Origin of the sequence: Agreia pratensis (genome assembly GCF_900177685.1) — a bacterium.
Classification (GTDB): Bacteria; Actinomycetota; Actinomycetes; order Actinomycetales; family Microbacteriaceae; genus Agreia; species Agreia pratensis.
Genome location: NZ_FXAY01000003.1, coordinates 340,873 through 456,215 on the forward strand (window position 1 = coordinate 340,873; position 115,343 = coordinate 456,215).

Annotated in this window: 105 protein-coding genes and 5 tRNA genes (2 of these 110 only partly in view); 86 read left to right on the forward strand and 24 right to left on the reverse strand. The window is 65.1% G+C overall.

Annotation, left to right across the window (positions count from 1 at the left end; genetic code table 11):
- Nucleotides 1–197, forward strand: partial view of an alanine racemase gene (gene alr, locus B9Y86_RS11205; RefSeq protein WP_085485984.1) — the final stretch only. The gene continues 877 nt to the left of window position 1, outside the view; the window shows 197 of its 1,074 coding nt (coding positions 878–1,074); the start codon falls outside the window, past its left edge; it ends in the stop codon at nucleotides 195–197.
- A 31-nt stretch (nucleotides 198–228) separates the two neighbouring features.
- Here the strand turns inward: alr and B9Y86_RS11210 are convergent, their stop codons facing one another.
- Nucleotides 229–2,313: a DNA gyrase/topoisomerase IV subunit B gene (locus B9Y86_RS11210; protein ID WP_085485986.1), complete on the reverse strand. Its 2,085-nt coding sequence runs from the start codon at nucleotides 2,311–2,313 to the stop codon at nucleotides 229–231.
- Nucleotides 2,314–2,521: 208 nt separating this feature from the next.
- Here B9Y86_RS11210 and B9Y86_RS11215 point away from each other — a divergent pair, with 208 nt between their 5' ends.
- Complete coding sequence (locus tag B9Y86_RS11215; protein ID WP_085485988.1) at nucleotides 2,522–2,749, forward strand: DUF7455 domain-containing protein; 228 nt, start codon at nucleotides 2,522–2,524, stop codon at nucleotides 2,747–2,749.
- 65 nt (nucleotides 2,750–2,814) lie between these two features.
- Here B9Y86_RS11215 and B9Y86_RS11220 read toward each other — a convergent pair whose 3' ends face one another.
- Nucleotides 2,815–5,316: a DNA gyrase/topoisomerase IV subunit A gene (locus tag B9Y86_RS11220; RefSeq protein ID WP_085485990.1), complete on the reverse strand. Its 2,502-nt coding sequence runs from the start codon at nucleotides 5,314–5,316 to the stop codon at nucleotides 2,815–2,817.
- A gap of 189 nt (nucleotides 5,317–5,505) precedes the next feature.
- Here B9Y86_RS11220 and B9Y86_RS11225 point away from each other — a divergent pair, with 189 nt between their 5' ends.
- On the forward strand, nucleotides 5,506–6,573 hold the full coding sequence (locus B9Y86_RS11225; protein WP_244894731.1) for an alkaline phosphatase family protein: 1,068 nt from the start codon (nucleotides 5,506–5,508) through the stop codon (nucleotides 6,571–6,573).
- A 9-nt stretch (nucleotides 6,574–6,582) separates the two neighbouring features.
- On the opposite strand, the gene sepH is transcribed toward B9Y86_RS11225, so the two are convergent.
- The gene (gene sepH / locus B9Y86_RS11230) at nucleotides 6,583–7,761 is read right to left on the reverse strand and encodes a septation protein SepH (protein WP_228515462.1); all 1,179 of its coding nucleotides are present in this window, start codon (nucleotides 7,759–7,761) and stop codon (nucleotides 6,583–6,585) included.
- A 160-nt stretch (nucleotides 7,762–7,921) separates the two neighbouring features.
- Here sepH and B9Y86_RS11235 point away from each other — a divergent pair, with 160 nt between their 5' ends.
- Nucleotides 7,922–8,215 (forward strand): DUF4193 domain-containing protein, encoded by a 294-nt coding sequence (locus B9Y86_RS11235; protein ID WP_055928962.1) that lies wholly within the window; start codon nucleotides 7,922–7,924, stop codon nucleotides 8,213–8,215.
- Between the two features lie 30 nt (nucleotides 8,216–8,245).
- Here the strand turns inward: B9Y86_RS11235 and B9Y86_RS11240 are convergent, their stop codons facing one another.
- Nucleotides 8,246–8,677, reverse strand: a complete 432-nt coding sequence (locus B9Y86_RS11240; protein ID WP_085485996.1) for a DUF3093 domain-containing protein — start codon at nucleotides 8,675–8,677, stop codon at nucleotides 8,246–8,248.
- A 40-nt stretch (nucleotides 8,678–8,717) separates the two neighbouring features.
- Between B9Y86_RS11240 and dut the strand changes: the two genes are divergently transcribed.
- The 5 genes from dut to dxs all read left to right on the forward strand — a co-directional run bounded on the left by dut (nucleotide 8,718) and on the right by dxs (nucleotide 15,655).
- Entirely contained in the window at nucleotides 8,718–9,206 is a 489-nt protein-coding gene (gene dut, locus B9Y86_RS11245) for a dUTP diphosphatase (protein ID WP_176223343.1), read from the forward strand.
- Nucleotides 9,203–9,871 carry a DUF3710 domain-containing protein gene (locus tag B9Y86_RS11250; protein WP_085486000.1) on the forward strand — a complete coding sequence of 223 codons (669 nt, stop codon included), beginning with the start codon at nucleotides 9,203–9,205 and terminating at the stop codon, nucleotides 9,869–9,871. Before dut ends, B9Y86_RS11250 begins: the two co-directional genes overlap by 4 nt.
- Nucleotides 9,871–10,596, forward strand: a complete 726-nt coding sequence (locus B9Y86_RS11255) for a DUF3159 domain-containing protein (RefSeq protein WP_085486002.1) — start codon at nucleotides 9,871–9,873, stop codon at nucleotides 10,594–10,596. Before B9Y86_RS11250 ends, B9Y86_RS11255 begins: the two co-directional genes overlap by 1 nt.
- A gap of 166 nt (nucleotides 10,597–10,762) precedes the next feature.
- Nucleotides 10,763–13,582 (forward strand): aconitate hydratase, encoded by a 2,820-nt coding sequence (locus B9Y86_RS11260; RefSeq protein ID WP_085486004.1) that lies wholly within the window; start codon nucleotides 10,763–10,765, stop codon nucleotides 13,580–13,582.
- Between the two features lie 135 nt (nucleotides 13,583–13,717).
- Nucleotides 13,718–15,655, forward strand: coding sequence for a 1-deoxy-D-xylulose-5-phosphate synthase (gene dxs, locus B9Y86_RS11265; RefSeq protein ID WP_085486006.1), 1,938 nt, complete (start codon nucleotides 13,718–13,720; stop codon nucleotides 15,653–15,655).
- Here the strand turns inward: dxs and B9Y86_RS11270 are convergent.
- The 5 genes from B9Y86_RS11270 to B9Y86_RS11290 form a co-directional block, all read right to left on the reverse strand.
- The gene (locus tag B9Y86_RS11270) at nucleotides 15,645–16,832 is read right to left on the reverse strand and encodes a hypothetical protein (protein ID WP_217809196.1); all 1,188 of its coding nucleotides are present in this window, start codon (nucleotides 16,830–16,832) and stop codon (nucleotides 15,645–15,647) included. The two genes, dxs and B9Y86_RS11270, sit on opposite strands and share 11 nt — an antisense overlap.
- A gap of 242 nt (nucleotides 16,833–17,074) precedes the next feature.
- Nucleotides 17,075–19,219, reverse strand: a complete 2,145-nt coding sequence (locus tag B9Y86_RS11275; protein WP_085486008.1) for a 3-hydroxyacyl-CoA dehydrogenase NAD-binding domain-containing protein — start codon at nucleotides 19,217–19,219, stop codon at nucleotides 17,075–17,077.
- The gene (locus tag B9Y86_RS11280) at nucleotides 19,216–20,427 is read right to left on the reverse strand and encodes a thiolase family protein (RefSeq protein WP_078713397.1); all 1,212 of its coding nucleotides are present in this window, start codon (nucleotides 20,425–20,427) and stop codon (nucleotides 19,216–19,218) included. The genes B9Y86_RS11275 and B9Y86_RS11280 overlap by 4 nt, the downstream gene beginning before the upstream one ends.
- 75 nt (nucleotides 20,428–20,502) lie before the next feature.
- Nucleotides 20,503–21,768 (reverse strand): HRDC domain-containing protein, encoded by a 1,266-nt coding sequence (locus tag B9Y86_RS11285; protein WP_410371683.1) that lies wholly within the window; start codon nucleotides 21,766–21,768, stop codon nucleotides 20,503–20,505.
- Nucleotides 21,761–22,357, reverse strand: a complete 597-nt coding sequence (locus tag B9Y86_RS11290; RefSeq protein ID WP_085486012.1) for a DUF3000 domain-containing protein — start codon at nucleotides 22,355–22,357, stop codon at nucleotides 21,761–21,763. Before B9Y86_RS11290 ends, B9Y86_RS11285 begins: the two co-directional genes overlap by 8 nt.
- A 112-nt stretch (nucleotides 22,358–22,469) precedes the next feature.
- On the opposite strand from B9Y86_RS11290, the gene B9Y86_RS11295 reads away from it, so the two are divergent.
- Nucleotides 22,470–23,645 (forward strand): alpha/beta hydrolase family protein, encoded by a 1,176-nt coding sequence (locus tag B9Y86_RS11295; protein WP_085486014.1) that lies wholly within the window; start codon nucleotides 22,470–22,472, stop codon nucleotides 23,643–23,645.
- A gap of 1 nt (nucleotide 23,646) precedes the next feature.
- On the opposite strand, the gene B9Y86_RS11300 is transcribed toward B9Y86_RS11295, so the two are convergent.
- Together B9Y86_RS11300 and B9Y86_RS11305 are read right to left on the reverse strand one after the other, a co-directional pair.
- Nucleotides 23,647–24,084, reverse strand: coding sequence for a SufE family protein (locus tag B9Y86_RS11300; RefSeq protein WP_085486016.1), 438 nt, complete (start codon nucleotides 24,082–24,084; stop codon nucleotides 23,647–23,649).
- Nucleotides 24,085–24,116: 32 nt separating this feature from the next.
- Nucleotides 24,117–25,016 (reverse strand): sulfurtransferase, encoded by a 900-nt coding sequence (locus tag B9Y86_RS11305; RefSeq protein WP_085486018.1) that lies wholly within the window; start codon nucleotides 25,014–25,016, stop codon nucleotides 24,117–24,119.
- Between the two features lie 161 nt (nucleotides 25,017–25,177).
- On the opposite strand from B9Y86_RS11305, the gene zapE reads away from it, so the two are divergent.
- Both zapE and B9Y86_RS11315 read left to right on the forward strand, forming a co-directional pair.
- Nucleotides 25,178–26,218, forward strand: a complete 1,041-nt coding sequence (gene zapE, locus B9Y86_RS11310; RefSeq protein WP_085486020.1) for a cell division protein ZapE — start codon at nucleotides 25,178–25,180, stop codon at nucleotides 26,216–26,218.
- A gap of 236 nt (nucleotides 26,219–26,454) precedes the next feature.
- Entirely contained in the window at nucleotides 26,455–27,729 is a 1,275-nt protein-coding gene (locus B9Y86_RS11315; RefSeq protein WP_085486022.1) for an ammonium transporter, read from the forward strand.
- Nucleotides 27,730–27,817: 88 nt separating this feature from the next.
- On the opposite strand, the gene B9Y86_RS11320 is transcribed toward B9Y86_RS11315, so the two are convergent.
- Nucleotides 27,818–28,363 carry a Dps family protein gene (locus B9Y86_RS11320; RefSeq protein WP_085486365.1) on the reverse strand — a complete coding sequence of 182 codons (546 nt, stop codon included), beginning with the start codon at nucleotides 28,361–28,363 and terminating at the stop codon, nucleotides 27,818–27,820.
- A gap of 79 nt (nucleotides 28,364–28,442) precedes the next feature.
- Complete coding sequence (locus B9Y86_RS11325; RefSeq protein ID WP_085486024.1) at nucleotides 28,443–30,221, reverse strand: glycoside hydrolase family 15 protein; 1,779 nt, start codon at nucleotides 30,219–30,221, stop codon at nucleotides 28,443–28,445.
- A gap of 92 nt (nucleotides 30,222–30,313) precedes the next feature.
- Between B9Y86_RS11325 and B9Y86_RS11330 the strand changes: the two genes are divergently transcribed.
- Nucleotides 30,314–30,811: a type II toxin-antitoxin system PemK/MazF family toxin gene (locus tag B9Y86_RS11330; protein WP_244894732.1), complete on the forward strand. Its 498-nt coding sequence runs from the start codon at nucleotides 30,314–30,316 to the stop codon at nucleotides 30,809–30,811.
- A gap of 9 nt (nucleotides 30,812–30,820) precedes the next feature.
- Here the strand turns inward: B9Y86_RS11330 and B9Y86_RS11335 are convergent, their stop codons facing one another.
- Entirely contained in the window at nucleotides 30,821–32,257 is a 1,437-nt protein-coding gene (locus tag B9Y86_RS11335; protein ID WP_085486028.1) for an MFS transporter, read from the reverse strand.
- Entirely contained in the window at nucleotides 32,254–33,291 is a 1,038-nt protein-coding gene (locus B9Y86_RS11340) for an LLM class flavin-dependent oxidoreductase (RefSeq protein ID WP_085486030.1), read from the reverse strand. The genes B9Y86_RS11335 and B9Y86_RS11340 overlap by 4 nt, the downstream gene beginning before the upstream one ends.
- Before the next feature lie 119 nt (nucleotides 33,292–33,410).
- On the opposite strand from B9Y86_RS11340, the gene B9Y86_RS11345 reads away from it, so the two are divergent.
- Nucleotides 33,411–34,109 (forward strand): lysoplasmalogenase, encoded by a 699-nt coding sequence (locus tag B9Y86_RS11345; protein WP_085486032.1) that lies wholly within the window; start codon nucleotides 33,411–33,413, stop codon nucleotides 34,107–34,109.
- Nucleotides 34,110–34,126: 17 nt separating this feature from the next.
- Here the strand turns inward: B9Y86_RS11345 and B9Y86_RS11350 are convergent.
- A tRNA-Val gene (locus B9Y86_RS11350) sits at nucleotides 34,127–34,199 on the reverse strand.
- Nucleotides 34,200–34,442: 243 nt separating this feature from the next.
- On the opposite strand from B9Y86_RS11350, the gene B9Y86_RS11355 reads away from it, so the two are divergent.
- From B9Y86_RS11355 to B9Y86_RS11425, 15 genes are all read left to right on the forward strand, one after another.
- Nucleotides 34,443–34,514, forward strand: a tRNA-Gly gene (locus tag B9Y86_RS11355).
- 53 nt (nucleotides 34,515–34,567) lie between these two features.
- Nucleotides 34,568–34,641, forward strand: a tRNA-Cys gene (locus tag B9Y86_RS11360).
- Nucleotides 34,642–34,687: 46 nt separating this feature from the next.
- Nucleotides 34,688–34,759, forward strand: a tRNA-Val gene (locus tag B9Y86_RS11365).
- Nucleotides 34,760–34,953: 194 nt separating this feature from the next.
- Nucleotides 34,954–36,876, forward strand: coding sequence for a threonine--tRNA ligase (gene thrS, locus B9Y86_RS11370; protein WP_217809203.1), 1,923 nt, complete (start codon nucleotides 34,954–34,956; stop codon nucleotides 36,874–36,876).
- On the forward strand, nucleotides 36,873–37,439 hold the full coding sequence (locus tag B9Y86_RS11375; protein ID WP_244894733.1) for an HIT family protein: 567 nt from the start codon (nucleotides 36,873–36,875) through the stop codon (nucleotides 37,437–37,439). The genes thrS and B9Y86_RS11375 overlap by 4 nt, the downstream gene beginning before the upstream one ends.
- A 40-nt stretch (nucleotides 37,440–37,479) precedes the next feature.
- Nucleotides 37,480–38,397 carry a pyridoxal 5'-phosphate synthase lyase subunit PdxS gene (gene pdxS, locus B9Y86_RS11380; protein WP_085486036.1) on the forward strand — a complete coding sequence of 306 codons (918 nt, stop codon included), beginning with the start codon at nucleotides 37,480–37,482 and terminating at the stop codon, nucleotides 38,395–38,397.
- Entirely contained in the window at nucleotides 38,357–38,995 is a 639-nt protein-coding gene (gene pdxT / locus B9Y86_RS11385) for a pyridoxal 5'-phosphate synthase glutaminase subunit PdxT (protein ID WP_085486038.1), read from the forward strand. Before pdxS ends, pdxT begins: the two co-directional genes overlap by 41 nt.
- 99 nt (nucleotides 38,996–39,094) lie before the next feature.
- Nucleotides 39,095–39,859, forward strand: coding sequence for a YebC/PmpR family DNA-binding transcriptional regulator (locus tag B9Y86_RS11390; protein WP_085486040.1), 765 nt, complete (start codon nucleotides 39,095–39,097; stop codon nucleotides 39,857–39,859).
- A gap of 13 nt (nucleotides 39,860–39,872) precedes the next feature.
- Entirely contained in the window at nucleotides 39,873–40,463 is a 591-nt protein-coding gene (ruvC, locus tag B9Y86_RS11395; RefSeq protein ID WP_085486042.1) for a crossover junction endodeoxyribonuclease RuvC, read from the forward strand.
- The gene (gene ruvA / locus B9Y86_RS11400; RefSeq protein WP_085486044.1) at nucleotides 40,460–41,077 is read left to right on the forward strand and encodes a Holliday junction branch migration protein RuvA; all 618 of its coding nucleotides are present in this window, start codon (nucleotides 40,460–40,462) and stop codon (nucleotides 41,075–41,077) included. Before ruvC ends, ruvA begins: the two co-directional genes overlap by 4 nt.
- Nucleotides 41,074–42,126: a Holliday junction branch migration DNA helicase RuvB gene (ruvB, locus tag B9Y86_RS11405; RefSeq protein ID WP_085486046.1), complete on the forward strand. Its 1,053-nt coding sequence runs from the start codon at nucleotides 41,074–41,076 to the stop codon at nucleotides 42,124–42,126. The genes ruvA and ruvB overlap by 4 nt, the downstream gene beginning before the upstream one ends.
- A gap of 89 nt (nucleotides 42,127–42,215) precedes the next feature.
- Nucleotides 42,216–42,635, forward strand: a complete 420-nt coding sequence (gene yajC / locus B9Y86_RS11410) for a preprotein translocase subunit YajC (protein WP_085486048.1) — start codon at nucleotides 42,216–42,218, stop codon at nucleotides 42,633–42,635.
- A gap of 85 nt (nucleotides 42,636–42,720) precedes the next feature.
- Complete coding sequence (gene secD / locus B9Y86_RS11415) at nucleotides 42,721–44,436, forward strand: protein translocase subunit SecD (RefSeq protein ID WP_085486050.1); 1,716 nt, start codon at nucleotides 42,721–42,723, stop codon at nucleotides 44,434–44,436.
- Nucleotides 44,436–45,467 carry a protein translocase subunit SecF gene (gene secF / locus B9Y86_RS11420; RefSeq protein WP_085486052.1) on the forward strand — a complete coding sequence of 344 codons (1,032 nt, stop codon included), beginning with the start codon at nucleotides 44,436–44,438 and terminating at the stop codon, nucleotides 45,465–45,467. The genes secD and secF overlap by 1 nt, the downstream gene beginning before the upstream one ends.
- A 57-nt stretch (nucleotides 45,468–45,524) precedes the next feature.
- Nucleotides 45,525–47,777, forward strand: a complete 2,253-nt coding sequence (locus B9Y86_RS11425) for a RelA/SpoT family protein (RefSeq protein WP_085486054.1) — start codon at nucleotides 45,525–45,527, stop codon at nucleotides 47,775–47,777.
- Between the two features lie 39 nt (nucleotides 47,778–47,816).
- Here the strand turns inward: B9Y86_RS11425 and B9Y86_RS11430 are convergent, their stop codons facing one another.
- The 3 genes from B9Y86_RS11430 to B9Y86_RS11440 all read right to left on the reverse strand — a co-directional run bounded on the left by B9Y86_RS11430 (nucleotide 47,817) and on the right by B9Y86_RS11440 (nucleotide 50,549).
- Nucleotides 47,817–48,374, reverse strand: a complete 558-nt coding sequence (locus tag B9Y86_RS11430) for a type IV toxin-antitoxin system AbiEi family antitoxin (RefSeq protein ID WP_085486056.1) — start codon at nucleotides 48,372–48,374, stop codon at nucleotides 47,817–47,819.
- Between the two features lie 80 nt (nucleotides 48,375–48,454).
- The gene (locus B9Y86_RS11435) at nucleotides 48,455–49,684 is read right to left on the reverse strand and encodes a DUF349 domain-containing protein (protein ID WP_085486369.1); all 1,230 of its coding nucleotides are present in this window, start codon (nucleotides 49,682–49,684) and stop codon (nucleotides 48,455–48,457) included.
- Between the two features lie 64 nt (nucleotides 49,685–49,748).
- Nucleotides 49,749–50,549 (reverse strand): peptidylprolyl isomerase, encoded by an 801-nt coding sequence (locus tag B9Y86_RS11440; protein ID WP_085486058.1) that lies wholly within the window; start codon nucleotides 50,547–50,549, stop codon nucleotides 49,749–49,751.
- A 162-nt stretch (nucleotides 50,550–50,711) separates the two neighbouring features.
- On the opposite strand from B9Y86_RS11440, the gene B9Y86_RS11445 reads away from it, so the two are divergent.
- The 48 genes from B9Y86_RS11445 (at nucleotide 50,712) to B9Y86_RS11680 (ending at nucleotide 101,224) form a co-directional block, all read left to right on the forward strand.
- Entirely contained in the window at nucleotides 50,712–52,073 is a 1,362-nt protein-coding gene (locus tag B9Y86_RS11445) for a replication-associated recombination protein A (RefSeq protein ID WP_085486060.1), read from the forward strand.
- Between the two features lie 266 nt (nucleotides 52,074–52,339).
- Complete coding sequence (gene rpsD / locus B9Y86_RS11450) at nucleotides 52,340–52,969, forward strand: 30S ribosomal protein S4 (protein ID WP_044439195.1); 630 nt, start codon at nucleotides 52,340–52,342, stop codon at nucleotides 52,967–52,969.
- A gap of 113 nt (nucleotides 52,970–53,082) precedes the next feature.
- Nucleotides 53,083–53,469, forward strand: coding sequence for a DUF948 domain-containing protein (locus B9Y86_RS11455; protein WP_085486062.1), 387 nt, complete (start codon nucleotides 53,083–53,085; stop codon nucleotides 53,467–53,469).
- A 7-nt stretch (nucleotides 53,470–53,476) separates the two neighbouring features.
- A complete protein-coding gene (locus B9Y86_RS11460; protein WP_085486064.1) occupies nucleotides 53,477–54,247 on the forward strand; it encodes a hypothetical protein in 771 nt (256 codons plus the stop codon).
- Nucleotides 54,248–54,291: 44 nt separating this feature from the next.
- The gene (locus B9Y86_RS11465) at nucleotides 54,292–54,510 is read left to right on the forward strand and encodes a hypothetical protein (protein WP_085486066.1); all 219 of its coding nucleotides are present in this window, start codon (nucleotides 54,292–54,294) and stop codon (nucleotides 54,508–54,510) included.
- A gap of 66 nt (nucleotides 54,511–54,576) precedes the next feature.
- On the forward strand, nucleotides 54,577–57,234 hold the full coding sequence (gene alaS, locus B9Y86_RS11470; protein WP_085486068.1) for an alanine--tRNA ligase: 2,658 nt from the start codon (nucleotides 54,577–54,579) through the stop codon (nucleotides 57,232–57,234).
- A gap of 4 nt (nucleotides 57,235–57,238) precedes the next feature.
- Nucleotides 57,239–57,730: a Holliday junction resolvase RuvX gene (gene ruvX, locus B9Y86_RS11475; protein WP_085486070.1), complete on the forward strand. Its 492-nt coding sequence runs from the start codon at nucleotides 57,239–57,241 to the stop codon at nucleotides 57,728–57,730.
- Nucleotides 57,727–58,911, forward strand: coding sequence for an endolytic transglycosylase MltG (gene mltG, locus B9Y86_RS11480; RefSeq protein ID WP_244894734.1), 1,185 nt, complete (start codon nucleotides 57,727–57,729; stop codon nucleotides 58,909–58,911). The genes ruvX and mltG overlap by 4 nt, the downstream gene beginning before the upstream one ends.
- Before the next feature lie 5 nt (nucleotides 58,912–58,916).
- A complete protein-coding gene (locus B9Y86_RS11485; RefSeq protein ID WP_085486072.1) occupies nucleotides 58,917–59,810 on the forward strand; it encodes a shikimate dehydrogenase in 894 nt (297 codons plus the stop codon).
- A 126-nt stretch (nucleotides 59,811–59,936) separates the two neighbouring features.
- Nucleotides 59,937–61,142 carry a chorismate synthase gene (aroC, locus tag B9Y86_RS11490; protein WP_085486074.1) on the forward strand — a complete coding sequence of 402 codons (1,206 nt, stop codon included), beginning with the start codon at nucleotides 59,937–59,939 and terminating at the stop codon, nucleotides 61,140–61,142.
- A 10-nt stretch (nucleotides 61,143–61,152) separates the two neighbouring features.
- Nucleotides 61,153–61,659, forward strand: coding sequence for a shikimate kinase (locus tag B9Y86_RS11495; protein WP_085486076.1), 507 nt, complete (start codon nucleotides 61,153–61,155; stop codon nucleotides 61,657–61,659).
- The gene (aroB, locus tag B9Y86_RS11500) at nucleotides 61,656–62,741 is read left to right on the forward strand and encodes a 3-dehydroquinate synthase (protein WP_085486078.1); all 1,086 of its coding nucleotides are present in this window, start codon (nucleotides 61,656–61,658) and stop codon (nucleotides 62,739–62,741) included. The genes B9Y86_RS11495 and aroB overlap by 4 nt, the downstream gene beginning before the upstream one ends.
- Before the next feature lie 78 nt (nucleotides 62,742–62,819).
- Entirely contained in the window at nucleotides 62,820–63,248 is a 429-nt protein-coding gene (locus tag B9Y86_RS11505; protein ID WP_085486080.1) for a hypothetical protein, read from the forward strand.
- A gap of 11 nt (nucleotides 63,249–63,259) precedes the next feature.
- On the forward strand, nucleotides 63,260–63,697 hold the full coding sequence (locus B9Y86_RS11510) for a type II 3-dehydroquinate dehydratase (RefSeq protein ID WP_085486082.1): 438 nt from the start codon (nucleotides 63,260–63,262) through the stop codon (nucleotides 63,695–63,697).
- Between the two features lie 83 nt (nucleotides 63,698–63,780).
- Nucleotides 63,781–64,344, forward strand: coding sequence for an elongation factor P (gene efp, locus B9Y86_RS11515; RefSeq protein WP_044438393.1), 564 nt, complete (start codon nucleotides 63,781–63,783; stop codon nucleotides 64,342–64,344).
- A 19-nt stretch (nucleotides 64,345–64,363) separates the two neighbouring features.
- A complete protein-coding gene (gene nusB / locus B9Y86_RS11520) occupies nucleotides 64,364–64,777 on the forward strand; it encodes a transcription antitermination factor NusB (RefSeq protein ID WP_044438391.1) in 414 nt (137 codons plus the stop codon).
- Between the two features lie 118 nt (nucleotides 64,778–64,895).
- Nucleotides 64,896–65,447: a bifunctional pyr operon transcriptional regulator/uracil phosphoribosyltransferase PyrR gene (gene pyrR, locus B9Y86_RS11525; RefSeq protein ID WP_085486084.1), complete on the forward strand. Its 552-nt coding sequence runs from the start codon at nucleotides 64,896–64,898 to the stop codon at nucleotides 65,445–65,447.
- Complete coding sequence (locus B9Y86_RS11530; protein WP_085486086.1) at nucleotides 65,444–66,400, forward strand: aspartate carbamoyltransferase catalytic subunit; 957 nt, start codon at nucleotides 65,444–65,446, stop codon at nucleotides 66,398–66,400. The genes pyrR and B9Y86_RS11530 overlap by 4 nt, the downstream gene beginning before the upstream one ends.
- A complete protein-coding gene (locus B9Y86_RS11535; protein WP_085486088.1) occupies nucleotides 66,397–67,737 on the forward strand; it encodes a dihydroorotase in 1,341 nt (446 codons plus the stop codon). The genes B9Y86_RS11530 and B9Y86_RS11535 overlap by 4 nt, the downstream gene beginning before the upstream one ends.
- Nucleotides 67,730–68,278, forward strand: a complete 549-nt coding sequence (locus B9Y86_RS11540) for a PH-like domain-containing protein (protein WP_085486090.1) — start codon at nucleotides 67,730–67,732, stop codon at nucleotides 68,276–68,278. The genes B9Y86_RS11535 and B9Y86_RS11540 overlap by 8 nt, the downstream gene beginning before the upstream one ends.
- Complete coding sequence (carA, locus tag B9Y86_RS11545; RefSeq protein ID WP_244894735.1) at nucleotides 68,275–69,456, forward strand: glutamine-hydrolyzing carbamoyl-phosphate synthase small subunit; 1,182 nt, start codon at nucleotides 68,275–68,277, stop codon at nucleotides 69,454–69,456. Before B9Y86_RS11540 ends, carA begins: the two co-directional genes overlap by 4 nt.
- Complete coding sequence (carB, locus tag B9Y86_RS11550) at nucleotides 69,456–72,749, forward strand: carbamoyl-phosphate synthase large subunit (RefSeq protein WP_085486092.1); 3,294 nt, start codon at nucleotides 69,456–69,458, stop codon at nucleotides 72,747–72,749. The genes carA and carB overlap by 1 nt, the downstream gene beginning before the upstream one ends.
- The gene (pyrF, locus tag B9Y86_RS11555; protein WP_085486094.1) at nucleotides 72,746–73,630 is read left to right on the forward strand and encodes an orotidine-5'-phosphate decarboxylase; all 885 of its coding nucleotides are present in this window, start codon (nucleotides 72,746–72,748) and stop codon (nucleotides 73,628–73,630) included. The genes carB and pyrF overlap by 4 nt, the downstream gene beginning before the upstream one ends.
- Nucleotides 73,627–74,508: a guanylate kinase gene (gmk, locus tag B9Y86_RS11560; RefSeq protein ID WP_085486096.1), complete on the forward strand. Its 882-nt coding sequence runs from the start codon at nucleotides 73,627–73,629 to the stop codon at nucleotides 74,506–74,508. Before pyrF ends, gmk begins: the two co-directional genes overlap by 4 nt.
- 130 nt (nucleotides 74,509–74,638) lie before the next feature.
- Nucleotides 74,639–74,902: a DNA-directed RNA polymerase subunit omega gene (rpoZ, locus tag B9Y86_RS11565; RefSeq protein ID WP_044438377.1), complete on the forward strand. Its 264-nt coding sequence runs from the start codon at nucleotides 74,639–74,641 to the stop codon at nucleotides 74,900–74,902.
- A gap of 136 nt (nucleotides 74,903–75,038) precedes the next feature.
- Nucleotides 75,039–76,289, forward strand: coding sequence for a bifunctional phosphopantothenoylcysteine decarboxylase/phosphopantothenate--cysteine ligase CoaBC (coaBC, locus tag B9Y86_RS11570; RefSeq protein WP_085486375.1), 1,251 nt, complete (start codon nucleotides 75,039–75,041; stop codon nucleotides 76,287–76,289).
- Entirely contained in the window at nucleotides 76,286–77,482 is a 1,197-nt protein-coding gene (gene metK, locus B9Y86_RS11575) for a methionine adenosyltransferase (protein WP_085486098.1), read from the forward strand. Before coaBC ends, metK begins: the two co-directional genes overlap by 4 nt.
- 3 nt (nucleotides 77,483–77,485) lie before the next feature.
- On the forward strand, nucleotides 77,486–79,507 hold the full coding sequence (locus B9Y86_RS11580; protein ID WP_085486377.1) for a primosomal protein N' family DNA-binding protein: 2,022 nt from the start codon (nucleotides 77,486–77,488) through the stop codon (nucleotides 79,505–79,507).
- Complete coding sequence (gene fmt / locus B9Y86_RS11585) at nucleotides 79,504–80,451, forward strand: methionyl-tRNA formyltransferase (protein ID WP_085486099.1); 948 nt, start codon at nucleotides 79,504–79,506, stop codon at nucleotides 80,449–80,451. The genes B9Y86_RS11580 and fmt overlap by 4 nt, the downstream gene beginning before the upstream one ends.
- Nucleotides 80,448–81,857, forward strand: coding sequence for an RsmB/NOP family class I SAM-dependent RNA methyltransferase (locus B9Y86_RS11590; RefSeq protein WP_085486101.1), 1,410 nt, complete (start codon nucleotides 80,448–80,450; stop codon nucleotides 81,855–81,857). The genes fmt and B9Y86_RS11590 overlap by 4 nt, the downstream gene beginning before the upstream one ends.
- A gap of 49 nt (nucleotides 81,858–81,906) precedes the next feature.
- Entirely contained in the window at nucleotides 81,907–82,575 is a 669-nt protein-coding gene (gene rpe, locus B9Y86_RS11595) for a ribulose-phosphate 3-epimerase (RefSeq protein WP_085486103.1), read from the forward strand.
- Between the two features lie 9 nt (nucleotides 82,576–82,584).
- A complete protein-coding gene (locus B9Y86_RS11600; protein WP_055928791.1) occupies nucleotides 82,585–82,848 on the forward strand; it encodes a phosphoribosyl-ATP diphosphatase in 264 nt (87 codons plus the stop codon).
- Between the two features lie 82 nt (nucleotides 82,849–82,930).
- Entirely contained in the window at nucleotides 82,931–83,770 is an 840-nt protein-coding gene (gene hisG / locus B9Y86_RS11605) for an ATP phosphoribosyltransferase (RefSeq protein WP_085486105.1), read from the forward strand.
- Nucleotides 83,771–83,772: 2 nt separating this feature from the next.
- Nucleotides 83,773–84,534, forward strand: a complete 762-nt coding sequence (hisF, locus tag B9Y86_RS11610; RefSeq protein ID WP_085486107.1) for an imidazole glycerol phosphate synthase subunit HisF — start codon at nucleotides 83,773–83,775, stop codon at nucleotides 84,532–84,534.
- Nucleotides 84,531–84,908, forward strand: a complete 378-nt coding sequence (hisI, locus tag B9Y86_RS11615) for a phosphoribosyl-AMP cyclohydrolase (protein ID WP_085486109.1) — start codon at nucleotides 84,531–84,533, stop codon at nucleotides 84,906–84,908. Before hisF ends, hisI begins: the two co-directional genes overlap by 4 nt.
- Nucleotides 84,905–86,437, forward strand: coding sequence for an anthranilate synthase component I (locus tag B9Y86_RS11620; protein ID WP_085486111.1), 1,533 nt, complete (start codon nucleotides 84,905–84,907; stop codon nucleotides 86,435–86,437). The genes hisI and B9Y86_RS11620 overlap by 4 nt, the downstream gene beginning before the upstream one ends.
- A complete protein-coding gene (locus B9Y86_RS11625) occupies nucleotides 86,434–87,168 on the forward strand; it encodes a Trp biosynthesis-associated membrane protein (protein WP_085486113.1) in 735 nt (244 codons plus the stop codon). The genes B9Y86_RS11620 and B9Y86_RS11625 overlap by 4 nt, the downstream gene beginning before the upstream one ends.
- A gap of 62 nt (nucleotides 87,169–87,230) precedes the next feature.
- Nucleotides 87,231–87,461, forward strand: coding sequence for a DUF6704 family protein (locus B9Y86_RS11630; protein ID WP_044438359.1), 231 nt, complete (start codon nucleotides 87,231–87,233; stop codon nucleotides 87,459–87,461).
- 3 nt (nucleotides 87,462–87,464) lie between these two features.
- On the forward strand, nucleotides 87,465–88,244 hold the full coding sequence (gene trpC / locus B9Y86_RS11635; protein ID WP_085486115.1) for an indole-3-glycerol phosphate synthase TrpC: 780 nt from the start codon (nucleotides 87,465–87,467) through the stop codon (nucleotides 88,242–88,244).
- Entirely contained in the window at nucleotides 88,241–89,470 is a 1,230-nt protein-coding gene (gene trpB / locus B9Y86_RS11640) for a tryptophan synthase subunit beta (protein ID WP_085486117.1), read from the forward strand. The genes trpC and trpB overlap by 4 nt, the downstream gene beginning before the upstream one ends.
- Nucleotides 89,467–90,270 carry a tryptophan synthase subunit alpha gene (gene trpA / locus B9Y86_RS11645; protein WP_085486119.1) on the forward strand — a complete coding sequence of 268 codons (804 nt, stop codon included), beginning with the start codon at nucleotides 89,467–89,469 and terminating at the stop codon, nucleotides 90,268–90,270. The genes trpB and trpA overlap by 4 nt, the downstream gene beginning before the upstream one ends.
- 112 nt (nucleotides 90,271–90,382) lie before the next feature.
- The gene (gene lgt, locus B9Y86_RS11650; RefSeq protein WP_410371666.1) at nucleotides 90,383–91,423 is read left to right on the forward strand and encodes a prolipoprotein diacylglyceryl transferase; all 1,041 of its coding nucleotides are present in this window, start codon (nucleotides 90,383–90,385) and stop codon (nucleotides 91,421–91,423) included.
- Nucleotides 91,424–91,563: 140 nt separating this feature from the next.
- Nucleotides 91,564–96,156, forward strand: a complete 4,593-nt coding sequence (gene gltB / locus B9Y86_RS11655; protein WP_085486121.1) for a glutamate synthase large subunit — start codon at nucleotides 91,564–91,566, stop codon at nucleotides 96,154–96,156.
- Nucleotides 96,149–97,606: a glutamate synthase subunit beta gene (locus B9Y86_RS11660; protein ID WP_085486123.1), complete on the forward strand. Its 1,458-nt coding sequence runs from the start codon at nucleotides 96,149–96,151 to the stop codon at nucleotides 97,604–97,606. Before gltB ends, B9Y86_RS11660 begins: the two co-directional genes overlap by 8 nt.
- A gap of 94 nt (nucleotides 97,607–97,700) precedes the next feature.
- Nucleotides 97,701–99,140: a pyruvate kinase gene (pyk, locus tag B9Y86_RS11665; protein WP_085486125.1), complete on the forward strand. Its 1,440-nt coding sequence runs from the start codon at nucleotides 97,701–97,703 to the stop codon at nucleotides 99,138–99,140.
- Nucleotides 99,141–99,289: 149 nt separating this feature from the next.
- A complete protein-coding gene (locus B9Y86_RS11670) occupies nucleotides 99,290–99,577 on the forward strand; it encodes a hypothetical protein (protein WP_085486127.1) in 288 nt (95 codons plus the stop codon).
- A gap of 5 nt (nucleotides 99,578–99,582) precedes the next feature.
- Nucleotides 99,583–100,467 carry an FHA domain-containing protein gene (locus B9Y86_RS11675; protein WP_085486129.1) on the forward strand — a complete coding sequence of 295 codons (885 nt, stop codon included), beginning with the start codon at nucleotides 99,583–99,585 and terminating at the stop codon, nucleotides 100,465–100,467.
- A gap of 31 nt (nucleotides 100,468–100,498) precedes the next feature.
- On the forward strand, nucleotides 100,499–101,224 hold the full coding sequence (locus B9Y86_RS11680) for a hypothetical protein (RefSeq protein WP_139824867.1): 726 nt from the start codon (nucleotides 100,499–100,501) through the stop codon (nucleotides 101,222–101,224).
- A 77-nt stretch (nucleotides 101,225–101,301) separates the two neighbouring features.
- On the opposite strand, the gene B9Y86_RS11685 is transcribed toward B9Y86_RS11680, so the two are convergent.
- Together B9Y86_RS11685 and B9Y86_RS11690 are read right to left on the reverse strand one after the other, a co-directional pair.
- Nucleotides 101,302–101,424, reverse strand: coding sequence for a ribosomal protein bL36 (locus tag B9Y86_RS11685; protein WP_055928744.1), 123 nt, complete (start codon nucleotides 101,422–101,424; stop codon nucleotides 101,302–101,304).
- Nucleotides 101,425–101,525: 101 nt separating this feature from the next.
- Nucleotides 101,526–101,608 (reverse strand) — tRNA-Leu (locus tag B9Y86_RS11690).
- A 40-nt stretch (nucleotides 101,609–101,648) separates the two neighbouring features.
- On the opposite strand from B9Y86_RS11690, the gene B9Y86_RS11695 reads away from it, so the two are divergent.
- Both B9Y86_RS11695 and B9Y86_RS11700 read left to right on the forward strand, forming a co-directional pair.
- The gene (locus B9Y86_RS11695) at nucleotides 101,649–102,254 is read left to right on the forward strand and encodes an ANTAR domain-containing response regulator (RefSeq protein WP_055781364.1); all 606 of its coding nucleotides are present in this window, start codon (nucleotides 101,649–101,651) and stop codon (nucleotides 102,252–102,254) included.
- A gap of 143 nt (nucleotides 102,255–102,397) precedes the next feature.
- Nucleotides 102,398–102,748, forward strand: a complete 351-nt coding sequence (locus tag B9Y86_RS11700; RefSeq protein ID WP_139824868.1) for a hypothetical protein — start codon at nucleotides 102,398–102,400, stop codon at nucleotides 102,746–102,748.
- A 1-nt stretch (nucleotide 102,749) separates the two neighbouring features.
- On the opposite strand, the gene B9Y86_RS11705 is transcribed toward B9Y86_RS11700, so the two are convergent.
- Nucleotides 102,750–103,169 (reverse strand): PaaI family thioesterase, encoded by a 420-nt coding sequence (locus B9Y86_RS11705; RefSeq protein ID WP_085486133.1) that lies wholly within the window; start codon nucleotides 103,167–103,169, stop codon nucleotides 102,750–102,752.
- Between the two features lie 59 nt (nucleotides 103,170–103,228).
- Here B9Y86_RS11705 and polA point away from each other — a divergent pair, with 59 nt between their 5' ends.
- Nucleotides 103,229–105,919, forward strand: coding sequence for a DNA polymerase I (polA, locus tag B9Y86_RS11710; RefSeq protein WP_085486135.1), 2,691 nt, complete (start codon nucleotides 103,229–103,231; stop codon nucleotides 105,917–105,919).
- Between the two features lie 154 nt (nucleotides 105,920–106,073).
- Here polA and B9Y86_RS17350 read toward each other — a convergent pair whose 3' ends face one another.
- The gene (locus B9Y86_RS17350; RefSeq protein ID WP_139824869.1) at nucleotides 106,074–106,376 is read right to left on the reverse strand and encodes a hypothetical protein; all 303 of its coding nucleotides are present in this window, start codon (nucleotides 106,374–106,376) and stop codon (nucleotides 106,074–106,076) included.
- 168 nt (nucleotides 106,377–106,544) lie between these two features.
- Here B9Y86_RS17350 and B9Y86_RS11720 point away from each other — a divergent pair, with 168 nt between their 5' ends.
- The 4 genes from B9Y86_RS11720 to coaE all read left to right on the forward strand — a co-directional run bounded on the left by B9Y86_RS11720 (nucleotide 106,545) and on the right by coaE (nucleotide 111,465).
- A complete protein-coding gene (locus B9Y86_RS11720) occupies nucleotides 106,545–108,227 on the forward strand; it encodes a DUF885 domain-containing protein (protein WP_085486139.1) in 1,683 nt (560 codons plus the stop codon).
- On the forward strand, nucleotides 108,224–109,147 hold the full coding sequence (locus B9Y86_RS11725; RefSeq protein ID WP_085486383.1) for a thioredoxin domain-containing protein: 924 nt from the start codon (nucleotides 108,224–108,226) through the stop codon (nucleotides 109,145–109,147). The genes B9Y86_RS11720 and B9Y86_RS11725 overlap by 4 nt, the downstream gene beginning before the upstream one ends.
- A 159-nt stretch (nucleotides 109,148–109,306) precedes the next feature.
- The gene (gene rpsA, locus B9Y86_RS11730) at nucleotides 109,307–110,761 is read left to right on the forward strand and encodes a 30S ribosomal protein S1 (protein ID WP_085486141.1); all 1,455 of its coding nucleotides are present in this window, start codon (nucleotides 109,307–109,309) and stop codon (nucleotides 110,759–110,761) included.
- An 80-nt stretch (nucleotides 110,762–110,841) separates the two neighbouring features.
- Nucleotides 110,842–111,465 carry a dephospho-CoA kinase gene (coaE, locus tag B9Y86_RS11735; protein WP_085486143.1) on the forward strand — a complete coding sequence of 208 codons (624 nt, stop codon included), beginning with the start codon at nucleotides 110,842–110,844 and terminating at the stop codon, nucleotides 111,463–111,465.
- 16 nt (nucleotides 111,466–111,481) lie between these two features.
- On the opposite strand, the gene B9Y86_RS11740 is transcribed toward coaE, so the two are convergent.
- Complete coding sequence (locus tag B9Y86_RS11740) at nucleotides 111,482–112,510, reverse strand: 6-phosphofructokinase (RefSeq protein WP_085486145.1); 1,029 nt, start codon at nucleotides 112,508–112,510, stop codon at nucleotides 111,482–111,484.
- Nucleotides 112,511–112,590: 80 nt separating this feature from the next.
- Between B9Y86_RS11740 and uvrB the strand changes: the two genes are divergently transcribed.
- On the forward strand, nucleotides 112,591–114,660 hold the full coding sequence (gene uvrB, locus B9Y86_RS11745) for an excinuclease ABC subunit UvrB (protein WP_085486147.1): 2,070 nt from the start codon (nucleotides 112,591–112,593) through the stop codon (nucleotides 114,658–114,660).
- Between the two features lie 148 nt (nucleotides 114,661–114,808).
- On the forward strand, nucleotides 114,809–115,343 hold the 5' portion of the coding sequence (gene uvrA / locus B9Y86_RS11750) for an excinuclease ABC subunit UvrA (RefSeq protein ID WP_085486149.1). Its footprint extends 2,333 nt past the window's final position; 535 of the gene's 2,868 nt are visible here — the first part of the coding sequence; the start codon lies at nucleotides 114,809–114,811; the stop codon falls past the right edge of the window.

The window sequence follows — 115,343 nt, forward strand, 5'->3', positions numbered from 1 at the left end:
TCGACCCGCTGGAGGTCGACAGGGCCTGGTTCGACCTTGCCGACGATAACGAGGTCGCCGTCGGCGATCTGGTGACTGTGTGGGGCGATGGCAGCGCGGGGGAGCCGACCCTTCAGGAGTGGGGCGACGCCACCGGAACGATGTCTGAGGAACTGGTCGTGCGGCTGAGCCCACGCATTCCTCGACGCGTCATCTGAGCAGGGTCGCTGGTCGCTGGTGTGGCGCCGATCAGGTGTCGATGCGCTCTCGCGACATGCCCTCTGAACCGGCGATGATGAACTCCTTGCGTGGGGCCACGTCGTCTCCCATCAAGAGGTCGAACGTGCGCTCGGCACGCTCCGCGTCGCTGACCCCCACCCGGCGCAGGGTGCGATGGCGCTTGTCCATCGTGGTCGTCGCGAGCTGATCGGCATCCATCTCGCCGAGACCTTTGTAGCGCTGAATCGGGTCCTGGTAGCGCTTCTTAGCCTTGTCGAGCTGGGCGAGCAGCGTGTGCAGTTCGGCCTCTGAATAGGTGTAGATCGTCTCGTTGGGCTTCGTTCCCGGGTTCATGATCACGACGCGGTGCAGCGGAGGCACGGCGGCGTACACCCGACCGTCCTCAACGAGCGGCCTCATGTACCGGAAGAACAGGGTAAGCAGCAGGGTCCTGATGTGCGCGCCATCGACGTCGGCGTCGCTCATCAGGATGATCTTGCCGTAGCGGGCAGTCGACAGGTCGAACGACCGCCCCGACCCAGCTCCGATGACCTGGATGATCGAGGCGCACTCGGTGTTGCCGAGCATGTCCGATACAGATGCCTTCTGAACATTGAGGATCTTGCCTCGAATCGGCAGAAGCGCCTGGAACTCGCTGTTGCGGGCAAGCTTCGCCGTTCCCAGCGCCGAGTCTCCCTCGACGATCATCAACTCGCTGAGGGCGACATCGTTGGAGCGGCAATCGACCAGCTTCGCAGGCAATGACGACGACTCGAGGGCATTCTTGCGGCGCTGAGTCTCTTTGTGCGCCCGAGCGGAGATGCGCGACTTCATCTCGGCGACGACCTTGTCGAGCACCAGCGCGGTCTGAGCCTTGTCGTCGCGCTTCGTCGACTCGAATCTCTCCTTCAGGCCTTTCGTGACGACCTGAGACACGATGTTGCGCACGGCGGGCGTTCCGAGAATCTCCTTCGTCTGGCCCTCGAACTGCGGCTCGGGCAGGCGCACGGTGAGAACAGCGGTCAGCCCTGCGAGGACATCGTCTTTCTCGAGCTTGTCGGTGCCTGCCTTGAGCCTGCGCGCATTTGCCTCGACGGTCTGTCGCAGGAACTTCAGAAGACCCGCTTCGAAACCGGCCTGATGCGTTCCGCCCTTCGGCGTCGCGATGATGTTCACAAAACTGCGGAACGTCGTCTCGTAGCCTGTTCCCCAGCGCAGGGCCAGGTCGACCTCGCACTCCCGACTGAGCTCCGTCGGCACCATGGCGCCCTGGGGTGAGAGCACGGGAACCGTCTCGGTGAACGATCCGCTTCCCTGGAGCCGCCACGTCTCGGTGACTCCGGAATCCGTCGCGAGGTGTTCGACGAACTCCGCGATCCCTCCGTCGAACCGGAAAGCATCGCGGCGCACTTCGTCGCCGCGTTCGTCGGTGATGCCGATCGACAGGCCCGGCACGAGGAACGCGGTCTGGCGGGCTCGATCGAAGAGCTCTTCTGTCTGGAAGCGCGCTGTCGAGCTGAAGATCTGCCGGTCGGCCCAATAGCGGATGCGCGTTCCCGTGACGCCGCGCTTGACCTTGCCGACGATGCGGAGTTCGCTGCCGTTCTCGAACGGGGTGAACGGTGCGTCCGGTGTCGGTGTCGAACCGGAGTCGTCGAAGACGCCCGGCTCTCCGCGATGAAACGACATGGCGTAGGTCTTGCCGTCTCGGTCGACCTCGACATCGAGGCGCTCCGACAGAGCGTTGACGACAGACGCACCGACGCCGTGCAGACCACCGGATGCCGCATACGATCCCGAGCCGAACTTTCCGCCGGCGTGCAGCTTGGTGAAGACGACCTCGACGCCGGACAGGCCGGTTTTCGGCTCGATGTCGACGGGGATGCCGCGTGCGCGGTCACGAACCTCGACGCTCGAATCGGCGTGCAGCTGGATTTCGATCTCCGAGCCGTGGCCACCCAGAGCCTCGTCGACGGAATTGTCGATGATCTCCCAGACGCAGTGCATCAGACCGCGGGAATCCGTGGATCCGATGTACATGCCAGGGCGCTTGCGCACAGCCTCGAGACCCTCGAGTACAGACAGGTGCCGTGCGGAATAGTCGGCCGATGCCACGTGTTCTCCCAAATAAGCGTCGGGCCTATTCGATCAGGGCCCAGCGATCAACTGTAGTTTCCCCCCGGGGCGGGCCGGTCCACCGACACGGAAGAGCCGATTCGACGTACGCGCAGAGCGAAACACGGGCGAAAGCGGCACCCGCAAAACCTACCCGTGATTTGATAACTAGATCGGTTGTCGAGCAGCGAGGCGTGAGGAGCATCACATGCACACAACAGCAACGGAAAACGGCACCATCACCGAAGAGCCCACCTACCAACTGACCGGCGCTGACCGCTGCGACAGCTGCGGCGCTCAGGCATACGTTCGAGTAGAGATGGAGTCCGGCAGCGAACTCTTCTTCTGCTCGCACCACGGCAAGAAGTTCCACGACAAGCTTTCGCCGCTCGCCAAGAGCTGGCTCGACGAATCGGCCCGACTTCTCGAGAAGTAGGCCGCGGCAGCGGGTCTGAGATACGAGAGAGGCCGTTCCCCCTGGGAACGGCCTCTCTCGTCTTTTCAGTCTGCGCTCGGCGCGGAGTCGGACGGCATCCGGGAGGCCATCGTGGCGCCGATCGAACCGACGATAGCGTCGAGCGGCGTGCCGGAGGCATCGCGACGGGCACCGCCGTCAGGCAGCTGGCGGATCGAGCCGTCTGTGCCGACCGCGAGTGCCGGCTGCGGTCCCACCCACGCCTGGAGCATGATGTCTTCGCCCTTCAAGAACCGCTGAGCGCGGACTCCGCCGGTCGCACGGCCCTTGGCGGGGAACTCAGAGAAGTCGGACACCTTGGCACTACCGGGATCGGTGCCGGGGAGCATAGAGGTGCTGCCTGCGACAGTCGCGACGACGGCGCTGTCCTCTGCCGAAACCGCTCCGAAGAAGATGCAACGGGCTCCGGGCGACAGCTTCATGCCTGCCATGCCTCCCGCTGTGCGGCCCTGCGGCCGCACGGAACTCACCGAGAACCGTAGCAGTTGCGCGTCCGAGGCCGCGAAGACCAGTTCGCTCTGCTCGGCGGGCTGGGCTACACCGACGACTTGGTCGCCCTGCTTGAGCGCGATGATCTCGAAGTCGGGCTTGTTCGCGTAGTCCTGAGGAATGAGCCGCTTCACCACGCCGCTGATGGTGCCGAGAGCGATCGGTACAGGAGAGTCGAGCGAGACGAGGCCGACCACGCGCTCTTTCTTCGTATCGAGCCCCAGGTATTCCGCGATGCGCACTCCGGCGGCGAGCTGCACCGAGTTGATCGGCACGACGGGCAGATCGAGCACCGGCATCCGGATGAGCCTGCCGAGTGTGGTGACGGCACCGACCTCGCTGCGGCTCGTGGTGCTCACCAGCGACAGCACGGCATCGTGACGCGCCCGACGGGCCCCCGCACCGGGAAGCGGCGCGGCATCCGTGCCTTCGGGGTAGTCGATGCGGATGGCCCTGCCCGTTGTGCTCAGAACGATCACGCACGCTGTGTCGGCGAGCTCGAGCACGACGGGCTGCGCCCGACGTGAAGACGGCGCAGCACCGGGCTTCGCCTCGGTGAGCAGAGTTCGGCGAGGAGTGCCGAGCTTCTCTGCAACGGCATCCAGTTCGGTCGATACCGCACGGCGGATCAACGCGGGGGAGCCGAGAAGAGCGGTGAGTTCTTCGATCTCTTTGCGGAGGGAATCCCGCTCGGCCTCGAGCTCGATGCGCGAGAACTTGGTGAGCCGTCGAAGACGCAGTTCGAGAATGTAGTCCGCCTGAAGCACGCTCAGCTCGAACACGTCGATCAGTCGAACGCGCGCGGCCTCGGTGTCGTCGCTCGCCCTGATCACCTGGATGACCTCGTCGATGTCGAGGATCGCGATGAGCAGACCCTCGACGAGGTGCAGCCTCTCGGTTCGGCGGGCCAGACGGAAACGCGTACGCCGCGTGATCACCTCGATGCGGTGGTCGATGTAGACCTGCAGCAGATCACGCAGACCGAGAGTCTGGGGCTCGCCTCGCACCAGGGCGACGTTGTTGATGTTGAACGACTCTTCGAGGGGTGTGTAGCGGTAGAGCTGCTCGAGCACGGCGTCGGGACTGAAGCCGGTCTTGATGCCGATGACCAACCGCAGACCGTGGGTGCGGTCGGTGAGGTCGGTGACGTCGGAGATGCCGGCGAGCTTCTTGCTCGTCACACCGTCTTTGATCTTCGAGATCACCTTCTCGGTTCCCACGAGATAGGGCAGCTCGGTGACGACGAGACCGACCTTGCGCGCGGTGAGGTTCTCGATACTCACCCGAGCCCGTGTCTTGAAGCTTCCCCGGCCGGTCGTATACGCATCTCGAATTCCCGCCAGCCCGACGATCGTTCCGCCCCCGGGCAGATCCGGGCCGGGAATGAACGACATCAGGTCATCGATCGACGCGTCGGGGTTCTCGATCAGGTAGCGCGCCCCGGCGACGACCTCGACGAGATTGTGGGGAGCCATATTCGTGGCCATTCCCACCGCGATCCCAGCCGCGCCGTTGACGAGCAGGTTGGGAAACGCCGCAGGAAGGACGTCGGGCTGAGTCAACTGGTTGTCGTAGTTGGGAACGAAGTCCACGACGTCTTCGTCGAGTCCGTCAGTCATTGCGAGGGCAGCAGCTGCGAGGCGCGCCTCGGTGTATCGCGGCGCGGCGGGACCATCGTCGGGGGAACCGAAGTTGCCGTGCCCGTCGATCAGAGGAACCCGCAGAGTCCACGACTGGGCCATGCGCACGAGCGCGTCATAGATGGCCGTGTCGCCGTGAGGGTGCAGTTTGCCCATGACCTCGCCCACCACACGGGCGCTCTTGACGTGCCCTCGGTCGGGGCGGAGTCCCATGTCGCTCATCTGGTAGAGGATCCGTCGCTGCACAGGCTTGAGACCGTCGCGAGCGTCAGGCAGGGCGCGGGAGTAGATCACCGAGTAGGCGTACTCGAGGAACGAATCCTGCATCTCGGTCGAGACGTCGACGTCGAGAATCTTCTCGGGCGTCTCAGGGGCGGCGTCTGGTGTCTGAGGTGTCATACCTGAATGGGGCTTTCTTCGAAGAAAGGCGGCACACCGCTTCGGGATCGGTGGACGCTCGGTTCGTGATCGGGACGAGAGATCCTGCCGTCACGTGTGCCAGACTTGGCCCCGATGCCCCCTATGCTACCGGCGACCCGATCCGACGAGCCTCGTCTGTCGGACGTGTTGCCCAGTTGCCTCGCGGCCGTGACATCCGAAGACAACCGCCTCGGGCTCCCGGCCGTGTCGAAAACCGTCGTCGTGCTTGTCGACGGGCTCGGCGCATCCGCCCTGCGCCAGCGAGCCGGGCACGCCCGATTTCTGACCTCGCGCTTTTTCAAGAAAGCGACGCTCGTCAGCGGCTTCCCCACGACGACGGCTGCGGCACTCACCTCCCTCACGACGGGAGCATCGCCGGGGCAGCACGGACTGGTCGGCTACTCCGCACTGATCCCGGCTTCTCAGCGGGTGGCGAATCAGTTGACCGGATGGGCTCCCGATATGGAACCCTCCCTGTGGCAGAGGCGCAGCACCGTGTTCGAGCACGCTACGGCCGCAGGAATCGATGCCACGGCCGTCGGACCGCGGAGATACGAATCCTCGGGCTTCACTCATGCGGTGCTGCGTGGCGCAGAGTATCTGGCCGCCGATTCGATCTCTGACAGATTCGAGGCGGCTCGTTCGGTGCTCGACCGCGATTCCCGTTCGATCTCATACGTGTACGTTCCCGAACTCGATATGACGGCCCATGCCCACGGGTGGCAGTCCGACCGGTGGACGCATCTGCTCGAGGAACTCGACTCGGCTATGCAGTCGTTCGTGCGCACTGTACGCGCAGACGAAGGGGTCCTGCTCACGGCAGACCACGGCGTCATCGATGTGCCCGAGACATCCCACGTGCTCTTCGGAGGGGACGAGCACATGGCGGGGGTCATCCATATTGCCGGAGATCCCCGGTGCCTGCAGCTGCACCTCGACCCCACGCTCTCGGCAGAGGCGCGGCAGGCGGTTCTGGATGCCTGGCGCGAGTCAGAAGGCGAGCGCGCGTGGGTGCTCACCAGACACGAGGCGATCGAGGCAGGATGGTTCGGCGCGGTCGACGATGCCGTTGTGCCTCGCATAGGCGACATCATCGTCGCCGCGGCGAAGAACATCGTCTACTACGACGCGCGTAAGCCTCATGACCCGTCACGCCGAATGGTCGGTCAACACGGATCCTGGAATTCGGACGAGTTGATGGTTCCGCTGCTCAGATTCGGTGCGTTCGAGCGCTGAGATCGTGGTTCAGGCGAGATCGTCGTCGGTGCGAGCGCCGAAGACGATCTCATCCCAGCTCGGCATCGCAGCTCGGCTGCGGCGCGGCGGCTTCGGCTGAGACGCCGTGGGAGCGGGTGCGTCCGACTCAGGCGTGTCGATGCCGTCGAGCGTGTCAGTTCGCGCGGCCGATGCCCAGATCGACGAGGTGAGAGTCGGTCGCGACTCCGAGTCGCGCTTCTCGCGCGGTGACTCGGTGGGCCGCTCGGAAGCGGCTCCCGCGGCCGACGGACCGGGGGAGGATCCGCTGTCGTCGAAGTCGTCGACGAAGACGGCTGCCTCGCGTTCGCCCCGTCGACGACGGAGCGCCTCGAGAAGGTCTGCCGTCTGGTTCAGGTTCTCTGCGGGACGTTCTTCGGAACGGGAGATCGCGGCAGAGGTGGCTGCAGCCGATGACTCCGCCGACGACGTGCTCCGACCGTAAGGAATCACCTCGGGGTTGGGAGCAGTGTCGTTCGTGGTGGTCGGTACTGCGGCGGGCCCGGTCTCCGACTCTTCCGCCTCGACGCGTGGTGACACGACGCGGAGTCTGGGAATCAGCCCCTCGGTGATCTCACCGTTCTGCGACAGCGTGACCGCTTCGGTATTCAGAGGAACGAGGGCGTGACGCTTGGGGTCGTACTGCCACCGTGCATCGTGCTCGATGTCGTTCGCCGTGAACGACAGCTTGACGATCCAGCCGGATTCGTCCTTCCAGCTCGCCCATCGCTCGTCGGATGCGCCGAGTCCTTCCAGGCGCTCCTGAATCGCATCGCCGAAGGTCGAGGTCGGTTCCTCGCCCAATGGGTCGAGTGCGGAGTCGATCTGCACCGCCACCTTGAGTGCCGAGTTCACCACGTAGGCGCGCTCTGCGAGCACTGGACCCTCGAATCGTTCGACGTAGTCGAGGTCGGCTCCCGTGAGGCGACTCACCTCCTCGGCGGACAAGCCAGAACGAATATGACCCTGGATCTCGCGGGGCGAGACGCGCTTGCCCGTGTTCGACGGCGTCAGGGTCTGCCTGATCCGGCTCTGAAGCACGTCGTCGATAGCGATGCGGTATCGCTCGCCGGCGTCGGATGCAACAAGGAGGGCGCCGTCTTCGACGCCGATTACTGTCAATTCCTGCATGGTGAAGGGGCCTCCAGCGGTCACTGTTGGTACGACCATGCCACGTTCTCGGCCGAATATCGGGAATGTAATGGGCGTGCCGCAAGTTGATGGCGTCGATGGGCGATGCGGACTCGAATCCGAATTGCTATTCCGGTGGCTTTCGTGCAAACTAACGCCGCCGATTTGGTTTTATCAATCTCCTCAGAAGTGGATGGGCATGGCAACTGATTACGACGCTCCGCGCAAGAACGACGACGATTCGGAGTCGATTGAAGCGCTCAAAGAGCGCGTTCCAGACAAGATGTCTGGTGTCGTAGATGTTGACGATGCCGACAACCCCGGTGGCTTCGAACTGCCGGGAGCCGATCTCTCGGACCTCGATCTCGACGTCGTCGTCCTGCCCCCACAGGCCGACGAATTCACCTGCGTCAACTGCTTCCTCGTGAAGCACCGCTCGCAGATCGATCACGAAGAGAAGCTCGGTCCGATCTGCGTGGAGTGCGCTGCCTGACGCAGAGCACCCCGCGCACGGTACCGCCGGCTAGGCGGACAGAGCAGCCGTCAACCCCTCAGGATTCCGGGACGACACGAGCCAATACGGCGTCGGGTCGTCCGGATCCTCGAGGGGTATTTTTACGACCGGGTCCACCCATCCGCGCAGGCAGAGCCATGCGCGAGCATCCAGACGCTGGCCGCGCTGAAGAGTCGCCGCGCCGCCCCTGAATATCGACGGTGTGCCGACGAGCTCGACGGGGATCCGAGCCTTGCCCGCGATCAACATGCCGTCTTTCACCTCGATCACAGGCGCGAGGACGATGAAGATTCCCGCCAGCCCCACGAAGAGAACGCCGGCTGCGATGACGCCGGCGACGATGTTCACCGGTGCGAGCACGAGAATGCTCGCCGGTATGACGAGTGCGGTGGCGAGGTAGATCCAGATTGAGGGCCAGAGCCGCTCACGATACGAAGACATGCACCTATTCGATCAGACAAACTGCACTACCCTCGACTGCGTGACCCAGTCAGTCGAAGTTCTCATTCAGGCCACCGATATTCCCAGCTACTCCCACCCTGGCGACGCGGGAGCCGATCTCACGTCGACGGAGGCGCTGACCCTGGCCCCCGGGGAGCGTCGACTCGTCGGCACCGGCGTGAGCATCGCTCTTCCCGACGGTTTCGCCGCGTTCGTTGTTCCGCGCAGTGGGCTCGCCGCCAAGCACGGCATCACGATCGTGAACTCTCCGGGAACAGTCGATGCGGGATACCGAGGTGAGATCAAGGTCGCTCTCCTGAACACGGACAGCACCGTGCCGTACGATATCGGCGTCGGGGATCGAATCGCCCAGCTCATCGTCATGCCGGTTTCCCGTGCCGTCTTCATTCCCGTCGAGACTCTTCCCGGCAGCGACAGGGGCGAAGGAGGATTCGGGTCGACCGGATACTCCACGTCTCCGTCGATCACCGGGCCCACAGCATCCGAATCACAAGGAGAGAACGCATGAGCGATCTGCAGAAGCCGAACGACGACGCAGGCGTAGAGGCGATCGACGACGTCGACGACCAGACGCCGCTCGACACGAAGTCGGCACCGGAGAATCGCGCGGAAGAAGGGCCCTTCGACGCGGATGAGGCCAACCCCGCTCGCCCCTATGTCGATCTCGGTGGTCTCAAGATCCTCCCTCGCGAAGGGCTGCACCTGCGGCTCGAGGTCGAAGAGGGAACCAACCGCGTTGTCGCCGTCGGTCTCGACTACGCCGGATCCACCCTTCAGGTGCAGGCGTTCGCCGCTCCGCGGTCCACGGGACTCTGGCACGAGATCCGCGCTCAGATCGAAGACCAGATCATCAAGCAGGGCGGAAAGAGCACGGCTCGCGAGGGTGCCTTCGGGCCAGAACTGGTGGGAGAGGTGCCTGTCGCGGCAGGCCCGTCAGCCGACTCCTCATCGTCGCGTCTGGCACGCTTCGTCGGCGTCGACGGACCCCGGTGGTTCCTTCGGGGCGTCATCGCTGGTGAGGCACTGACCAACCCGGCCGCCGAACTCGCGATCGAAGAGCTCTTCAGAAGCGTGGTCGTGGTGCGAGGAACGCAGCCCATGCCGCCGCGCGACCTCATTCCTCTCAACATGCCGAAGACCGCCGCAACGGCCACGCCTCCGACGAGCGCCTGATGTCGGAGCCGCAGCCCGACGACCGCACGCCTGCTCCCAGCCTCTCGCAGACATTCGCGGATGCGGCACGACGTGCGGGTATCGGCCAGGTGACGCCGGGCGAGACTCCCACGGCCGCGTCGCTCATTCGGGCGATCGGGGGAGTGCGCGGGCTCATCGAATCGCTTCTCCCCGGGCTCGCGTTCCTCGTCATCTATACCGTGACGAGCGATCTCACACCGAGCGTTCTCGCCCCCGTCATCGTGGCGGTCGGCTTCATCGTCGTCAGAGCAGTCACACGAAGCCCTGTCATGCCCGCGGTCACCGGCCTGCTCGGTGTGGCGATCTCGGCGGCTCTCGCGCTCTTCACCGGGCGGGCAGAAGACAACTTCCTTCCCGGGCTCATCATCAATGCGGTCAGCATCGTGGTGCTGCTGGTCTCGATCATCGTTCGCTGGCCACTCATCGGCATCATCGTCGGACTGCTCACCGGAGATTCGACCGGATGGCGTTCCGATCGGGCGAAGTTCCGGGTCGTGCTCGTCGCGACATGGTGCTGGGTCGGCCTCTTCGCGCTGCGGCTCGGCGTCGAGGGTCCCCTCTACCTCACTAGTCAGGCGGCCGCCCTCGGATCAGTCAAATTGATCCTCGGGGTGCCGCTCTATGCCGCCATGCTGTGGGTGACCTGGCTTCTGGTGCGCACGGCGTTCGGTCACGGCAAGAGCGACGCCGACGCTCGCTCATAAAGAGCGGCCTCGACCAAGCAGGTGTTACGATTTATCTTGACGTCAAGATAGATTGGGGCTCTCGCCCGGAGGCCCCGCCCGGCATTGCGGTTAGGTTAGCCTTGCTAGCCCTGGAGCGTTCCCGGGGACAAAGATTGACTTCAGGAGCTCGAAGGAGAAGGCGACGATGTCGAAAGTCAACAGCTTTGGATCGAAAGATCAGCTGCAGGTCGGGAACGAATCATACGAGGTTTATCGCATCGATAAGGTCCCCGGTTACGAGAAACTTCCCTTCAGCCTGAAGGTTCTGCTCGAGAACCTGCTGCGCACCGAAGATGGCGGAAACATCACCGCGGAGCACATCGAAGCCCTGGGTGGCTGGGTTCCGACGTCGGAGCCCGACACCGAGATCCAGTTCACGCCAGCCCGCGTCGTGATGCAGGACTTCACGGGCGTTCCCTGCATCGTCGACCTGGCCACCATGCGTGAAGCCGTCGGCAGCCTGGGCGGCGACCCGACCAAGATCAACCCGCTGGCGCCTGCCGAGATGGTCATCGACCACTCCGTGATCGCCGACTTGTTCGGCTCCGACGATGCCCTCGAGCGCAATGTCGAACTCGAGTACGAGCGCAATGGCGAGCGATACCAGTTCCTCCGCTGGGGACAGACGGCATTCGACGACTTCAAGGTCGTGCCGCCGGGAACGGGCATCGTGCACCAGGTCAACATCGAATACCTGGCGCGTGTCACGATGACCCGCGAGGTAGACGGCGTTCTCCGCGCTTACCCCGACACCTGCGTCGGCACCGATTCCCACACCACCATGGTCAACGGCCTGGGTGTGCTCGGTTGGGGCGTGGGCGGCATCGAGGCTGAAGCGGCCATGCTCGGCCAGCCCGTCTCGATGCTCATACCCAAGGTCGTCGGTTTCAAGCTCTCGGGCGCGATCCCCACGGGCGTCACCGCGACCGACGTCGTGCTCACGATCACACAGATGCTGCGCAAGCACGGTGTGGTCGGCAAGTTCGTCGAGTTCTACGGCGCGGGCGTCGCCGAGGTTCCCCTGGCGAACCGGGCAACCATCGGAAACATGAGCCCCGAGTTCGGTTCCACCGCAGCCATGTTCCCGATCGACGACGTCACCCTCGACTACTTGCGGCTCACGGGTCGCAGCGAAGAGCAGGTCAAGCTCGTCGAGGCGTACGCGAAGCTGCAGACGCTCTGGCACGACCCGAGCGTCGAACCGGTCTTCAGCGAGTACCTCGAACTCGACCTCGCCACCGTCGTGCCCTCGATCGCCGGACCGAAGCGTCCGCAGGACCGCATCGAACTCAGCGAATCGAAGAACCAGTTCGAGCACGACCTCAACGACTATGCCCGCGTCGAGCACGACATCGTCGACCTCGTCGGCACCGGATCCTTCCCGGCATCCGACCCGGGAGAGCTGTCACCCGAAGACGCGGAGCCGGCACACGCCCACAGCCACTCGCACGCCAGCCACGCGCCCAAGACGGCATCCAAGCCCACGGTCGTGTCGCTCGACGACGGCACGAACTTCACGCTCGACCATGGTGCCGTCGCTATCGCTGCGATCACCTCGTGCACGAACACGTCCAACCCCTCGGTCATGCTCGCCGCAGGACTCCTTGCCCGCAATGCCAGCCAGAAGGGCCTCAAGGCGAAGCCGTGGGTCAAGACGACGCTGGCGCCCGGGTCGAAGGTCGTCACCGACTACTACGAGAAGGCGGGTCTCACCTCGTACCTCGAGGATCTCGGCTTCTACACGGTCGGCTACGGCTGCACCACCTGCATCGGCAACTCCGGGCCACTGCTCGACGAGATCTCGTCCGCGGTCCAGGACAACGACCTCGCGGTCACGGCAGTTCTCTCGGGAAACCGCAACTTCGAGGGTCGCATCAACCCCGATGTCAAGATGAACTACCTCGCGTCGCCGCCGCTGGTCATCGCCTACGCCCTCGCCGGCTCGATGAACTTCGACTTCGAGACGGATGCGCTCGGAACCGATACCGACGGAAACGACGTCTTCCTGAAGGACATCTGGCCCGACGCCGCCGAGGTGCAGTCGACCATCGACTCCTCGATCGACACCGACATGTTCCAGCACGAGTACGCGGGTGTCTTCGATGGAGACGAACGGTGGCGTTCGCTTCCCACGCCCGAGGGAGCGACCTTCGAGTGGGATTCCGAGTCGACCTACGTGCGGAAGCCTCCGTACTTCGACGGAATGACCATGGAGACGACTCCGGTCACCGACATCGTCAACGCTCGTGTGCTGGCCAAGCTCGGCGACTCCGTCACGACCGACCACATCAGCCCGGCCGGTTCCATCAAGGGTGACAGCCCCGCCGGCCGCTACCTCGACGAACACGGCGTCGACCGCAAGGACTACAACTCCTACGGCTCTCGTCGCGGAAACCACGAGGTGATGATCCGCGGAACCTTCGCGAACATCAGGCTCAAGAACCAGCTGCTCGACGGCGTCGAAGGTGGCTACACGCGCGACTTCACGCAGGCCGACGGACCGCAGTCGTTCATCTACGACGCTGCACAGAACTATGCAGCCTCCTCGACCCCGCTCGTGATCTTCGGAGGCAAGGAGTACGGCTCCGGTTCATCTCGCGACTGGGCAGCCAAGGGCACGAGCCTTCTGGGTGTCAAAGCGGTCATCACCGAGAGCTTCGAGCGCATCCACCGCTCGAACCTGATCGGTATGGGCGTCGTTCCGTTGCAGTTCCCCGCCGGTGAGTCCTGGGCATCGCTCGGGCTCGACGGAACCGAGATCGTCAGCATCGCGGGCATCGAGCAGCTCAACGAGGGAGTCACGCCGCGCACCGTGCGCGTCACGGCCACGCCGAGCGAGCAGTCACCCGAGGGCAAGCAGACAATCGAGTTCGACGCCGTCGTGCGCATCGACACTCCGGGCGAGGCGGACTACTACCGCAACGGCGGAATTCTGCAGTACGTGCTGCGGAGCCTCGTAGCCTGATCGACACGAGCGCCCTCGCTGGATGCGTCATAGCATCCCCGAGGGCGTTCCGTCGTTCCGAGCGGCGGTCGGAACGATCCGTCATAGACTCGAACGAGGGGCCGGCCGGCCCTCACGAACGGAAGGGCCGTCTGCATGAGCCTGCTGGAGAACATCTCGGGTCCCCGGGATCTCGACGCTCTCAGTCAGGAGCAGCTCGTTCAGCTCGCTGCCGAGATCCGCCAGTTCCTCGTCGCCGAGGTATCGAAGACCGGGGGACACCTCGGGCCGAACCTGGGCGTGGTCGAGACGACCTTGGCCATTCACCGCGTGTTCGATTCGCCCCGTGACGCGATCGTCTTCGACACCGGCCACCAGTCTTATGTGCACAAGCTACTCACGGGTAGACAGGACTTCTCCCGACTCCGCCAGCAGGGCGGTCTGGCGGGCTACCCTCAGCGCTCCGAGAGCGAGCACGACGTGGTCGAGAGTTCGCATGCATCGAGCTCTCTGTCGTGGGCCGACGGCATCTCCCGCGCGTTCGAGATGACGGGCCAGAGCGACCGGCACGTCATCGCGGTGGTGGGCGATGGCGCTCTCACCGGTGGCATGACCTGGGAAGCGCTCAACAACATCAGTGACGACAACACCCGCAAACTGGTGATCGTCGTGAACGACAACGGCCGTTCCTACGCTCCGACCATCGGAGGAATGGCTCGCTACCTCAACTCCGTTCGCACGAACACCAAGTATCGAAACCTGCATCAATCGTCACGCGAGCTCTTCGATCGATTCGGAGGGCCTGGCCGGGCCATCTACCGCGGTATACGCGGAGGCACCCACGGATTCCTCAGTCGTTTCTCGAACAACGAGGCGCTGTACTCCAACCTCGATATCAAGTACATCGGTCCGATCCACGGACACGATCTGCAGGCGATGCAAGAAGCCCTGCTGCAGGCGAAGCGATACGCCCAGCCGGTGATCGTGCATGCCATCACCGAGAAGGGGCGCGGTTACGAGCCAGCTCTGAGCGACGTCGCCGACCAATTCCATGCCGTCGGGCAGATCGATCCCGAAACCGGCGAGGCGTTGGGCGGACCGAGCGCGCCGTCATGGACGGGCGTATTCAGCGATGAGATCGTGGCACTGGCGGAAAAGGATCCCACCATCGTGGGCATCACCGCGGCGATGCTGCGGCCGACCGGCCTGCACAAGCTGGCCGAACGCTTCCCCGCCCGGGTCTTCGACGTCGGCATCGCCGAACAGCATGCCGTCACCTCCGCCGCCGGCCTGGCCTTCGGGGGCCTCCATCCGGTGGTCGCCGTCTACGCCACGTTCATCAACAGGGCGTTCGACCAGGTGCTGATGGATGTCGCGCTGCACCGTGCCGGGGTGACGTTCGTTCTCGACAGAGCCGGCGTCACGGGCCCAGACGGGCCGAGCCACCATGGCATGTGGGATCTCGCGATCCTGCAGGTCGTTCCGAACATCCGCCTCAGCGCTCCACGTGACGCCGAGAGGCTGCGCGAGGAGCTGGGTGAGGCTGTGGCCGTCTCGGACGGCCCGACGGTCGTACGGTTCCCCAAGGGCAGCGTGGGCGAGGAGATCAGGGCCGTACGGCGACTCGACGACGGCGTCGACGTGCTCGTCGAGCACGAACGCAAAGACGTTCTGATCGTCACCGTCGGCCCGATGGCCAAGACGGGTCTCGAGGTAGCCGAGCGGCTCGCAGCGCAGGGTATCGGCTCGACGGTGATCGATCCGCGCTGGGTAGTTCCCGTGCCGCGAAGCGTGCTCGACCTGGCTGCCGAGCACCGCATCGTCATCTCTATCGAAGACGGTATCCGCGTCGGCGGTGTCGGCACGCGGATTCGGCAGGATCTTCGCGAGGCGGGTATCGATACGGCGGTGACCGAACTGGGGCTGCCCGACGAATTCTTGGATCATGCCGAGCGCGCGCAGATCATGGAGCGCGTGGGACTGACTCCTCAGCACATCGCCCGCGATGTGGTGGCCCAGGTTCTCGGGAGCAAGATCCCGATAGCGCGTCCACTCGAGGGCGAGAGCGAGAACGAGCGGCGCATCACCCGCTAGTCGTCGCGAGGCCCCTGGCAGAGACCACGACGGCGGCGTGCCGAGTCCAGTGGCGGAAGAGCCGCAATCCCGTCTGCACGTGGGTTATTCCGTGCTCGCGGGCCGCATCCACGACCTCGCCCGTGCGGGCGGAGCCACCGGGCTCGATGATGGTCGCGACGCCGTACTCAGCGGCATGCTCGACATTGTCGCGAAAGGGTAGATACCCGTCCGAGACGAGAGTCACACCGTGCAACTTGTCAGTCCATGTCTGGCGCCATGAAGGCTCGTCGTACAGCTCCCGTGCTCCACGACCGAACAGCCCGCAGAACGTATCACGTTGGCCACGGGTCATCTCGTGGCCGGCGAAGCGAATCTGCCAGTTCAGCCGGTCCTGCCGCCTCATCCCCGCGATCACCGGCAGCTCCCGCACAGACGGATGGCGGCGCAGCCACCACACCCCCACCTTGGACCCCGCCAGGCGAACGCAGTCGACCCGCCTCTGCTGCCCGGCCCCGATGCCGATCGCGGCCCCGTCCTTGACAGCCACGACAGAATTGGACTGTGTGTAGCGGGCGGCCGCCATCCCCAGCAGCGCGTCCTCGCGAGTCCGGCCGGCAAGCAAGGGATTGGCCGGGAGCGCAGCGGCAAGATCCGCCGCATCGCGGTCCTGCACGATCGTCGCACCGAGAACATTGCGCTGCTCGCGCGCAGGCGGCTGCATCGTCGAGTCTGCCTCGAATACGAGGAAGCGGCCGGACTTCTTCTGCCTCAGCAGCTCGAGCACGCCCGGCTCGAACCCGGGAGCGATGACCGCATCGCAGATCACGGTGCGCAAGAAGTCGGCGGTCTCACCGTCTACCGGACGCGACAGCGCCACCACATCACCGAATGACGACTTCGGATCTGCATCACGCGCCCGCAGATACGCAGCCAGCACCGAGTCATCCGCCGGCACCCGCACACCCCACGTCTCGGCCGTCGTCGCGTCTATCTCGCCCGCAAGCGCAGCTCCGGCTGGCGAGACATGTTTGAACGACGCCGCCGCCGCGCGGCCTGTCAACGCGTCGGCCTCGCGAACCAACGCGAACGCGTTGAGCGCGTCGAGGTAGTTGATAAGCGACGGCTCACCGCTCAGAACTGTCGGTCCGCCGGCGATCAGCTCAGCGGCCTGGTGCGGGTTGGTCCCGTAGCGCATGTGTTGTCCCATCTCATTGAAGAAGATGGGCACCCAGGCGGTCGATGCCGTTCACACGCTCCCTGCCGGTGATCCCGGCCACGCCAGTCGCCCCAGCAGACTAGCTTCCTCAGCTGGGGGGCGCCGCGAATCAAGCAGCAGTGTCACTGACTCGGGCGATCACCCCGTCGAGGGCGCTCGCTACCCGGCACTGCAAGGTCATGGCCTCACAGACCGGAGCGAGCCCCCCGACGCCGGTACAGCTAGTCGGTACCAGCGATTGGCGGGTGGTGGAACGTGTCTCCGAACACCCGCTCGCTCGCGCCCACTCGATCGAGGTACGGCGTCGCACCGCCCATCTGGAATGGGTAACCCGCACCGAGGATGAGGCAGAGGTCGATGTCTTCTGCCGCGTGTACGACATCGTCATCGAGCATCCGCTTGATTTCGTCAGCGAGTCCGTCCTCCACTCGGCGAAGGAGTTCTGCCTCGGTGAGGGCGGTTCCTCCCGGCCCGCCATCGGCAACGATCTTCACGGCCTTCTTGTCGAAGCCCTTGATCGCGCCCTTCGAGTCGCGATCGAAGATCTTGCCGTGCTCCGCGAGCCTATGCAGATTCGAGCTCTCGAAGAATCGATCGGGGAACGCCGCGTGGTGAGTGTCGAGCACGTGCGCACCCACCTTGAGGCCCACGAGCTCGAGCAGTTCGAACGGCGTCATCGGTAGCCCGAAAGGCTTCAGAGCGTTGTCGACCACCTCGAAGGGGGTTCCCGTGTCGACAGCGTGCATCGCTTCGCCCAGCAGCTTCGCCAGAATACGGTTCACGACGAAGCCTGGAGTGTCGCGGGTGATGACCGCGTTCTTCCGCAGCTTCGCAGCGATGACCATCGCTGTGCTCAACGTCGCCTCATCAGTGGAGGGAGTGTTGACGACCTCGATCAGTGGCATCACCGCGACGGGGTTGAAGAAGTGGAACCCGACGAGACGCTCCGGGTGAGCCAGCTTCGCTCCGATCTGCTCGACTGACAGCGACGATGTATTGGTCGCGAGCACAGCCGTGTCTGAGACGTACTTCTCGACGTCGGCGAAGACATCCTGCTTGACGCCGAGCTCTTCGAAGACGGCCTCGATGACCCAGTCGGCGTCGGCGAAATCGGCCTTGTCCGTTGTGCCCGACACCAGGGCGCTGAGCCGGTTGGCCTCGTCCGCACCGATGCGGCCTTTTTCTTTCAGAGTGGCGATCTCATCGCGGATGTAGGCAAGACCCTTGTCGACCCGTGCCTGGTCGAGGTCGGTGATCACGACGGGAACGCGGAGTCGACGGACGAAGAGCAGCGCGAACTGGCTCGCCATGAGCCCGGCGCCGATGACACCGACTTTGGTGACCGGTTTCGCCAGGGTCTTATCCGGCGCGCCCGCGGGCCGCTTCGCCCTCTTCTGCACGAGGTTGAACGAGTAGATGCTCGCGCGGAACTGATCACCTGAGATGAGGTCGGCGAGTGCCTCGTCTTCACGCGCGAATCCGTCTTCAGCAGAACCCGACTTCGCTGCTTTCAGCAGGTCGAGTGCCGCGTACGGCGACGCGGCCACTGTTCCGATCTTCGACTCGAGCATCTTGCGCGCGATCGAGATCGCCGCATCCCACTTCACGAGACGCTCGAGTTTGCCCGGTGCGTTCGGACGCGAGACCGTGATGCGACCGGTGAGGACTCCATCGGCCCAGACGAGGGACTGTTCGAGGTAGGACGCCGGGGGGAAGATCGCGTCGGCGATACCGAGATCGAAGGCCTGTTGGCCTTTCAGCGTGCGGTTGTTCTTCAGCGGGTTCTCGACGACGACCTTGAGGGCGTTCTCGATGCCGATGAGATTGGGCAGCAGGTACGCGCCGCCCCAGCCCGGAATGATGCCGAGGAATACCTCAGGGAGGGCCAGAGCGGGAATCGACGAGTCGATCGTGCGGTAGTCGGCGGCCAGCGCCACCTCCACACCGCCGCCCAGCGCCAGTCCGTTGATGAAGGCGAACGTGGGCACGCCGATGGCTGCCATCTTGCCGAAGGTGTAGTGCCCGAGCTGAGCCATCTGCTTGGCCAACTCGCGGCTCGGGATGTCGCCGACCTTCGACAGATCAGCTCCGGCCGCGAGGATATACGGTTTGCCCGTGACGGCGACGGCCTGAATCTCACCGGCGGATGCCCGCACGGCGAGGGCGTCGAGCACGGCTCCATACTCGAGCAGCGAGTTGGGCCCGAGAGTGGACGGACGCGTGTGATCGCGATCGTTGTCGAGTGTGATCAGTGCCAGCACCTTGCCGCTGGGAAGCGGGATGTCGCGAACGTAGGCGTGGGTCACGACCTCGTCTGCCGACAGTTCTGCCAGAGAAGAGAAGTCGATCGTGGAGTAGTCGGTCATCGCTTCGCTGCCTTCGCCTTCTTGTTGTAGTGAGGGTTCTCCCAGATGACGGTGCCGCCCTGGCCGAGGCCGATGCACATGGCGGTGAGGCCGTAACGCACCTCGGGGTGCTCCTCGAACTGGCGGGCGAGCTGGTTCATCAGACGCACGCCCGACGAGGCGAGCGGGTGGCCGATGGCGATGGCGCCGCCGTACTCGTTGACGCGGGGATCGTCGTCGTCGATGCCGAAGTGGTCGAGGAACGACAGCACCTGCACCGCGAACGCCTCGTTCAGTTCGAACAGTCCGATATCGGTGATCGAGAGCCCTGCCTTGCGCAGTGCCTTCTCGGTCGAGGGCACCGGGCCGATTCCCATGATCTCGGGCTCCACGCCCGCGAAGGCGAAGCTGACGAGCTTCATCTTCGTCGTGAGGCCGAGTTCTTTCGCGGTTGCGCCGCTCGCGAGCAGACAGGCGGTGGCACCATCATTCAGGCCCGAAGAGTTTCCGGCGGTGACGCGGCCATGCGGCCTGAACGGCGTGCGCAGGCCTGCGAGACCTTCCATGGTGGTTTCGGGCCGAGGAGCCTCGTCACGGGTGGCCAGTCCCCATCCAGCGGCGCTGCGCGTCGCGACAGGAATGAGGTCGGGCTGAATCTTGCCGGCCTCGTAGGCGGCGGCGACCTTCTGCTGACTGCGAAGCGCGTAGCGATCGGAGCGCTCTTTCGTGAGCGAGGGAAACCGGTCGTGGATGCGCTCCGCCGTCGATCCCATGTTCAGGGCTTCTTCCGAGACCAGCTTCTCGGCGAGGAATCGGGGGTTGGGGTCGGCATTGAATCCCATGGGGTGACGGCCCATGTGCTCGACACCACCAGCGATGGCGAGGTCATACGCGCCGAAGCCGATCCCGCTGCCCAGGGTGGTGACGCTCGTCATGGCGCCGGCGCACATCCGATCGATGGCGAAGCCCGGAACGGACTGGGGGAGTCCTGCCAGCAGGGCCGCAGTACGGCCGAGCGTGAGTCCCTGATCTCCCTGCTGAGTGGTCGCGGCAATGGCGACCTCATCGATACGTTCTTTGGGAACAGACGGGTTTCGCTCCAGCAAGCCGATGATCGCTTTCACGACCAGGTCGTCTGCACGGGTCTGCCAGTACATGCCCTTTTCACCCGCACGCCCGAAGGGTGTGCGCACCCCATCAACAAATACGACTTCGGCTATTTCGGCCACTTTGCCTCCTTCTGGTTGAGAACCGAGACGATCCTAGAAGGGGGATCAAGAGCGGTCGAAATCCTTTGACTGTTCCTACGACGAGGCTTCGGGCTCGTTCTCTGCCTTTTGGTGGGCATCGACAAAGGCTTGGGCGATCGGCTGTGCAGTTAGTTCAAGCTGCCAGGGGCGCGCGCCGAGTTCTGAGAGGGACGCCGCGATTGCCGCGGCGGTCGTCGGCTCGGGCGGGGTCCACGCTACACGGCGCAGAATCTCGGGAGTGAGGAGATTCTCGACAGGGATGTTGACGAACTCCGACAGCTCCGCGAGGGCCGCTCGAGCCGCCTTCAGACGAGAATCGGCCTCGGGGTTGCGGTCAGACCAGCTGCGCGGAGGAGGCAGGGTGTCTTCGCTTCGGCGGTTGACCGGCAGATCGGTGGCCGCCTTGCCTTCTTCGAGGGCGGCCCACCACCGGTCGATCTCTGTCCGGCTCGCCCGGCCCGAGAATTCCTTCAGCGCGGCGAGTTCTCGTTTCGACTCGGGAAGAACACGTGCCGCCGCGACGAGGCTCGAATCGGGAACCAACCGGCCGGGCGACACATCGATCTCTCGGGCGAGCGCGTCTCGCGCCATCCAGAGCGACCTCGCCACGGCGACATTGCGCGGGTTGCGAAGCGAATGGACGCCCGTGAGCCGACGCCACGGCTCGGCGGCGACCGGTTTGGGCTCTTTCACCCTCGTCGCCTCGAACTCCTGGGCCGCGATCACAGCTTTGGAGTTCTCGATCAGAAGCTCCGCCAACTTGTCACGCAGGTCGGGGAGGAGTTCGACGTCGAGAGCCGCGTATTCGAGCCAGGACTCGGGCAGGGGCCTGCGAGACCAGTCCGCCGCGGAGTGCTCTTTCTTGAGGTGGATGCCGAGGAACTCCTCGACGACGCTGCCGAGTCCGACCCTCGGAATGCCCAATAACCGGGCGGCGAGTTCGGTGTCGAAGATGACACGCGGGTCGAGACCCACCTCGCGAAGACAGGCCAGATCTTGACTCGCGGCGTGGAGTATCCACTCCTCGCGCGAGATCGCATCGTTCAGCTCGGTGAATGAACCGATCGCCGGCGGATCGAAGAGGAAGCTGCCCGCTCCACGTCGGTACAGCTGGATCAAGTACGCGCGTTGCGAGAACTTGAAACCGGATGCCCGCTCCGCGTCGACCGCGATCGGGCCGTGCCCGGCGGCGATGATGTCGACGGCCTCGAGATAGGCCTCCCGGGTATCGATGACAGTGAGCGCGAGCGTGCGGGGTGCCGACTCCGGCGACGCCTGGGTCGTGCCGTTGTCGGGGATGGTCTCGTTGTCGTCAGTCACGCCCGAAGCGCCTCGCATTCAATTGTGTGACTCCGTCGATCGCAGGGGGAAGACCGGCGAGCATGCAGAGCAATTCCCCCCAGCCTTCCACATGCGCTGTCACGTCGAAATCGTCGGGTGTCCACGATGCGCGGAGTTCGATCTGTGCGCCGTCGCCCTGCGACTTCAGCTCACCGAATCCGCTGGAGATGATCTTGGTGGCTGTTCCTGACGCGGCCGAGTACCGTGCGCCGCGCGTGTTGAGCGCGTCCACCAGCCACGACCAGGTGACGTCGGCAAGAAAAGGGTCGAGTCCGATCTCGGTCTCGAGCGGCGCCTGCGCGAAGCAGACGACGCGGAACGCACCGCCCCATGCCTCTGGCTCATCTGGATCGTGAAGAAGAATGAAGCGACCCGTGCCGAGCTCCGAATCCGAACCGTGGCGCTCGGGATTCACGTCTGCGGCCAGCGCGAGCGAATACGGAGCGAGGTTGGCCGGCGAAGGAATCTCGGAGACGACGAGTTCGGGTCTGGTCGCAGCTGCACGGACCGCCGCCACGGCAGCCTCGAAGGCAGCAGGGAGTTCGGACGTGATTGGAGTGTCGGACACGTCTGCAGACTAGAGTTTCCCGCATGCTGCGCGCCGCAGGCACGCCGATGACGACCATTGCGGGCGGGCTCCGGCCTGCCTTCGGCGTCGACGACAGGGAGACCACACCGCTATGACCGCACCCGACGACCGCCGACCCGTGCCGAGCTGGGCCATCGCCACCATCGTGGCGGGAGCGCTGGCCGCTGCGACGGCCGCGGCTGCCGCCGTTCTCACGACGCTCGTCTCTCGCTCGGTCGTCGTACCTCCGAAGAATCCGTCGGAGGACGCGACCATCGAGTCGGTCGACCTCGAGGCCGGAACGATCACTCTGCGTGCGACGGCCGACACGCTCCTGCCCGGTCGATACAGTCTCTGGTTCGATCGCAGCGGCGGGCACGCGCGGATCGGCGAGATCATCGCCGTGCACGGTGGGGCCGTGACCCGTTCTCTCCTCGAGATCGACTTCGGCGACCTCGAACAGGCATCGACAGGGCGAATCAGCGGCTGGTACTTCCTGCACCCGCGCGAGTTCCCTTTCGGCTATCGCAATGTGTCCATCGCCACACCCGTCGGGGATGCTCCGGCATGGCTCATTCCCGCGGCAGATCCCGACTCGACGAAATGGGTCATCCAGGTTCACGGTCGTGCCGTGAGGCGCGCCGAGACCCTTCGCGCGAGCAGAGTCTTCCACGAGGCGGGGTACACATCGCTTCTCGTCTCGTACCGCAACGACGGGGATGCGCCACGAAGCGCAGACGGTCGGTTCCGGCTGGGAGAGACGGAGTGGGAGGACGTCGACGCCGCTCTGGCCTACGCGGTCGCATCCGGCGCGACGAGTGTAATTTTGATGGGCTGGTCGATGGGCGGTGCGATCGTGCTTCAGGTCGCGTCGCAATCGCAGATGAGGCACGTCATCGAAGGCATCGTGCTCGATTCACCGGTGATCGATTGGCACGAGACGCTCCGGTACCGCAGCACGGACATGCGCATTCCTGCGCCCGTGCAGACGGCCGCCTTGGCCACGCTGACACACGAGTGGGGCAATGTCGTCACCGGCCTCGAGAAGTCGGTCGATCTCGACCGCCTCGATTTCGTGGCCCGCAGCAGCGAACTCGACACGCGCATCCTGCTGCTGCACAGCGACGACGATGGATACGTGTCGAGCGTATCGAGCAGAAAGCTCGCCGAACTCCGGCCCGACATTGTGACATTCGCGCCCTTCTCGATCGCGCGCCACACGAAGCTGTGGAACTACGATCCGGAGCGCTGGAACGAAGCGATCAGGTCCTGGCTTCAGGGGGCGTGACTCAGGCTGCGCGCTGGCGCACCTGGCGCTTGATGCGCGCGAGCATCGCCGTCATTCCCCGGATGCGCAGGGGCGAGACCGCGGCGGTGAGTCCGAGCATGCTCGGGTAGTCGTCGGCCAGTCCGAGTACCTGCGAGACCGAGAGCCCCTCGATGCCCTGAACGAGGATAGAGGCGAAGCCACGGGTGGTCGGAGCCTCGGCCGGGGCAGTGGCGAACAGATGAACCGCCTGGTCCGAGTCGACCTCGACGACGATGAAGATCGGCGACTGGCACTCCTCGACGCGCTCGAACAGGTCGGGATGATCCTGATAGCGCTCGGGCAGCTGCGGCAGCTCATTCGAGAACTCGAGCAGAAGCTGCAGCCGCTCCTTGACGTCGAGATCGAGAAAGTCGTCGCGGATCTCCGCAAGGGAGTCGGGAAGTTCTGTCGCATTCATGTCTATGGATTATCGCCTATCCGAGAGCCCTTCTACCGAGCCGGGGCCGCTCCCGGAGCATCTCCGGTGGCGATAGGCACACGCACCGCACTTCCCCATTCCGTCCACGACCCGTCGTAGTTGCGCACCGAATCGAAGCCGAGAAGGTGGGTGAGCACGAACCACGTGTGGCTCGATCTCTCGCCGATGCGGCAGTACGCGATGACCTCGTCACCGTCGACGAGGCCGGCACCCACGCGGTAGATCTCGTTCAGCTCGTCGATACCGCGGAACCTGCCGTCCGGTGCCGCTGCCCGCGCCCACGGAACATTCTGCGCAGTCGGAATGTGGCCGGCCCGCAGGGAGCCCTCCTCCGGATAGGCGGGTGCCGTGGTGCGCTGCCCGGTGTACTCCTCGGGCGAGCGCACGTCGATGAGCGGGCTGCCCAGATGATCGAGCACGTCTTCTTTGAACGCCCTGATGGCGGTGTCATCGCGTTCCACGATCGGATACGACGCAGCGACCACGTCGGACTCATCCGTCGTGATGGCCCTGCCCTCGGCGATCCAGGCGTCCCGACCGCCGTCGAGCAGGCGCACGTCGGTGTGGCCGAAGAGCGTGAACACCCACAGGGCGTACGCCGCCCACCAGTTGTTCTTGTCGCCGTAGATCACGACCGTGCTGTCTCGGGAGATGCCCTTCGACCCCGCCAACGCCGCGAACTGCTCGCCCGAGATGTAGTCGCGCACCACCGGGTCGTTGAGATCGGTGTGCCAGTCGATCTTGACGGCCCCCGGAATGTGCCCGATCTCGTAGAGCAGCACGTCTTCGTCGGACTCGACCACGACGAGGCCCGGTTCTCCGAGATGCGACTGCAGCCAGTCGGTGCTCACGAGGCGTTCCGGATGCGCGAACTCGGCGAAACGGGGCGACGGATCGGCGGCGACGGTCATGGGTGGGTTCCTCCTGGGAGTGCACGCCGGTCGGAGACCGGTTCGGCGGTGTCGGCGGTTTAGTCTGGAGACACTTGTCTCCCCTCGAATCTATGCCGTTCCAGTGATCGTTCTCCCGGAAACGTCTCGGTTCGACACAAACTCTCTGGAAGAGCTCCGTCATGGCGTCGTCCATCCCCACCACACTCGTTCGACTCGTCGATCGAGCCCCCAGCCTCTCCGGAGCCGAGATGGCAGCGGTGCTCGTGCCGCCGCGGCAGTTCGACACCGCGTCGTTCGACTCGTATCGACCTGACCCCGACTACTCCTCGCAGACCGACGCCCTCGAGATCGTGCGGACCTTCTCGACGTCGTGGGCGCCGACAACGCGCTCGGGCGGATTCTTCTCACGAGCGAAGAAGGCGCCAGCCGGGCCGACAGGCATCTACCTCGACGGTGGTTTCGGCGTCGGTAAGACACACCTCCTCGCCGCGCTCTGGCACGCGGCTCCTGGGCCGAAGTACTTCGGTACTTTCATCGAGTACACCGCGATCGTCGGGGCCATGGGGTACGCCGCAGCGGTGAAGCTCTTCACCGGCGCCAAGCTCATCGCCATCGACGAGTTCGAACTCGACGACCCGGGCGACACGATGATGATGACCCGGCTGCTCACCGACCTGAGCGCATCCGGAACCCGTCTCGCCGCCACCAGCAACACGCCGCCCAACGCGCTGGGGGAGGGACGATTCGCGGCCGCGGACTTCCTCCGCGAGATCCAGTCGCTCTCCGACCGTTTCGACACCGTGCGGATCGACGGCCTCGACTACCGTCGCCGCGACATCGAGGGTCACGCCCGGGTGCTCGACGACGCTGGAATCGATAGCGCAGTCTCCGCCGTTCTCGAGAAGGCGAGCTCGGCATCCGTCTCGCGCGACGACTTCGGCGCGCTCATCGCCCACCTCGGCACCATCCACCCCTCGAAGTTCGTCAAGCTCATCGAGGGCATCGATGCGATCGTGCTCGACGGCGTCACGCCCCTGCACGGTCAGACAGACGCGCTGCGTTTCGTCGCGTTCATCGACCGGGTCTACGACGCGCAGATTCCTATCTTCGCGTCGGGCAGCCCGCTCGACGAGGTCTTCGCCGGCGACATGATGTCGGGCGGATACCGCAAGAAGTACCTCAGAGCGGTGTCCAGACTCATCGCGTCGACCCAGTACTGATCGGCCGGCTCGTCTCGCAGCCCCTTTGCGCGATTCCGCAGCGACGCGAAACACAGTTTTTACAATTGCCGCGCGAGCGTTACGTGCCGGAAACATTGGCGCGCACGTTTTGAAACTTCGTCACACGATAGTTGGGCATACCCGAGTGAGGCGCGCGCGCTGGTTTCCTTCTAACGGCATCCCCGTTCGTCATCATCTCTCGGTGCACCTTGCAACAACTAAGAGAGGTAATTTCAATGGACCAGGGCAATACCGCCTTTTTGCTCATAGCAGCAGCCCTCGTACTTCTGATGACGCCGGGACTTGCGTTCTTCTACGGAGGACTCGTCAAGGCCAAGAGCGTCATCAGCATGATGATGCTGAGCTTCGGAGCCATGGGGCTCATCGGCGTTCTCTGGGTTCTGTATGGATACGCCATCACGTTCTCGAACGCGGGCGTCGGCAACTTCGTGGGCATCGACGGCTTCCTCGGAATCGACCTCGACCAGCTCGGTCTGCAGGGTGCGTTCAACGAGGCCACGAGCGGTGACATCACGGCCGCATACCCGACTCTCGCCTTCGCCGCGTTCCAGGCGACGTTCGCCATCATCACGGTCGCCCTCATCTCGGGTGCCATCGCGGACCGGGCCAAGTTCGGCGCATGGATGGTCTTCGCCGGCGTTTGGGCCACGGTCGTGTACTTCCCGGTCGCCAGCTGGGTCTTCAACTTCACCGTCACCGACGGCAAGGTCAGTGACGGCGGATGGATCGCCTACATCATCGGCGCGAACGACTTCGCCGGCGGAACGGCTGTTCACATCAACGCCGGTGCCGCGGCTCTGGCATTGGCCCTCGTCCTCGGCAAGCGAGTGAACTTCGCCAAGGGTGTGCACAAGCCGCACAACCCGCCCTTCGTGCTCCTCGGAGCCGGTCTGCTCTGGTTCGGCTGGTTCGGCTTCAACGCGGGCAGCGAGCTGGCGGCTGATGGCATCGCTGCTGTCGCATTCCTCAACACGATCGCCGCTCCTGCAGCCGCGATTCTCGGTTGGCTCGTCGTCGAGAAGATCAAGGATGGCAAGCCCACCTCGGTCGGTGCTGCATCGGGTGCCGTCGCCGGTCTGGTCGCCATCACCCCCGCGTGTAACATCCTGACGCCGTTCTGGGCCATCGTTCTGGGTATTCTCGTCGGTGCCGTCTGCGCCGTCGCCATCGACCTCAAGTTCAAGCTCGGATTCGACGACTCGCTCGACGTCGTGGGCATCCACCTCGTCGGCGGCATCATCGGAACGCTCTACATCGGTCTGCTCGGCAACAACGTCGGCCTCTTCTTCGGCTTCGGTGCAGAGCAGCTCGGCAAGCAGGCCATCGCAGCGTTCGCCGTTCTCATCTACTCGTTCGTGCTCTCGTACATCATCGGACTCATCATCGAGAAGACGATGGGCTTCCGAGTCAAGAACGAAGACGAGATCGCCGGCATCGACACCGTGGTTCACGGCGAAGAGGGATACATCCTCCTCGAAGAGACCCGCTAACAGCTCTTCCGCATCACCCCACACAGCGAAGAACGGCGTGTCGCTCCCACAGGGAGCGGCACGCCGTTCTTCGTCGTCGGGAAAGGGCCTAGGACTTCTTCGTGGCCGTGCGGTTCTCGGCGGAGACCATCCAGGCGTACTGCTCGAGCTTCTCGATGATGCCGTGCAGGATGTCGGCGCTGGTGGGGTCGGCGTCGTCGACCTCGTCGTGCACATCGCGCATGGTTCCCACCACGGCTTCGATGCGGACGGTGATCAGATCGACGGTCTCGGCCGTGTCGACTTCACCATTCGGGTACTCGGGCAGCGTGGTCGTCGCTGCCACCGTGTCGCTGCGCCCGTCTGGAACAGCGTGAAGAGCTCGGAGTCGCTCCGCGACGGTGTCGCTGAATTCGCGGGCGGCGTCGATGACCTCGTCGAGCTGCAGGTGCAGGTCACGGAAGTTCTTGCCGACCACGTTCCAGTGCGCCTGCTTTCCCTGGAGGTGCAGCTCGATGAGGTCGACCAGAACCTTCTGCAGGCTGTCTGTGAGTGACTTCGAGGCTTTGAAGCCACGTTCGGCATTCTGTCGACGGGTGCTCTTGGCTCCCGCGTCACTCGGTGCACTCGTGGGTCGTTCGATCGTTGTTGTCATGTCATCCACGATATGCATCGGCACCGACAGCGGACCGCGGGTTGCGCGTCGCGGAAAGTCGTGATGGGATGCTGCCGAACTACGACCGACCGGTGATCTCCTCGATCGTGATCGCCGCGTTGACCAACGCCAAGTGGCTCAGAGCCTGCGGAAGGTTGCCGAGGTAGGCGAGGTCGTCAGGATCGATCATCTCCGAGTAGATCCCGACGTCATTCGAGAGGTCGATCATGGCATCCATCTGGGCGACGGACTCGTCGATCCTTCCGACGCAGGCGAGGGCTTGAGCCATCCAGAACGAGCAGGCGACGAAGGCCCCCTCCTCGGAATCCGCTCCCGAGTAGCGGTAGAGCAACGGCCCGCGACCCAGTTCCTCACGCATGGCGTCGATGCTCTTCGACATGCGGTCGCCTCTGTCGAAGCCGCTCGATGCGTGCAAAAGCACCGATGTGTCAAGTTCGTCGGAGCCGGGGTATGCCACGTAGCTCTGCCTCTCCTCAGACCAGCAGTTCGTCTCGATCCACTCGCGTATGTGTTCGCGTTCCGCGATCCACCGAGCCGAGTCGCCCGGGATCTGGCCTTTCTCGCACAGCTCGACAGCGGCATCCAGGGCCTGCCAGCAGCCCATCTTGGCGGAGGTGTAATGCTGCACGTCCTCCAATTCCCACATGCCGGCGTCTTTCTGCCGCCACGCGTCGCAGGCGCGGTCGGCGACGGATGCCAGCAGTCGACCCGTTTCCGCATCCAGGATGTTGCCGGCCGACACGTAGAGCCGCATCACGTCGAACAGATCGCCGTAGACGCCGAGCTGCAACTGCCCGCTCGCGGGGTTGCCCGTCACGACCGGACCAGCACCGTTCCACCCCGGCGCATCCTGCATCGTGACCCCCGACGGCAGTGAGCCGTCGAGACGATAGAAGATGTGCAGCTCGGGCCCGTTCTTTCTGATGGTGGTGAGAAGCCAGGCGACGGCGGCGTGTGTCTCTTCGCGGAGCCCGAATCGGATGAGCGCGTGCAGCGTGTACGCGACGTCGCGCACCCAAGCGAATCTGTAGTCCCAGTTCTTGCCCCCTCGCGGATTCTCGGGCAGGGATGTCGTTCCAGCGGCTGCGATGGCGCCCGTCGGGCTGAAGATGAGCAGCTTCAGCGCAAGGGCGCTGCGGTGAACCTCGTCGGACCAGGGCCCGTCGTAGCTGAACTCACGAGACCAGAACTGCCAGTTCTCGATCGTGCGGTCGATGCCGCGATCGACATTGGCAGCGACCGGAAGGTGCAGAGGCTCGTTCGACGTTCCCACCACGGTGACCACATGACGCGAGTCCTTCTCGGTGGTGAACGACCCGGCGAGGGCGGCATCGCCTCCTCCACGCGGGCCGTGGTCGAGTCCTCGCACGGCGACCGTCACACCGTCGACCCGGATGACCGGTCCGTGCGTCGTCTCCTGTTTCCAGGGAGACGCCGTCGAGAGGCAGGTTCCCGGGGCGACGCGCCAACGGAACCGCACCCGTCCCCGCGTACCGTCTACCCGTCGCGCGAGCTCGGTCCAGGGGAGCCGCCCTGCGATGCCGGTCACCAGGGCGTCGGTGAGAACAGCCTCGCCCGAGTCCGTCGTGAAGGTGGTCTCGAGCACGTTCGTGCCCTCGACGTATCGACGAGACACGGTGAAGTCCTCTACCGGCATCAGATCGATGGCGCCGCCGCCCTCTGCGTCGAGCAGGCGGCCGAAGACGGGGGTCGCATCCATGCTCGGCATCGGCAGCCAGTCGACGCCCCCGTCCTCCGCGATCAGGGCGATCGTCCTCCCGTCGCCGATTACACCGTAGGAGCGAAGGGGGACAGTGCCGTCGGCGCGAATCGTCATTGGTCCTGTCTAGCAACCGACCCTCCTGAACGGATGGGGATTGACGACGCGGTACGCTCGCCGTCATGAGACTCCGGGCATTGACGAGGATCGTGACGAGGCTATTCTCCACGTTCGGCACACGCGAGCCGGCGAGATCCGATTCCGCTCGGGGCGGGGCCGTGAACCCGTCTCCGGGCCGGTCGGGAGCGAATCCGACGGTCGAGGTGGCGAGCGAAGCGCTCGGGCGACGTCGTATCGTGTTCGACCCCAGAGTCGACGGCAGGCCGGATCCGGGAGAGGTCGTCTGGACGTGGGTGCCCTACGAAGAGAACGACGGCCGAGGCAAGGATCGCCCCGTTTTGATCGTGGCGCGTGACTCCGCGCGGTCGGTGTTAGCGCTGCAACTGACGAGCAAGCCGCACGATCGCGATGCACAGCGCTTCGTCTTCGTCGGACCGGGGCCTTGGGATTCGCAGGGCCGTCCGAGCTGGGTGCGTCTCGACCGGGTCTTCCGTGTCTTCGAGTCGGGGATGAGGCGTGAGGCCAGTTCGGTCAGCCGCACGCAATTCGCCGCGGTCTCTTCGGCGCTCACTGGCCGGCGCTCGTAACGCAGGTGGCTAGGTCGCCGCTTCCACATGCTCCACGTCTTCGACGCGGGCCTGAGGCATCGCCAGTGCTGCGACCCCGGTGAACGCGGCGCATACGAGCACCGCCGCGAAGACAGCCCCCGACGCAGCGATCAGAACCGAGGGATCGGTCTCGCCCTTCGAGCTGGCACCGAAGATGCTGTTCGCTATGGCTCCGAACACGGCGACACCGACCGCGCTGCCGATCGAGCGGGAAAACAGATTCGTGCCCGTGACGACGCCGCGCTCGTTCCACGGCACACTCGACTGGGCTGCGATGAGGCTCGGTGTGGCGACCAGGCCGAGGCCGAGGCCCACCATGAAGCAGCTGATCGCCACGAGCACGATGTTCGCATTCGGGTAGACGACGATCAGAAGAACAGCGCCGAGGATGGCGAGGCCCGTGCCGATGAGCACGGTCGTTCGGAAGCCGAGGCGAAGGTAGAACCGACCCGACAGCGACGCCGAGATAGGCCAGCCGATAGTGAGAGCGGCGAGCGCCAATCCCGCAAGCAGCGGGGATGCTCCCGCGACGCCCTCGAGGAACGTCGGAACGTATGAGGTCAAGCCGATGAGGATAGCCCCGACGCCCAGTGAGATGAGCGTCGTCGTGATGAGCAGTCGACGGGAGAACACCCAGAGCGGAAGTATCGGTTCGGCTGCGCGCCGCTCGACGAGAACGAACACCGCGAGCAGCGCCCCGCCGACCACGAAGGCCGCGATGCTGGGAACCGAGTCCCAGGCCCATGCCTGTCCGCCCTCCAGCACCGCGAGGATGACGAGGCTGAGCCCTGAGGTGAGAAGAACAGCTCCGGCGATGTCGAGCCGGTGCCTGCGTTTCTCGATCTTCTCGTGGAACCGGGTCACGAGCATCCAGCCTGCAACGAGGCAGAGAGGGACATTGATGAAGAAGATCCACCGCCACGAGACGAACTCGGAGAACACCCCGCCGAGGGTGGGACCTGCGACGGAGCTGATGGCCCAGACGCTGGCGAGATAGCCCTGTACCTTGGCCCGCTCGGCCACCGTGTAGATGTCGCCGGCGATCGTGATCGCCATCGGCTGCACGGCTCCCGCGCCCAGGCCCTGCACCGCGCGGAACGCGATGAGCGCGGGCAGGCTCCACGCGAATCCGCACAGGATCGAGCCGAGGAGGAAGAGTCCGACACCGAGGAGGATGATCGGTTTTCGGCCGACCGTGTCGGAGAGCTTCGCATAGAGAGGCACCGACACGGCCTGGGCGAGCAGATAGATCGAGAACAACCACGGGAACTGGGCGAAGTCGCCGAGATCGTCGACGATCGAGGGAACTGCTGTGGCGAGAATGGTCGCGTCGATCGCCACGAGCCCGGTCGTCACCATCAGCGCGATGAGAACCGGGCCGCGTTCGGATCGGAAGCCGACTCCGCTCGTGTCGACGGCCGTCATTCGGCGAGCAGTTCGCGAACGCGCGGAATGACCACGGTTCCGTAGAGCTCTATGCAGGTCATCAGGAGATCGTGCGACAGGGGACCTGCGCTGTACTTGAGGTCGAAGCGGGTCGCGTCGATCGCGCGCACGGTCGACGCGATCTTCTGAGCAACCGTCTCCGGCGAACCCACATACAGCGAACCGTGCGGGCCGGCTTCGCGGTCGAACTCCGATCGGGCCATGGGCGGCCAGCCGCGATCGGCGCCGATGCGGTCGCGCATCTTCTTGTACTCGGGCCAGAACTGCTCGCGAGCCTCTTCATCGGTCGCGGCCACGAATCCGGGGGAGTGCACGCCGATGGGCAGTTCCGGGCTCTCGAGCTGCGCGAGGGCGCGACGGTACAGATCAGCGTACGGAGCGAAGCGCACGGGGTCTCCGCCGATGATGGCGAGCATCAGGGGGAGTCCGTATCTCGCGGCCCGCACGACCGATTCAGGACTTCCGCCGACTCCGATCCACGTCTTCAGCTTTCCGGATTCGGTGGTCGGGAACACGCGCTGGTCGACGAGAGCGGGGCGGGTGCTTCCCTGCCAGGTCACGGGCTTCTCCGTCAGCAGTCGCGTGAATATATCGAGCTTCTCTTCGAACAGCTCCTCGTACTGGCTGAGCTCGTAGCCGAACAGGGGGAAGGACTCGGTGAACGAGCCGCGGCCGAGGATGACCTCGGCACGACCGTTGGATGCCGCATCGAGGGTGGCGAAGCGCTGGAACACCCGCACGGGGTCGTCGGAACTCAGAACGGTGACCGCAGAACCCAGCCGGATGCGCGACGTCTGGCCGGCGATCGCGGCGAGAGCGACATCCGGCGCAGAGATCGCGAAGTCGTCTCGGTGGTGCTCACCCAATCCGATGAAGTCGACGCCGACCTCATCGGCGAGCACACCCTCGGCGATGACGTCCCGAATGACCTGGGCGTAGCTTCGAGGCGTGCCGTCGGAATCCGCCGTGACATCTCCGAAGGTGTCCAGTCCGAACTCGAGCTGCTTGGTCATGTCGATCTCCTCGTTCTCTGCGGCTTCTATGCAAATGTATCCGTTTGGGCAACGCCCCCACGGGATGAGACATTCCCCGGTCCTTCAGCATCGACTAAGGCCATGCCACAGTGTGATGTATGACCGACAATCGAGTGCAGGGGAGCGCTCAGGGTCGCAGCCGGGCAGTCGTTCCCTTTCTCATGCTGTCCGTCATACATCTCGTCGCCCTGGGGGCTGCACTGCCGGAGCTGTCCGGGTGGACGAAGCCGCTGCTGATGCCCGCTCTGTTGGCCGCCGTTCTCGTGACGACAGGCAGGCGGGGTGGCGGGGGCATAGTGCTCATCGTCGTCGCTCTGGCCTTCTCGTGGCTGGGAGATGTACTGCTGGCTTCGCCGGGCGATATCGGTTTTCTGTCGGGCCTCGCAGCTTTCTTCATGGCCCACCTGCTGTACCTCATCGCATTCGCCGCCTTCTTCAAACGACGACGGCTTCCTCTCGCAGCGTGGCTCTACCTACTGTGGTGGCTGGCCTTCGTGCTGCTGCTGTCGCCATCGCTCGGCAGCCTGCTCGTGCCGGTGGCGGCCTACGGGCTCGTGCTCGGGGCATCCGGCGCTGTGGCGCTGGCGACCAACCGACTGACAGCCATCGGAGCCCTGCTGTTCGTCTGCTCCGACAGTCTGCTCGCTTGTCGGATCTTTCTGCCGGACTTCGAGCTGGTGCAGCAGGACCTGATCATCATGGCCCTGTACCTCGCGGGCCAGGGCCTCATCGTGTGGGGCGTGATGACCGCCGCACGACCGGGAAACGAGAAAAGCCCCGAGCAATCTCGCGATTGATCGGGGCTTTGCGACGGTGGGCGATACCGGACTCGAACCGATGACCTCTTCGGTGTGAACGAAGCGCGCTACCAACTGCGCCAATCGCCCGTCACACGCCGCACGAAGCAGCGCGGATCGATCTTAGCCGACGCGACGCGCACTGCGCACATCGAGGGCCGAATCCGCGCGACACGCCCGGGCTGCGTTCTTGCATACGGCGCCCGAGTTCGGCCTCGTTCCGGGGCCGGGCGCAACTTGTACCTCGATTCGATGAACAAGAAAAGCGATCGGTTTTGTCATGCCGCAGTCTTTCGGCTAGAGTCTTCAACGCACGCCGAAAAGCGAGCAAATGCGGATGTGGCGCAGTGGTAGCGCATAACCTTGCCAAGGTTAGGGTCGCGAGTTCGAATCTCGTCATCCGCTCGAGTGTGAAGATTCACAAAGCACAGTCATGTGCCACGTGTAGCTCAAAGAATGGTGGCGTGGCCGAGAGGCGAGGCAGCGGCCTGCAAAGCCGTCCACACGGGTTCAAATCCCGTCGCCACCTCCACTCACCGGGTCTCACTCACCCGGTCTCTCTGAGAGACGCAACGAATGGGCGATTGGCGCAGCGGTAGCGCGCTTCCCTGACACGGAAGAGGTCACTGGTTCGATCCCAGTATCGCCCACAGAAGATAAAGCCCCCGGGAAACCGGGGGCTTTTGTCGTTCCCGGGCATCCGGAACCATGCGCTCACGCAGCGCACCGCGGGATCGAGCTGCTCGTACCCGGCACTACAGTGGATAGGTCGGTGACATAACAAGGAGCGGGACAAAAAGTGGTTGACGGATTCGAACTCTTTCCGGACCGGTCCATCGTGGCCATGAGGGTGAACGGCGAGCTGCGCGACCTCGCCACGACGGTCGAGGCCGACGACACCACCGAGCCCGTGACGATCGACTCCGCCGACGGCCTCAATATTCTGCGCCACTCCGCCGCCCACGTGCTCGCACAGGCCGTGCAGACGATCAACCCCGAGGCCAAGTTGGGTATCGGTCCGCCCATCACCGACGGCTTCTACTACGACTTCGATGTCGCCGAGCCGTTCACCCCCGAGAACATCAAGGCCATCGAGAAGGCCATGGAGCGGATCATCCGCCAGGGACAGCGTTTCACCCGCCGCGTCGTCACAGAAGACGAAGCTCGGGCTGAGATGGCGGACGAGCCGTACAAGCTCGAACTCATCGGACTCAAGGGAGCCCCCGAAGACGAGACGGCCGACGAGTCGGTCGAGGTCGGGGGAGCCGAGCTCACCATCTACGACAACGTCGACCCCAAGACCGGCGAGACGCTCTGGAAGGACCTCTGTCGGGGGCCCCACCTGCCGTCGACCCGCCTGGTCGGAAACGGGTTCTCGATCACCCGGCTGGCCGCCGCCTACTGGCGCGGCTCAGAGAAGAACAAGCAGCTCCAGCGCATCTACGGAACAGCCTGGCCGACCAAAGACGAGCTGCGCGCCTACCAGGCGCGCCTCGAGGAGGCCGCGAAGCGCGACCACCGGAAACTGGGCAACGAGCTCGACCTCTTCTCCTTCCCCGACGAGATCGGCTCGGGTCTTGCCGTCTTCCACCCCAAGGGCGGGATCATCCGTCGGGAGATGGAGGACTACTCCCGTCGAAAGCACGAAGAAGAGGGCTACGACTTCGTCTACACGCCCCACATCACCAAGGCGCACCTCTTCGAGCAGTCCGGCCACCTCGGTTGGTACGCCGACGGCATGTTCCCCCCGATGCATCTCGACGAGGGGCGCAACGAGGAGGGCGAGATCACTCGCCAGGGGGCGGACTACTACCTCAAGCCCATGAACTGCCCGATGCACATCCTCGTGTATCGGTCGTCGGGGCGTTCGTATCGGGATCTCCCTCTTCGACTCTTCGAATTCGGCACGGTCTACCGCAACGAGAAGTCCGGCGTCGTGCACGGCCTCACACGGGTGCGCGGTCTCACGATGGACGACGCGCACATCTTCACCTCGCGCGAGAACATGAAAGAGGAGCTCACCAAGACGCTCAACTTCATCCTGGCGCTCCTTCGCGACTACGGGCTGACCGACTTCTACCTCGAACTGTCGACCAAAGACCCCGAGAAGTACGTCGGCGACGACGACGTGTGGGAAGAGGCGACATCGACTCTGGCCGAGGTCGCCGCCGAGTCCGGCCTCGAGCTCGTGCCCGATCCTGGGGGAGCCGCGTTCTACGGCCCCAAGATCTCTGTGCAGGCCCGCGACGCCATCGGCCGTACCTGGCAGATGTCGACCGTTCAGCTCGACTTCAACCTGCCCGAGCGGTTCGAGCTGGAGTACACGGCGTCGGATGGCACGAAGAAGCGCCCTGTGATGATCCACCGCGCCCTGTTCGGCTCGATCGAACGATTCTTCGGTGTACTCACCGAGCACTACGCCGGCGCCTTCCCCGTGTGGCTCGCGCCCGTGCAGGTCGTGGGAATCCCGATCGCCGAACAATACGAGGACTATCTCGCGGAGGTCGTCTCGACCCTGAAGAAGCAGGGTGTGCGGGCCGAGCTCGACGTCTCGGCCGATCGCATGCAGAAGAAGATCCGCAATCACACGCTGCAGAAGGTCCCGTTCCTGCTCATCGCAGGAGAAGAGGACCGTGCGCAGGGAGCAGTGAGCTTCCGCTTCCGCGACGGCACGCAGGAGAACGGCGTGCCGATCGATGAAGCCGTCGCCCGCATCCGAGCCGCCATCGATTCGCGTCTGCAGGTCACCAGCCAGGGCCAGGCGTGATTCCCGCAGACCAGGAGTTCCCCGAGGTTCCGATCGAGAGCTCGGCCGATTTCGCGGGCGTTCCGGATGCGTACCAGCGGCTCTGGACGCCACACCGGATGGTCTACATCGAGAACGGTCCGGTGACCGGTGAAGAAACGTGCCCGTTCTGTCGGGCGCCGCAGTTGAGCGACGAAGAGGCCTTGATCGTTCATCGAGGCGAGCACGCCTATGTGCTGCTGAACCTGTTTCCGTACAACAGCGGTCACCTGCTGGTCTGCCCCTATCGTCACGTCTCGCTCTACGACGATGCGACAGAGGCCGAGGTCGTCGAGATCGCTGCGCTCACCCAGACTGCGATGCGGGTCGTGCGTGAGACCTCGCAGTGCCACGGCTTCAACATCGGGATGAATCAGGGCGCGGTCGCGGGTGCGGGAATTGCCGATCATCTGCACCAGCATGTCGTTCCGCGATGGTCCCAGGATTCCAATTTCTTCCCGATCATCGCGAAGACGAAAGCCCTTCCGCAGCTTCTCGGAGACGTACGCGCGTCGATCGCCGCCGCCTGGCCCGAGTCAGCCTAGACACCAGCACCCCGAGTAGAATCGGGTTCGAGAGGACACAATGAGCACCCTAGAAACACCTTCCCAGACCGGCCGCACCGAGCATGGATCGAGCCGCGTCAAGCGCGGTCTCGCAGAGATGCTGAAGGGCGGCGTGATCATGGACGTTGTCAACGCCGAGCAGGCGAAAATCGCCGAAGAAGCCGGCGCCGTAGCCGTTATGGCTCTCGAGCGCGTTCCCGCCGATATCCGATCGCAGGGTGGCGTCGCGCGCATGAGTGACCCCGACCTCATCGACGGCATCATCGGCGCCGTCTCCATCCCCGTCATGGCGAAGGCGCGCATCGGCCACTTCGTCGAAGCGCAGGTGCTGCAGGTTCTCGGTGTCGACTACATCGACGAGTCGGAAGTGCTGAGCCCCGCGGACTACGTCAACCACATCGACAAGTGGAAGTTCCAGGTTCCCTTCGTGTGTGGAGCCACCAACCTCGGCGAGGCGCTGCGTCGCATCAACGAGGGTGCGGCAATGATCCGCTCGAAGGGTGAGGCCGGAACCGGAGACGTCTCCGAAGCCACCAAGCACATCCGCAAGATCAAGTCAGAGATCGCTCACCTGTCGTCGATGTCGAAAGACGAGCTCTACGTCGCGGCCAAGGAACTGCAGGCCCCTTACGATCTCGTCGTCGAGATCGCCGAGACCGGCACTCTGCCGGTCGTGCTGTTCACCGCCGGCGGCGTGGCGACACCCGCCGACGCTGCGATGATGATGCAGCTCGGAGCCGACGGAGTGTTCGTGGGATCCGGCATCTTCAAGTCGGGCAACCCCGCGGAGCGCGCTGCGGCGATCGTCAAGGCGACCACGTTCTTCGACGACCCGACGGTCGTCGCCGAGGTGTCCCGCGGACTCGGAGAAGCGATGGTCGGAATCAACGTGTCGGATGTCGCGGCACCCCACCGCCTCGCAGAGCGTGGCTGGTAGTCACGGCACCGCCCCGCGCGTCGGAGTCCTCGCCCTGCAGGGTGACTTCAGAGAACATCTTCGCGTTCTGAACTCGCTCGGGGCGGATGCCGTACCGGTACGCCGCCCCGAAGAGATCGACGACATCGATGGACTCGTCATTCCGGGCGGCGAATCGAGCGTGATGGACAAGCTCTCGCGGGCTTTCGGCCTCGCGGAGCCCCTTCGATCGGCGATCTCAGGTGGTCTGCCGGTCTACGGCACGTGTGCTGGCCTCATCATGTTGGCCGACGGCGTGCTCGACGCGATCGCGGGTCAGCAGACCCTCGGAGGGCTCTCCATCTCGGTAAGACGCAATGCCTTCGGCAATCAGCTCGATTCGTTCGAGACCGATCTTTCCGTGCCCGCCCTCGGAGACCCGCCCGTGCATGCCGTCTTCATTCGAGCTCCGGTAGTCGAGTCCGTCGGCGAGGGAGTCACGGTACTCGCGCAACTCGATGACGCTCGTGTGGTGGCGGTCGAGTCGCGGAATCTCCTCGGCACGGCCTTCCACCCGGAGGTCACCGGCGACATGCGGTTCCACGAGTACTTCCTCGACAAGGTCCGGGCTTCGCGCTAGCAGCGCACACCGGTCATGAGCGGCGGTTCTCCGAAAGGGGTGACACGCCGCTCACTAGACTGAACGTTGATCGAATAGAGCACGCAGGGAGCAGAAACAGTGTCCGGGCATTCCAAGTGGGCGACCACCAAGCACCAAAAAGCCGTCAAAGACCAGCGCCGAGCGAAGTCGTTCGCCAAGCTGATCAAGAACATCGAAGTCGCCGCGAAGATCGGCGGCGCTGACCTCAACGGCAACCCCACCCTCGTCGACGCCATCCAGAAGGCCAAGAAGACGTCGGTGCCCATCGACAACATCAATCGCGCGGTCAAGCGCGGAGCAGGACTCACCGGCGAGTCCGTCGACTACCAGACGATCATGTACGAGGGTTACGGCCCGAATGGCGTCGCGCTGCTGATCGAGTGTCTCACCGAGAACCGCAACCGGGCCGCTGCAGAGGTGCGCACGGCGATGAGCCGTAACGGCGGCGCAATGGCCGACCCCGGAAGCGTGGCGTACAACTTCGCCCGCAAGGGCGTGATCGCCGTGCCCCATGCCACGGACCTCACCGAAGACGACGTTCTTCTCGCGGTACTCGATGCCGGAGCCGAAGAGGTCATCGACCATGGTGCCCAGTATGAGATCGTCACCGACCCCAGCGAACTCGTGGCCAACCGCGAGGCGTTGCAGATGGCAGGCATCGAGTACGACTCGGCCGACGTCGAGTTCGTCGCATCGCTCAAAGTGAACGTCGACGCAGAGGGAGCCCGCAAGGTCTTCAAGCTCATCGACGCCCTCGAAGACAGCGACGATGTGCAGAACGTCTACAGCAACGTCGATCTGAGCGACGAGGTCCGCGCCGAACTCGACACCGACGAGGAGTAGGGCCGACCCCGACGTGCGTGTTCTCGGAATCGATCCAGGGCTCACACGCTGCGGCGTCGGTGTCGTCGACGTGACAGCAAACCGTGTCGCAACGCTCGTCGCGGTCACGGTGGTGCGCACGCCCCCCACGATGGATCTCGATCAACGACTCCTCGGGATAGCTCTCGGTCTCGACGAGCTCATCGGAGAACATCGCCCGGAGAGCATCGCGATCGAGCGCGTCTTCGCCCAACAGAATGTGAGCACCGTGATGGGCACGGCGCAGGTCAGCGGCATCGCGCTTCTCGCGGCGGCTCGCCACGGCATCCCCGTCAGCCTGCACACTCCCACCGAGGTCAAGGCGTCGATCACCGGGTACGGGCAGGCGGAGAAGAAACAGGTGGGAACGATGGTCGCGAAGATCCTCGGCCTCGCCGAGATTCCGAAGCCCGCCGACGCAGCCGATGCCCTGGCCCTCGCCATCTGCCACGCGTGGCGCTCGCCCGCCACACGCAGCGCCCACGCGCCCGACGGGTCGGCATCCGCGTCGGGAATGACCCGCGCCCAGCAGGCGTGGCGCGCCGCAGAGAAAGCAGCGGGCACTGCCCGTAGGCTGACACGGTGATTTCTGCCCTTCGAGGAACTGTCCTCCGCGTGAGCGGCTCGTCCGCCGTCATCGAGGTCGGAGGAGTGGGATTCGACGTGACCCTGACTCCCGCCCACACACTGTCGTTGAGGGTGGGGCACGAGGCATCCGTCGTCACGAGCCTCATCGTGCGCGAAGATTCGCTGTCGCTGTTCGGCTTCGTCGATCACGACTCGCTCGATCTCTTCGTTCTGCTCACCGGAGTCACTGGCGTAGGCCCGAAGTCGGCGATGGGTGTGCTCGCCGAGCTCTCTCCCGCACAGATCGCCATCGCTGTCGCGCAGGAAGACGACGCCGTCTTCCGCAAGGTGTCAGGAATCGGGCCGAAGACGGCCAAGCTCATCGTGCTCTCACTCGCCGGCAAGGTCGCCATCTACGCGGCCACCACGGCGGCGCCCAAAGAGGTCACGGGCAGCGTGCGCGACGATGTGCTGGCCGCCCTCGTCGGGCTCGGCTGGAATGAGAAGGCGGCCGAGGCCGGTCTGGATGCGGTTCTTCTGCATGCGTCGGACGACGAGACGGCGTCGGTGCAGGCTCTGCTTCGGCTTGCTCTCACCGAACTCGGCCCGCGTAATCCGGGTGGTTCACGATGACGCCCTCCGATTCCGCCGCGCCTCGCGATGCCAGCCCGATCGTGAACCCCGAACCTCTCTCCGAAGGCGAGATCGCGTTCGAGGGCGCACTCCGCCCCAAGAGTCTCGCCGAGTTCGTGGGGCAGGCCAGGGTGCGGGGGCAGCTGCAACTCCTCATCGAGGCGGCAGGAATCCAGAACCGCACTCCCGACCACATCCTTCTCGCGGGTCCGCCCGGCCTTGGCAAGACGACGCTCGCCATGATCGTCGCGCACGAGAGTGATCGACCGCTCCGGCTGACGAGTGGCCCGGCGATCCAACACGCCGGCGATCTCGCCGCTGTCCTGTCATCGCTTGTGCCGGGCGAGGTGCTCTTCGTCGATGAGATCCACCGCATGGCCCGAACGGCAGAAGAGATGCTGTACCTGGCCATGGAGGACTTCCGCATCGACATCATGGTGGGCAAGGGTGCCGGCGCCACCTCGATTCCGCTGGATCTGGCGCCGTTCACGCTCGTCGGGGCGACCACTCGCTCCGGGCTGCTGCCGAACCCGCTTCGCGATCGCTTCGGCTTCACTGCGCACCTCGAGTTCTACTCGACCGACGAGCTCGTGCACGTGTTGCGTCGAGCGGCTGCGCTCATCGAACTGTCGATCGACGAGGCGGCTCTGGTCGAGATCGCTCAGAGATCACGCGGAACACCGCGCATAGCCAACCGCCTTCTTCGGCGCGTACGCGACTACGCCCTCGTGCACGGAGGTCGGGCGAGCACGTCCGTCGTCGACTCCGCTCTCGAGCTCTACGACGTCGATGTGCTGGGGCTCGACCGGCTCGACCGGGCAGTCATGGACATCCTGATCACGCGCTTCAACGGAGGGCCCGTGGGCCTCAGCACCCTCGCCGTGTCGGTGGGGGAGGAGGCCGAGACGATCGAGAGTGTCGTCGAACCCTTCCTCGTGCGTGTCGGCCTGATCACTCGCACCCCGCGCGGCCGCGTGGCTACCCCCGCGGGATGGCGGCACATGGGAATCGGCCGTCCGTCCGGCTCCCTGTTCGGCGATGACCTATAATTCACTGTGGCCCATAGGCCCGCCATCAGGCGGCGTCACTAGTATGAAGCCGACAATCACCCCCCATTGCTGGAAGGCACGACTTTTTCATGGCTCTTGATCTCCCAACCATTGGCATGCTGGCGGTACTGGCCATCCTCGTGTTCTTCATGTTCCGCAACAGCCGCAAGCGCCAGCGCGAGGCTGCAGAGCTGCAGCAGAAAGTGCAGGTCGGTGCCGACGTCATGACCAACTTCGGCGTCTTCGGAACGATCCTCGACATCGACGAGGAGAACAACAAGGTTCTTCTCGAGACATCGCCGGGCACCGTGCTCACCGTGCACCGCCAGGTCGTCACCCGGGTCATCGACGACCACGACAGCGACGGCGCAGACGACACCGACGCCGACTCGTCGACCACCGAGCCCGCTTTCGGCGAGCGTGCCGATGAGACCGTCGAGAACACTCCCGACTCGAAGCCCGCATCCTCGGGTCCAGCACTGTCGAAGACCGACAAAGTCGACGAGTAACTTCCCTCTTTTCCAACCCCTCGCGCACAATACACACCCGGCCGATCTGGCCTGGGGCGTGCGCTAAAGAAAGCTGAGTTCGCCGGTGGCACCAACTCTTTCCGCGGTCAAGCAGGCGTGGCGAACGCTCATCTGGCTCGTCGTTGTCCTCGCAGTACTCGCAGGAACCATCGCCGGCGGCGTGCTGTTCAGTGCACCCGGCGCCGGCTGGGGTCTCAAGCTGGGTCTCGACCTCGAGGGCGGAACGCAGATCATTCTTGCGCCCAAGCTCGAGAGCGGCCAGCAGGTCAATGCCGAGCAGCTCTCGCAGGCCGTGTCGATCATCCGACAGCGCGTCGACGCCTCCGGAGTCTCCGAGGCCGAGATCAGCACTCAGGGCGGACAGAACATCGTCGTCTCGATTCCGGGAACGCCCGATCAAGACACGCTGAACCGCATCGAGTCGTCGGCCAAGCTCGAGTTCCGCCCGGTGCTCGTAGCCGACGCGGCCCCGACCGCGGCGGTCACTCCGACGGCGACGCCCGCCGAGGGACTGTCAGACACCCCCACCGTCGCGCCGACCAACGCAAGCGATCTGAACTGGGTCACGCCGGCCCTTCAGGACCAGTTCACGAACTTCAGTTGCGATTCAGACGGGGCGAAAGACGCGGGGCAAGCGCCCGCCGACAAGCCGCTGCTCGCATGCGACGAGAACGGTCAGGCGAAGTACATCCTCGGCCCGGTCGAGGTCACGGGAGAGATGATCTCCGACGCGACGAGCGGTGTCGCCCAGACGCAGACCGGGGCGTCGACAGGTCAGTGGGTCGTCAACATCGTCTTCAACGACGAGGGCACCTCGAAGTTCGCCGACGTCACGACCCGCTTGAACGCCCTCAAGGGCAGCCAGAACCAGTTCGCCATCGTCCTCGATGGCAAGGTCATCTCGGCACCGACGACCAATGCGGTCATCACCGACGGCCGTCCTCAGATCTCCGGTTCCTTCACTCAAGACTCGGCGAAGACGCTGGCCGACAACCTCAAGTTCGGCGCACTGCCGATCGGTTTCACCGTGCAGAGCAACGACTCCGTCTCGGCGACGCTCGGGTCGACGCAGCTTGCCAGCGGGCTCATCGCAGGTCTGATCGGGCTGATCCTCGTGGTCATCTACTCGCTCTTCCAGTACCGCGCACTCGGCCTCGTCACCGTGGCCTCGCTCGTCGTCGCGGCCGCCATGACCTATCTCGTCATCGCTCTCATGTCGTGGCGCATCGACTTCCGCCTGTCACTCGCCGGGGTCGCCGGTCTCATCGTGGCGATCGGGTTCACGGCAGACTCGTTCATCGTCTACTTCGAACGAATCCGAGACGAGCTCCGAGAAGGCAAGGGACTCGCATCAGCGGTCGAGGCCGGTTGGCGACGCGCCAAGCGCACCATCTACGCCGCCAAGGCGGTCAACCTCCTGTCTGCTGTCGTGCTCTATGTGCTCGCGGTCGGAAACGTTCGTGGGTTCGCGCTCACGCTCGGAGTCACGACCATCATCGATGTTCTCGTCGTGATTCTCTTCACCCACCCCGTGCTGCGTCTCCTTGCTGCGACCAGGTTCTTCTCGAGCGGGCACAAGGCCTCTGGTCTCGACCCGACGGCGCTCGGAGCGATCTACCGAGGACGCGCCGAATTCCGCAAGCCGGTGGACTCGACCGCCACGAAGAAGGCCGGCGCCGGTCGCGAGGCTGCACTTCGGCAGACCATCGCCGAGCGCAAGGCGGCCCAACTCACGGCTGAGAAACCCGCCGATACCAAGAAAGACAGGAAGGACTCCTGATGGCCAGTTTCGCGCAGTTCGGAAACGACCTCTATACAGGCAAACGGTCCTTCGACTTCATCAAGCACCGACGCATCTGGTACACGATCGCCATCCTGCTGATGGTCGCCTCGGTGGCCATTCCGTTGGTCAAGGGTGGCTTCAACTTCGGAATCGAGTTCCGAGGGGGCTCACAGTTCGTCGTGAGCGAAGTGGGCGACACACCTCAGTCGGCTGCAGAAGATGCGGTCGCCTCGGTCGTTCCGCAGGCAGTCGCTCGCGTCTCGACACTCGGAGCCTCAGGCGTTCGCGTGCAGACCGACCAGCTGACCGGCCAAGAGACCAACGAGGTCCGCACGGCACTCGCCGCGGCATACAAGATTCCCGAGACCGAGATCACGGCATCGTTCATCGGTGCCTCATGGGGTTCGGACGTGACAGGCCAGGCGATTCGAGGTCTGGTCGTATTCCTGATCCTCGCCGGCATCGCCATGGCGATCTACTTCCGCACGTGGAAGATGTCCGCCGCAGCCATGCTCGCCCTTCTGCACGACCTCGTCCTCACGGCCGGCGTCTACGCCGCGACAGGGTTCGAGATCACCCCCGCCGCAGTCATCGGCTTCCTCACCATCCTCGGCTACTCGCTGTATGACACCGTCGTCGTGTTCGACAAGGTTCGTGAGAACACCGCGCGCCTCGGCAAGGACTCGCACCTGACGTTCGGCGAGGCCGTGAACCTGGCCGTGAACCAGACGCTCGTGCGTTCCATCAATACGGCTGTGGTCGCAGCGTTGCCGGTTGCGGCGATTCTCTTCATCGGTGCTTTCGTACTGGGCGCCGACACGCTGCGAGACATCTCCCTCGCGCTCCTGGTAGGAATCCTCGTCGGAACGTACTCCACGATCTTCGTGGCGGCGCCTCTCTACGCTCAGCTGCGAGAGCGCGAGCCGAAGATCGCCAAGCAGAACGATCGGACCCTCGCGGAGCGCGCACGCGCCTCCGCCGCCGGGCGTCCGACGGACGCCGTGGTGGAAGGTCAGCCCACGGCGTAACCGTCGTGTTCTCGGCAGGGTCCGGCGCGGGGGATAATTGACAGCGGAGGCCCCACTATGACGGACAGCACAACGACGTCGAATGCCAGCCTGCGCCGTCTGGTTCCGAGAATCTTCTCGCGTGCCCAACCAACGGGCGCCGTCGATGCGTTGATTCGCACGGTGCGACTGAACCACCCGAAGGCCGACCTCACCGTCATCGAGCGTGCCTATGCCGTCGCCGAGCGCGCTCACGACGGTCAGAAGCGGCGAAGCGGCGAGCCGTACATCACCCACCCCGTTGCCGTCGCGCAGATTCTGGCTGAGCTGGGCATCGGATCGAAGACCGTAGCCGCAGCCCTTCTTCACGACACCGTCGAAGATACGGAGTATTCGCTCGACCAACTGCGCGCCGACTTCGGCGACGAGGTCGCGATGCTCGTCGACGGCGTGACGAAGCTCGACAAGGTCAAGTACGGCGACAGCGCACAGGCCGAGACCGTGCGCAAGATGATCGTGGCGATGTCGAGAGACATCCGGGTTCTGATCATCAAGCTCGCCGACCGTCTGCACAACGCCCGCACGTGGGGATTCGTGCCGGCGGCATCCGCCGAACGCAAGGCGAAGGAGACCCTCGAGATCTACGCGCCCCTGGCGCACCGTCTGGGAATACAGACGATCAAGTGGGAACTCGAAGACCTGAGCTTCGCGGTGCTGTATCCCAAGCTCTACGTCGAAATCGAGAACCTCGTACGCCAGCGCACTCCGCAGCGCGAGGCCTATGTGCAGCAGGTCATCGACTCGGTCAACGATGACCTCAAGAGCTCCAAGATCCGGGGAAAGGTCGTCGGGCGCCCCAAGCAGTACTATTCGATCTACCAGAAGATGATTCTGCGCGGTCGCGACTTCGACGAGATCTACGACCTCGTCGGAATCCGGGTTCTCGTGAACTCACTTCGCGACTGCTACGCCGTCCTCGGCTCGATCCACGCGAGGTGGAATCCGATTCCGGGGCGTTTCAAGGACTACATCGCGACGCCGAAGTTCAATCTCTACCAGTCGCTGCACACGACGGTCATCGGCCCCGACGGGCGTGCGGTCGAGATCCAGATCCGTACGCACGAGATGCACCGTCAGGCCGAATACGGCGTTGCGGCGCACTGGAAGTACAAGGAACGCGTGAACGGCGGGCGCACAGCCCAGGTCGACCAGACCGCCGACAACGACATGGCCTGGCTCGCCCGTATCTCCGACTGGCAGGCCGAGACGGTCGACCCGGGGGAGTTCCTCGACTCACTGCGCTTCGAGATCGGCGCGAAGGAGGTCTACGTCTTCACGCCCAAGGGGAAGGTCATCGGTCTTCCCGCCGGCGCGACTCCGGTTGACTTCGCCTATGCGGTTCACACCGAGGTGGGCCACCGCACGATGGGTGCCAAGGTCAACGGTCGCCTCGTCCCGCTCGAGTCCACTCTCAACAGCGGCGACTCCGTCGAGGTCTTCACCTCGAAGAATCCCGACTCCGGTCCCAGCCAGGATTGGCTCGCCTTTGTGCAGAGCCCTCGCGCCCGCAACAAGATTCGGCAGTGGTTCACCAAAGAGCGACGCGACGAGGCGATCGAGCAGGGCAAGGATGCCATCGCTCGAGCCATGCGCAAACAGAACCTGCCCCTGCAGAAGCTCATGAGTCAGGATTCATTCGCCGAGGTCGCCTCGCAGATGAGATACGACAGCGTCTCAGGCCTGTACGCAGCCATCGGCGAGGGCCACGTATCCACACAGTCCGTGATCGAGAAGGTACTCGCGGGACTCCAGAACGAGGCCATCAGCGAAGACTCTGATCTCGACGTCGTGGTGCACGGCCGTCGTAGAAGCAAGCTGAGCGACTCGGGAGTGCTCGTCAGGGGCGCCCCCGACATCCTGGTGAAGCTGGCGAAGTGCTGTACCCCGGTTCCGGGCGACAAGATCGTCGGCTTCGTCACTCGCGGTTCGGGAGTCTCGGTGCACCAGGCCGACTGCCACAACGTCGCATCGCTGCTCAACGAGCCAGAGCGCATGATCGACGTCGAGTGGGCGCCGTCCTCGAAGAGCCTCTTCCTCGTGCAGATCCAGGTCGAAGCGCTCGACCGCTCAGGCCTGCTCTCAGATGTCACCCGCGTGCTCTCTGAGCACCACGTGAACATTCTCTCGGCCACGGTCAACACCTCGAGCGACCGGCTGGCGATCAGCCGTTTCGTCTTCGAGATGGGCGACACCACTCACCTCGACCGTGTGCTCAATGCGGTGCGCCGCATAGACGCCGTCTACGACGTCTACCGGGTCAGCGACGGCTGATCGGCCTCTCGCCGTCGTGCCGCAGCGCCGTCGCTTACTTCACCGCTCCATCGCGGCGAAGAGAAGTGCGTCGGTGATGCGCTGAAGCGCGCGCGCCTTATGGGGCAGGTTGCGGGCGGCCGCGAGGTAGGCGCGGCACTCGGGCAGGCCAGACGACGCAAGGAGCTTCGCGATCACGGGGGAGTCTTTCGCATCGTCGAACGCTCGATCGCGCGCGAGGTCGATCGCCGTGCGCAGGGGAGTAGTGACCTCGATGCCGACGACCGTCATGGTGTCGCCTGGTCTCAATGCCACCTCGCGGACGACGGCCAGGTTTCGAGAGGCACTCGATCTGTTGGCGTATCTGACGGCGATCGTGTGCAGTCGCGGTGGAGTCGCCAGCGCACCGTGCACCCATGCCGCACTGTGGCGTTCGATGATGCTGCGACGCGCCAGCACCGGGCGTACGGCGAGCGCCCGAACGACCGGGGTCTGGGGCACATCGGCGAAGACGAAGGCCGACGATGACAGCGGCACGAGTTCTCCGTCTCGGCACGCCGCCCACAACTCGCTCAGAGGGAGGTCGTCTTCGGTGAGGACCGATTCGAGGCGCGTCATACGCCCAGTGTGGCGTCCTCTCGGGCGGGCGACCCGCCCCGCGGCTGATCTGTGGAGAACTCGTTCTCAGCGGGGGAGCATCAGCCGAGTGCGTCGAGCCAGACCTTGCGCGCGTCGAGAGACTCCTGCAGTTCTTTCGCCTTGCGCGTATCTCCGGCAGCTTTCGCCGCAGCTATCTCACCTTCGAGCTTCTCGATGGCGTCGTGCAGCTGGCCGGCGAGACCCTCTGCTCGTGCTTTCTTTTCGGGATTGTTGCGCTGCCAGAAGTCCTCATCGAGCTTGCGCACCGCTGCCTCGACCTTGCGAAGTCGATCCTCGATGGGCTTCACCTGATCGCGGGGCACCTTGCCGATCTCGTCCCACCGGCGCTGGATGCCCGTGAGGATCTCTTTGGCGCGCGTGCGGTCGGTCTCGGTAAGCAGCGGCTCCGCCTCGGTCAGAAGAGCGAGCTTCAGCTCGAGGTTTCCGGCGAACTCCTCGTCGTCTTTCGCGATGATCTCGCTGCGCGCGCCGTAGACCACGTCGCCCGCAGCCTTGAATTTTTCCCACAGAGAGTCGTCGTAGCGTTTGCCTGCCCGTCCGGCCTTCTTCCACTCATCGAGGAGGTCGCGGTAGGCGTTGACGCCGTCTGCACCCTTCTCTGCCAGAGCCTCGGCCGCGGCGACGAGCTGCTGCTTCTTGGTACGTGCGTCGCGGTGGGCGTTGTCGAGCTCCGAGAAGAACGCCTTGCGGTGCTGTTCGATGATCGTGCGTGCGTCGCGGAATCGCTTCCACAGTTCGTTGGCCTCGGCGCGGGGAAGGCGCGGGCCCTCCTGCTGGTGCTTCTGCCAGCGGGCGAACAGCGAGTCGAGCGCGCCGGTCACCTGCTTCCACTGCGCCTTGGCGGGATCTTCGGCAGCCAGCGCCTCGATCTCGGTGACGATCGCGGTGCGGTACTCGATGGCCTCGGCCAACTGTGCCTTGGCCTCTGCCGACTGCTGCTCGTTCAGCGCACCGAGCGTCTCGGTGAGAGCTGCGAGCCGGGTGGAGAGAGCCTCGAGGTTGCCGAGGGCGTTCGCGCTCGACACCGCCTCGCTGAGGGCCTTGACGGCCTTGCCGATGTCGGCGGCGGAAGCGCCCCGCTTGGCACGCTGCTCTAGCAGTGTCACCTGGCCGGCCAGATCGGTGTACTTGCGTTCGAAGTACCCGAGGGCCTCCTCGGCCGTGCCATCGGGATACTGCCCGATCACACGCTCGCCGGACGCCTCGCGCAGATAGACCGTTCCGGTCTCATCTACGCGTCCAAATGGATGCTCAGCACTACTGGTCACGAAATTCACCCTGTCGACGTTGTTCGGAATGCGCTATTCAACCCTATTGCACGGGGGCAAGTGGTTACTGAACCGCGATAGTGCCGATGGTAACGGGAATCGACGGCTTGCCGTCGGCCGAACCGTCCGCAGTGCCAGCATCGGTGACGCCGGCCTTGAGCGCGTCGAGCCCGCTCGTAACCGTTCCGAGCACGGTGTAGCCGCCCGCGGCATCAGACGGAATCGTGGTGTCTTCGTAGACGATGAAGAACTGGCTTCCCATGCTCGAGCCGTTTCCTCCCTGGCGCGCCATCGCTATGGTTCCCGCCGGGTACACGTCACCTGCGGGTGCGTTCTCGATGGGGCCGAAGCTGTAGCCCGGGCCGCCCGACCCGTCGCCGTTGGGATCGCCGCACTGCAGCACGCCGAAACCGGGAGACGTGGTGAGTCTGTGGCAGGTGAGTCCGTTGTAGAAACCCTTCTGCGCCAGGGTCACGAAGTTGGCCACGCCCTGGGGAGCGGCCGCGCCGTCGAGAGAGATTCCGAGCGGGATGTCGTTGACCGTCATCTCTCCGGTCCACGTGCGACCTTCGGCCGCGGCGGGGTTGGGAACGTCGGCCGAGTTCGGTGTCGGCGTCGGCGCGGGCGTGTCGGTGGATGCCGCTGTCGCGCTGGGCGACGGCGTCGGCGTTCCAGGGCCACCCGCGAAATAGAAGACCTGCACGACGACGGCTGCTGCGATGACCAGGATGGCCACGAGCACGGCCACCACATTGTCGCGCCTGCGTCGGGCGATCTTCGAGGCGTGCATCGTCTGCCGCGCCTGGTAGTCGCGCAGACGTTGACGCGCAGCGCGGGCCTCTCGGTCCTGATTCCTCGGTGCCACGGATCCTCCATCACCCGACAGATCGGGCGAACACTCGTTTGTTGGGTTCGGTGGGATCGCGTCGCGCGCGTGAATCCCTCCTGAACTTTACGGGCCACGGGGCATCCTTCCCAACCCGACGTTCACGGGGCCGCTGTCGGATGCTGCCGGTAGCCTTATTTGATGGTCACCTCTCAGCCCGGTCTGCACAGCGGATCGGTTCCCCTCGCCGTGCGCATGCGCCCCCGCTCGCTCGACGAAGTGGCCGGGCAGAAGCACCTGTTGCGCCCGGGGTCACCCCTCGTGAATCTCGCATCAGACACCGAGGGAACTCAGGGCTCGGTCTCCGTCATTCTTTGGGGGCCTCCGGGCACGGGCAAGACAACGCTCGCTCAGGCCATCGCTCACAGCTCTGGGCGCAAGTTCGTCGAACTCTCCGCGGTGACCGCCGGGGTGAAAGACGTTCGCCAGGTAATGGAAGAGGCCTTCCGAAGCCGCGATCTCTACGGTCTGTCGACTGTGCTCTTCCTCGACGAGATCCACCGCTTCACAAAAGCGCAGCAAGATGCTCTGCTTCCCGGCGTCGAAAACGGCTGGGTCATTCTGGTCGCGGCTACGACGGAGAATCCGTCGTTCTCCGTGATCTCGCCCCTGCTCTCCCGATCGCTTCTCCTCACGCTCGAACAGCTCAGCGACGACGATCTCGGTATCGTCGTCGATCGCGCGGTATCGGATGCCCGGGGTCTCGCCGGTCGCGTCCGTCTCGATCCTGACGCCCGCTCGGCCATCGTGCGTCTCGCATCCGGCGATGCTCGCCGGGCGCTCACCGCGCTCGAGGCCTCCGCGGGGTCGATCCTCGCATCGGCCGGGCCGAGCGAGAGTGGCGACTCGTCGACGAGCGCCGAGTCGCCTCTCATCACCGAAGAAACCGTTGCCCAGGCCGTCGACCGCGCACTCCTGCGCTACGACCGCAACGGCGACGAGCACTACGACGTCATCAGCGCGTTCATCAAGTCGATCCGAGGGTCCGACGTCGACGCGTCGGTGCACTACCTCGCCCGCATGATCGAAGCCGGAGAAGACCCCCGCTTCATCTGCCGCAGGCTCATCGTCTCCGCTTCCGAAGACATCGGCATGGCAGACCCTCAGGCACTGGTCGTGGCCGTGGCAGCGGCCGACGCCGTTCAATTCATCGGAATGCCGGAGGGTCGGATTCCCCTGGCCGAGGCCACCGTCTATCTGGCGACCGCACCCAAGTCGAACGCCTCCTACCTGGCGATCGACCAGGCCATCGGCGACATCAGGGCAGGAAAGTTCGGGCGCGTGCCGAAGCACCTCCGTGACGCTCACTATCCGGGCGCCAAACGGCTCGGCCATGGCAAGGGGTACAAGTATCCGCATGACGACGACAGGGGAGTGCTCACGCAGCAATATCTGCCCGACGAGCTGGGCCGCACCGAGTACTACCGCCCCACAGAGCATGGGAACGAACGAGACGTTTCGGCGCGGTTGGCCAAGATCCGCCAGATCACACGCGGGCAATAGGGCGACTGTTTCTCTCACCTCGTAGGCCTGCCCGACTGTGGTAGTGTCGATACGCCTGTTCCGGGTGGCTTTCGTGCGGCTGCGAATCCATTCAGCGAAGATGGTCGTGTTCTGTAGCCGAACCGACCTCGGCACAATCCCCTCATTTTCCTCCGCAGACGAGGCCGATTCTCACGGGTCGAGCCTCAGACAGCGGTGAGTTCTCTGCGCGACCAGACACTCTGTTCGCGCCTCATCCAGCACGACGATTCACTGAAAGGATGTACATGTCTACCAAGTCACGTACACGCAGCAAGACCCGCCTCTCGCGAGCCCTTGGCATCGCCCTGACCCCGAAGGCCGCACGTTACCTCGAGAAGCGTCCTTACGCTCCGGGTGAGCACGGTCGCACCAAGCGCAAGACCGACTCCGACTACGCCGTGCGTCTGCGGGAGAAGCAGCGTCTGCGCGCCCAGTACGGAATCCGTGAAGCCCAGCTGAAGATCATCTTCGAAGAGGCACGTCGCGCCAAGGGCCTGACCGGTGAGAACCTCGTCGAGCTTCTCGAGATGCGTCTCGACGCCCTCGTCGTGCGTTCGGGCCTCGCCCGCACCACCGCGCAGGCTCGCCAGCTCGTCGTGCACCGTCACATCCTCGTCGACGGCCAGCTCGTCGACCGTCCCTCCTTCCGCGTGAAGCCGGGACAGCTCATCCACGTGAAGCCCAAGAGCGAGGGAACCGAGCCGTTCCAGGTCGCCGCCGCAGGTGGACACCTCGACGTGCTCCCCAAGGTCCCGGGTTACCTCGAAGTCGAGATCGACAAGCTGCAGGCCCGCCTGCTCCGTCGTCCGCTGCGCGCCGAGGTCCCCGTGACCTGTGAAGTGCAGCTCGTCGTCGAGTACTACGCCGCACGCTGATTCACCGCGTGCCCATTGGGTACGCTGAGGGGCGGGACACCGAGATTTCGGTGCCCCGCCCCTTTTTCATTGCAATGGATGCCCATGGCCGGCATCCGCTAAGGAGCTCACCCATGTCAGGTGGAGATATCGCCGGACTCATCGCGGCCGGAGTCTTCGCGATCCTCGTGGCGTTCCTCGCGCTGCCGCTCATCAAGCTGGGCGGTGTCTTCGACGAGACGCGCGCAGCGATCAAAGAGCTGAGCGACAACGTCACCCCGATCCTCGAGGAGTCGACGGTGACGATTCAGGAGGCGAACAAGCAGATCGCTCGCGTCGACACGATCACGAAGAACGTCGCCGAGGTCACCGGCAATGTCACGAGCCTCGTGGCCCTCTTCGCCGCGTCGGTCGGCGGACCTCTGATCAAGGTCGCCGGGTTCAGTGCTGCCGTCAGAGCGGGCATCTTGAGCTTCCGCGGGCCCAAGCAGCCTTCCTCCCGCCGACGCCGGTCAAAGTAGGCGGTCGGTGGAGTTCCTTCTTATCGTTCTGGCTATCGGACTCGCGATCGGCCTGTTCTTCATTGTGCGATCCACGGTGCGCTACATCCGATACACCGACGCCTCGCCCGACCCTGATGTGGGAGTGAACCCTCAGGCCGACTACATCTTCGGGAGCGTCGGAGCCCAGGGCACACCCGTCGAAGCCGATTCCGTTCCGACCATCGTCGACGCCCCGTTCAGCACTGCGGCCGCACCGGCGATCGCCGCCATGGAGGTCGGGATGGTCTTCGGAAATCCCGGGGGACGGCATCCCATCACCCGCTACGACATCCCGGATGGGCTGCGCCTGACGCTGCCCGAGCTGCTGCAAGGCCTGCGTCGTGATCTCGTGGACGGCGAGGAGGCCTGCAGCATCGTCGCCGCAGGCAAGGCGCGTTCCAGCGACGCCCGCCTCGATTCCGAAGCCAGGGTCGCAGCCCTGCGAGATGACATCGGCGGGCTCGAGGCTGTCCTTGCCGAGAGCGCAGGCGGCGACCCGGACGATGCGGCACTCGACCAGGTGTGGATCTATGTGGTGCTGAATCGCGTCGCCGTATCGTGGGAGAGCTACACCGCTCCTCGAGACGTGCTGGCCGCATCCGTTCGTCAATTCGAGTGGCTCGACGCGGAACTGTCGGCGTGGCTGACGATTCTCGATGACGAGACCGACGACGCCACCCTCGCTGCCGTGTGGCGACAGCGACTCAACGACGAGGTCTCCAGGCGAGCAACGGCCTTGGCCGTGCGCGCCGACTAAACTTGTCTCCATCCCAGCCCAATTCGCGTCTCGAGGAGAGAACATTGAAGAACATCCTGTGGCTCGCACTCGGAGTCGCTCTCGGATTCGTCGTCGCCCATCAGGTCAACCAGACCGCTGAGGGCAAGAGATTCTTCTCCGATCTCGACAAGCGCACCAAGGGGTTCACCGAGTCCGTCGTCGACGGATACCGCGAGCGGGAGTCCGAGCTCCGCGCCGTGCTCTCTGACGCTGGCGACGCCATCACGTCGACCGGCCGCTAACACCTTTCCCTATCGCGTCGTCGACTACGGTCTTCGCAGTCCGACGCGCCGAATGCAACGGACCCCATGAACACCGCCGATATCCGCCAACGCTGGCTCACCTTCTTCGCAGACAAGGGGCACACGGTCGTTCCGAGCGCATCGCTCGTCAGCGACGACCCGACTCTGCTCTTCACCGTCGCGGGCATGGTGCCGTTCATTCCCTACCTCACGGGCCTGGTCCCCGCCCCGTACCCGCGGGCGACGAGCGTGCAGAAGTGCATTCGCACGCTCGACATCGAAGAGGTCGGCAAGACCACCAGACACGGCACCTTCTTCCAGATGAACGGCAACTTCTCGTTCGGCGACTACTTCAAGGAACAGGCGATCCGTTACGCCTGGGAGCTACTCGTCACGCCCGAGGCCGACGGCGGACTCGGCTTCGACGAGAAAGACCTCTGGGTCACCGTCTACGAAGACGACGATGAGGCCATCGAGTACTGGAAGAAGACGGCGGGCCTGCCCGACGAGCGCATCCAGCGTCTGGGCATGGACTCCAACTACTGGTCGACCGGTCAGCCCGGCCCGGCCGGCCCGTGTTCCGAGATCTTCTTCGATCGCGGCCCCGCCTACGGACGCGAGGGCGGACCCGCGGCCGACGACGACCGCTACATCGAGATCTGGAATCTCGTATTCATGCAGTACCTGCGCGGTGAAGGCACCGGCAAGAACGACTTCGAGATCCTCGGCGATCTGCCCAGCCGCAACATCGACACGGGCATGGGCCTCGAGCGCGTGGCGTTCCTGAAGCAGGGGGTCGAGAACCTCTACGAGATCGACCAGGTGCGCCCCGTGCTCGACACGGCGTCACTGATCTCCGGCCGCCGCTACGGCGCCGACCACGAAGACGACATCCGGATGCGCGTGGTCGCCGACCACGTGCGCAGCGCGTTGATGCTGATGTCCGATGGGGTCACGCCGTCGAACGAGGGCAGGGGATACATCCTGCGCCGCCTGCTGCGCCGCTCGGTGCGTTCCATGCGTCTTCTGGGCGTCGACACCGCCGTCTTCCCGGAGCTCTTCCCGGCATCTCGTGACGCCATGAAGGCCGCATACCCCGAGGTGGAGACCGACTTCGACCGCATCTCGCGGACCGCGTACGCAGAAGAGGAGTCGTTCCTGCGCACCCTCAGCGGCGGCATCAACATTCTCGACCTCGCCGTGAACTCGGCCAAAGACAAGGGCGCCAAGACCCTCGCCGGCGACACGGCTTTCCAGCTCCACGACACCTACGGCTTCCCGATCGACCTCACGATGGAGATGGCCGAGGAAGCCGGGCTCGCCGTAGACCGTGTTGCATTCGAGTCGCTGATGAGCGAACAGAAGCAGCGCGCCAAGGCCGACTCGAAGGCCAAGAAACTCGGCATCACCGACCTTGGTGTCTACAGCCAGTTCAGGGCCATCGGCGAGACCACATTCCTCGGTTACGACGAGCTGGTCACCGAGTCGAAGATCCTCGGACTCATCATCGACGGACAGTCGGTGACCAGCGCCGTCGCCGGTGAGACCCTCGAGGTCATCCTCGCCGAGACCACGCTCTACGCCGAGTCGGGTGGCCAGGAGGCCGACTCCGGCATCATCCGGGGCGACGGCTTCGAGCTCGAGGTGCTCGACGTACAGAAGCCCGTCAAGGGTCTCATCAGCCACCGCGTGCACGTCACGAGCGGCCAGGTGTCGGTCGACGATGCGGCGACGACAGTCGTCGACCCGGAGTGGCGCCGCGGCGCCACCCAGGCGCACTCGGGTACGCACCTCGTGCACGCGGCGCTCCGCCAGACACTCGGCCCGCAGGCCCACCAGTCCGGCTCGTACAACAAGGCCGGCTACCTCCGTCTCGACTTCTCGTGGAACCAGCCTCTGTCGACCGAGACCCGCTCCGAGATCGAAGAGATCTCGAACCTCGCCATCCGCAGCGATCTCGAGGTCGTCACGCGCGAGCTTCCCCTCGACGAGGCCAAGGCGCTGGGGGCCATGGCCCTGTTCGGCGAGAAGTACGGCGACGTCGTGCGCGTCGTCGACATCGGGGGACCCTGGTCGCGTGAGCTCTGTGCAGGAACGCATGTGCAGCACAGCTCAGAGATCGGCATGATCAACATCCTCGGAGAATCGTCGATCGGTTCGACCAACCGTCGAGTCGAGTCGCTGGTCGGCATCGAGGCATTCCGCCAGTTCGCCGCAGAACGCAGCGTCGTGACGCAGTTGGCGACCACGCTGAAGGCTCCGCGAGAAGACGTGCCCGCGCGCATCCAGGATCTCGTCGCGAATCTCAAAGCGGCGGAGAAGAAGCTCGCCGCCTACGAGGCGAGCGCCCTGAGCGCCCGCGTCCCCTCGCTGGTCGATACCGCGCGCACCGTCGGAGAGCTTCGCCTCGTAGCCGCCGATGCCGGGGAGCTCTCCTCGTCCGATGATCTGCGAGCCCTCGTCACAGGAGTCCGGGAGCGGCTCGGATCCGCTCCGGCCGTCGTGGCACTCGCCGCGGTCGTCGCCGGGAAGCCTGTCGTCATAGTCGCGACCAACGACGCGGCGCGCGCCCTCGGCCACCGAGCCGGAGTTCTCGCCAAGCAGGCCGCATCCATTCTGGGCGGCGGGGGCGGCGGAAAAGACGATCTCGCCCAGGGCGGTGGCACGAACTCGGCCGCCATCGACAGCGCCCTCACGGCGGTGTCGCAGACGGTTCTAGGCTGACCGGGTGAGGTCGGGCGTTCGCCTCGGCGTCGACGTGGGGAAGGCCCGCATCGGCGTCGCGCGCAGCGACTTCCACGGCATGCTGGCGACGCCGCTCGAGACGGTGGCGCGCTCGTCGGGTAACAGCACGGCAGACATCGACCGCCTGACGATACTGTGCGACGAACTCGACTGCGCCGAGGTTGTCGTCGGTCTGCCGCTGTCTCTGTCGGGTGGCACGACGGCGTCGACAGATGACGCCGTTGCCTTCGCGGGTCGGATAGCCGCCGCCACGGGCAGGCCCGTGCGAATGATCGATGAGAGACTCACGACGGTCTCCGCTCAGGCCGCGCTCCACACCTCCGGCCGTGCTGTAAAAGGATCGCGTCCCGTGATCGACCAGATCGCCGCGGTTATACTTTTGCAGCATGCCCTCGATTCGGAGGCGTCCACGGGAAACCCGCCCGGAATCGCCGCATCCGAATTGGGACCCGATCCACAGGGGGATTTACCGTGACTGACCGTCAGCCACCAGAAGACCACCCGTTCTCCGAGTTCCTGCGTGAGCCCGCTTCGACGTCGAAGCCCACCGGTCAGCCGCAGTCACGACGAGAGCGGCGCGAGACGCATGCCACCGTGAGGCACTCGGAGCCGCCGCGGCGTCGACGTCGCGCGCTCACCGGCGTGATCGTGACGGTCGTCATCCTCGGTCTGATCGCCGGTGGAGGGGCCTTCGTGTATTCGACGTTCGAGCCTCAGATCACCGCGATGCTCAATCCGAAGTCAAACGATGACTACAGCGGCAACGGTTCGGGCGAGGTCATGGTGAAGATCTCCGACGGAGAGTACGGCGACGCCATCGGCGTCAAGTTGCAAGAGGCCGGCGTGGTCAAGAGTTCCGACACCTTCTACTCCCTTCTGCTCAAAGAGAATCCGCAGCCCGTCTTCCAGACCGGCACGTTCAAACTCGCGGCGAAGATGAGTTCGAAGTCCGCTCTCGCCGCACTGCTCGATCCGGCGAACAAGGTCGACTACACCGTGACTATTCCCGAGGGCACGACGGCGTCGGGCATCTATCAGTCGCTCGCCGATGTCACGGGGATGCCGTTCGACGACTTCAAGGCCGCCGGTGCGGACTTCGTGTCGCTCGGGGTGCCGGCCGAGGCGCCGAGCGTCGAAGGCTTCCTGTTCCCCGCGACCTATGAGTTCCAGCCCGGACAGACGGCCGCCGAGATGCTCAAGACGATGGTCGACCGCACGTACCAGGCTCTCGACGCGGCGGGTGTACCCGCAGACCAGCGCTTGCATGTGCTGACCCTCGCGGGCCTCATCCAGAGCGAGTCCGGCAGCAAAGACGATATGTACAAGGTGTCGCGGGTCTTTCAGAATCGCCTGGCCGACGGCATGAACCTGCAGTCGGATGCCACGGTTCGTTACGGCGCCGGCGGCGGTGCAGTCGACACGACCGAGGCAGAACGTGACGACGCGTCGAACCCCTACAACACCTATGCGAACCCGGGTCTGCCTGTCGGTCCGATCTCCAACCCGGGCGATGACGCGATCGACGCGGCCCTGCATCCGGCAGACGGCGACTGGCGATATTTCGTGACCGTGAACCTCGACACCGGCGAGACCGTCTTCTCGGTGACCCAAGAGGAGCACGACGAAGCCGTGAAGCAGTATCAGGCCAATCACTGACGACGATGACTGACTCGAGCATGCCCACAGCAACGGCCAGGCGGCTGGCTGTTCTCGGTTCGCCGATCGCGCACTCCCTTTCTCCGCGCCTGCACGCGGCGGCCTACGCCGCGCTCGGCCTCGACTGGCACTACGACGCGATCGATGTGGCGGAGGACGATCTGGCCGCGTTCGTGGCGGGCCGGGGAGACGAGTGGCTCGGGCTCTCGCTGACGATGCCGCTGAAGCACAGCATCCGGCCGCTACTCGACAGCCGCGACGAGCTGAGCGTGCTCACCGGAGCGACGAACACTGTGCGCTTCGCTCGTGTCGATGGTGAGCGTCGTCTCGACGGTTTCAACACCGACGTCGGCGGCATCGTGCGCGCCCTCGCCGAGAAGTCGATCGTGCATGCGCGCCATGTGGCCGTTCTGGGCGCGGGAGCGACCGCTGCATCGGCCGTGGTGGCCGCGGCTCTACTCGGAGCAGAGCACGTGAGTGTTCTCGCGCGCAGCCCGGAGAAGGCCGATGAGCTCGTGCAGATCGCGCACGCCGCGGGAACGTCGATCGCGATTCTTCCGCTCACTGTCGCGTCGCTCGACATCGTCGATGCTTCGCTGGTGATCTCGACTCTTCCGGGAACCGCGGAGCCGGCCGTGCTTCTCAGTGACAGTACGCTTCCCGCTCGATCAGATCTGCTCGATGTCGCCTACCATCCGTGGCCCAGCGCGCTCGGCGCGGTGTGGAGCGCCTCGGACCGAACGGTCGTGTCGGGCCTTCGCATGCTGATCCATCAGGCTCTCGTGCAGATCCGCATCTTCGTGAACGCCGACCCTGCGCTGTCGCTGCCCGATGAGTCTGCCGTGCTGGCAGCGATGGAGTCGTCGGTCGACGACCTCGACGGGCCGGGCGAGCGATAGCTTCCCGCAGGAGGCCGAGGACGATCTGTGGGAGGATCGAGTGTCGGCTGTCCGCACGCCGACGCGTCTGGCCGCCGGTCACCGGCCGCCGTCGACCATCCTGCCGCCTGAAGGAACAGCCTTTATATGCTTCGTTGGATCACCGCCGGAGAATCGCACGGCCCTGAACTCATCGCCACCATCGAAGGGCTGCCAGCTGGCGTGCCCGTGCTGATGGACGACATCCGCGCCGACCTAGCGCGCCGCAAGCTGGGTTATGGCCGAGGCGCGCGCATGAAGTTCGAACAAGACGAACTGACCATCTCGGCCGGAGTCCGACACGGCTACTCCCTCGGCAGCCCGGTGGCCATCCGCATCGGCAACACCGAGTGGCCCAAGTGGGTCGAGGTGATGAGTCCAGAACCCGTCGATGCCGATCAGGCGAGTCGGGGCCGCGGAGCGCCGCTCACACGTCCGCGCCCGGGCCACGCCGATCTTGTGGGTATGCAGAAGTATGGCTTCGACGAGGCTCGTCCCGTTCTCGAGCGTGCGAGTGCCCGCGAGACTGCGGCTCGGGTCGCGCTCGGCGCTGTCGCGAGAAGCTTCTTGTCGGAACTCGGCATCTCCCTGGTCAGTCATACGCTGTCGATCGGTCCCGTGCGGGTTCCAGAAGGCCGACCGCTGCCTCTGCCGCGCGACGTCGCCACTCTCGATGCCGATCCCCTTCGCTGCTTCGACGAGGCGACCAGCGCACTCATGGTGGCAGAGGTCGATGCCGCGCACAAAGACGGCGACACCCTCGGCGGCGTCGTCGAGGTGCTCGCGTACGGCGTTCCGCCGGGCCTCGGATCATACGTTCACTGGGACAGACGTCTCGACTCCGCGCTGGCCGCCGCTCTGATGGGTATCCAGGCGATCAAGGGTGTCGAGGTCGGCGATGGATTCCTGACCACGACGCGCCGAGGATCCGACGCGCACGACGAACTCGTGCAGTCTGACGGGCGGATCACGCGTCTCAGCGACAAGGCCGGAGGCACCGAGGGCGGCATGAGCACCGGAACCGTGCTGCGTGTCCGCGCCGGAATGAAGCCGATCGCGACGATTCCTCATGCGCTCCGCACCGTCGACGTCGCCACGGGCGAGGCGGCGGCCGCCCATCACCAGCGTTCCGATGTATGCGCGGTTCCCGCGGCCGGGGTCGTCGCTGAGGCGATGGTGGCGCTCGTGCTCGCGAACTCCGTGCTCGAGAAATTCGGGGGCGACTCCGTGCCGGAGACCAAGCGCAATCTCGAGTCGTACCTCGCACACATCCCCGACCGTCTCGCATCCGCCGGCATCGACGGCACCGACTGAGGCCGGCTTCATGCTCCTCGTGCTGATCGGTGCGCCTGCGGCGGGAAAGTCTCGGATCGGCAAGAAGGTCGCCCGCACTCTGGGCGTTCCGTTCATCGACACCGACACCGAGATCGTGCGCCAGCACGGCGCCATCTCAGAGCTGTTCGCCGCCCACGGAGAGGCTCACTTCAGAACGCTGGAGCGCGTCGCCGTCGAGCACGCGCTCTCGGGCTCAGGCGTCGTCGCGTTCGGCGGGGGAGCAGTACTCGATCTGCGCACCCAAGCCGACATCTCGTCACTGCCGGTCGTTCTGCTGACCGTCGAAGCCTCGGCAGTCGCGCCACGGCTGGCGAACGGCAAGCGCCCCCTCATCTCGTCGATCGAATCGTGGCAGGCGCTCGTCGACACGCGCCGTGAGCTCTACGAATCGCTCGCCGACTTCTCCATCGACACGTCCCACCGCCCGACCGAGGTCATCGCGACCGAGATCGCGCAGTGGGCCCGTTCACGTCCATCCCAGAAAGACACGCCATGACAGACAGCACACCCGTTACCCGGATCCCCGTGTCTGGCACCGATCCGTACGACGTTGTGATCGGGCGCGGTCTCGTCGGCGACCTCTCCGAGTTCCTCGGGCAGGGTGTGCGGAAAGTGCTGATCGTGCACGCTCCCACATTGGCGGCGAAAGCCGCGGCGATGAGAGAGAGCCTGCTCGGCCGCTACGAGGTGCTTCTCGCCGAGGTTCCGGATGCGGAGCAGGCGAAACGCGTGGAGGTCGCGGCGTTCTGCTGGCAGGTCATGGGCCAGTCGGACTTCACGAGATCCGACGCCGTCATCGGATTCGGTGGGGGAGCGATCACCGATCTCGCGGGATTCGTTGCTGCGACCTGGCTGCGAGGCGTACGCCTGGTGCAGGTGCCGACCTCGGTTCTCGGCCTGGTCGATGCAGCCGTCGGGGGAAAAAACGGCATCAACACGGCCGAGGGAAAGAACCTCGTCGGCACGTTCTACGCACCGAGCGCCGTGGTCGGGGACCTCGACACGTTCGACACCCTTCCTCGAAACGAGATCCTCGCCGGATTCGCCGAGATCGTGAAGGCCGGCTTCATCTCGGAGCCGGAGATCCTCGACATCGTCGAAGCCGATGTCGACCGCGCCACCGACCCGTCGACCCCCGAGTTCAGGCGTGTCGTCGAACTCTCCATCGCTATGAAGGCGCGCGTGGTGGGCGAGGACTTCACCGAGCAGGGACTCCGCGAGATCCTCAACTACGGTCACACGCTGGGGCACGCGATCGAACACGCCGAGCGGTATCAGTGGAGACACGGCGCCGCGATCTCGGTGGGCATGGTCTTCGCTGCAGAGCTGGGAAGGCTCACCGGAGCCCTGTCGGACGAGGTCGTCGAACGCCACCGACGCATTCTCACCTCGTTGACCCTGCCCGTCAGCTACCCGGTCGGCCGCTGGCAGACCCTTCTGGCGACCATGCAGCGTGACAAGAAGGCGCGCGCCGGAATGCTCCGCTTCATCGTTCTCGACGACCTCGCCAAGCCGTCGGTTCTCGCCGGCCCCGAGACATCTCTTCTGTTCGCGGCGTATCAGGAGATCGGCTCCTGACAGAGGCTGTGCAGGAGGGGAGCGCCCCTCTGTGGACAAGTCGACAGCTCGCCGTCTGAGAGGCGCGAAGGTGTCTGTATGACGATCTCTTCTTCGACACCCGGTCCCGACACGATCATCTCAACTGACGCCGATGCACGCGAGCTTCTTTCCGCGCTGCTCGGCCCCGCTCTCAGACGCCAGCTCTGGGCATTTCTCCTGGCCTCGAACGGAAGCCGACTGCCCATCGTCATTCCGATCGATGGGATTCCGGTCAGTCCGAGCGAAGACGAGTTGCGTTCGATCGTGGCGAGCCTCGGGCAGGTTCTCGACGAATACGGACCGGGCGGCAGCATCCTCTTCGCCCTCGAGCGGCCCGGAGACGAGACCCCTCACGGATTCGACGAATTGTGGGCAGATGGTCTGCATTCCGCAGCGCACGACGAGGCTGTCGAGGTGTTCGCCATCTATCTCGTGCACGACGACGGGCTCCGCATGATGAAAGCGCGCCTGTCTGCTCCTCGCTAGAGTTATGCGTCATGACCACTGTGCTCGTGCTGAACGGACCAAACCTCTCGCGTCTCGGCAGCAGAGAACCCGACGTCTACGGATCACAGGATCTAGACACTCTTCGCACCGTGCTCGTCGCCGATGCGGCAGATCGGGCAACGATCGAGGTGCGACAGACCGACGATGAAGGGCAGCTCATCCATTGGCTCCACGAGGCCGTGGATTCCTCGACACCGGTGATCCTCAACCCGGCTGCTTTCACCCACTACAGCTACGGGCTGCGCGACGCCGCAGCCATGGTGACCAAAGCCGGCATTCCACTCATCGAGGTGCACATCTCGAACCCCCATGCCCGTGAGACGTTCCGGCACACCAGCGTCATCTCCGGCGTCGCCACCGGCGTCATCGCAGGCTTCGGATTCGACTCCTACCGGCTAGCGCTCAAGGCCGTGATCGGCCTCAACTAGGCCCAGAGCCGCCAGACGGTACACTCACTGAGGGCCATTTTTCGCGCCCGCACAATTCTTCACTCGAACGGAACAGTTTTTCCATGGCTTCAACCAGCGACATCAGAAACGGCGCCGTCCTCAAGATCGACGGGCAGCTCTGGGCGGTCATCGACTTCCAGCACGTCAAGCCTGGCAAGGGCGGCGCGTTCGTGCGCACCAAAATGAAGAACGTGCTCACCGGCAAGGTCGTCGACAAGACGTTCAACGCGGGAGCGAAGATCGAGACGGCCAATGTCGACCGCCGCGACTTTCAGTACCTGTACAAAGACGGCAACGACTTCGTCTTCATGGACACGGCGGACTACGACCAGTTGACCGTCACCGAGGCTGTCGTCGGCGACGCCGCCAACTTCATGCTCGAGAACCAGGCCGTGACCGTCGCCCTCAACGAAGGGCTCCCGCTCTACGTCGAGCTGCCCGCGAGTGTGACGCTCGAGATCACGTACACCGAGCCCGGTCTCCAGGGCGATCGCTCGACAGGTGGCACCAAGCCCGCCACTGTCGAGACCGGGTACCAGATCCAGGTTCCGCTCTTCCTCGAGCAGGGCACCCGCGTCAAGGTCGACACGCGCACGGGGGACTACCTCGGCCGCGTGAACGACTGACCTCGAAAGCGGTTACGCAATGAGTGCACGCACCAAAGCTCGCAAGCGCGCCCTCGACGTGCTCTACGTCGCCGACGTGCGACAGATCTCGATCAACGAAGCCCTCGCCGCCGAAGCTACCCGGGCGCTGAGCGAACCTGCCCGAGAGGCCTCGTGGCTGTACGCCCGCGAGATCATCGACGGTGTCGTCGACCACGGCGACGAGATCGACGAACTCATCGAGACCTACGCCCAGGGATGGACGCTCGCGCGCATGCCGATCATCGACCGAGCACTGTTGCGCATCGGCATCTGGGAGGTCCTCTTCAATGACGACGTGCCCGATGGCGTGGCGATCAACGAGGCCGTCGACGCGGCCAAACTGCTCAGTACCGACGACTCCGGCAGCTTCCTCAATGGCATCCTGGGGCGCGTGCAGCAGTCCAAAGGCTGAGTGCTCCCCGTGACAACGGGGACTCTTTCCACGCCTCACGCCTCGGCTGATAGGCTCATCGGCGAAACAGACATCCTTTAACCATCCGTCCTGTGAGGCGGGGAAGGAGGTCAGGCTCGTGGCTCGAATAGTGCTGCAGAACTCTGACATCACCCGCGCGTTGACTCGGATCTCCCACGAGATCCTCGAGTCCAACCGGGGGGCCGACGATCTCGTGATCCTGGGGATTCCCACCCGCGGAGTGATCCTCGCGGAGAGGATCGGTGCGCAGATCCGCCAGATCGAGGCCGCAGCGCCGGTCGATCTCGTCGGTTCGCTCGACGTGACCATGTACCGCGACGACCTCGCGCACCATCCGACCCGGGCCCCGCAACGCACTCGCGTTCCCGACGGCGGAATCGATGGGAAGACCGTCGTCCTCGTCGACGACGTCCTGTACTCCGGACGCACCATCCGCGCCGCACTCGACGCCATCGGTGATCTGGGTCGGCCTCGCGCAGTGCGCCTCGCGGTTCTCGTAGACCGGGGACATCGCGAGCTGCCCATCAGAGCCGACTTCGTGGGCAAGAATCTGCCCAGCTCCACCGACGAGCGCATCAACGTGCGTCTCGACGAGATCGACGGCATCGAAGAAGTCAGCATCGACCTGGCGATCGGAGCCGGCGCATGAGGCACCTGCTCTCGACCCGAGACCTGCTGAGAGATGACGCGATCGGCCTGCTCGATATCGCAGAAGATATGAGCGAGGTGCAGAACCGCGAAGTCAAGAAGCTTCCCACCCTGCGTGGCAAGACCGTCGTCAACCTCTTCTTCGAGGACTCGACCCGCACCCGCACCTCGTTCGAGGTGGCGGCAAAGCGCCTCTCGGCAGATGTCATCAACTTCTCAGCCAAGGGGTCGAGCGTGTCGAAGGGCGAGAGTCTGAAAGACACCGCGCAGACCCTCGCGGCGATGGGAGCCGACGGCGTCGTCATCCGACACTCCGCCTCGGGCGCCCCCCAGGTGCTCGCGCAGAGCGGCTGGATCGACGCCGGCGTGGTCAACGCGGGCGACGGAACCCACGAGCATCCGACCCAGGCCCTGCTCGACGCCTTCACGATGAGGCGGCGCATCCACGGCGATGCCGCTCGCGGCCGGGACCTCGATGGCGTGAGCGTGATGATCGTCGGAGACGTTCTGCACTCCAGGGTCGCGCGTTCGAATCTCTGGCTGCTCGAGACCCTCGGCGCTCACGTCACCTTCGTCGCTCCGGCCACGCTTGTCCCTGTCGGAGCGTCGACGTGGCCGGCGGACATCCGGTACGACCTCGACGCGGCCCTCGCCGAGGTGCAGCCCGATGTCATGATGATGCTGCGCATCCAGCAGGAACGCATGAACGCCGCATTCTTTCCCACGACCCGCGAGTATTCGCGCCAGTGGGGGCTCGACGACGAGCGTCTGCTGGCCTTGCGCCCCGATAGCATTGTCATGCACCCCGGCCCCATGAACCGTGGACTCGAGATCTCGTCTCGAGCGGCCGACTCGGCGCAGTCCACCGTCATCGAGCAGGTGGCGAACGGGGTGTCGATCCGCATGGCCGTGTTGTACTCATTGCTGTCCGGCGACCGGGAGGCCAGATCATGACAACGACCCTGATCAATGGGGCGACGCTGCCCGACGGAACCACGACAGATCTCCTGATCGCAGACGGGGTGATCGCCGAACGCGGGGCCGGGCTCTCCGCGCCAGCCGGCGCGCGAGTCGTGGATGCTGCGGGTCTGGTCGCGCTTCCGGGTCTCGTCGACCTGCACACGCACCTTCGCGAACCCGGGTTCGAGCAGAGCGAGACGGTGCTGTCGGGAACGCGGGCCGCAGCGGCGGGCGGCTTCACCGCCGTCTTCGCCATGGCGAACACGATGCCCGTCTCCGACACGGCCGGCGTCGTGGAGCAGGTGCAGGCACTGGGCGACGCGGCCGGCTACGCGACAGTACGCCCCATCGGCGCCGTCACCGTAGGACTCGGGGGCGAACGCCTGTCGGAGATCGGCGCGATGGCGAACTCCCGGGCCGGGGTTCGGGTCTTCTCCGACGACGGCAAGTGCGTGCACGACTCTCTGCTGATGCGCCGCGCCCTGGAATATGTCAAGACCTTCGACGGCGTCGTCGCCCAGCACGCCCAGGATCCGCGACTCACCGAGAACGCGCAGATGAACGAGGGGGCCCTGTCGAGCGAGCTCGGTCTCAAGGGTTGGCCGGCCGTTGCTGAGGAGTCGATCATCGCTCGCGACGTTCTGCTCGCCGAGCACGTCGGAGCCCGATTGCACATCTGCCACCTCTCGACGGCAGGCTCGGTCGATGTCGTGCGCTGGGCCAAGGCCCGTGGCATCGAGGTCACAGCAGAGGTCACACCGCATCACCTGCTGCTCACCGAAGAACTGATCCGCAGCTACGACGCGCGATACAAGGTGAACCCTCCGCTTCGCCGCGACGACGATGTACGCGCGCTCCGCGAGGGTCTGGTCGACGGCACCATCGACATCGTGGCGACCGACCACGCGCCTCACCCCGAGGAGTCGAAGGACTGCGAGTGGGACCACGCGTCATTCGGAATGGTGGGCCTCGAATCCGCCCTCTCGGTCGTGCAGGCGGCAATGGTCGACACGGGGCTGTTCGGCTGGGCCGATGTCGCTCGGGTACTCTCGCAGACCCCGGCCGCCATCGGCAGGCTCGGTGGTCACAGCCACTCGTTCGAGGTCGGCGCGAGCGCCAACCTCGTGTTCGTCGACCCCGCTTCGTCGAGCACCTTCACGGTCGACAGGCTCGCGGGCAAAAGCCACAACTCGCCGTATCTCGGCATGACCCTTCCCGGATCGGTACGACACACGTTCCACCGCGGCTACCCGACCGTGCTCGATGGCAGTGTTCTGGGCGCATCAGAGGTCGCCGCAGCGGCCGCGGCGGCGGGGGTGGCCCGTGGATAGGATCCTGCCCGGTTCGATCATCATCGTCGGAGTCATCGGGCTCCTGATTCTGATGGCACTCGGCTGGCGCGCACGCGGTCGCCGCCAATCGGCGCTGTCGACCGCGGCAGTGCCGGCCGACGAACTGCTCGGCGAGCTCCGCGTCGCCGTCACCGGACTCTACGTCTCGACGACGACCGCGGGCGCTCCACTCGACAGGGTGACCTTGCCCGGTCTCGGATTCCGAGGGCGCGCAGCCGTCTCCGTCTTCGACGCCGGCGTCGTCGTCGCCGTCACCGGCGAGCCGCAGGTCTTCGTCGGCGCCGATCGCATCCGCTCGGTCGGTACGTCGACCTGGACGATCGACAGGGTCGTAGAAGCGGGCGGCCTCGTCCGCCTCGACTGGATCCTCGAATCCGAATCTCCTACACCGTCTGCCGATGTCGAGAGCTTCTTCCGCATCGAGAACCCCGAACAGAGTTCCCGCCTCATCGAGGCGATCACCGCACTTACGCCGTCTCACGGCCCCGCCAACCCCGACCAGGAAGGATCCCTCGCGTGATCTCAACAGAACCCGCCGTGCTCGTACTCGAAGACGGCAAACGCTACGCAGGTCGCGCCTACGGCGCCCGCGGACGCACCCTGGGAGAGGCGGTCTTCGCCACCGGCATGACCGGATACCAGGAGACGCTCAGCGACCCCTCCTACGCCGGCCAGATCGTTCTGCAGACCGCACCCCACATCGGCAACACAGGCACGAATGACGAGGACCTCGAGTCGGCGAAGATCTGGGTGGCGGGATACGTTGTTCGCGATCCCTCTCGCATGGTCTCGAACTTCCGTGCGACCCGGAGCCTCGACGACGACCTCGTCTCCGGCGGCATCGTCGGCATCTCCGGCGTCGACACCCGTGCGATCACCAGACACCTCCGCTCCCTCGGCGCGATGCGCGCCGGAATCTTCTCGGGAGACGACTTCTCGCTGAGCGACTCGGAGCAGCTCGCCATCGTGCGCGACGCAGAAGACATGGCCGGTCGCAATCTCTCGAAAGAGGTCTCGACCCCGGAGCGGTACACGATCGACGCGGTCGGAGAGCGCATCGGAAGCGTCGCCGTACTCGACCTCGGTGTGAAGACCTCGACGCTCCGCTATCTCGCTCAGCGCGGCTTCGATGTCATCGTCCTGCCCGAATCGGTGACGACAGAGGAGGTGGTGGCCCTCGCACCGAGCGCCCTCTTCTACTCGAACGGCCCGGGCGACCCGGAGGCATCCGAACGCCATGTGCAACTGCTTCGCGACGTGCTCTCCGAGAAGATCCCGTACTTCGGCATCTGCTTCGGCAACCAACTCCTCGGTCGCGCCCTCGGTTTCGGCACCTACAAGCTTCCCTTCGGCCACCGCGGCATCAATCAGCCCGTGCTCGACAAGACCACAGGGCGGGTCGAGATCACCAGCCAAAACCATGGCTTCGCCGTGGATGCGCCGCGCGAGGGCGTCGTCGACAGCCCGGCGGGCTTCGGCCGCGTCGAGGTCAGTCACCTCAGCCTGAACGACAACGTGGTGGAGGGCATCCGCTGCCTCGACATCGACGCGTTCAGCGTGCAGTACCACCCGGAGGCCGCGGCAGGACCGCACGACTCCATGTACCTGTTCGATCGCTTCAGAGACATGGTGCTCGCGATCGACAAGGGCGAGCCGCAGACAGACATCCACTCCATCATCGACGGAAAGAACCAGTAATGCCTCGCAGGGAAGACATCAAGAGTGTCCTGGTCATCGGCTCCGGTCCGATCGTCATCGGCCAGGCGTGCGAATTCGACTACTCCGGAACCCAGGCGTGCCGCGTTCTGCGTGAGGAGGGCGTGCGCGTCATCCTCGTGAACTCGAATCCGGCAACGATCATGACCGACCCGGACTTCGCCGACGCGACCTATATCGAGCCCATCACCTGGCAGGTCATCGAGACCATCATCGCGAAAGAGAAGCCCGACGCGATTCTGCCGACTTTGGGTGGCCAGACCGCATTGAACGCGGCCATCGATCTGCACAAGCACGGCATTCTCGAGAAGTACGACGTCGAGCTCATCGGCGCCTCGTTCGAGGCGATCAACAAGGGCGAGGATCGCCAGATCTTCAAGCAGCTCGTTCTGGATGCCGGTGCCGACGTCGCCCGCTCCCACATCGCACACACGGTAGAGGAGGCCGTGGAATTCGCACTCGACCTCGGCTACCCATTGGTCGTGCGCCCCTCGTTCACCATGGGTGGACTGGGTTCCGGATTCGCCTACACCGAAGCAGAGCTTCGCCGCATCGTCGGCGATGGCCTGCACCAGAGCCCGACCACGGAGGTGCTGCTCGAGGAGTCGATCCTCGGGTGGAAGGAGTACGAGCTCGAACTCATGCGCGATACGGCCGACAACACGGTCGTCGTGTGCTCGATCGAGAACGTCGACCCGGTCGGTGTTCACACCGGCGACTCGATCACGGTTGCTCCTGCACTCACGCTGACCGACCGTGAGTACCAGAACATGCGCAATATCGGCATCGACATCATCCGGGCCGTCGGCGTCGACACGGGTGGCTGCAATATCCAGTTCGCCATCGACCCCGCGAACGGTCGGGTCATCGTCATCGAGATGAATCCCCGCGTCTCGCGCTCGAGTGCGCTCGCATCGAAGGCCACCGGATTCCCGATCGCCAAGATCGCCGCGAAACTGGCGATCGGCTATCACCTCGACGAGATCCCGAACGACATCACCAAGGTGACGCCCGCATCGTTCGAGCCGACGCTCGACTACGTGGTCGTCAAGGTTCCCCGGTTCGCATTCGAGAAGTTCCCCGCGGCAGACACCACGCTGACCACGACCATGAAGTCGGTCGGCGAGGCCATGGCCATCGGCCGCAATTACACTCAGGCGCTGCAGAAGGCTCTGCGGTCGCTGGAGAAGCGCGGCTCGTCGTTCCATTGGGAGCCGCTCGACGCATCCAAAGACGAACTGCTGGCCCTGGCCAGCGTGCCGACCGACGGCCGCATCGTGACCGTGCAGCAGGCGCTCCGTGCCGGCGCGACGGCCGAGGAGGCCTTCGAAGCCACGAAGATCGACCCCTGGTTCATCGACCAGATCGTGCTCATCAACGAGGTAGCCGAGGCCATCGCGTCGAGCGAGAACGCCGACACGAACATGTTCCTCCTGGCGAAAGAGCACGGATTCTCCGACGCCCAGATCGCCGCCCTCCGCGGCTTCGGCGAGAAAGAGGTGCGCGAGGTCCGCCACATCCTCGGCGTGCGTCCCGTATTCAAGACGGTCGACACATGCGCGGGGGAGTTCCCGGCGCTCACGCCGTATCACTACTCGAGCTACGACTTAGAGACGGAGGTCGAGCCGTCCGATCGCCGCAAGGTCGTCATCCTGGGTTCCGGCCCGAATCGTATCGGGCAGGGAGTCGAGTTCGACTACTCGTGCGTGCACGCCTCGTTCGCCCTGAGCGACGCGGGCTTCGAGACGATCATGATCAACTGCAACCCCGAGACAGTGTCGACCGACTACGACACCAGCGACCGGCTGTACTTCGAACCGCTCACGCTCGAGGATGTGCTCGAGGTCATTCACGCCGAGAGCCAGTCCGGCGAACTCGTCGGTGTCGTCGTGCAGCTCGGTGGCCAGACCGCCCTCGGGCTCGCCAAGGGCCTGAAGGCGGCGGGTATCCCGATCCTCGGCACCACGCCCGAGGCCATCGACCTCGCCGAAGAGCGCGGGCTCTTCTCGAAGATCCTCGACGATGCGAATCTCCTCGCACCGAAGAACGGAACGGCGAGCGACTTCGCCGGTGCCGTCACGATCGCAGAGGACATCGGATACCCGGTTCTCGTGCGCCCCTCGTACGTGCTGGGTGGCCGCGGCATGGAGATCGTCTACGACTCGCCCTCGCTCGAGGACTACTTCTCGCGCATGGCAGGTCAGGGCATCATCGATCCGGCACACCCGCTGCTCGTCGACCGCTTCCTCGACGACGCGATCGAGATCGACGTCGACGCTCTCTACGACGGACACGAGCTCTACATCGGCGGCATCATGGAGCACATCGAGGAGGCGGGAATCCACTCCGGCGACTCGAGCTGCACGCTTCCTCCGGTCACGCTCGGCCGCGAGGTCATCGACCGCGTGCGCATCGCGACGCTCGCCATCGCCGAGGGCATCGGCGTGCGGGGCCTGCTCAACGTGCAGTTCGCAATCGGTCAGGGCATCCTCTATGTTCTCGAGGCCAATCCGCGCGCCTCGCGCACCGTGCCGTTCGTGGCGAAGGCCCTGGGCATCCCGCTCGCCAAGGCCGCGTCGCGCATCATGGTGGGCTCCACGATCGCCGAGCTGAAAGCCGAGGGCCTGCTGCCCGTCGTCGACGGTTCGATCGTGCCGATGGACTCGCCGATCGCCGTCAAGGAGGCCGTGCTGCCGTTCAAGCGGTTCCGCACCAAGGACGGGCTGATCGTCGACTCACTGCTCGGCCCGGAGATGCGCTCGACAGGCGAGGTCATGGGAATCGACCGCGACTTCCCCCGCGCATTCGCCAAGAGCCAGGAGGCCGCGTATGGCGGTCTTCCGACCTCCGGCACGGTCTTCGTCTCCGTCTCCGATCGAGACAAGCGCGCCATCGTGCTTCCCGTCCTCCGTCTGCTCGAGTTGGGGTTCGACATCCTCGCGACGGCCGGAACCGCCGAAGTCCTGAACCGTAACGGCATCACCGCCCGCATCGTACGCAAGTTCAGTGACAGCGCCTCTACCGGCGGCGATGAGCCGACCGTCGTCGATCTCATCAACCGCAACGAGGTCGACATCGTCGTGAACACCCCCAGCGGGTCGAGCGCACGAGCAGACGGATACGAGATCCGGGCTGCGGCCGTGGCTGCCGACAAGCCGCTGTTCACGACCATCGCTCAGCTGGGCGCGGCGGTCGCCTCGTTCGAGGCGACCCGAGAGGGCTTCGACGTGTCGAGCCTGCAGGAGTACGCGATCGCCAGGGCAGAGCGCCTGTGACGCGCACGTTCGGGCAGCGCCTGCACGCCGGCATCGAACAGTACGGCCCGTTGTGCGTCGGCATCGATCCCCACGGCTTCCTTTTGGATGCCTGGGGCCTGCCCCGCACGCCGGCCGGGCTGCGCGAGTTCGGGCTGAGGGTGGTCGATGCCGCGAGCGGCACGATCGGCATCGTCAAGCCGCAGATCGCTTTCTTCGAGGTGTTCGGAGCAGCCGGCTTCTCAGCGCTCGAAGAGGTGCTCGCGGCCGCCCGCGCCGCTGGACTGATCGTGATCGCCGATGCGAAGCGCGGCGACATCGGATCGAGCGTCGACGCGTACGGCGACGCCTGGCTGACGCCGGGCTCTCCGCTTGAAGCCGACGCCGTCACCCTGGCGGCGTATACAGGAACGGGTGCTCTCGCCGGAGTCTTCGATCTCGCGGAGCGTCACGGCAAGGGCGCATTCGTGCTCGCCGCGACGTCGAACCCAGAATCTCAGACGCTTCAGACCGCCACGGTGCACAACGGAGATCGACTCGGGTTGACCGTCGCGGGGCTTGTCGCGACAGAGATCGACGATTGGAACCGTTCGCGCGCCGCCGCCGACCACGCACACGGCCGCGAACTCGGTAGCATCGGAGTCGTGCTCGGTGCGACGAAGAACCTTCTCGACTACGGCGTCGACGCGCGTTCGCTCGGCGAGTCCGCCCCGATGATGCCCGTGCTCGCACCGGGGTTCGGACATCAGGGTGCTCGCTTCGACGACATCCGCTCGATCTACGGGCCGCTATCGGCCGGCATCGTCGTGAGCACATCGAGATCCGCCCTCGCTGCTGGGCCGTCCGCCCTCAGCGACACCCTCGCCGACCAGGCGGCCCAACTAGCCGGAGCCCTGTCATGACCGTTCCCGACGTCGATCGTGCGGCCGGATCCCGGGCGGCCATCGCCGCCCGCCGTGCCCGCGCAGCCATCAAGAAGGCGGTAACCGAGCAGCGACGCAGCGCGACCGGCGTGCTCGATCGCGCCTCGAAGCATCCAGACAGCCTCGAGGCCGGCATGCGCGTCACCGAGCTGCTTCAGGGCATCCCGGGGCTCGGTCGAGTTCGAATCGAGCGGGTCATCGAGCGCCTCTCGATCTCGCCCAGTAAGCGTCTCGGGGGATTGGGCGCGCTGCAACGGGATCGTCTGCGGGCCTACCTCGAGAAGCGCGCGCCTTTCTCGGGCGATGAGACCGCATCGCGACTCGTTGTGCTCGCGGGCCCGACGGCTGTCGGCAAAGGAACTGTATCGACCTGGATCCGCGAGAACGTGCCCGGCGTGTTGCTCTCGGTCTCAGCGACGACCAGGGCCCCGAGACCGGGGGAGATCGACGGCGTCAGCTACTACTTCGTCGACGACGCCGAATTCGACCGGATGATCGCGGCCGGCGAATTCCTCGAATGGGCCGTCGTGCACAACTCGTCGCGCTACGGCACCCCGCGCGCACCCATCGACAAAGCGCTGGCCGAGGGAAAGAGCGTGCTCCTCGAGATCGACATCCAAGGTGCGCGTCAGGTGCGCGAGGCGATGCCCGAGGCCCGACTGGTGTTCCTGCTGCCGCCGAGCTGGGCGGAACTCGTGCGCCGGCTCACGGGCCGGGGCACCGAGACGGCGGAGGAACAGGAGCGTCGACTGGCAACTGCCGAGATCGAATTGGCCGCTCAGAACGAGTTCGACTACCTCATCGTCAACAACGATGTCGAGACTGCCGCACGCGATGTCGTGGAGCTCATGAAGTGATAAGCGGCCAATCCGAGAGATTGGCGGCTTCTTCGAGGTAGACTTGTCTACTTGTGCACGGTGAACCCCGCACGATCACCGCACGATCTTTTCTCAATCCGGCCGGCGAGGCCAATCAAGGAGTATCACCATGGTCAACAGGGCACAGGGAATCATCGATCCCCCCATCGACGAACTGCTCTCGAAGGTTGAATCCAAGTACGCGCTCGTGATCTTCGCATCCAAGCGCGCCCGACAGATCAACGACTACTACGCCGACCTGCACGAGGGAAGCCTCTTCGACAACGTCGGACCGCTGGTCGACTCGACGATCGACGACAAGCCCCTCTCGGTCGCGATGCACGAGATCAACGAGGACAAGCTCACGGTCAAGCCGATCGCGGCCACCGAGTAGCAGCAGCGAATGCAAGTCCGTTCCCCGGGCTGTCGTCGGGCCAGCGCCCGTGCAGCCGGGGAGCGGATTCGTTCGTTAACGGCAGAGTTGTGCATGACGAGAGGGCAGGACTGACGTGACACACCCGCAGAAGCGACTGCGCATCGTGGTGGGAATCACGGGTGGCATCGCGGCGTACAAGGCCGTGGGTGTCGTTCGTGCATTCGTACTGGCGGGCCACGACGTGCAGGTCGTCGCAACGGAGCACGCCCTACGATTCGTCGGAAAGCCGACGCTCGAGGCGATCTCCCGCAACGTCGTGCACACCGATCTCTACGAGGCGGTGGCCGAGGTTCGGCATGTGTCGATCGGCCAGTCCGCCGATCTCATCGTCATCGCCCCTGCCACGGCGAATTCGCTCGCCAAGATGGCGGCGGGTCTCGCCGACGATCTGCTCGGCAACACCGTTCTCGCCTCGAAGGCGCCGATCGTGGTGGCGCCCGCGATGCACACCGAGATGTGGCAGAACGCGGCCACCGTGGCGAATGCCGCCCTTCTCGCCTCTCGCGGCATCCACTTCGTCGGACCGACGAGCGGCCAGCTCACCGGCGCAGATTCCGGGGCCGGTCGGATGGCCGAGGTCGACGACATCGTCGCCGCATCCCTGGCCGTCGCAGAGGCCGCACGCCCCGAGTCCCGCCGCGACCTCGACGGGGTGCGTCTGCTGATCACCGCCGGTGGAACCCGCGAGCCGCTCGACCCCGTGCGATTCATCGGCAACCGGTCGAGCGGTCGGCAGGGTGCGGCGCTTGCACAGGCAGCCGCCTCACGCGGCGCGCACGTGACTCTGATCGCGGCGCACGTCGAGGTGACGCTTCCCGAGGGTGTCGCGGTCGTCTCAGTCGAGACCACGGCCCAGCTGGCCGAGGCGGTCGAGCAGCACGCCCCCGAGAGTGACGCCATCATCATGGCGGCGGCTGTGGCCGACTACAGACCGGCGGCGGTCTCGAACGCCAAGATCAAGAAAGAGACGGTCGGCGACACGCTCACTCTCGAGCTCGTCAAGAACCCGGATATTCTCGCCGGCGTCGCCGCACGTGCCGCCGCCAACCAGATCGTCGTGGGCTTCGCCGCCGAAACGGCCGAGACCGATGAGGCCCTCCTCGAACTGGGGCGAGCGAAGATCGCACGCAAGGGCTGCGACTTCCTCGTGGTCAATCGGGTCGGCTGGAACGAGGGTTTCGCCACGCAACGAAACGCGGTGACGGTCCTCGACCGGGCCGGGTCTATAGTGATCGAGGCCCAGGGCAGCAAGCTGTCGGTGGCCGATGAGATCCTGTCTGTACTGGCCGAGCGACTGCTCGCAGACAGGCACCGCACCCCATCAGAATTCCCTGGAGCACCATGACGAGCCTTCGCCTCTTCACGTCCGAGTCCGTCACCGAAGGACACCCCGACAAGATCTGCGACCAGATCTCCGACAGCATCCTCGACGCGCTCCTCGAGGTAGACCCCGCGAGCCGCGTCGCCGTCGAGACCCTCGTGACCACGGGCCTCGTGCACGTCGCCGGCGAGGTCACGACCTCGGGCTACGTCGACATTCCCACGATCGTGCGCGACAAGGTCTCGTCGATCGGCTACACCTCGAGCGATGTCGGATTCGACGGGGCGAGTTGTGGGGTCTCGGTCTCGATCGGTGCTCAGTCGCCCGAGATCGCTGCCGGGGTCGACAATGCGTGGGAGAACCGTCAGGGCGAGACCCGCACCGATCCGTTCGATCTGCAGGGTGCCGGCGACCAGGGCATCATGTTCGGTTTCGCCACCACCGAGACCCCCCAGCTCATGCCGCTGCCCATCTGGCTCGCACACCGTCTAGCCGAGCGTCTCGCCGAGGTCCGCAAGTCGGGCGAGCTCGGCTATCTGCGGCCCGACGGCAAGACCCAGGTCACCATCGGCTACGACGGCATCGTGCCGAAGACCATCGAGACGGTCGTTCTCTCGACCCAGCACACAGAATCGGTGACGAACGCCGATCTCTTCCACGACATCGAAGAACTCGTCATCAAGCCTGTGCTGGCAGACAGCGACCTCGACTCCCGCTCCGCAGATTTCCTCATCAATCCCACCGGCAGATTCGTCGTCGGCGGACCTCAGGGCGACGCCGGCCTCACCGGCCGCAAGATCATCGTCGACACCTACGGAGGTGCCTCGCGTCACGGCGGGGGAGCGTTCAGTGGCAAAGACCCCTCCAAGGTCGACCGCTCGGCCGCCTATGCCATGCGATGGGTCGCGAAGAACGCCGTCGCCGCCGGATTCGCCGACAGACTCGAAGTGCAGGTGGCATACGCCATCGGCAAGGCGGCGCCCGTCGGCCTGTACGTCGAGACCTTCGGAACCGGAAAGCTTCCCGACGACCGCATCATCGAGGCGATCAATGCGGTCTTCGATCTGCGCCCGGCGGCCATCATCCAGCACCTCGACCTGCTGCGCCCCATCTACGGCGCGACGGCCACGTACGGTCACTTCGGTCGTGAGCTTCCCGATTTCACCTGGGAGAAGCTCGACCGTGTCGCAGACCTGCAGGCCGCAGCACGCATCTAGGTGATGGCAGCGCAGGCCGCGCCGGAGCAGCTGCTCATCGCGCGGGTGATGCTCGAATCGCCCCTTCCGCAGCTCGACAGGCTCTTCGACTACGCCGTGCCGAGCGCTTTGCGAGAGCAGGCCAAACCCGGTGTCCGCGTCAAGGTTCCCCTTCGGTCCGCAGGACGCATTGCACGCGGGTACATCGTCGAGACCACAGAGGCGGTCGAGTATTCAGGAACGCTCAGCGAGATCGACGAGGTCACGTCGTCGGTGCCCGTACTGACGCCTGCCGTGTGGCACCTCGCACGGCGGGTGTCGGAGCGCGCGGCCGGCAGCGCGAGCGACGTCGTGCGACTGGCCATTCCTCCTCGTCAGGTTCGAGTCGAGAAGGTCTGGCAGCTCGAGCAGCAGTCCGAGGGCACGCCGGTCGAGTACCGCGCGAACCCGACCGTGACCGGCTACGGCGAGCGCGTGATCGACTCCGCTCTCGACGCGGGCCGTCGCGTGGCCCTCGCAGCGATACCGGCCGTGCACGAGGTCTCTCCCGGAGTCTGGGTCGGACGATGGGCCGTCACTCTGGCCGAGGCCGCTGCCCGCACGCTCGCTTCAGGGCGCAGCGCCATCGTCGCCGTGCCCGACTACCGCGACCAGCAACAACTCATCGAGGCCCTTTCCGCGCTCGTGCCTCTCGATCGCATCTCGCAGCTCGATGCACGTCAGCCCAACGCCGACCGGTATCGGGCATTCCTGCGCTGCCTCGAAGCCGCCCCACGCGTGATCGTGGGCAACCGTTCCGTCGTCTACGCGCCGGCAGAAAATCTCGGACTGATCGCGGTGTGGGACGACGCCGACCCCCTTCACAACGAGCCACTGAGTCCGTACGCGTCCACCCGCGACGTCGCGCTGGTGCGCCAGGAGCAGTCCGGCTGCGCACTGCTGTTCGCCTCACACTCCCGCAGCACCTGGCTCGAGCGGCTGGTCGAGATCGGCTACGTGGCGCCCCACGCACCTGATCCCGCTGTGCTTCCGCACGTCATCCCCACCGCAGACCAACCGGGCGCAGATGCCGCGGCGCACGCCCGCATTCCCTCCACCGCTTGGAATACCGCACGGCGCGCGCTCGAAGACGGGCCCGTTCTCGTGCAGGTCGCCCGACCCGGATACGCCCCGGTACTCGCGTGCCAGGACTGCCGCACTCCCGCGCGCTGCCGCGTCTGCGAAGGCACCCTTCGTATCGGAGGAGCCCGACAGACTCCGTCGTGCGAGTTGTGCGGGGCCATCGCCGCCGACTGGCACTGCCGACACTGCGAATCCACGCGCATCCGCCTCGTCACGGCCGGCACCGGCCGCACCGCCGAGGAGCTTGGCCGCGCGTTTCCCGGAACCCGCGTCATCGTCTCAGACGGCGAGAGGCCCCATCTCACGGTCGATGCCCGGCCGGCACTCGTCGTCGCGACACGAGGCGCCGAGCCCATTGCCGCCGGCGGCTACCGTGCCATCCTGCTGCTCGACGGCGAGCGCATGCTCGCCCGCGAGTCCCTGACCGTGGCCGAGGACTGCCTGCGCTGGTGGTCTAACGCCATAGCCCTCGCGGCGCCGCGCGCGCCGACTATCATCGTCGGCGTCGGGGGAGCATTGGCCCGCGCGCTGGTCACCTGGAGCCAGCATCGCTTCGCGGCGGCCGAACTGCCCGACAGACGAACGCTGAGGTTTCCTCCCATGGTGCGACTGGCGACGGTCACAGGGCGCCCCGAGACCGTCGAACAGGCCATCTCGTCGCTGCCCGATTCGGTGGAGGGACACGAATCGGCGACAATTGATGTGCTCGGTCCGGTCGACGCCGGCGACGGCCTCGTCCGTGCCACCATCCGATTCGACTACGCGTTCGGTGCCGAGGTCGCCCGCAGCCTGCGCTCGTCGATCATCCGCAATTCCACCGGACGAACGAAGCGTCAGACGAGCAAGGCGACCGGCACCAAGACCAGCTTCAGACCTCCGCCTGTGCTGAGGGTTCGATTCGACGACACGGAGATCCTGGAATGAAACTCGTCTTCGCCGGCACTCCCGCCGTAGCGCTGCCCACCCTCGACATTCTCGCCGCGCATCACGAGATCGTGTCGGTCATCACCCGTGAAGATGCGCCGCAGGGGCGCAAGCGTGTGCTGACGCCGTCTCCCGTTGCGTCTCGGGCGTCCGAACTCGGCATTCCCACCATTCGCGCGAACAGGCTCGACGATCTCGTCACGAAGCAGGTCGCCGATCTGCAGCCCGACCTCGGCGTGATCGTCGCATACGGAGGGCTCGTGAGGAACCCGCTGCTCGAGACGCCACGCCTCGGCTGGATCAACCTGCACTTCTCGCTGCTGCCTCGCTGGCGGGGAGCAGCACCGGTGCAGTGGTCGGTCATGAGCGGCGACAGCGAGGCGGGAGCTTCGGTTTTTCAGCTGGTCGCCGCGCTCGATGCCGGGCCGGAGTTCGCCCGCCTGACGCGACCCATCGGCGCCCATGAGACCTCGGGCCACCTTCTCGAAGCCCTCTCCCACGAGGGCGCGGCGCTCACAGCGAAGGTCGTCGACGAGCTCGAGGCAGGCACAGCCCGATCGACCCCCCAGCACGGTGAAGTCACGCTGGCACCGAAGATCACGCTCGAGCACGCCCGCATCGACTGGACCGAGGCCGCCGATGTCGCGTTCCGTCGCATCCGGGCCACGACGCCCGAGCCGGGTGCCTTCACGGTCGTCGACGGCCTCAGGCTCAAGATCCTTCAGGCCGCGCCCGCCTATGACACGGCGGCGCTCAGCCCGGGCACGCTCGACAACGACGGCGGCAGAGTCCTCATCGGCACGGCCACGACGCCGATCGAACTGCTCCAGGTACACCCCGCCGGCAAGAAGCCGATGTCGGCGACCGACTGGTGGCGCGGTCTCGGCGCAGGCCAGCCTCACCTCGCAGACATCCCCGCCACGAACAGATTCGACACACCATGAACTCCAGGCCCCGCTCCTCTCAGATCGTTCAGCCGGCGAGGCGTATCGCCCTCGAGGTGATCACCGCCGTTCGAGAAGACGACGCTTACGCCAATCTGCTTCTGCCCACGAAGCTGGCGAGAGCGAAGCTGCAGACCAACGACGCAGCCTTGGCCACCGAGCTCACATACGGCACCCTCCGCATGCGCGGCTACTACGACAGGGTCATCTCCCTGGCGGCCGGCCGGCCGGTCGAGAAGATCGACCCACTCGTTCTCGACGTGCTCGAGCTGGCGACGCACCAACTTCTGGGAATGCGTACGGCGAGTCACGCCGCCGTCAACGAGTCGGTCGAACTGGCGCGGCTGGTGAGCTCCCGCTCCGCGACCGGATTCGTCAACGGGGTGCTCCGCACCATCACTCGCAGCGAACCCGAGGAGTGGCGTGACCGAGTGATCGCTGACGCCAAAGACGACGACGCCAGACTGGCCGCCGAATACTCCCACCCCACCTGGATCATCCGTGCCTTCCGCCGCTCGCTGTCGGCAGCGGGTGTAACGGCAGACGCAGTCGAAGACGAGCTGCGTGACCTGCTCGAAGCCGACAACGTGCCCCCGCGGCTCGGCCTCGTCGCTCTCCCCGGCCTGGCCGATCGCGACGACATCACCATCCCCGGGCGCGCCACTCGCCGTTCGCCCATCGGATTCTCGGCCACCGGGGGAGATCCCAGCGACATCGCCGAGGTGCGCGCTGGCACCGTCAGAGTGCAAGACGAGGGGTCGCAGTTGGCGGCCCTCGCGCTCAGCCGCGCCGCGTCGATCACACCCGGCGAGAGGTGGCTCGACCTCTGCGCCGGCCCCGGTGGCAAGTCAGCGCTGCTGGCGGCCGAGGCACGATTGGGTGGAGCCATTCTCACCGCCAACGAGCCCGTGCCTGCCAGGGCCCAACTGGTGCGCAACGCCCTGGAGGCCATCGACGATCCTCCCGAGGTCTTGCAGCTCGATGGCACGACCATCGGCGCCCTGCATCCGGAGTCGTTCGATCGCATCCTGGTCGACGCGCCATGCACCGGCTTGGGCGCGCTCCGGCGTCGGCCAGAAGCCCGCTGGCGAAAGAGCCCCCGCGACGTCGCCGATCTCGTGCAGCTGCAGGAGCGGCTCATAGACTCCGCCGTCGAGGCCCTCCGTCCGGGCGGCATCCTGGCCTACGTGACCTGCTCGCCCCATGTTGCCGAAACGCGTGGGCAGGTGGCCGGTGCCCTGTCTCGGTGGGGAGAGCGCCTCACAGCCCTCGACACCCGATCGGTCGTCGCGGCGGTCGCCGGTGAGAATGCCGAGAGCGCGTCGGATGCGGCGCAGGTGCAGCTGTGGCCGCACATCGACGCGACCGACGCCATGTTCATCGCGCTCTTCCGCAAAGCCGCCTAGCCTGTGAGCCGCCCTCGAACGACTCATCGCGCTGGATAAGCTGATCACCATGCCCGTGCGTATCAATCCCAGCATCCTGGCCGCAGACTTCGCTCACCTGGCGACGGAGCTCGACCGCATCTCGTCGGCAGACGCGGTGCACGTCGATGTGATGGACAACCATTTCGTGCCCAACCTGACGTTCGGCATCCCCGTGGTCGAGCGTCTTCTCCAGGTCACCGAGCTTCCCCTCGACATGCACCTGATGATCACCGATGTCGACCGCTGGGCTCCCACCTTCGCGGAGCTCGGCGTCTTCTCCGTCACCTTCCACGCGGAGGCCACCGACGAGCCCGTCGCGCTGGCGCGTCGCCTGCGGCAGATAGGGGCGCGTGCGGGTCTCGCGATCAAGCCGGGAACCCCTGTCGAGCCCTACCTCGACGTGCTCGCAGAGTTCGATCAACTCCTGGTCATGACGGTCGAACCGGGCTTCGGCGGCCAATCGTTCATGCCGGAGACGATGTCGAAGCTCGTCGCAGCGCGTGAGGTCGCCTCACGCAGCGGACTCGACGTGTGGCTGCAGGTCGACGGCGGCATCAACGAGCAGACCATCGAGGTGGCCGCCCGAGCGGGTGCCGACACCTTCGTCGCCGGGTCGAGCGTGTTCGGCGCAGCCGACGCGGGCGCGCAGGTTCAGCTGCTGCGCCAGAGGGCACTCGAGCACACCCACGTCGCCTAAACTGCAGAGGTGAAGACTTTCGATGAGCTGTTCTCCGAGCTGAGTGCCAAAGCGCTCGAGCGCCCAGACGGTTCCGGCACTGTTCGCGAGCTCGACGCCGGCGTTCACTTCATCGGCAAGAAGATCGTCGAAGAGGCCGCCGAGGTCTGGATGGCGGCGGAATACGAGTCCGACGACGAGATGGTGGCCGAGATCTCCCAGCTGCTCTACCACCTTCAGGTGCTCCTGATCGCCAAGGGGCTGACGCCGGCTGATGTCTACCGACATCTGTGAGCACGGCCGCATCCGTTCGTTCTCATAGCTGCCCAGACTGACGCGGGCTCTCGCCCGACAGTCGACAATTCGAAAGACTCTTATGCTCAAGATCGCGGTGCCCAACAAGGGCTCCCTGTCCGAAACCGCCGTTCAGATGCTTGCCGAGTCGGGGTACCAGACCCGACGTGACACGCGTGAGTTGCACCTCGTCGACGAGCGGAACGGAGTGGAGTTCTTCTATCTCCGCCCCCGCGACATCGCCACCTACGTCGGAAGCGGTGCTCTCGACATCGGCATCACGGGGCGCGATCTGCTGCTCGATTCCGAATCTCCCGCGAAAGAGATCGCCTCGTTGCAGTTCGGTGAGTCGACGTTCCGCTTCGCGGGTCCGGATGGCGGCTTCGCCGGCGTGTCCGAACTCGAGGGCCGGCGCGTCGCGACCAGCTACCCCGGACTCGTCAAGGCGTTCCTGGCTCAGCACTCCGTTTCAGCAACGCTCGTGCGCCTCGACGGCGCGGTCGAGTCGGCCGTGCGCCTGGGTGTGGCCGACGCCGTCGCCGACGTCGTGTCCACCGGGTCGACTCTCAAGAAGGCCGGGCTCACCATCTTCGGCCCTGTGATCCTCGAATCGTCCGCCGTCGTCATCTCGTCGGGCATCGACAAGCCCGGTGCCGACACCCTCCTGCGTCGACTTCAGGGCGTGCTGGTCGCCCGTCAGTACGTGCTGATGGACTACGACGTGCCGCTCGCGAAGCTCGACGCCGCAGCGGCGATCACGCCGGGCCTCGAGTCACCCACCATCTCGCCACTACGCGACCCCGAGTGGGTCGCCGTGCGGTCGATGGTGCCGCTGGCCGACACCAATCAGGTGATGGACGCGCTGTACGACGTCGGTGCGCGCGCGATTCTCGTCAGCCCCATCCACGCCGCTCGGATCTGATCGTGAGCGTCGCCATCCGGGTGATTCCCTGTCTCGATGTGGCCGCCGGTCGCGTGGTGAAGGGCGTCAAATTCGAGAACCTCCGTGACGCGGGCGATCCCGTCGAACTCGCGCGTATCTATGCCGAGCAGGGGGCCGACGAGTTGACCTTCCTCGACGTGACCGCGACAGTCGACGATCGCTCGACGACCTACGACGTCGTGCAGAAGACCGCGGAGCAGGTCTTCATTCCGCTGACCGTCGGTGGGGGAGTCCGTTCGACCGACGACGTAGCCAGACTCCTCGCATCGGGAGCCGACAAGATCGGGGTGAACAGCGCTGCCATCGCACGGCCGGAGCTGATCGACGAGATCGCCAACAGGTTCGGCGCGCAGGTGATCGTGTTGTCGCTCGACATCAAGCGCAGCGACAGCGTGCCATCCGGTTTCGTGGTGACAACGCACGGCGGTCGGCGCGAGACGACGCTCGACGCCCTCGACTGGGCCGCCGAGGCCATCAGACGTGGAGCGGGAGAACTTCTGGTCAACTCGATCGATGCAGACGGAACGAAGGACGGCTTCGACCTGGAACTCATCGGGGTGATGCGCTCGATCAGTCGCGTGCCCGTGGTCGCATCGGGTGGGGCCGGTCGTCTCGAGCATTTCCCTGAGGCCATCCGCGCAGGCGCCGATGCGGTGCTCGCCGCAAGCGTCTTTCACAACAGAGAATTGACCATCGGCCAGGTCAAAGACGAACTGAGACACGACGGGGCGTTGATCCGATGACACAGACAGCAGACGACATCGAGGCCGTGCTTACCCGAGCGAACTTCGCCGCGGACGGCCTTCTGCCAGCGATCATCCAGCAGTGGGACACGAAGGACGTTCTTATGCTGGGGTACATGAATTCCGAAGCCCTGCGCCGCACCCTCACCGAGGGCCGCGTCACGTTCTGGTCTCGCTCACGCCAGGAGTACTGGAGAAAGGGCGATACCTCCGGCCACGCGCAGTATGTGCGTGGGGCGGCCCTCGACTGCGACGACGATACTCTGCTGGTGCAGGTGGAGCAGATAGGGGCGGCCTGCCACACGGGAGCGAGGGCGTGCTTCGACGTCGATCCGCTCGATCCCGTCATCGGGTCGGCCGGAGAATCGGCATGATCGGCGGGCGCGTCGCGTCGACCACGCGGCAGGAGTTCGACGACCTTCTGGGCAGCCACCGAGTGCTTCCCGTGCTTCGAACCCTCTTCGCCGACGGAGAGACCCCTGTGGGCGTCTATCGCAAGCTCGCCCGCGGCCGTGCAGGCTCGTTCTTGCTCGAGTCCGCCGGCCAGGGTGGAGTCTGGTCGCGGTTCTCGTTCATCGGGGTGTCGAGCTACGGTGTGCTCACCAGCGACGCAGAACGCGCCGTGTGGGTCGACCTCGGGCTCTCGGAATCCGACGCCTTCCCCGACGGGCTGCCCGAGCAGCCCCTCGCAGCTCTCTCGGCCCTCTTCCACACCTGGCAGACGCCGATGATCCCGGGACATCCGCCGCTCACAGGCGGACTCGTGGGCTTCATCGGATGGGAGACCATCCGACAGATCGAGCACCTTCCCCACCGCCCGCCGGCAGACTATTCGGTACCGAGCCAGGCCATGGGGTTCGTACGCGACCTCGTGGCGATCGACCATCTGACGGGTACAGTGCAGTTGATCTCAGCGGTGCTGGCAGACCCTCGCGGCGACGCCGACGCTCAGTGGCGCGACGCGCAGGAGCGACTCGACGCCATGCAGGCCGAGCTGGCGAAACCCACCGAGACGAGGCTCGACGACGCCGACTTCGACACGGTCGGGCAGCCTGTCGCGCGCACCGAACGGAGCGATTTCCTCGACGCCATCGAGCGGGCCAAGGTGCACATCCGCGACGGTGACGTGTTCCAAGTGGTCATCTCGCAGCGCTTCGATCTCGAGACCTCGGCGGAGCCGATCGATGTCTATCGCGTGCTACGCACGCTCAACCCCAGCCCATATCTCTATCTCCTGGCTCTCGAGCGCCCCGACGGAACGCCGTACACGATCGTCGGCTCCAGCCCCGAGGCGTTGGTCAAGGTCGACAACGGCCGGGCCTTCACTCATCCCATCGCGGGTTCGCGTCCCCGTGGCACGACAGTGGAACACGACATTGAGCTGGAACACGAGCTCCTCGGCGACGAGAAAGAGAAGTCGGAGCACCTCATGCTCGTCGACCTGGCCCGCAACGACCTGCTCAAGGTCTGCGTGCCTGGAACTGTCGAGGTGACCGAGTTCATGCGCATTGAGCGCTTCAGCCACATCATGCACATCGTCTCGTCGGTCGAGGGAGCGATCCGGCCGGGGGTCACCGCGATCGACGTCTTCAGCGCGACGTTCCCTGCGGGAACGCTCTCGGGCGCGCCCAAACCTCGGGCGCTCCAGATCATCGACGACCTCGAACCCGCTCAGCGCGGCGTGTACGGGGGAGTGGTCGGCTACTTCGGCTTCGCTGGCGACGCAGATCTCGCCATCGCCATCCGCACGGCCACGATCGAGTCCGGTGTCGCGCATGTGCAGGCGGGCGGAGGACTGGTGGCAGACTCCGACCCGGATTCCGAGTTCCTCGAGTCGCAGAACAAGGCGGCGGCTCCTCTGCGCGCGGTCGCCATAGCGAATGCCATGCGGCGGATCGTATGACGACCTCCGGCACGGCGGCGGCCTCGCCTCAGAAACAGGGATCGGCCAGGCTCAAGGGTCTGATGATCCTCGGCGTACTCGCGGTGAGCGGGCTCGTGTTCCTCGCCTGGTCACAATCGTGGGGATCGCTCAGCGTCACGTCTGACGGCGGTTCGAGCCGCATCCTCGACGTGCCCGGAGCGACCGCGGCGCCCGCTCTGGCCGCGCTCGGCCTCGCCGGGCTCGCCAGCGCGGCGGCCCTGGCCATCGCCGGTCCCGTCATCCGCATCGTGCTCGGAGTTCTCCAGGTTCTGCTCGGCGCCAGCATCGTGCTCTCAGGCACAGGGCCGCTCATCGATCCGGTGTCGGCGGGCTCGCCGGTCGTCACGGCCGCCACCGGCGTGGCCGGAACCGAGTCGATCCGCACGATCGCGCGCAGCGAGGCCGTCACAGCATGGCCTGTCGTCGCCATCCTCTTGGGTGCTCTTCTCGCACTTCTCGGCGTGGCCGTCGCGGTCACGACGACCCGCTGGCCCGTTTCGGGGCGCAGGTACCAGGCCGTCCGCTTCGCCTCCGAAGACGGACGCGTTCTAGAAGCAGACGAGTTGCTCGATCTCGATGGCTCCGCTGGCAGCGCGGATGCACCGTCGCCCGACGCCGACGAGAGTCCGGATGACGCGGCTGTTCGCCGAAAGGCCGCATCCGTCGACAACTGGGACAGTCTGAGCCGCGGAACAGACCCCACCGCGTAGCGCTCGGGCACAGGAACGCGCATTCCTTTCGACTACTATTGACCCCGAACAAGAGGAGTTCCATGAGCAACGTTTCTGAAGAACCTGGACACGGTCACTCGCCGGCCGCCTGGACCGCCGTGATCGTGATGCTGATCGCATTCAGCATCGGCACCGTCGCCTTTTTCTTCGACGTGCAGTGGCTCGTCTGGGCGTCAGCGGGTCTTCTCGTCGTGGGAGCGATCCTGGGCAAGGTGCTCGCCGTCGCGGGTTTCGGAGCCTACAGCCCGCGCTACGCCGGTAAAGGACACTAGAGGGTGCTCGAACAGCTCCTCGCCGGCGCGATCGAGGATGCGGAGACACGACAGCAGAGCGTGAGCCTGGCGTCCGTCGAAGCTGCCGCTCTGTCTGCCCCCGCGCCCCTCGACGCACTCGCTTTTCTCGCTCCATCCGAGCGCGTCAAAGTGATTGCCGAGATCAAGCGTTCCAGCCCGTCCAAGGGTGCCCTCGCCGACATCGTCGATCCCCAGGCTCTCGCCCGTGAATACGAGGCGGGCGGTGCGAGTGCCGTCAGCGTGCTCACCGAGGGTCGACGTTTCGGGGGTTCACTCGACGACCTGCGCGCCGTACGCCAGGCGATCGACATCCCCGTTCTGCGCAAAGATTTCATCGGCCTCGAGTACCAGGTGTTCGAGGCTCGAGCAGCGGGCGCCGATCTCGTGCTGCTCATCGTCGCCGCCCTCGATCAGAAGACGCTCACGCGTCTGCACGCTCTGATCACCGAGCTGGGCATGACCGCGCTCGTCGAGACTCATTCGGCCGACGAACTCAGCCGTGCTGTCGACCTCGGCTCCCGGGTCATCGGCGTCAATGCGCGCAATCTCACCACATTCGAGCTCGACCCCGATCTGTTCGGCCGGCTGGCCGGCAGCATCCCCGAAGGCACGATCCGCATCGCGGAGTCAGCGGTGAAGACCGCCGCCGATGTAGCCCACTACCGCCGTTCTGGCGCAGACGTGGTGCTCATCGGGGAAGCCCTGGTGACCCACGGCAGCCCTCGCGAGACCCTCACAGAATTTCTGAGCGTGAACCCATGACGATCGACACCAGCCCCACCCACCTGCGCGACGAGACGGGTCCGTTCTTCGGCGAGTTCGGTGGGCGGTTCATGCCGGAGTCTCTCATCGCCGCTCTCGACGAGCTTTCCGCCGCGTACGACGAGGCGAAGGCAGACCCGGAGTTCCACCGCGAGCTCGCAGAGTTGCACCGCACCTACACCGGACGTCCTTCCATCATCACCGAAGTGCCTCGTTTCGCCGAGCACGCCGGGGGCGCCCGCATTCTGTTGAAGCGCGAAGACCTGAACCACACCGGCTCGCACAAGATCTGCAACGTGCTCGGGCAGGCCCTGATCGCCAAGCGCATCGGCAAGACCCGGCTGATCGCCGAGACGGGCGCCGGGCAGCACGGAGTCGCGACAGCGACCGCCGCGGCCCTGTTCGGCATGGAGTGCGTCGTCTACATGGGCGAGGTCGACACCGAGCGGCAGGCGTTGAACGTCGCCCGCATGCGCCTCCTCGGAGCGGAGGTCATTCCGGTGACCACGGGCACACGCACTCTGAAAGACGCGCTCAACGAGGCTTTCCGCGATTGGGTCGCCAACGTCGAGAACACCCACTACCTGCTGGGCACCGTCGCCGGTCCCCACCCTTTCCCGGTGATGGTGCGCGATTTCGTCAAGATCATCGGCGAAGAGGCACGGCAGCAGGTCATCGACATGACCGGCGCTCTGCCGGATGCCGTCGTGGCCTGCGTGGGCGGCGGCTCGAATGCCATAGGCATCTTCCACGCGTTCCTCGACGATCCCGATGTCGCACTGCACGGCTTCGAGGCCGGCGGCGACGGTGTCGACACGCTGCGTCACGCTGCCAGCATCACCATGGGTCGCCCCGGAGTGCTGCACGGCTCGCGTAGCATCATGCTGCAAGACGAAGACGGCCAGACCGTCGACTCGCACTCCATCTCGGCCGGCCTCGACTACCCGGGGGTGGGACCGGAACACGCGTGGCTCGCATCCATCGGTCGAGCCACGTACACACCGGTGACCGACGCAGCCGCTATGCAGGCATTCAGGCTGCTCTGCCAGACCGAGGGCATCATTCCCGCCATCGAGTCGGCTCACGCCCTCGCCGGTGCCATCGAACTCGGGCGCACGTTGGGCGAGAAGGCCACCATCCTCATCAACCTGTCGGGTCGCGGCGATAAAGACGTCGAGACGGCGGGCGCCTACTTCGGGGTTCTGGATGCGGGGGCCGGTGCATGACCGCCGCCAGCGTCATCGAGTCTCCCGTCGCATCCGCCATCGAGGCCAGCCGCCTGTCGCGGGCCGGAGCCCTCATCGGTTACCTTCCCGTCGGATTCCCCTCTCTCGATGAGAGCATCGACGCGGCCGTGGCCCTGGTCGAGAACGGCGTCGACGTTCTCGAACTCGGCATCCCGTACTCCGACCCGGTCATGGACGGCCCGGTGATCCAGAAGGCGACCCAGGCATCCCTCGACGCGGGCTTCCGACTTCGTGACGCCTTCACGGCCGTCGAGAAGATCAGGGCTCGGGTCGACGCGCCCGTTCTGCTCATGACCTACTGGAACCCCGTCGTGCAGTACGGCGTCGCGCGCTTCGCCGACGATCTCCGCTCCGCCGGGGGAGCTGGGCTGATCACGCCCGATCTGACGGTCGACTCCGGGGCCGACTGGCTTGTCGAGAGCGATCGGACAGGTCTCGACCGAGTCTTCCTCGCTGCCCCCACATCGACCGAGGAGCGCCTGCGACTCGCAGTCGAGAACAGCCGCGGATTCGTCTACACCGTCTCGACGATGGGAACGACGGGCGCCCGCGCTGAGCTTGGACTGGCTGCAGAGAAACTCGTCGGACGTCTGCGCTCCGTCGGATCGACCAGCGCCTGCGTCGGCATCGGCGTCTCGACAGCCGATCAGATCGCCGAGATCCTCAGCTATGCCGACGGCGCCATCGTCGGATCGGCACTCGTCCGTGCGCTGGCAGAAGACGGTGTCGACGGAGTCGCCCGTCTCGCCGCGCAGCTGGCCACCGGCACCGGTCGCTGAGCGACACTCCCGCCGTCCTACAATAAGCATCAGCCCCTCTTACGTCTGATCTCCCGCTTCGGCGAGCGAACAGGCGCCCGCATGAGCACAACACGATGAAAGGTCGAAACCGTTGGTCTTCGCCCCCACCAGCATCCCCAGCCCCTCCTGGCAGGGCTTCAGTATCGACATCAGTGGTTTCACCGGTTGGCTGCACAGCCTCGGTCTGCCTCAGTACGCGAGCACGCTTGAGATTCGTGCCTACGCGCTCTGCATCCTCGCGGGAATCGTGCTCGCCACCGTGTTGACCTCGCGTCGTCTCACCGCGCGCGGTGCCGAGCCGGGCGTTGTGCTCGACATCATCCTGTGGGCGATCCCCTTCGGCATCATCGGGGCTCGCGCCTACCATGTGCTCACGCACCCGGGCGACTACTTCGGCGAGGGCATCGAGTGGTGGAAGGTCTTCGCTGTGTGGGAAGGCGGCATCGCCATCTTCGGCTCCCTCATCGGAGGCGCCGTCGGCGCCTACATCGGTTGCCGCCTGAGCGGCATCCGATTCTGGACCTTCGCCGACGCCCTCGCGCCCGGCATGCTGCTCGCGCAGGCCGCCGGACGGTTCGGAAACTACTTCAACCACGAACTCTTCGGCACCCCCACCGATCTGCCGTGGGGCCTCGAGATCCCGGCACCGAATGCCGCGATTCCGGTCGGGCTCGCCGACGGCACACTGTTCCAGCCGACCTTCCTCTACGAGGTCATCTGGAACCTGGCGGGCGTCGCCGTCATCCTGCTGCTCGAGCGCAAGCTCCGCCTGCAGTGGGGCAAGGCCTTCGGCGTCTACCTCATCTGGTACGGCATCGGTCGAACGATGTTCGAGACGATGCGCGTCGATCCGAGCGAGATCTTCTTCGGCGTGCGCACCAACGTCTGGGGTGCGCTCTTCGCGATCCTGGTCGGCCTCCTCATCATTCTCATCCAGCGCCGCGAGCACCCCGGTGCCGAGCCCGGACCGTACCGGCCGGGCGCAGAATGGGTGCCCGCGGGCGCTGGGGTAGAATCGAGCGATACTTACTCGGATGACGAGCTCAGGGGCGATGGAGCCACCGATTCTCCCGAGAAAGAATCCGTCGCATCAGACGCCACAAGCGTCGTCGGTGCGAAATCCTCGAACTGAACACGACCGTCGCGCAACTCGCGTCCTCAGCTTCCGACCACCCCGACAGCCGACTCGACCCGACAGGGCATCACGGCATTTCCCTCTTGGGCCAGCGGCGTCCCAGATCCTTAAGCAATCACGTAGAGGACGGCACTTCCTTGTCCCAGCAGCCACGGTCCGAGCAGCCCCCGCAGTCCCGTTTCAGTTCCGTTCCCGCCGCGCAGGGGTTGTATGACCCCGCCGCGGAGAAAGACGCCTGTGGCCTGGCCATGGTCGCCACCCTGCGAGGCACCGCAGGGCACGACATCATCGACACCGCCCTCGGCGCGCTTCGCAATCTCGAACACCGCGGGGCCATCGGCTCCGACGCTGGAACGGGTGACGGAGCGGGAATCCTCACGCAGATTCCCGACGAGTTCCTCCGTGCCGTCGGCCCGGCCGAGCTTCCCCCGGTAGGCCACTACGCGGTCGGCAACGCATTCCTTCCGACGGACTCGTCCGAACGCGACACGATCGTGTCGCGCATCGCCGAGATCGCCGACTCCGAAGGTCTGCGCATCCTGGGTTGGCGCGAGGTCCCGATCAGACCCGACGAGCTGGGGCGTCTCGCCCGTGCCGCGATGCCGGCGATCTGGCAGCTCTTCGTCACCAGCGTCAACCACGACGCCGAGGGCGCTCCGCTCAACGGGCTCGCCCTCGACCGGCTGACCTACCGCCTGCGCAAGCGCGCGGAACGTGAGCTCGAGGTGTACTTCATGTCGCTCTCGTCGCGCACCCTGACGTACAAGGGCATGGTCACGACGCTGCAGCTCGAGCCGTTCTACCCCGACCTGTCCGACGAGCGCTTCGCCTCGAAGCTCGCACTCGTGCACTCCCGCTACTCCACGAACACCTTCCCGTCGTGGCCCCTGGCTCAGCCCCTGCGCATGATGGCCCACAACGGCGAGATCAACACCGTGCAGGGCAACCGTAACTGGATGCGCGCGCGCCAGTCCCAGCTCGAGTCCGAGGTCATGGGCGACCTGACCCCGCTTCTGCCGATCGTCACGCCCGGGGCGAGCGACTCCGCGTCGTTCGACGAGGTCGTCGAGCTGCTGACACTCGCCGGTCGATCCCTGCCCCACGCCATCATGATGATGGTTCCGGAGGCGTGGGAGAACCAGGCCGACTTCGACCCCGAGCACAAGGCGTTCTACGAGTACCACTCGATGTTGATGGAGCCGTGGGACGGTCCGGCCGCTCTCGTCTTCACCGACGGCGATCTCGTCGGAGCGACCCTCGACCGCAACGGACTCCGTCCCGGACGGTACCTCGTGACCGACGACGACCTCGTGGTGCTCGCCAGCGAGATCGGAGTCATCGACGTCGATCCCGCCAGAGTCGTGCGCAAGGGACGTCTTCGCCCCGGCAACATGTTCCTCGTCGACACCGACGCCGGCCGCATCATCGAGGACGACGAGATCAAGGACTCGCTCGCAGCGACGGGGCCCTATGCCGAGTGGCTCGACGCGGGCCGCATCAACCTCCGCGACCTTCCCGAGCGCGAGCACATCGTGCACACGCCCGCGTCTGTGACGCGCCGTCAGCGCACCTTCGGCTACACGGAAGAGGAGATCCGAATCCTCCTCATGCCGATGGCCAAGAACGGCGCTGAGCCGCTGGGAGCCATGGGCTCGGACACGCCCATCGCCGTGCTCAGCGAACGACCGCGCCTGCTGTTCGACTACTTCACGCAGCAGTTCGCGCAGGTGACCAACCCGCCGCTCGACTCGATCAGAGAAGAGGTGGTCACCTCGATGCGCCTCGGCCTCGGCCCGGAGCGCAACCTCCTGACGGCCACGGCCGAGCACACCCGCCAGGTCATCCTCGACTTCCCTGTGATCGACAACGACGAGCTGGCGAAGATCCAGCACATCGATCCGCATTCCGGAAGCCGTATCACGACGACGATCCGCGGCCTCTACAGGGTCGAGGACGGGCCTCTGGCCATGCAGGAGCGCATTGCAGAGATGTGCCACGAAGCAGATCAGGCGATCGACGACGGCGCCTCGTTCATCGTGCTCTCCGACAGGGACTCGAACAAAGACCTGGCTCCCGTTCCGTCGCTGCTGATGCTCTCGGCGGTGCATCACCACCTCATCCGCCAGGAGACCCGCATGAAGGTCGGCCTGATCGTCGAGGCCGGAGACGTCCGCGAGGTGCACCATGTCGCGCTTCTCATCGGGTACGGCGCCTCGGCCGTGAACCCGTACCTCGCCATGGAGACCTGCGAGAACCTCGTGCGGAGTGGTCGTCTGACCGGTCTGACCCCGGAGAAGGCGGTCAAGAACGTGATCAAGGCGCTCGGCAAGGGCGTTCTCAAGATCATGTCCAAGATGGGCATCTCTACGGTGTCGAGCTACGCGGGAGCGCAGGCGTTCGAGGCCGTCGGCCTCGGAACCGACTTCGTACGCGAGTACTTCACCGGCACCACGACCAAGCTGGGCGGAATCGGAATCGACGTCGTCGCATCCGAGAGCGCCTCGAGGCACCGCGCCGCGTACCCCGAAGACGAGGCGGCCTCGGCTCACGAGCCGCTCGCGACGGGCGGCGAGTACCAGTGGCGCCGCGAGGGACCACCGCACCTGTTCAACCCGGAAACGGTGTTCCGTCTGCAGCACTCGACGCGCAACCGCCGCTACGACATCTTCCGTGACTACACGCGGTTGATCGATGAGCAGGCCGAGAACCTCATGACCCTGCGCGGGCTCTTCAAGCTCCGCCACGGAGCCCGCCCGCCTGTGCCCCTCGACGAGGTCGAGCCGATCGAATCGATCGTCAAACGATTCTCGACGGGCGCGATGAGCTATGGCTCCATCTCCCAAGAGGCGCACGAGACCCTCGCCATCGCTATGAACTCCATCGGCGCGAAGTCGAACACGGGCGAGGGCGGCGAAGACACCGACCGCCTCCTCGACCCGCGGCGCAGAAGCGCGATCAAGCAGGTCGCATCCGGCCGTTTCGGCGTCACGAGCATGTACCTGACGCACGCCACTGATATCCAGCTCAAGATGGCGCAGGGCGCGAAGCCCGGCGAGGGCGGACAGCTTCCTCCCACCAAGGTCTACCCCTGGGTCGCACGCACCCGCCACGCGACGGCCGGTGTCGGACTCATCTCACCGCCTCCGCACCACGACATCTACTCGATCGAAGACCTCAAGCAGCTGATCTTCGACGTCAAGCGAGCGAACCCTTTGGCTCGCGTGCACGTCAAGCTGGTCAGCCAATCGGGCATCGGCGCGGTCGCCGCGGGCGTGACGAAGGCACTGGCCGACGTCGTGCTCGTCTCCGGCCACGACGGGGGAACGGGCGCGAGCCCGCTGAACTCGCTGAAGCACGCGGGAACCCCGTGGGAGATCGGCCTCGCCGAGACGCAGCAGACGCTGATGCTCAACGGTATGCGTGACCGAGTCGTCGTTCAGGTCGACGGCCAGATGAAGACCGGCCGCGACGTAATCATCGGCGCTCTGCTCGGCGCAGAGGAGTACGGCTTCGCGACGGCGCCGCTCGTCGTCGAGGGCTGCATCCTCATGCGGGTCTGCCACCTCGACACGTGTCCGGTCGGCGTCGCGACGCAGAACCCCGAGCTCCGCGCGCGCTTCACCGGAAAGCCGGAGTTCGTGGTGAACTTCTTCGAGTTCCTGGCTCAGGAGGTGCGCGAGTACCTCGCCGAGCTCGGCTTCCGCTCCCTCGAGGAGGCGATCGGACACCATGAGTTGATCGACATGAACGGTGCGATTGAGCACTGGAAGGCCGACGGCCTCGACCTGAGTCCGATCCTCGTCGGACCCGACTTCGCCGACGACGAACCGCGCTCGAACCGCAGACAACAAGACCACGAGCTCGAGAAGCACTTCGACAACCGGTTGATCCGCGAGGCGCAGTCGGCCCTGGAGTTCGGCGAGCCTGTAGCTATCACGCTTCCGATCCGCAACACCGAGCGCGCCGTGGGAACGATGCTGGGCAACCAGGTCACCCTCCGGCACGGCGAGGCCGGGCTTCCCGAGGGAACCATCCAGGTCACCCTGCTCGGCTCGGCCGGCCAGTCCTTCGGTGCTTTCCTCCCGTCGGGGATCACACTCCGACTCGAGGGCGACTCGAACGACTACGTCGGCAAGGGTCTCTCGGGCGGACAGATCATCGTTCGCCCCGATCGCCGCAGCCAGTTCGCAGCCGAAGAGAATGTGATCGCCGGAAACGTGATCGGCTACGGCGCGACGCGCGGCAGCATGTTCATCCGCGGCATCGTGGGCGAGCGCTTCCTCGTGCGCAACTCCGGCGCGACAGCCGTGGTCGAGGGCGTGGGAGATCACGCGCTCGAATACATGACCGGTGGTCTGGCCCTGATCCTCGGGTCGACCGGTCGCAACCTCGGTGCTGGCATGTCCGGTGGAACCGCCTACATTCACCGCCTGCGCACCGAGAGCGTGAACCGCGACTCGATCGCGAGCGGCGAGCTGAAGCTGCTTCCTCTGGGAAGCGCCGATGCCGAGATCGTGCGCGATCTTCTCACCCGCCATGAACTCGAGACAGGATCGACGCTCGCCGCGGCGATGCTGGCCGATTTCGACACGACCGTGACGGAGTTCGTCAAGGTTCTTCCCCGCGACTACGCCGCGGTGCTGGAGACCAGGCAGACGGCCGTCGATGAAGGACTCGACCCCGATGGCGACATCGTCTGGGGACGTATTTTGGAGGTAACCGGTGGCTGATCCCAAGGGATTCCTGAAGGTTCAGGAACGTGAGCTGCCCAAGAGACGACCGGTCTCGGTCCGACTCATGGACTGGAAAGAGGTCTACGAGCAGGGTGATCCGTCCGAGCTTCGTCGCCAGGCCGGCCGCTGCATGGACTGCGGCATCCCTTTCTGCCACCAGGGCTGCCCTCTGGGCAACCTGATTCCAGAGTGGAACGACCTGATGTTCCGTGGCGAAGGCCGACAGGCGATCGAACGCCTCCACGCCACGAACAACTTCCCGGAATTCACCGGTCGACTCTGCCCGGCGCCCTGCGAGAGTTCCTGCGTTCTCGGCATCAACCAGCCTGCCGTCACCATCAAGCAGGTCGAGGTCTCGATCATCGATCAGGCATTCGCGAACGGATGGGTGCAGCCGCACCCACCGGAGCGGCTCAGCGGCAAGACCGTCGCCGTCGTCGGATCCGGTCCTGCCGGTCTCGCAGCCGCGCAGCAGCTGACCCGAGCGGGCCACACCGTCGCGGTATACGAGCGCGACGACCGCATAGGCGGTCTGCTGCGCTACGGCATCCCCGACTTCAAGATGGAGAAGAAGCAGCTCGAACAGCGGTTGAACCAGATGCTGGCCGAGGGCACACGCTTCCGCGCCGGAATCACCATCGGTGTCGACATCTCATGGGCCGACCTGCGAGCCCGCTACGACGCGGTCATCGTCTGCACCGGCGCGACCGTTCCCCGTGATCTTCCGATCCCGGGCCGCGACCTCTCCGGCGTGCACTTCGCCATGGACTACCTGGTTCAGCAGAACAAGCTCGGCGCGGGCGACACGATCGCCGATCAGATCACGGCAGAAGACAAGCACGTCGTCGTTCTCGGCGGCGGTGACACCGGAGCCGACTGCATCGGCACTGCTCACCGACAGGGTGCGCGCTCCGTGACCAACCTGGCAATCGGGGCCCAGCCCCCGAGCGAGCGTCGCCCCGACCAGCCGTGGCCGACATTCCCCACCCTGTTCGAGGTCTCCAGCGCACACGAAGAGGGCGGCGAGCGGCAGTTCCTCGCCACGACCGTCGAGTTCCTGTCGAACGAATCCGGAGAGGTCCGCGCGATCCGCGTTGCCGAGACCGAATTCGTCGACGGCCGACGTGTGCCGAAGGCGGGCACGGAGCGCGAGATCCCGGCAGACCTCGTACTTCTGGCCCTCGGATTCACGGGTGCGGAGCACACCGACCTCACCAGTCAGCTCGGTGCCCAGTTCGATGATCGTGGTACCGTCGGCCGCGCCGGCGACTACCAGACGAGTGTGCCCGGCGTCTTCGCGGCGGGCGATGCTGGTCGAGGTCAGTCGCTCATCGTCTGGGCGATTGCTGAGGGACGTGCTGCGGCTTCGGCCGTAGACGAGTACCTTGAAGGTGCCACTGAACTCCCGTTCCCCGTCAAGCCCACCGATCGTTCGATCTCGATCTAGCGTTCCACCCCCGTTCCATCCTTCCTTCATCCGATTCAGCCACTATCCCGATTGCGTCCTACATGGCGCAGAGAACACGGAGTACCACTACACGATGAGACGCGCAAAAATCGTCGCCACCCTCGGCCCGGCAACCTCCAGCTACGAAGACATCCGGGCGATCATCGACGCGGGCGTCGACGTCTGCCGCATGAACCTGAGCCACGGCACCTATGACGTGCACGAGGGCATCTACGCCACCGTGCGCAAGGCCGCGGCCGACTCCGGTCGCGCCGTCGCCGTACTCGTCGACCTGCAGGGTCCCAAGATCCGCCTGGGAAAGTTCGAAGGCGGCCCGTACTACCTCAGCGAAGGTGACATCTTCACCATCACGATCGACGATGTGCTGGGAACGAAAGAACTCTCCGGCACGACGTTCAAGGGCCTGCCGCAAGACGTGAAGCCGGGAGACTTCCTGCTGATCGACGACGGCAAGGTCAAGGTCGAGGTCGTCGAATCAGACGACCGCACCGTCACCACCAAGGTCATCGTCGCGGGCAACGTGTCGAACAACAAGGGAATCAACCTCCCGGGCGTCGCAGTCAACGTGCCAGCTCTGTCTGCAAAAGACGAGGCCGACCTGCGTTGGGGCCTGAAGCTCGGAGCCGACCTGATCGCCCTGTCATTCGTGCGCGACGCGAAAGACGTCGAGCGCGTGCACGAGATCATGGCCGAAGAGAATCGCCGTGTTCCCGTCATCGCCAAGATCGAGAAGCCGCAGGCCGTCGACAACCTCGAAGAGATCATCGACGCGTTCGACAGCATCATGGTCGCTCGCGGAGACCTGGGTGTCGAGCTTCCGCTCGAAGCTGTGCCTATCGTGCAGAAGCGTGCCATCGAGCTCTCGCGTCGCATGGCGAAGCCGGTCATCGTGGCCACGCAGATGCTCGAGTCGATGATCTCCAGCCCGATCCCCACCCGCGCCGAGACCTCTGACGTCGCGAACGCTGTGCTCGATGGCGCAGACGCGGTGATGCTCAGCGGCGAGACGAGTGTCGGCGAGTACCCCGTCATCACCGTGCAGACCATGGCCCGCATCGTCGAGTCCACCGAGGTCCACGGGCTCGACCGCATTCCTGCGCTCGGCACGAAGCCGCGCACCCAGGGCGGCGCTGTCACGCTGGCCGCCGAAGAGGTCGCCAACTTCGTCGAGGCGAAGTTCGTGGTCGTCTTCACCGAGTCGGGCGACTCCGTGCGTCGTATGTCGCGTCTACGCTCGAAGATCCCGATGATCGGTCTCACTCCCGAAGAGGGCATCCGCAACCGCATGGCCCTCACCTGGGGCGTCGAGTCCTACCTCACCGAGCGTGTCAAGCACACCGACCAGCTCATGGTGCAGGTCGACGAGGTGCTACTCAGCAAGGAGTTGGCAGAGGTCGGCGACAAGGTCGTCGTCATCTGCGGTTCCCCTCCCGGAAAGTCGGGCACGACGAACGATATGCGCATCCATGTCGTCGGGTCGGCCCACAGCCCCTCGAAGTCCGAGGTCGTCTAGAGCTGACGGCCCCGCTTCACCGAAACGCCCCCTCCCGATTCGTCGGGAGGGGGCGTTTCGGATGTTCGGGCCATACACCTCGACCTTGCTTCTGGCAATGGTCGGCCTCAGCTCTGTCGCCCATCATCTACCCGGCATAAAGTCGGCACATGACAGACACATCGAACGACGAAGTTCACGGCGGAGCAACTCCGTCTAACGCATCTACGGGCCCCGAAGGCAAGACCATCGGCGACTGGACGGATCTCGGTCGAGAGATGTGGTCGTATCTCACGGGCCGCGGCGCCGCGGTCAATTACAGCTTCGTCGACATGGTCGTCGAAGTGCCACGAGATATCGGACCTGATGCTCCGAGAGCAACCTGGAAGTTCAACGGCACGCTGCGAATCACGACCAGCGACGACCAGGCGCCCGGCTCAGACCCGCTCCGCCCCTGACGATCATGGCAGCATCGATCCGTTTCGACATCGACCTGACGTTCGAGCTCGCCGACGGCGAGGACAACGCCATCGAAGGCTCGATCACAGCTTCCGGATCCACCATCGAGATTCTCGTATCCCGCCCAGAAGCATTCGTCGACCGCACGCGGGCCTCGCTCGCGCGCATCCGGGATCTTGCCGGCGGCCTTGCACGACGGGGCGTGACCATTCGGCTGTCAGGACCTGCGGGCATGGTGGGGGAGCTGGGCGCCGTGAAGACCTCGGTCGCACAGCGGGTCGCCTCGGGGTCCCCGCATATCCGCCTGGGAAAGACGAGCGTCGTCGCGTCGCTGATGACGCGCCGCACCGACACTGCGACCCGCATCGCCTTTCCTCCATCGACGCTGCTGCCTCTGTTGCCGACATTCGACCGACGCGCCCGGTTCCGTCCGACCACGACCCACGCCGCACCAGGATCGGGACGACCACGATTGATCTTCGTGATCGGTTCCGAGAACTGGGACGGCTCACCACCACGCGAGTTCGAGCTCATCGACGGCGTGACGGTCATCGGTTCAGGACCGTCCGCCGATCTGCGCCTAGAAGGTCTCGACCCAGTTCACGCCACGATCACGCACACAGACGACGACGAGTACACGCTGCGTCTCAACTCCGAGACGGAGGGCGACATCCCTCTTCTCGATCGGGATTCCCCGCGTCGTCCTCTCGCTCGCGTACTCCGCACGGGTGCGCGCATCGAACTCGGCGCCTGGCGGCTGGGGTACTTCCGAGCCGAGTTCGCCGATCACGGGCGACCGTTCGGTGGCAGGATGGGCGGAGAACTCTCCCGGCAGAAGCCGCAGCCGCCTCGACCGGGCGCACGACACGACGGGGGAGCAGAACAGTAACAGTAGTGTGCTGACGAGTGAGGCGACCGAGGTGGAGATCGATCCGATTCCCGCCTACGGCACGCCAGACGGCGACCCTGTCGATGAGTCGGTACCGGTCTACGGAACGCCGACGTCTCCTGTTCCTCCGTCTACGGATCGCCCGCCTCTCATTCGTCGAGAGACTCTCGCCGAGAAGATCCGCAGGGCCACCGGCGGGGCCGTGCGGCTGCTGGGCCGGAGGACCCGCACCGACGATCTCGACTGGAGCGCCTACCCGGGCCTGACCGCTGGCGATTCTGCAGACGTGCTCGCCGGCATCCGGCTCGACGATGTGCTCGCGCGCACCGACGAGGTGCTGTCGCGCGTGCGAGGCGCACTCGAGGCGGAGTTCCGGGTGCACTGGTGGGCGAACACGGATGTCGAGGCTCTCGAGCTGAGGTGGAACGCCTGGGGAGGCGAGAGTCTGCTCCGCGATGCGAGATCCGCCACGTGGCGAACGACCTCGGGTCTCACCAGCATCGAAGACCGCTACCTCGCCGCCCGGATCGTGGCGCTTGCCCTGAACCACCAGGGATTCGCCGAGGAGGCACTAGAGCGGCACGACGACGAATGGGTGATGACCGCCCGCAGCGCCGAGCCGCCCGAGTCCCTTCTCGAACTGCATATCGGATTCAGCGAGTTCGAACTGTCGATGACGACCCGGGCAGTCCTAGCCTTCGAGGATGAGCCCGAGTTTCGTCGACGCGCGCAGCTCTTCACACACGGCGATCGATAACAAAGAGTGGCCCAGGCGAAAAGCCTGGGCCACTCTCAGATGGGCTGGAAATGCTCAGCTCATGCTCGCTGCGGGTGTTAACCCTGACGCGACTTGAACCGGGGGTTGAGCTTGTTGATCACGAGCGTTCGCCCGTTACGCCTGACAATCTGCGAACCCTGCATCTTCTTCATCGAACCCAGTGAATTGCGTACCTTCATACTGAACTCCTTCCCTTTGGCAGGTATAACGCTCGCAGTAGATCGTTATTCCCGGAGGGAGGAGCCGCACGCGTGTCACGGCAGAACATGCTGATGAAAAGTACCGGTGGTGGGACTCGAACCCACAAGCCCTCACGGACAGCGCATTTTGAGTGCGCCGCGTCTGCCATTCCGCCACACCGGCTCGTTCACGTGCTTCGATCAGAATACCGTAGGCTTGCAGGGTGTCAGACCAAGAATCCACCCCCGTCGCGCCCCGTCGCGTAGTCGTTGCAGAAGACGAATCGCTGATCCGTCTCGATATCGTCGAGATCCTCCGTGACAACGGTTTCGAGGTCGTCGGTGAAGCAGGGGACGGCGAGACTGCCGTCGCACTCGCCACCGAGCTGCGCCCCGACCTGGTGATCATGGACGTCAAGATGCCCCAGCTCGATGGCATCTCGGCCGCCGAGCGTCTCAGCAAGGGCCACATCGCGCCCGTCGTGCTCCTCACCGCGTTCAGCCAGAAAGAGCTGGTCGAGCGCGCGACAGAGGCCGGAGCACTCGCCTACGTCGTCAAGCCGTTCACGCCGAGCGATCTTCTGCCCGCCATCGAGATCGCCCTGTCGCGTTACGCGCAGATCATCACCCTCGAGGCAGAGGTCGCCGACCTGGTCGAGCGTTTCGAGACCCGTAAGCTCGTCGACCGTGCCAAAGGCCTGCTCAACGAGAAGATGGGCCTGACCGAGCCAGAGGCCTTCCGATGGATCCAGAAGGCGTCGATGGATCGTCGCCTCACCATGCACGATGTCGCGCTGGCGATCATCGAGCAGCTCAGCGCCAAGAAGTAGAGCCGGCCCTGTCGTCCAACGGTTCGGCGTTCCGTCGACGCGCTCAAGGCTCTGTCGAACCCGAGCGGCCGATCAGGCGGGCGACTCTGAAGCTCAAGCACGAGGTGCTGCCCGCGAACGCGGCATTGTTCTCCCATGACATCGTGTCGGTGGCGCGCTCCGTCAGCGGCGTCGAGCTCGACTATTCGGTCGCCAGCCTCGAGCAGGTCGATGGCCTGATCAGCGGCTTCCGGGCCCAGGGTGTCACCGAGGAGCGGTTCGCCGAAACGCTCTTCGGCTTCGGCTGCTACGTCGGCGAGGTCATGGTCCGGCACGCCGGCGGCAAATGGACGACCAGCGCCGGAACAGCCCTCGAGGCCTACGCGAGCTTCCCGCTGCTCGTCTCGCTGCCTCCGCAGAACCTCAGCAACCCCATCGGCAAGGTCTTCAAGGCCTTCCGCAACGCGGAGTCCGACAGCGTTGCTCAGTTCTATCGGGCGATGACCACGAACTGATTCAGTTCTTCTTGTCGATGATCATGTTCGTGATGCGGATCGTCGAGCAGCGTCGACCCTGATCGTCATCGATCGCGATCTCGTGGGTCGTCAGCGTGCGTCCTAAATGGATGGGCGTGCAGACGGCGGTCACCAGGCCGCTGCGAGCCGATCGCGTGTGCGAGGCGTTGATCTCGATACCGACTGCGAGTCTGTCGGGACCGGCGTGCAGGTTCGCCGACATCGAACCGAGGGACTCGCCGAGAACGACGTAGGCACCCCCGTGAAGCAGATTCGCCGGCTGCCTGTTGCCCTCGACCGGCATGGTGGCGACGGCCCGTTCGAGTGTGAATTCCACGAACTCGATGCCCATCTTCTCTGCCAGCTCGCCCGCACCCCTGTCGCGAATCCAGCCCAGCGCATCCACAGTGTTTTCGGTCATCGTCGCCTTCGGATGCTGGGGCCCGGCCGCTGTCGGAGGTGACTTGTAGGCTGGGGGTCGTGTCGGATTCAGAAAAGCCTACCCTCCTCGTCATCGACGGCCATTCACTCGCGTTCAGGGCGTTCTACGCCCTTCCCGTCGACAGTTTCCAGACTCGCGACGGGCAGCACACGAACGCGATCCACGGTTTCATCGCCATGCTCATCAACCTTCTGAAGGCAGAGAAGCCGACCCACATCGCGGTGGCGTTCGACATCTCCCGGCATTCGTTCCGCACCCGCGAGTACCCCGAATACAAGGGCACCAGGGGCGAGACTCCGCCAGAGTTCAAGGGCCAGATCCCTCTGCTCGAAGAGGCTCTGCACGCCATGAACATCACGACGGTCTCGAAAGAAGACTACGAAGCCGACGACATCCTGGCCACGCTCGCGCGCCAGGGCGAAGAGCAGGGATACCGCGTCTTCGTCGTCTCAGGCGACCGCGACAGCATCCAGCTCATCCGCCCCGACGTCACCCTGCTCTACCCCTCCGCCATGGGCGTGTCACAGCTCACGCGCTACGACGCCGAGAAGGTCTTCGACAAGTACGGCGTGCAGCCGCACCAATACCCCGAGATCGCCGCTCTCGTGGGCGAGACGAGCGACAACCTGATCGGAGTCGACAAGGTCGGTCCGAAGACGGCCGCCAAGTGGATCAACCTATACGGCAGTCTCGACGCGATCATCGAGCGCAGAGACGAGATCAAGGGCGTCGTCGGCGACAAGTTGCGCGAGCAATACGAGAACGCCGTGCGCAATCGAAAGCTCAATCACCTGCTCACCGACGTCGAGCTGCCGGTCGGTCCGTCAGATCTCGAGCGCAAGCCCATCGACGAGCAGGCTCTGCGCGAGGTGTTCGGCCGACTCGAGTTCCGCACGCTCCTCGATCGTGTGCTCAAGCTCGACGGTCAGGGTGCGGCTCCGGATGCGTCGGCCGCGCAGGGCTCCGCGGGCCCGGATTCGGTTCCCTCCACCATCACGGCGCCGACTCCGGCGACGGTACTCGACGAAGAACTCGAGCTCTGGCTCTCGCGAGCTCAGAAGAACAATCCTGAAGGCCTCGCCCTTGCGGTCGAAGAGCAGGGCGGCGTGCCCATCGGCCTCGGCATCGCATCGGCCACCGAAAGCCTGTTCGCGCCGTGGAGCGCGGGCAGCCTCGACTACTCGGCGCTCGAGACGTGGCTGGCGAGCGATTCGCCGAAGATCATGCACGGAGCGAAAGAGCAGATCAAGACTCTCCGTCGCGCCGGCCTCTCCGTGTCCGGGCTGCGCTTCGACACGACACTTGCCGCCTGGCTGGTGCGTCCCGACTCGTCGGCAGATCGATCGCTCGCCGAACTCGTCGACCGAACCCTCGCCGAAGTGCTGCCGACCCCCGACCCCAATCAGCTCGTCCCCGACGACGATTCAGATGTCGGCCCTGCAACGCAGGCGTGGTACATCGCCCGCGTCGCGGCCGCCCAGACGTCGTCGCTCGACGAGCGAACGCTGCGGGTGCTCGGCGACATCGAGATCCCCACGCTGATGGCACTTGTCGATATGGAACTCATCGGCATCACGGTGAGCCACGAGGAGCTCGCGCAGCTGTCGTCGGAGCTGGCCTCCACCGCTACTGATCTCGCCACCGACGCCTACGAGATCATCGGCGGTGAGATCAATCTCGGCTCACCGAAGCAGATCCAAGAGGTGCTCTTCGATCGACTCTCGATGCCCAAGACGCGTGCCACCAAGACGGGCTACTCGACCGACGCTGGCGCCCTGGCCGATCTGCAGGCGTCCAGCCCGCATCCCTTCCTCGGCCTTCTTCTGCAGCACCGCGATGCCACGAAGCTCCGCCAGATCATCGAGACGGTCGATAAGGCCATCGCTCCCGACGGTCGGGTGCACACGCGCTACGTGCAGACGGGATCGAGCACCGGTCGCATCTCGTCGACCGACCCCAACCTGCAGAACATTCCCGTGCGCGCCGAAGAGGGCCGTCGCATCCGACACGCCTTTCAGGTGGGCGACGGCTTCGAGACCCTTCTCACCGCCGACTACTCGCAGATCGAGATGCGGATCATGGCCCATCTCTCCGGCGACGAGGGCCTGATCACCGCCTTCACCGAGGGCGAAGACCTGCACCGCTTCGTCGGCGCGCACGTCTTCGGCGTCGAGCCCAAAGATGTCACGCCGGCCATGCGCACCAAGGTGAAGGCCATGTCCTATGGCCTCGCCTACGGGCTGAGTGCCTTCGGTCTGTCGAAGCAGCTGCGCATCGAATCGAGCGAAGCCAAGAAGCTCATGTCCGACTACTTCGAGCGCTTCGGCGCCGTGCGCGACTTTCTGCGCAACGTGGTGCTGCAGGCCAAAGAAGACGGCTACACCGAGACGATCTTCGGCCGTCGTCGCCCATTCGCCAACCTCAACAGCGCCAACAGGGTGCTTCGAGACAACGATGAGCGGGCGGCACTGAACGCCCCGATTCAGGGCACCGCCGCCGACATCATCAAGATCGCCATGATCAATATCGCGAAAGACCTGAAAGAGCAGCAGCTCTCCTCGCGCATGCTGCTTCAGGTACACGACGAACTGGTCTTCGATGTGGCGCCCGGAGAGTGGCAGACGCTGTCCGAGATCGTGACCACGCGAATGAGCACAGCTGCCGAGCTGAGAGTTCCTCTAGAGGTGCAGGTCGGTCGCGGCGCGAACTGGAACGACGCCGCGCACTGATCGTCTGTAGCACTCAGACAATCTCGACACCATTCGGACACCTCCAGGACGCCAGCCCGACATCCGAGTCACAGAGAATGTCGAGGTGACAACGGCGGCGAGCATCGTATTCTCGTCTTTCACGTCGGCCGCAGACCCGATGCCTCGTGCGTGGTCACGGTTTCGCGATCGGCTGACCGCGCCGTCCGAGCGGCCCCTCGATCGTCTGGCCGATCCGCAGAACGGGCCGGTCTGCGTCTGGCGACTCCTGGCGAGCAACAATCGCGAACTCGGGCGAAGCGCCCTGATCTATCGCTCGTTCGACGATGCCCGTGCCGCCGTCTTCGACGCTCGGCTGACACGGCACGACATCGAGATCCGGTCGGTGCACGGACCAAACGCCGGCACCCACGGATGGTTCGCTCACGAAGTCGACGGGCCGCCCCTGATGACGTGTGGCCGATGGTACGGCGCACATGCCGCGAGCGTAGACGCGGCGCGGCACTCGATCGATGCATTCTTCAACGCGACGGTGCTCGGCGAGGCCCATCGGCGGCTGTCCCCAGACCGGCGACGTTCCACCCGAGAGACCATTCGTGTCCAGACAGTAGCGAACGCTGCGGAAGGTCCTCGTTAGGCTGAATGCATGACCGATCTCGCACAGCCTCTCGCACGAACACCAACGGAGATCGACTCGATCGCCGAGGAGTGGGTCGACACCCTGGTGCGGCTCGAACCCACGCTTGGCACGTACATCGGCCGAGTCGAAGCGAACTCCCGCTTCGCTGACCTGTCTCCCTCCGGCCACGAGCGCTATCTGGCCGAGGTTTTGCGATTCCAGGCCCGCCTGGCAGCAGCCGCGCCCGTCGACGACGTCGACAGGGTCACGCAGCTCGACCTCGGCGCCTCCCTAAAGCTCGCTGTCGAGAGCGCAGAGGCCGGCCTGCATCTGCGAGACCTCAACGTCATCGCCTCGCCGTCCCAAGACATCCGGGAGGCCTTCGATCTGATGCCGTCCGAGACGCCGGAGGATTGGCAGGTCATCGAGACGCGGCTCCGTGCCGTGCCTGAAACGCTCGACGGATATATCGAGACCCTGCGAGAGGGAATCACCCGCTCAATCGTTCCCGCCCGGCGCCAGGTCGTCGAGGTCCTCGCACAGGCACGCAAGAATGCATCCGACGACGGCTTCTTCACAACGCTCTCACACGCCGCTCCTGCAGGATCCGCAACGCAAGCACTCGAGCAGGCGTCCTCGATCGCTGCCGGTGGATACTCACGGTTCGCCGACTTTCTCGAGACCGAGCTTCTGCCCGCGGCCAGCCCGATCGACGCCGTGGGTCGCGACATCTATACGCTTCGGTCACGCGAGTTCCTCGGCGCCACGATCGACCTCGACGAGACCTACGAATGGGGCCTTGCAGAGCTCGCCCGCATGACCCGCGAGCAGGAGGCGATCGCACAGGAGATCCTGCCGGGTGCGACGGTGCATGAGGCTATCGCTCACCTCGATGCCGACGACTCGCGCAAACTTCACGGAACAGCGGCTCTGAAGCAGTGGATGCAGACCACGAGCGACCGGGCGGTCGACGAGCTGTCGCGAAGTCATTTCGACATCCCCGATGAGATTCGGGCCCTCGAGTGCATGATCGCACCGACCGACGAGGGCGGTATCTACTACACGGGTCCCACCGACGACTTCTCACGGCCCGGACGCATGTGGTGGTCGGTGCCCGCGGGAGTCACCACGTTCGACACCTGGCGCGAACTGACCACCGTCTATCACGAGGGCGTTCCCGGGCACCACCTGCAGATCGGCCAGGCCGTCTACAACAGGGCCACCCTCAACACCTGGCGTCGTCAGCTGGCGGGAACGTCGGGACACGCAGAGGGGTGGGCTCTCTATGCCGAACGGCTGATGGAGGAACTCGGCTACCTCGACGACCCGGCCGACAGGCTGGGCATGCTCGACGGCCAGAGGATGAGGGCTGCTCGAGTGGTTCTCGATATCGGGGTGCACCTCGGCAAGCAGCGTCCCGACGGCGAAGGCATCTGGGACGCCGACTACGCGCTGGAATTCATGCGCGCAAACGTGAACATGGACGACGCCTTCATTCGCTTCGAAGTGAACCGCTACCTCGGCTGGCCTGGACAAGCGCCGTCGTACAAGGTCGGACAGCGCATCTGGGAGAGGCTGCGCGACGACTACAGGGCACAGCAGGGCGACTCATACGACGCCAAGGAGTTCCACCGCCGCGCCCTCGATCTCGGAGGCGTCGGACTCGACACTCTCCAGAAGTTCCTGCTGAAAGACGGAGTATCCCGATGACCAACACGCCGCCGCCCGGGTGGTATCCCGAAGAGAACTCGACCAGAGAGCGATGGTGGGACGGCCAGCAGTGGAGCGAGCTGTACCGCGATGCTCCGCCGACCACGGTCGCTCCTGCTCACCCCGCAGGCCCGGTCGCTGCGGCAGCATCGGTCACCACGGCAGCATCGACACCGGCGCGTCGGCCGGTCTGGCCGTGGGTGCTCGGGGGGTCACTGCTGGTGGTGATCGCCGTGATCGTCGCCGCCGTTCTCGTACTGGCCAGCGTCTTCTCGTCGGTCAGTCGATCATCATCGGGCGGCTCTCCGTCAGACCCGCGTGGCTCCTCGAGCGCACCGGCCGGCAGTTCCGGTGACGGCATCGTGATCGGAGAGGGGGGAGACGACGCTGTTCGGGTCGTCACCTACGTCGACTACTTCTGCCCGTTCTGCGGCGAATTCGAATCGACGAATGCCGAGCAGCTCTCCACGTGGGTCGACTCGGGCAAGGTGGTCCTCGAGGTCCATCCGATCTCGATTCTCGACCGCGCCTCTCTCGGAACGAAGTATTCGACCCGAGCCGCCAATGCGGCCGCTTGCGTCGCCGACACAGCGCCCGACGCGTTCGAGAAATTCAGCGCGCTCCTGTTCGAGAACCAGCCCCAAGAGAACACGGAGGGGCTGAGCGACACCGAGCTGATCGACCTGGCGAGCAAGGCCGGCGCGGTAGACGGCACCGGTGTGACCGACTGCATCAACTCGGGCGAGTTCATCGGATGGGTGACGGAGGCCACGGAGCGCGCGCTGAACGAGCCTGTGCCCGATTCCGACCTCGAGCACATCTCGGGCACCCCGACCGTGATCGTCGACGGCGTGCAGTACGAAGGCAGCCTGACCGACGCCAAGGAATTCGCGGACGTCGTTTTGCCCGGCGCCAAGTAGCCGTCAGAAGTGTTGCCGCGCACCGATCTTCGGGGCTAGAATGACTTGGCACGTTTTGTGCCATCCCATCCGCTCGCCGTCGGCAGAGCAGTCCTGCTCGAAACATCGAACTCGTCTGTCGTCGGCCTGATATATGTCCATCCTGGAGCATTTACTTTTATGACAATCGCAACGACCGACAGAGTAGCCAAGCAGGTCGCCATCAACGACATTGGCTCGGCAGAAGACTTTCTTGCCGCGGTCGAAAAGACACTGAAGTTCTTCAACGACGGAGACCTCATCGAGGGCACCGTTGTGAAGATCGACCGCGACGAGGTTCTCCTCGACGTCGGGTACAAGACCGAGGGTGTCATCCCCTCGCGTGAGCTTTCCATCAAGCACGACGTCGACCCCACCGAGGTCGTCCAGGTCGGCGATCTGGTAGAGGCCCTCGTTCTTCAGAAAGAAGACAAAGAAGGCCGCCTGATCCTCTCCAAGAAGCGCGCTCAGTACGAGCGTGCGTGGGGAGACGTCGAGAAGATCAAGGACGCCGACGGTGTTGTCACCGGTTCGGTCATCGAGGTCGTCAAGGGTGGACTCATCGTCGACATCGGACTCCGAGGCTTCCTGCCCGCGTCGCTCATCGAGCTTCGTCGCGTGCGCGACCTCACGCCCTACCTGGGCCAGGAGATCGAGGCGAAGATCCTCGAGCTCGACAAGAACCGCAACAACGTCGTTCTGTCGCGCCGCGCCCTGCTCGAGCAGACGCAGTCCGAGAGCCGCACCACGTTCCTCAACAACCTCCAGAAGGGACAGGTCCGCAAGGGCGTCGTCTCGTCGATCGTCAACTTCGGTGCGTTCGTCGATCTGGGTGGAGTCGACGGACTGGTTCACGTCTCCGAACTCAGCTGGAAGCACATCGAGCACGCCTCAGAGGTCGTCGAGGTCGGCCAGGAGGTCACCGTCGAGATCCTCGAGGTCGACCTCGACCGCGAGCGTGTCTCCCTGTCGCTCAAGGCGACGCAGGAAGACCCGTGGCAGGTCTTCGCCCGTACCCACGCAATCGGCCAGGTTGCTCCGGGTAAGGTCACGAAGCTCGTTCCCTTCGGCGCATTCGTTCGCGTCGCAGAGGGCATCGAGGGACTCGTGCACATCTCCGAGCTGTCGGGCAAGCACGTCGAGCTCGCCGAGCAGGTCGTGTCGGTCGGCGACGAGGTCTTCGTCAAGGTCATCGACATCGACCTCGAGCGTCGCCGAATCTCGCTGAGCCTCAAGCAGGCCAACGAGGGCGTCGACCCCGAGGGTACCGAGTTCGACCCGGCGCTCTACGGAATGCTCACCGAGTACGACGACCAGGGCAACTACAAGTTCCCCGAGGGCTTCGACCCGGAGACCAACGAGTGGCGCGAGGGCTTCGAGACCCAGCGCGAGAAGTGGGAGCAGGACTACGCTGCTGCCCAGGCTCGCTGGGAGGCCCACAAGAAGCAGGTTGCCACGAGCAATGCCGAGGTCGCAGAAGGAACCGGCGCCAGCGCCGGATCGACCTTCTCCAGCGAGTCGACCGGAGCCGGCACCCTTGCCGACGACGAGACTCTCGCCGCGCTTCGCGAGAAGCTGTCGAGCAGCAACTCCTAAGTTGCACAACAGAACGGCCGCCCTTCGGGGCGGCCGTTCCGTCGTTAACCCGTCGACGCCGCCGTCGATATCATGGAGCCATGTTCATCGTGGGCCTCACCGGCGGAATAGCATCAGGAAAATCCACTGTGGCCCGGCGGCTCGTCGACCACGGTGCGGTGCACGTCGACGCGGATGCCATCTCCCGCGAGGTCGTCGAGCCGTCCACCTCGGGGCTCGAGGCCGTCGCAGCCGAGTTCGGCGCCGGGGTGCTCGCTGACGACGGTTCGCTCGACCGTGCCGCGTTGGGAGCAATCGTCTTCGCCGATCCGGATGCTCGGGGCCGGCTCGAGGCCATCGTCCATCCCAGGGTGCATGCGCGCACCGCAGAGCTGATAGCCGCGGCCGAAGCAGCGGATCCCGCTGCCGTCGTCGTCTACGACGTTCCTCTTCTCGTCGAGGCCCGCAGAGAACTGCAGTTCGACCTGATCGTCGTCTGCGAGGCGCCGGTCGAGACGCGCATCAGTCGTCTCCTCACGCACCGGGGCATGCCTCGAGCCGAGGCCGAACGACGCATCTCCGCACAGGCCAGCGATGACGAGCGGCGCGCGGTCGCCGACGTCGTCATCGACACGTCGGGCTCGCTCCAGCACACCCTCGATCAGGTCGACGCACTGTGGGCGGACCTGTCGGCGCGCGCCCAGGACAGGGCCCGCGTCTCCTGATACGAACCCTTCACGCCTAGCCGAAGAGCAGCGCGGCCTCGTCGTAACGATGCTGCGGAACAGTCTTGAGTTTGCCCAGGGCCTCGGCGAAACCGACCGTGACGATCTCGGTACCCTTCAGGGCGACCATCTGGCCCCAGGCACCGTCGCCGATGATGTCACTGGCAGCCATGCCGAGACGCGTAGCGAGAACCCGGTCGTAGGCGCTCGGCACACCGCCGCGCTGGATATGGCCGAGGGTCGTCGCTCGAGTCTCGATTCCTGTGATCGATTCGATGAGCGGGGCGATACGTTCGCCGATGCCTCCGAGGCGCGGCCGGCCGAAGGCATCCAGACCCCGCTCGGAATGCGGGTCGTCCATGCTGTCGGGCATAAAGCCCTCTGCCACGACGACCAGGGGAGCGCGACCGCGGTCATAGGCGCTCTGCACCCACTCGCACATCTGCTCGACACTGGTCTTCTGCTCGGGAATCAGGATGGCGTGTGCGCCCGCCGCCATACCCGAGTGCAGCGCAATCCAGCCCACATGGCGACCCATCACTTCGGCGACCATGCATCGACTGTGCGACTCCCCGGTCGTACGCAGACGGTCCATGGCGTCGGTGGCGATCTGCACTGCGGTATCGAAACCGAAGGTGTAGTCGGTGGCGTCGAGATCGTTGTCGACCGTCTTCGGTACGCCGACGATCTTGAGACCGGCGTCGGTCAGGCGCTTCGCCGCAGCGAGAGTGCCCTCACCGCCGATCGCCATGATCGCATCGATTCCGTGGCGCTCCATGTTGGCGGCGATGTTCTCCGGCCCGCCGTTCTCACCCTCGAAGGGATTGGTGCGGCTCGTTCCGAGGATCGTGCCGCCCTGCTTGGCGATGCCGCGGATGTTGTGGCGAGTGAGCTCCATGATGTCGGCGTTGACGACACCCCTCCAGCCGTCTCTGAAACCGACGAACTCCTGGCCGTTGATCTCCGTTCCCTTGAGAACGGCCCCGCGGATGACCGCGTTGAGTCCGGGACAGTCGCCGCCCGAGGTGAGAATGCCGATGCGCATGGCGCCGCTCCTGTTCGAAAGAAATCCGTTTCCACTGCCAGGCAGGGACCAGTGTCACTACCCCGACCTAAACTTATTGCATGGAACCCACCCGCTCCGTCCACCCCTTCGAAGTAGTCAGCGATTACACCCCAAGCGGCGACCAGCCCACCGCGATCGCCGAGCTGACGGCCCGAATCAACGCCGGCGAGACCGACGTCGTTCTCCTCGGTGCTACAGGAACGGGTAAGTCGGCTACGACGGCGTGGTTGATCGAAGCGGTGCAACGGCCCACCCTGGTGCTCGCGCACAACAAGACTCTGGCAGCCCAGCTCGCCAACGAGTTCCGCGAACTCATGCCGAACAACGCCGTCGAGTACTTCGTCTCGTACTACGACTACTACCAGCCCGAGGCCTACGTTCCCCAGACTGACACGTTCATCGAAAAAGACAGCTCGATCAACTCGGAGGTCGAACGCCTGCGCCACTCGACAACGAACTCGCTGCTCAGCCGCCGCGACGTCGTCGTGGTGTCGACGGTCTCCTGCATCTACGGCCTCGGCACGCCCGAGCAGTACATGAACGCCATGATCGCGTTGCAGGTCGGCCAGCGCATCGACAGAGACTGGCTGATACGCAAGTTCGTCTCTATGCAGTACAACCGCAACGACATCGACTTCTCGCGCGGCAACTTCCGTGTGCGCGGCGACACGATCGAGATCATTCCCCAGTACGAAGAGCTCGCCATTCGCATCGAGATGTTCGGCGACGAGATCGAGGCTCTCTACAGCCTGCACCCGCTCACCGGCGACATCGTGCGCAAGCTCGACTCCGTCTCGGTCTTTCCTGGGTCGCACTACGTCACCGACACAGATGTGATGCAACGCGCCATCGGCACGATTCAAGACGAACTCGAACTGCGTGTCGGCCAGCTCGAGAAAGAGGGCAAGCTTCTCGAGGCCCAGCGCCTGCGCATGCGCACCACCTTCGATCTCGAGATGATGCAGCAGATCGGGTTCTGTTCCGGCATCGAGAACTATTCCTGGCATATGGACGTCCGGCCGCCCGGCGCCGCCCCCCATTGCCTCCTCGACTATTTCCCCGACGACTTTCTCGTGGTCATCGACGAGTCGCACGTCACCGTTCCCCAGATCGGTGCCATGTACGAGGGCGATTCGTCGCGCAAGCGCACCCTCGTAGACCACGGATTCCGTCTGCCGAGCGCACTAGACAACCGACCGCTCAAGTGGCCGGAATTCAAGGAGAGAGTCGGCCAGACGGTGTATCTCTCGGCAACTCCGGGCAAATACGAGATGGGCATCGCCGACGGCGTCGTCGAACAGATCATCCGCCCGACGGGACTGATCGACCCCGAGATCGTGATCAAGACCTCCACCGGGCAGATCGACGACCTGCTCGAAGAGATCCGGTTGCGTGCCAGCAGAGACGAACGCGTTCTCGTCACCACGCTCACCAAGAAGATGGCGGAGGAACTCACCGACTTCTTGGGCGAGCACGGGGTGAAGGTGCGCTACCTGCACGCCGATGTCGATACCCTGCGCCGCGTCGAACTGCTCACCGAGCTGCGCGCCGGCCTTTACGACGTGCTCGTGGGCATCAACCTGCTGCGCGAGGGGCTCGACTTGCCCGAGGTGTCGCTTGTCGCCATCCTCGACGCCGACAAGGAGGGTTTCCTCCGATCGTCGACGTCTCTCATCCAGACCATCGGGCGGGCCGCGAGAAACGTGTCCGGTCAGGTCATCATGTACGCCGACAAGGTGACCGACTCCATGGCCTTCGCCATCAGCGAGACCACGCGCCGCCGAGAGCTGCAGGTCGCCTACAACACCGAGCACGGCATCGACCCCACACCGTTGCGCAAGCGCATCGCAGACATCACAGAGGTGCTGGCACGAGAAGGGGCCGACACGGCGCAGCTCCTGGCCGGTCGCGACAACTCCAAGAAGAAGTCGCCCACCCCCAACCTGCGCCGCGAGGGCATAGCCGCAGAGGGTGCCAACCAGCTCGAGGCCATCATCGCCGACCTCAACGAGCAGATGCTGCAGGCCGCCGGCGAACTGAAGTTCGAACTCGCGGCACGGCTGCGCGACGAGCTGGGCGACCTCAAGAAAGAACTCCGGCAGATGTCGGCGGCGGGGCACCTGTCGTAAGCGGCGAGGTGACCGACTCGAGAGGGGCGCACGGTGGCGCGGGTGTCGAGCACCCTGCTCCTCCTCGAGGCGTAGCACAGTCGCTCGAGTCCGCACGCCGTCAGCGGAACAGGGACCGAGTGTCGGTGGCCGCACATAGACTTTCGAGGTGTCAGTTTCGAAGGTAGATTCCTCCAACGTCCTCAGCGTCCACGGCGCCCGTGTCCACAACCTGCAAGACGTGAACCTCGAGATCCCTCGGGATTCGCTTGTCGTCTTCACCGGGCTTTCCGGCTCGGGCAAGTCATCTCTGGCCTTCGACACGATCTTCGCCGAGGGGCAGCGTCGCTACGTCGAGTCGCTATCGGCATACGCCAGACAGTTCCTCGGGCAGGTCGACCGGCCCGATGTCGACTTCATCGAGGGGCTCAGCCCCGCCGTGTCGATCGATCAGAAGTCGACCAACCGCAACCCTCGGTCGACCGTCGGCACGATCACCGAGATCTACGACTACATGCGACTGCTCTGGGCGCGCATCGGCATCCCGCACTGCCCGATCTGCGGCGAGCAGATCAAATCACAGACCGTTCAGCAGATCGCCGACCAACTCATGGAGCTCGAAGACGGCATCCGCTACCAGGTCGCCAGCCCGGTCGTCTCGCAGAAGAAGGGCGAGTTCGTCGACCTCTTCAAAGAGCTGGCCG

Coding starts and splice junctions, on each gene's coding strand:
- B9Y86_RS11215 (WP_085485988.1), top strand. CDS start 2,522: ATGCACACAACAGCAACGGAAAACGGCACCATCACCGAAGAGCCCACC.
- B9Y86_RS11220 (WP_085485990.1), bottom strand. CDS start 5,316: ATGACACCTCAGACACCAGACGCCGCCCCTGAGACGCCCGAGAAGATT.
- sepH (WP_228515462.1), bottom strand. CDS start 7,761: ATGGTCGTACCAACAGTGACCGCTGGAGGCCCCTTCACCATGCAGGAA.
- B9Y86_RS11235 (WP_055928962.1), top strand. CDS start 7,922: ATGGCAACTGATTACGACGCTCCGCGCAAGAACGACGACGATTCGGAG.
- B9Y86_RS11240 (WP_085485996.1), bottom strand. CDS start 8,677: ATGTCTTCGTATCGTGAGCGGCTCTGGCCCTCAATCTGGATCTACCTC.
- B9Y86_RS11250 (WP_085486000.1), top strand. CDS start 9,203: ATGAGCGATCTGCAGAAGCCGAACGACGACGCAGGCGTAGAGGCGATC.
- B9Y86_RS11255 (WP_085486002.1), top strand. CDS start 9,871: ATGTCGGAGCCGCAGCCCGACGACCGCACGCCTGCTCCCAGCCTCTCG.
- B9Y86_RS11260 (WP_085486004.1), top strand. CDS start 10,763: ATGTCGAAAGTCAACAGCTTTGGATCGAAAGATCAGCTGCAGGTCGGG.
- dxs (WP_085486006.1), top strand. CDS start 13,718: ATGAGCCTGCTGGAGAACATCTCGGGTCCCCGGGATCTCGACGCTCTC.
- B9Y86_RS11270 (WP_217809196.1), bottom strand. CDS start 16,832: ATGCGCTACGGGACCAACCCGCACCAGGCCGCTGAGCTGATCGCCGGC.
- B9Y86_RS11275 (WP_085486008.1), bottom strand. CDS start 19,219: ATGACCGACTACTCCACGATCGACTTCTCTTCTCTGGCAGAACTGTCG.
- B9Y86_RS11295 (WP_085486014.1), top strand. CDS start 22,470: ATGACCGCACCCGACGACCGCCGACCCGTGCCGAGCTGGGCCATCGCC.
- B9Y86_RS11300 (WP_085486016.1), bottom strand. CDS start 24,084: ATGAATGCGACAGAACTTCCCGACTCCCTTGCGGAGATCCGCGACGAC.
- B9Y86_RS11305 (WP_085486018.1), bottom strand. CDS start 25,016: ATGACCGTCGCCGCCGATCCGTCGCCCCGTTTCGCCGAGTTCGCGCAT.
- zapE (WP_085486020.1), top strand. CDS start 25,178: ATGGCGTCGTCCATCCCCACCACACTCGTTCGACTCGTCGATCGAGCC.
- B9Y86_RS11315 (WP_085486022.1), top strand. CDS start 26,455: ATGGACCAGGGCAATACCGCCTTTTTGCTCATAGCAGCAGCCCTCGTA.
- B9Y86_RS11320 (WP_085486365.1), bottom strand. CDS start 28,363: ATGACAACAACGATCGAACGACCCACGAGTGCACCGAGTGACGCGGGA.
- B9Y86_RS11325 (WP_085486024.1), bottom strand. CDS start 30,221: ATGACGATTCGCGCCGACGGCACTGTCCCCCTTCGCTCCTACGGTGTA.
- B9Y86_RS11335 (WP_085486028.1), bottom strand. CDS start 32,257: ATGACGGCCGTCGACACGAGCGGAGTCGGCTTCCGATCCGAACGCGGC.
- B9Y86_RS11340 (WP_085486030.1), bottom strand. CDS start 33,291: ATGACCAAGCAGCTCGAGTTCGGACTGGACACCTTCGGAGATGTCACG.
- B9Y86_RS11345 (WP_085486032.1), top strand. CDS start 33,411: ATGACCGACAATCGAGTGCAGGGGAGCGCTCAGGGTCGCAGCCGGGCA.
- thrS (WP_217809203.1), top strand. CDS start 34,954: ATGAGGGTGAACGGCGAGCTGCGCGACCTCGCCACGACGGTCGAGGCC.
- pdxS (WP_085486036.1), top strand. CDS start 37,480: ATGAGCACCCTAGAAACACCTTCCCAGACCGGCCGCACCGAGCATGGA.
- pdxT (WP_085486038.1), top strand. CDS start 38,357: ATGTCGCGGCACCCCACCGCCTCGCAGAGCGTGGCTGGTAGTCACGGC.
- ruvB (WP_085486046.1), top strand. CDS start 41,074: ATGACGCCCTCCGATTCCGCCGCGCCTCGCGATGCCAGCCCGATCGTG.
- yajC (WP_085486048.1), top strand. CDS start 42,216: ATGGCTCTTGATCTCCCAACCATTGGCATGCTGGCGGTACTGGCCATC.
- secF (WP_085486052.1), top strand. CDS start 44,436: ATGGCCAGTTTCGCGCAGTTCGGAAACGACCTCTATACAGGCAAACGG.
- B9Y86_RS11425 (WP_085486054.1), top strand. CDS start 45,525: ATGACGGACAGCACAACGACGTCGAATGCCAGCCTGCGCCGTCTGGTT.
- B9Y86_RS11430 (WP_085486056.1), bottom strand. CDS start 48,374: ATGACGCGCCTCGAATCGGTCCTCACCGAAGACGACCTCCCTCTGAGC.
- B9Y86_RS11445 (WP_085486060.1), top strand. CDS start 50,712: ATGGTCACCTCTCAGCCCGGTCTGCACAGCGGATCGGTTCCCCTCGCC.
- rpsD (WP_044439195.1), top strand. CDS start 52,340: ATGTCTACCAAGTCACGTACACGCAGCAAGACCCGCCTCTCGCGAGCC.
- B9Y86_RS11455 (WP_085486062.1), top strand. CDS start 53,083: ATGTCAGGTGGAGATATCGCCGGACTCATCGCGGCCGGAGTCTTCGCG.
- alaS (WP_085486068.1), top strand. CDS start 54,577: ATGAACACCGCCGATATCCGCCAACGCTGGCTCACCTTCTTCGCAGAC.
- B9Y86_RS11485 (WP_085486072.1), top strand. CDS start 58,917: ATGACTGACTCGAGCATGCCCACAGCAACGGCCAGGCGGCTGGCTGTT.
- aroC (WP_085486074.1), top strand. CDS start 59,937: ATGCTTCGTTGGATCACCGCCGGAGAATCGCACGGCCCTGAACTCATC.
- B9Y86_RS11495 (WP_085486076.1), top strand. CDS start 61,153: ATGCTCCTCGTGCTGATCGGTGCGCCTGCGGCGGGAAAGTCTCGGATC.
- aroB (WP_085486078.1), top strand. CDS start 61,656: ATGACAGACAGCACACCCGTTACCCGGATCCCCGTGTCTGGCACCGAT.
- B9Y86_RS11505 (WP_085486080.1), top strand. CDS start 62,820: ATGACGATCTCTTCTTCGACACCCGGTCCCGACACGATCATCTCAACT.
- B9Y86_RS11510 (WP_085486082.1), top strand. CDS start 63,260: ATGACCACTGTGCTCGTGCTGAACGGACCAAACCTCTCGCGTCTCGGC.
- efp (WP_044438393.1), top strand. CDS start 63,781: ATGGCTTCAACCAGCGACATCAGAAACGGCGCCGTCCTCAAGATCGAC.
- nusB (WP_044438391.1), top strand. CDS start 64,364: ATGAGTGCACGCACCAAAGCTCGCAAGCGCGCCCTCGACGTGCTCTAC.
- B9Y86_RS11530 (WP_085486086.1), top strand. CDS start 65,444: ATGAGGCACCTGCTCTCGACCCGAGACCTGCTGAGAGATGACGCGATC.
- B9Y86_RS11535 (WP_085486088.1), top strand. CDS start 66,397: ATGACAACGACCCTGATCAATGGGGCGACGCTGCCCGACGGAACCACG.
- carB (WP_085486092.1), top strand. CDS start 69,456: ATGCCTCGCAGGGAAGACATCAAGAGTGTCCTGGTCATCGGCTCCGGT.
- gmk (WP_085486096.1), top strand. CDS start 73,627: ATGACCGTTCCCGACGTCGATCGTGCGGCCGGATCCCGGGCGGCCATC.
- rpoZ (WP_044438377.1), top strand. CDS start 74,639: ATGGTCAACAGGGCACAGGGAATCATCGATCCCCCCATCGACGAACTG.
- metK (WP_085486098.1), top strand. CDS start 76,286: ATGACGAGCCTTCGCCTCTTCACGTCCGAGTCCGTCACCGAAGGACAC.
- B9Y86_RS11580 (WP_085486377.1), top strand. CDS start 77,486: ATGGCAGCGCAGGCCGCGCCGGAGCAGCTGCTCATCGCGCGGGTGATG.
- fmt (WP_085486099.1), top strand. CDS start 79,504: ATGAAACTCGTCTTCGCCGGCACTCCCGCCGTAGCGCTGCCCACCCTC.
- B9Y86_RS11590 (WP_085486101.1), top strand. CDS start 80,448: ATGAACTCCAGGCCCCGCTCCTCTCAGATCGTTCAGCCGGCGAGGCGT.
- rpe (WP_085486103.1), top strand. CDS start 81,907: ATGCCCGTGCGTATCAATCCCAGCATCCTGGCCGCAGACTTCGCTCAC.
- hisG (WP_085486105.1), top strand. CDS start 82,931: ATGCTCAAGATCGCGGTGCCCAACAAGGGCTCCCTGTCCGAAACCGCC.
- hisI (WP_085486109.1), top strand. CDS start 84,531: ATGACACAGACAGCAGACGACATCGAGGCCGTGCTTACCCGAGCGAAC.
- B9Y86_RS11620 (WP_085486111.1), top strand. CDS start 84,905: ATGATCGGCGGGCGCGTCGCGTCGACCACGCGGCAGGAGTTCGACGAC.
- B9Y86_RS11625 (WP_085486113.1), top strand. CDS start 86,434: ATGACGACCTCCGGCACGGCGGCGGCCTCGCCTCAGAAACAGGGATCG.
- B9Y86_RS11630 (WP_044438359.1), top strand. CDS start 87,231: ATGAGCAACGTTTCTGAAGAACCTGGACACGGTCACTCGCCGGCCGCC.
- trpB (WP_085486117.1), top strand. CDS start 88,241: ATGACGATCGACACCAGCCCCACCCACCTGCGCGACGAGACGGGTCCG.
- trpA (WP_085486119.1), top strand. CDS start 89,467: ATGACCGCCGCCAGCGTCATCGAGTCTCCCGTCGCATCCGCCATCGAG.
- pyk (WP_085486125.1), top strand. CDS start 97,701: ATGAGACGCGCAAAAATCGTCGCCACCCTCGGCCCGGCAACCTCCAGC.
- B9Y86_RS11670 (WP_085486127.1), top strand. CDS start 99,290: ATGACAGACACATCGAACGACGAAGTTCACGGCGGAGCAACTCCGTCT.
- B9Y86_RS11675 (WP_085486129.1), top strand. CDS start 99,583: ATGGCAGCATCGATCCGTTTCGACATCGACCTGACGTTCGAGCTCGCC.
- B9Y86_RS11685 (WP_055928744.1), bottom strand. CDS start 101,424: ATGAAGGTACGCAATTCACTGGGTTCGATGAAGAAGATGCAGGGTTCG.
- B9Y86_RS11705 (WP_085486133.1), bottom strand. CDS start 103,169: ATGACCGAAAACACTGTGGATGCGCTGGGCTGGATTCGCGACAGGGGT.
- B9Y86_RS17350 (WP_139824869.1), bottom strand. CDS start 106,376: ATGTGCGCCGTACCATCGGCCACACGTCATCAGGGGCGGCCCGTCGAC.
- B9Y86_RS11720 (WP_085486139.1), top strand. CDS start 106,545: ATGACCGATCTCGCACAGCCTCTCGCACGAACACCAACGGAGATCGAC.
- B9Y86_RS11725 (WP_085486383.1), top strand. CDS start 108,224: ATGACCAACACGCCGCCGCCCGGGTGGTATCCCGAAGAGAACTCGACC.
- rpsA (WP_085486141.1), top strand. CDS start 109,307: ATGACAATCGCAACGACCGACAGAGTAGCCAAGCAGGTCGCCATCAAC.
- coaE (WP_085486143.1), top strand. CDS start 110,842: ATGTTCATCGTGGGCCTCACCGGCGGAATAGCATCAGGAAAATCCACT.
- B9Y86_RS11740 (WP_085486145.1), bottom strand. CDS start 112,510: ATGCGCATCGGCATTCTCACCTCGGGCGGCGACTGTCCCGGACTCAAC.
- uvrB (WP_085486147.1), top strand. CDS start 112,591: ATGGAACCCACCCGCTCCGTCCACCCCTTCGAAGTAGTCAGCGATTAC.